Origin of the sequence: Streptomyces sp. M-16, assembly GCF_052114405.1 — a bacterium.
Classification (GTDB): domain Bacteria; phylum Actinomycetota; class Actinomycetes; order Streptomycetales; family Streptomycetaceae; genus Streptomyces.
In genome coordinates, this window is sequence record NZ_JBFRER010000025.1 from 1 (window position 1) to 82033 (window position 82033).

65 protein-coding genes, 1 tRNA gene and 2 pseudogenes are annotated in these 82033 nt (G+C 73.8%); 23 read left to right on the plus strand and 45 right to left on the minus strand.

Features of this window, described 5'->3' with window-relative positions; translation table 11 throughout:
* The coding region (locus AB4039_RS13935; protein WP_442270849.1) for a phosphoadenylyl-sulfate reductase at positions 1–523 on the minus strand (523 nt) is incomplete at its 3' end.
* A 358-nt stretch (positions 524–881) separates the two neighbouring features.
* On the opposite strand from AB4039_RS13935, the gene AB4039_RS13940 reads away from it, so the two are divergent.
* The 3 genes from AB4039_RS13940 to AB4039_RS13950 are packed head-to-tail and all read left to right on the plus strand — an operon-like array spanning position 882 to position 5543.
* The gene (locus AB4039_RS13940; RefSeq protein WP_266845106.1) at positions 882–2627 is read left to right on the plus strand and encodes a hypothetical protein; all 1746 of its coding nucleotides are present in this window, start codon (positions 882–884) and stop codon (positions 2625–2627) included.
* Positions 2624–3796, plus strand: a complete 1173-nt coding sequence (locus tag AB4039_RS13945) for a hypothetical protein (RefSeq protein WP_266845107.1) — start codon at positions 2624–2626, stop codon at positions 3794–3796. The genes AB4039_RS13940 and AB4039_RS13945 overlap by 4 nt, the downstream gene beginning before the upstream one ends.
* A gap of 49 nt (positions 3797–3845) precedes the next feature.
* Positions 3846–5543 carry a nitrite/sulfite reductase gene (locus AB4039_RS13950; RefSeq protein WP_266845108.1) on the plus strand — a complete coding sequence of 566 codons (1698 nt, stop codon included), beginning with the start codon at positions 3846–3848 and terminating at the stop codon, positions 5541–5543.
* Between the two features lie 214 nt (positions 5544–5757).
* Here the strand turns inward: AB4039_RS13950 and AB4039_RS13955 are convergent, their stop codons facing one another.
* On the minus strand, positions 5758–6642 hold the full coding sequence (locus AB4039_RS13955) for a DUF2268 domain-containing protein (protein ID WP_359927159.1): 885 nt from the start codon (positions 6640–6642) through the stop codon (positions 5758–5760).
* Between the two features lie 195 nt (positions 6643–6837).
* Positions 6838–8130 (minus strand): aminotransferase class V-fold PLP-dependent enzyme, encoded by a 1293-nt coding sequence (locus AB4039_RS13960; protein ID WP_266845110.1) that lies wholly within the window; start codon positions 8128–8130, stop codon positions 6838–6840.
* A 287-nt stretch (positions 8131–8417) separates the two neighbouring features.
* On the opposite strand from AB4039_RS13960, the gene AB4039_RS13965 reads away from it, so the two are divergent.
* On the plus strand, positions 8418–8774 hold the full coding sequence (locus AB4039_RS13965) for a nuclear transport factor 2 family protein (RefSeq protein WP_030237782.1): 357 nt from the start codon (positions 8418–8420) through the stop codon (positions 8772–8774).
* Here the strand turns inward: AB4039_RS13965 and AB4039_RS13970 are convergent.
* Complete coding sequence (locus tag AB4039_RS13970; protein ID WP_442270850.1) at positions 8759–9187, minus strand: hypothetical protein; 429 nt, start codon at positions 9185–9187, stop codon at positions 8759–8761. The two genes, AB4039_RS13965 and AB4039_RS13970, sit on opposite strands and share 16 nt — an antisense overlap.
* Positions 9188–9345: 158 nt before the next feature.
* Between AB4039_RS13970 and AB4039_RS13975 the strand changes: the two genes are divergently transcribed.
* The 3 genes from AB4039_RS13975 (at position 9346) to AB4039_RS13985 (ending at position 11529) form a co-directional block, all read left to right on the plus strand.
* Positions 9346–9430, plus strand: a tRNA-Tyr gene (locus AB4039_RS13975).
* 305 nt (positions 9431–9735) lie between these two features.
* Complete coding sequence (locus tag AB4039_RS13980) at positions 9736–10830, plus strand: iron-containing redox enzyme family protein (protein ID WP_266845111.1); 1095 nt, start codon at positions 9736–9738, stop codon at positions 10828–10830.
* Positions 10831–10833: 3 nt separating this feature from the next.
* Positions 10834–11529: a hypothetical protein gene (locus AB4039_RS13985; protein WP_442270851.1), complete on the plus strand. Its 696-nt coding sequence runs from the start codon at positions 10834–10836 to the stop codon at positions 11527–11529.
* Positions 11530–11568: 39 nt separating this feature from the next.
* On the opposite strand, the gene AB4039_RS13990 is transcribed toward AB4039_RS13985, so the two are convergent.
* On the minus strand, positions 11569–12147 hold the full coding sequence (locus tag AB4039_RS13990; protein ID WP_266845113.1) for an HD domain-containing protein: 579 nt from the start codon (positions 12145–12147) through the stop codon (positions 11569–11571).
* A gap of 14 nt (positions 12148–12161) precedes the next feature.
* Positions 12162–12686 carry a flavoprotein gene (locus AB4039_RS13995; RefSeq protein ID WP_442270852.1) on the minus strand — a complete coding sequence of 175 codons (525 nt, stop codon included), beginning with the start codon at positions 12684–12686 and terminating at the stop codon, positions 12162–12164.
* A 115-nt stretch (positions 12687–12801) separates the two neighbouring features.
* Here AB4039_RS13995 and AB4039_RS14000 point away from each other — a divergent pair, with 115 nt between their 5' ends.
* The 3 genes from AB4039_RS14000 (at position 12802) to AB4039_RS14010 (ending at position 14834) form a co-directional block, all read left to right on the plus strand.
* The gene (locus AB4039_RS14000; RefSeq protein WP_442270853.1) at positions 12802–13977 is read left to right on the plus strand and encodes a helix-turn-helix domain-containing protein; all 1176 of its coding nucleotides are present in this window, start codon (positions 12802–12804) and stop codon (positions 13975–13977) included.
* A gap of 94 nt (positions 13978–14071) precedes the next feature.
* Entirely contained in the window at positions 14072–14401 is a 330-nt protein-coding gene (locus AB4039_RS14005; protein ID WP_442270854.1) for a DUF6415 family natural product biosynthesis protein, read from the plus strand.
* A 139-nt stretch (positions 14402–14540) separates the two neighbouring features.
* Positions 14541–14834 (plus strand): hypothetical protein, encoded by a 294-nt coding sequence (locus AB4039_RS14010; protein ID WP_266845118.1) that lies wholly within the window; start codon positions 14541–14543, stop codon positions 14832–14834.
* A 5-nt stretch (positions 14835–14839) separates the two neighbouring features.
* Here AB4039_RS14010 and AB4039_RS14015 read toward each other — a convergent pair whose 3' ends face one another.
* Positions 14840–15457 (minus strand): TetR-like C-terminal domain-containing protein, encoded by a 618-nt coding sequence (locus tag AB4039_RS14015; RefSeq protein WP_266845120.1) that lies wholly within the window; start codon positions 15455–15457, stop codon positions 14840–14842.
* 65 nt (positions 15458–15522) lie between these two features.
* On the opposite strand from AB4039_RS14015, the gene AB4039_RS14020 reads away from it, so the two are divergent.
* The gene (locus tag AB4039_RS14020; RefSeq protein WP_266845121.1) at positions 15523–16857 is read left to right on the plus strand and encodes an alpha/beta hydrolase; all 1335 of its coding nucleotides are present in this window, start codon (positions 15523–15525) and stop codon (positions 16855–16857) included.
* A 116-nt stretch (positions 16858–16973) separates the two neighbouring features.
* Here the strand turns inward: AB4039_RS14020 and AB4039_RS14025 are convergent, their stop codons facing one another.
* Together AB4039_RS14025 and AB4039_RS14030 are read right to left on the minus strand one after the other, a co-directional pair.
* Positions 16974–17129 carry a hypothetical protein gene (locus AB4039_RS14025; protein WP_266845122.1) on the minus strand — a complete coding sequence of 52 codons (156 nt, stop codon included), beginning with the start codon at positions 17127–17129 and terminating at the stop codon, positions 16974–16976.
* 14 nt (positions 17130–17143) lie between these two features.
* Positions 17144–18157 (minus strand): DUF2156 domain-containing protein, encoded by a 1014-nt coding sequence (locus AB4039_RS14030; protein WP_266845123.1) that lies wholly within the window; start codon positions 18155–18157, stop codon positions 17144–17146.
* Between the two features lie 270 nt (positions 18158–18427).
* Between AB4039_RS14030 and AB4039_RS14035 the strand changes: the two genes are divergently transcribed.
* From AB4039_RS14035 to serS, 6 genes are read left to right on the plus strand one after another with little or no spacing between them, the layout of a single operon-like run.
* Entirely contained in the window at positions 18428–19570 is a 1143-nt protein-coding gene (locus AB4039_RS14035) for an acyl-CoA dehydrogenase family protein (RefSeq protein ID WP_442270855.1), read from the plus strand.
* A 47-nt stretch (positions 19571–19617) separates the two neighbouring features.
* Positions 19618–20154 carry a hypothetical protein gene (locus AB4039_RS14040; RefSeq protein WP_266845125.1) on the plus strand — a complete coding sequence of 179 codons (537 nt, stop codon included), beginning with the start codon at positions 19618–19620 and terminating at the stop codon, positions 20152–20154.
* Positions 20151–20744, plus strand: a complete 594-nt coding sequence (locus tag AB4039_RS14045) for a flavin reductase family protein (RefSeq protein ID WP_266845126.1) — start codon at positions 20151–20153, stop codon at positions 20742–20744. Before AB4039_RS14040 ends, AB4039_RS14045 begins: the two co-directional genes overlap by 4 nt.
* A complete protein-coding gene (locus tag AB4039_RS14050) occupies positions 20741–21724 on the plus strand; it encodes a VlmB-like protein (protein WP_266845127.1) in 984 nt (327 codons plus the stop codon). The genes AB4039_RS14045 and AB4039_RS14050 overlap by 4 nt, the downstream gene beginning before the upstream one ends.
* 4 nt (positions 21725–21728) lie before the next feature.
* On the plus strand, positions 21729–23192 hold the full coding sequence (locus tag AB4039_RS14055; RefSeq protein WP_266845128.1) for an APC family permease: 1464 nt from the start codon (positions 21729–21731) through the stop codon (positions 23190–23192).
* A gap of 13 nt (positions 23193–23205) precedes the next feature.
* Positions 23206–24483, plus strand: a complete 1278-nt coding sequence (gene serS, locus AB4039_RS14060; RefSeq protein ID WP_266845129.1) for a serine--tRNA ligase — start codon at positions 23206–23208, stop codon at positions 24481–24483.
* On the opposite strand, the gene AB4039_RS14065 is transcribed toward serS, so the two are convergent.
* The 20 genes from AB4039_RS14065 to AB4039_RS14160 form a co-directional block, all read right to left on the minus strand.
* Complete coding sequence (locus tag AB4039_RS14065) at positions 24470–25207, minus strand: 4'-phosphopantetheinyl transferase superfamily protein (protein ID WP_266845130.1); 738 nt, start codon at positions 25205–25207, stop codon at positions 24470–24472. The two genes, serS and AB4039_RS14065, sit on opposite strands and share 14 nt — an antisense overlap.
* Positions 25208–25272: 65 nt before the next feature.
* A complete protein-coding gene (locus tag AB4039_RS14070) occupies positions 25273–26361 on the minus strand; it encodes a C45 family peptidase (protein WP_266845131.1) in 1089 nt (362 codons plus the stop codon).
* The gene (locus AB4039_RS14075) at positions 26358–26963 is read right to left on the minus strand and encodes a GNAT family N-acetyltransferase (RefSeq protein WP_266845132.1); all 606 of its coding nucleotides are present in this window, start codon (positions 26961–26963) and stop codon (positions 26358–26360) included. The genes AB4039_RS14070 and AB4039_RS14075 overlap by 4 nt, the downstream gene beginning before the upstream one ends.
* A gap of 3 nt (positions 26964–26966) precedes the next feature.
* Positions 26967–27245 carry an acyl carrier protein gene (locus AB4039_RS14080; RefSeq protein WP_266845133.1) on the minus strand — a complete coding sequence of 93 codons (279 nt, stop codon included), beginning with the start codon at positions 27243–27245 and terminating at the stop codon, positions 26967–26969.
* Positions 27238–28911 (minus strand): AMP-binding protein, encoded by a 1674-nt coding sequence (locus AB4039_RS14085; RefSeq protein WP_442270856.1) that lies wholly within the window; start codon positions 28909–28911, stop codon positions 27238–27240. Before AB4039_RS14085 ends, AB4039_RS14080 begins: the two co-directional genes overlap by 8 nt.
* Positions 28908–32198: an amino acid adenylation domain-containing protein gene (locus AB4039_RS14090; RefSeq protein ID WP_266845136.1), complete on the minus strand. Its 3291-nt coding sequence runs from the start codon at positions 32196–32198 to the stop codon at positions 28908–28910. The genes AB4039_RS14085 and AB4039_RS14090 overlap by 4 nt, the downstream gene beginning before the upstream one ends.
* Complete coding sequence (locus AB4039_RS14095) at positions 32195–34504, minus strand: class I tRNA ligase family protein (RefSeq protein ID WP_442270857.1); 2310 nt, start codon at positions 34502–34504, stop codon at positions 32195–32197. Before AB4039_RS14095 ends, AB4039_RS14090 begins: the two co-directional genes overlap by 4 nt.
* Positions 34501–35682, minus strand: coding sequence for an NAD(P)/FAD-dependent oxidoreductase (locus tag AB4039_RS14100; RefSeq protein ID WP_442270858.1), 1182 nt, complete (start codon positions 35680–35682; stop codon positions 34501–34503). Before AB4039_RS14100 ends, AB4039_RS14095 begins: the two co-directional genes overlap by 4 nt.
* A complete protein-coding gene (locus AB4039_RS14105; RefSeq protein ID WP_266845142.1) occupies positions 35682–37010 on the minus strand; it encodes a lysine N(6)-hydroxylase/L-ornithine N(5)-oxygenase family protein in 1329 nt (442 codons plus the stop codon). Before AB4039_RS14105 ends, AB4039_RS14100 begins: the two co-directional genes overlap by 1 nt.
* 57 nt (positions 37011–37067) lie before the next feature.
* The gene (locus AB4039_RS14110; RefSeq protein WP_442270859.1) at positions 37068–38321 is read right to left on the minus strand and encodes an MFS transporter; all 1254 of its coding nucleotides are present in this window, start codon (positions 38319–38321) and stop codon (positions 37068–37070) included.
* Positions 38311–39678, minus strand: a complete 1368-nt coding sequence (locus tag AB4039_RS14115; protein WP_266845145.1) for an ATP-grasp domain-containing protein — start codon at positions 39676–39678, stop codon at positions 38311–38313. The genes AB4039_RS14110 and AB4039_RS14115 overlap by 11 nt, the downstream gene beginning before the upstream one ends.
* Positions 39675–40874 carry a saccharopine dehydrogenase family protein gene (locus tag AB4039_RS14120; protein WP_266845146.1) on the minus strand — a complete coding sequence of 400 codons (1200 nt, stop codon included), beginning with the start codon at positions 40872–40874 and terminating at the stop codon, positions 39675–39677. The genes AB4039_RS14115 and AB4039_RS14120 overlap by 4 nt, the downstream gene beginning before the upstream one ends.
* The gene (locus AB4039_RS14125; RefSeq protein WP_442270860.1) at positions 40864–41934 is read right to left on the minus strand and encodes a saccharopine dehydrogenase; all 1071 of its coding nucleotides are present in this window, start codon (positions 41932–41934) and stop codon (positions 40864–40866) included. The genes AB4039_RS14120 and AB4039_RS14125 overlap by 11 nt, the downstream gene beginning before the upstream one ends.
* Positions 41935–42024: 90 nt before the next feature.
* Positions 42025–43233: a hypothetical protein gene (locus AB4039_RS14130; RefSeq protein ID WP_266845149.1), complete on the minus strand. Its 1209-nt coding sequence runs from the start codon at positions 43231–43233 to the stop codon at positions 42025–42027.
* Positions 43234–43356: 123 nt separating this feature from the next.
* On the minus strand, positions 43357–44553 hold the full coding sequence (locus AB4039_RS14135; protein WP_266845151.1) for an acyl-CoA dehydrogenase family protein: 1197 nt from the start codon (positions 44551–44553) through the stop codon (positions 43357–43359).
* Between the two features lie 11 nt (positions 44554–44564).
* On the minus strand, positions 44565–46889 hold the full coding sequence (locus AB4039_RS14140) for an iron-containing redox enzyme family protein (RefSeq protein WP_266845152.1): 2325 nt from the start codon (positions 46887–46889) through the stop codon (positions 44565–44567).
* 1 nt (position 46890) lies between these two features.
* Positions 46891–48024, minus strand: a complete 1134-nt coding sequence (locus AB4039_RS14145) for a 3-oxoacyl-ACP synthase (protein WP_442270861.1) — start codon at positions 48022–48024, stop codon at positions 46891–46893.
* On the minus strand, positions 48021–48905 hold the full coding sequence (locus AB4039_RS14150; RefSeq protein WP_442270862.1) for an isocitrate lyase/PEP mutase family protein: 885 nt from the start codon (positions 48903–48905) through the stop codon (positions 48021–48023). Before AB4039_RS14150 ends, AB4039_RS14145 begins: the two co-directional genes overlap by 4 nt.
* Before the next feature lie 38 nt (positions 48906–48943).
* Positions 48944–49741 (minus strand): thioesterase II family protein, encoded by a 798-nt coding sequence (locus AB4039_RS14155; RefSeq protein ID WP_442270863.1) that lies wholly within the window; start codon positions 49739–49741, stop codon positions 48944–48946.
* Positions 49742–49816: 75 nt separating this feature from the next.
* Complete coding sequence (locus AB4039_RS14160; protein ID WP_266845159.1) at positions 49817–50098, minus strand: hypothetical protein; 282 nt, start codon at positions 50096–50098, stop codon at positions 49817–49819.
* 257 nt (positions 50099–50355) lie between these two features.
* Here AB4039_RS14160 and AB4039_RS14165 point away from each other — a divergent pair, with 257 nt between their 5' ends.
* Positions 50356–51213, plus strand: a complete 858-nt coding sequence (locus AB4039_RS14165; RefSeq protein WP_266845161.1) for a helix-turn-helix domain-containing protein — start codon at positions 50356–50358, stop codon at positions 51211–51213.
* An 81-nt stretch (positions 51214–51294) separates the two neighbouring features.
* Here the strand turns inward: AB4039_RS14165 and AB4039_RS14170 are convergent, their stop codons facing one another.
* Entirely contained in the window at positions 51295–52212 is a 918-nt protein-coding gene (locus tag AB4039_RS14170) for a DMT family transporter (protein WP_266845162.1), read from the minus strand.
* A 137-nt stretch (positions 52213–52349) separates the two neighbouring features.
* The gene (locus AB4039_RS14175) at positions 52350–53186 is read right to left on the minus strand and encodes an alpha/beta fold hydrolase (RefSeq protein WP_442270864.1); all 837 of its coding nucleotides are present in this window, start codon (positions 53184–53186) and stop codon (positions 52350–52352) included.
* Positions 53187–53338: 152 nt separating this feature from the next.
* Here AB4039_RS14175 and AB4039_RS14180 point away from each other — a divergent pair, with 152 nt between their 5' ends.
* The 3 genes from AB4039_RS14180 to AB4039_RS14190 all read left to right on the plus strand — a co-directional run bounded on the left by AB4039_RS14180 (position 53339) and on the right by AB4039_RS14190 (position 56107).
* Positions 53339–53794 carry a MarR family transcriptional regulator gene (locus AB4039_RS14180; protein ID WP_442270865.1) on the plus strand — a complete coding sequence of 152 codons (456 nt, stop codon included), beginning with the start codon at positions 53339–53341 and terminating at the stop codon, positions 53792–53794.
* Between the two features lie 170 nt (positions 53795–53964).
* A complete protein-coding gene (locus tag AB4039_RS14185; protein ID WP_442270866.1) occupies positions 53965–55152 on the plus strand; it encodes an NAD(P)/FAD-dependent oxidoreductase in 1188 nt (395 codons plus the stop codon).
* Positions 55153–55210: 58 nt separating this feature from the next.
* Positions 55211–56107 (plus strand): RNA polymerase sigma-70 factor, encoded by an 897-nt coding sequence (locus AB4039_RS14190; RefSeq protein ID WP_442270873.1) that lies wholly within the window; start codon positions 55211–55213, stop codon positions 56105–56107.
* Positions 56108–56147: 40 nt separating this feature from the next.
* Here AB4039_RS14190 and AB4039_RS14195 read toward each other — a convergent pair whose 3' ends face one another.
* The 3 genes from AB4039_RS14195 to gdhA all read right to left on the minus strand — a co-directional run bounded on the left by AB4039_RS14195 (position 56148) and on the right by gdhA (position 59853).
* A complete protein-coding gene (locus AB4039_RS14195; RefSeq protein WP_266845167.1) occupies positions 56148–56930 on the minus strand; it encodes an alpha/beta fold hydrolase in 783 nt (260 codons plus the stop codon).
* Entirely contained in the window at positions 56927–58285 is a 1359-nt protein-coding gene (locus tag AB4039_RS14200; protein WP_266845169.1) for an AMP-binding protein, read from the minus strand. Before AB4039_RS14200 ends, AB4039_RS14195 begins: the two co-directional genes overlap by 4 nt.
* A gap of 218 nt (positions 58286–58503) precedes the next feature.
* Positions 58504–59853 (minus strand): NADP-specific glutamate dehydrogenase, encoded by a 1350-nt coding sequence (gene gdhA / locus AB4039_RS14205; protein ID WP_266845171.1) that lies wholly within the window; start codon positions 59851–59853, stop codon positions 58504–58506.
* 231 nt (positions 59854–60084) lie between these two features.
* On the opposite strand from gdhA, the gene AB4039_RS14210 reads away from it, so the two are divergent.
* A complete protein-coding gene (locus AB4039_RS14210) occupies positions 60085–60582 on the plus strand; it encodes an anthrone oxygenase family protein (RefSeq protein WP_266845173.1) in 498 nt (165 codons plus the stop codon).
* Here AB4039_RS14210 and AB4039_RS14215 read toward each other — a convergent pair.
* From AB4039_RS14215 to AB4039_RS14230, 4 genes are all read right to left on the minus strand, one after another.
* Entirely contained in the window at positions 60579–61169 is a 591-nt protein-coding gene (locus AB4039_RS14215) for a DUF1772 domain-containing protein (protein WP_266845175.1), read from the minus strand. The two genes, AB4039_RS14210 and AB4039_RS14215, sit on opposite strands and share 4 nt — an antisense overlap.
* A 354-nt stretch (positions 61170–61523) precedes the next feature.
* Positions 61524–61706 carry a DUF5302 domain-containing protein gene (locus tag AB4039_RS14220; protein ID WP_266845177.1) on the minus strand — a complete coding sequence of 61 codons (183 nt, stop codon included), beginning with the start codon at positions 61704–61706 and terminating at the stop codon, positions 61524–61526.
* A 187-nt stretch (positions 61707–61893) separates the two neighbouring features.
* Complete coding sequence (gene hflX, locus AB4039_RS14225; protein ID WP_266845179.1) at positions 61894–63300, minus strand: GTPase HflX; 1407 nt, start codon at positions 63298–63300, stop codon at positions 61894–61896.
* A gap of 33 nt (positions 63301–63333) precedes the next feature.
* On the minus strand, positions 63334–65859 hold the full coding sequence (locus tag AB4039_RS14230; RefSeq protein ID WP_442270867.1) for a glycoside hydrolase family 3 protein: 2526 nt from the start codon (positions 65857–65859) through the stop codon (positions 63334–63336).
* Between the two features lie 422 nt (positions 65860–66281).
* Here AB4039_RS14230 and AB4039_RS14235 point away from each other — a divergent pair, with 422 nt between their 5' ends.
* Positions 66282–67586 carry an IS701 family transposase gene (locus AB4039_RS14235; RefSeq protein WP_442270868.1) on the plus strand — a complete coding sequence of 435 codons (1305 nt, stop codon included), beginning with the start codon at positions 66282–66284 and terminating at the stop codon, positions 67584–67586.
* Here AB4039_RS14235 and AB4039_RS14240 read toward each other — a convergent pair.
* From AB4039_RS14240 to AB4039_RS14270, 7 genes and pseudogenes are all read right to left on the minus strand, one after another.
* Positions 67576–69387 (minus strand): annotated as a pseudogene (locus AB4039_RS14240) (GAF domain-containing protein); the annotation flags it as partial. The gene AB4039_RS14235 and the pseudogene AB4039_RS14240 sit on opposite strands and share 11 nt — an antisense overlap.
* A 363-nt stretch (positions 69388–69750) precedes the next feature.
* Positions 69751–69957 (minus strand): hypothetical protein, encoded by a 207-nt coding sequence (locus AB4039_RS14245; protein WP_266845184.1) that lies wholly within the window; start codon positions 69955–69957, stop codon positions 69751–69753.
* A gap of 225 nt (positions 69958–70182) precedes the next feature.
* Positions 70183–70947 (minus strand): class I SAM-dependent methyltransferase, encoded by a 765-nt coding sequence (locus tag AB4039_RS14250; RefSeq protein WP_442270869.1) that lies wholly within the window; start codon positions 70945–70947, stop codon positions 70183–70185.
* Positions 70944–72266 carry an activator-dependent family glycosyltransferase gene (locus tag AB4039_RS14255; protein WP_442270870.1) on the minus strand — a complete coding sequence of 441 codons (1323 nt, stop codon included), beginning with the start codon at positions 72264–72266 and terminating at the stop codon, positions 70944–70946. Before AB4039_RS14255 ends, AB4039_RS14250 begins: the two co-directional genes overlap by 4 nt.
* On the minus strand, positions 72254–73540 hold the full coding sequence (locus tag AB4039_RS14260; protein WP_442270871.1) for a cytochrome P450 family protein: 1287 nt from the start codon (positions 73538–73540) through the stop codon (positions 72254–72256). Before AB4039_RS14260 ends, AB4039_RS14255 begins: the two co-directional genes overlap by 13 nt.
* Positions 73537–79041: pseudogene (locus AB4039_RS14265) on the minus strand (SDR family NAD(P)-dependent oxidoreductase); the annotation flags it as partial. The gene AB4039_RS14260 and the pseudogene AB4039_RS14265, both read right to left, overlap by 4 nt.
* 49 nt (positions 79042–79090) lie before the next feature.
* The coding region (locus tag AB4039_RS14270) for a type I polyketide synthase (RefSeq protein ID WP_442270872.1) at positions 79091–82033 on the minus strand (2943 nt) is incomplete at its 5' end.

Below are 82033 nucleotides of genomic sequence, written 5' to 3' on the forward strand. Positions count from 1 at the left end.
CGTCCACGTCGTCCTGGGTCCAGCGGGCGATCGGCGAGACCTTCACCTTCCGCCGCTTCTCGTCCCAGCCCACCACCGGCGTGTTCGCCCGGGTCGGGGACTCGTCACGGCGCAGCCCCGTCGCCCACGCCTCGTACGCGGTCAGGCCCCCTTCCAGCGGCTCGACCTTGCGCAGCGCACAGCACAGGTCCGGATCGCGGTCGTACAGCCTCGGCCCGTACTCGGCGTCCTGTTCGGCGACGCTCCGGCGCGGGGTGAGGGTGATGACATTGACGTCCATCACCGCCTCCACCGCGTCCCTCGTGCCGATGGTCTCCTCGAAGTGGTAACCCGTGTCCAGGAACACCACGTCCACGCCGGGGAAGACGCGGGAGGCGAGGTGGGCGACCACCGCGTCCTCCATCGAGGAGGTCACGCAGAACTTCCTCCCGAAGGTCTCGGCGGCCCACCGCAGGATTTCCGGCGCGGGGGCGTCATCGAGTTCCCGGCCGGCCCGCTCTGCCAGTTTTTCGAGATCGGTCATCCGGCGGCTCCTTCACGGGGAACGCGGCGCACGGTCGGGAATTTTCCTTGCCGAGATTAGCAATACGGATACGTAAAGCACTGACGGTTCGCTGATCGCGGGCATTTTCGGCCCGAAGTAGCCAACCTGGGCCTCTCACCTGGGATTTCAGGTATTTCAGAGGATTTGCGGTGCCCCGTCAGGGAGCGGTAAGCGTGCCATCAGCGGACCGCCAGCGCCCTTGTGCCATAGTGAGCCGAAAATTGCATCGAATCCCGTGCTGGCCGACGGGCCAGAAATTGCGGACCCAGCGAACGAAGCAACCCACTGGCCGGTTTACGCATTCTGGCCGACATCCCCGGAGAGGGCACGCGGAGAAATGAGACTGCAAGGACTGCGCCGAGGAAGGCTGATACGCCGCCTCGCACTGTGTCTGTCGGCGGTGGGACTCACCGCCTCCATGCTCACCGGAGCGGAACCCGCCGCCGCAGGCACACCGGAGACCTGGACGTCCACCTTCCAGGGCAGTGACGGCGTCACCTATTCGGCGACCAATCACCTGGTACCGGCTTCCAAGGGCCCCGGACGGCAGTGGATGCTCGTCTGGGCCGGACCGGCCAAGCAGCCCGCGCCCGACTTCCTGAGCGTCATCGACGCCACCCCGGGCTCCCCCACGTACGGCAAGGTCGCCAACACCGTCACCGTCGGCCCGAACAACGGCAACGAGCCGCACCACATGCAGTACGTGTGGCACAAGGGCGACCGGATCTACGCCGGCGGCATCATGAGCGACACCACCTTCGTCTTCGACGCGAAGGCCCTGCCCGCGCTCACCATCGCCGGGGTCAACTCCACCGTCGACACCCCCTGCGGGACCCTGCCCGACGCCTACCAGGTCCTGAGCGACGGAACCGCGTACGGCACGTACATGGGCGGCCCGAACGTGACCGGTCCCTGCACCTACACGAACGGCCAGGTGCGGGTCGGCAACGGCGCCGCCGGCTCCCCCGGGGAGATCGTGCGGATCGGCCGGGACGGCAAGACCCTCGCCGAGATCCCGGCGGCCACCGCGGCCGGCGAGGACCCGGCCCAGTGCGGCAACGTCCCGGCGCTGCCCGCCGCGACCTGCGCGAACCCGCACGGGGTCGCCGTCCGCGAGGACCTGAACGTGATGGTGGCGAGCGACTTCGCCGAGGCCCGCAACTTCATGACGCCCGACTCGGAGCTGAAGGAGAACCTGGCCCGCCAGACGGTCCGCGTCTTCGACATCACCAATCGCGACAACCCGACGCTGCGCTCGGTGACCAAGGTCGCCGACGGACCGCGCGGGGCCCAGGAGCCGCGTGCCTTCTTCCGCGAGTCCCGGGTGGTCATGGAGACCGCGCTGACCAACCGGCCCGGCCACAAGGGCGCGTTCGTCTCCTCCATGGCCGGCGGGGCCGTCTTCTACACCCCGGACGTCACCGCGCCCGCACCGCAGTGGAAGGAGGTCTTCGACGACACGACCGCCTACCGCAGCTTCCAGCGCGACACGGGCGTCACCGGCAGCGGGGACAACGGCAGCTGGCTGGCCGTCAGCCCCGACGACCGGTTCCTCTTCCACACGGTGATGGGCCAGTCGGTGCCCTTCGGCAAGCCCCTCGACCAGACCACTGGCATGATCTACGTCCTCGACGTCCAGAAGCTCCTCGCCGCCGGTGACGGGGCCAAGTGCTCCGTCGACGAGCTCGCCGAGGCGAGCCGGGGCGGGCACGAGCGGGACTGCCCGGAGCTGGTCAGCACCGTGCCGATCCGCGACGTGAGCTCGGGCGGCCCGCACTGGGGCGCCATGGACAACTTCAGGCGGGGCGCGGACGGCGTCTACCGCGAGACGCAGGACGTCAGCCGGATCGCGGTCGCCAACTACTTCGTCGCCGGGTCCTTCGGCGGCGGCGGCGACCACCGGGTCTGCATGTTCGACCTCGACCGGCGCGGCCGGGTCTCCCTGGACCGGTCCTTCCGCGACGAGAACACCGGCAAGCCCTGCGTGGGCTTCAACCGGACGTCCTGGCCGCACGGCGACACCGGGGACGCCCAGCCGCACGGCGTCCTGTTCGTGGTGAGCGACAGCGTCGTACGACGGTGAGCGCTGTCCTCGCGGCGGCGGTCGTCCTGACCGCCGCCCTGGCGCTCGGCCTGGTGCTGCTCCTGCGCACCCGGCTGCTCGCCCGCCGCACCACCGCCTCGGCGTACTTCGCGGCGGCGGTGGCGTGCGCGGTGGCGGCCGGGGTGTGGGGCGGTCCGTTCATGTCTCCGGCCCCTGCGAAGCCGGTGGCGGGGGGTCCGCTGTTGGGCTCGCTCGTGCTGGGCGCCCGGCAGGTCCCGGTGATGGTGGTGCCGAACCGGCCCGGGTACAACCTGGTGGCGGTAGGCGCCCCCGACGCCTCCGCCGGGACCGGACGGGACCGCCTCGCCAAGGGCGAGCGCAGGCCCGGGTCGGCCCTGACGTGGGTGCCGGTCGAGCTGCCGGCCGGGCCCGGGCAGGTGTGGGTCTCCGCCGGCGGGGCGTCGGCCCCGCTGGCCGTGGACACGGGCCGCGCGGGCGGCAAGGGCCCCGGCGCCGACGTGCGGGGCGCCGACGGGCCGGAGTGCGCGAGCGCCGCCGCCGGGGCCGTGGTCGGGGGCGACGCCACACCCCTGGCCGGCTGCCCCGCCGACCGGCTCGCAGAGGCCGACGCGGCCGCCCTGCGGGAGACCGTGGGCTTCCTCGCCGGGCGCGGGGCCCGCTCCCTCGCCCTCGCCGAGGACGCCTCGCCGCGCGGCCGGGCCGCGGCCGCCGAGGTGCGTGCCGCGGCCGCCCGCGCGGGCATCTCCGTAGGCGGGCCGGACGGGAGCCGGCAGCCGCTGGTCGTCACCGCGGGCTGGGCGGGCGCGGACACCGCCGTACGCGACGTCGAGGCGGGCCGCACCACCGCCGAGGGCACCTACCTGGCGCCCTGGCTGTTCACCGCCCCGCTGCTGTCGCCGAGCGCGGGCCAGCTCATCCCGCTGCGGTACGCGCCGAACAGCCCGGCCGCGGTGGAGTACCTGACGGCGCTCGGCGCCCGCCTGCCGGGCGAACTCCCCACCGCGGCCGGGTACGAGGCCTGGCGCCTGGCGCGCGGGATGGCGGGCCCGGCGCCCGCCCGGCTGTACGCCACCGCCGTGCTCTACGTACCCGGCAGCGGCGGCTCCGGCGGTCACCACCACGAGGGGGCCACGAGCTGGCTGCCCAGCGGAATGATCGTCCCGGTGGCGCCCCTCGGCACGGCCTGACCCCCGCACGGCCCGACCCCCTCCCCCCTCCCCGTAGGAGCACGGACTCATGACGGAAACAGCCGCGCCGCCGGTCCGCACCGCACGGACCACACGGCCCGCCGCCCAACGTCCCGAAGGCCAGTGGGCGCTGGGCGAGCGGGAACCGCTCAACGCCAACGAGGAGTTCAAGCAGGTCGAGGACCCGCTGCTGGTGCGCGAACGCATCGAGCGGGTCTACTCCCGCGAGGGCTTCGCCGGCATCGACCCCGACGACCTGCGCGGCCGGATGCGCTGGTGGGGGCTGTACACGCAGCGCAAGCCCGGCATCGACGGAGGGAAGACCGGCTCCCTGGCCCCGGAGGAGCTGGAGGACGAGCACTTCATGATGCGGGTGCGCAGCGACGGCGGCACCCTCGACGCCGCCCAGCTGCGCGCCATCGCCGACGTCTCGATGCGGTTCGCCCGCAACACCGCCGACATCACCGACCGGCAGAACATCCAGCTGCACTGGGTGCGCATCGAGGACGTGCCCGCGATCTGGCGGCGGCTGGAGGAGGTCGGCCTGTCCACGACGGAGGCCTGCGGGGACTGCCCGCGCGTCATCGTCGGCAGCCCGGTGGCGGGGGTGGGAGCGGACGAGGTCCTCGACGCGACCCCGGCGGTACGGGAGATCGCCGCCCGCTACATCGGGGACCCGTCGCTGTCGAACCTGCCGCGCAAGTACAAGTCGGCGGTGTCCTGGCTGCCGGACATCCCGTACGAGATCAACGACCTGGCCTTCCTGGGCGCGGTCCACCCGGAGCACGGGCCGGGCTTCGGCATGTGGGTGGGCGGCGGCCTGTCGACGGTGCCGATCCTGGCGCGGCACGTCGGGGTGTGGGTGCCGCTGGCGGACGTCCCCGACGTGTGGGTGGCGGTGGCGCGGCTGTTCCGCGACTACGGCTACCGGCGGCTGCGGGGCCGGGCCCGGCTGAAGTTCCTGATCGCGGACTGGGGCGTGGAGAAGTTCCGCCGGGTCCTGGAGGAGGAGTACCTCGGCCGTCCCCTGCTCGACGGGCCGGCCCCCTCGCTCCCCCCTGTCCCGATCGACCACATCGGCGTACACCCGCAGAACGACGGCCTGTCGTACGTGGGCGCGGCGCCGGTCGCCGGACGCCTCTCGGGTACGGGGCTGGCGGCGCTGGCCGACCTGGCGGAGGCCCACGGCAGCGGCCGGGTCCGGCTGACCCCGTACCAGAAGCTGCTCGTCCTGGACGTGGCCGACCCTGAGCCCCTGGTCGCGGAGCTGGCGGAGATCGGCCTCCAGGCCCGGCCCTCGCCCTGGCGGCGGAACACGATGGCCTGCACGGGGATCGAGTACTGCAAACTGGCGATCGTCGAGACCAAGGAGCGGGCGGCGACCCTGGTCGCGGAGCTGGAGAAGCGCCTGGCGGGAGAGGACGTGGGCCTGTCCGTCAACCTCAACGGCTGCCCCAACTCCTGCGCCCGCACGCAGGTCGCGGACATCGGCCTGAAGGGGCAGCTGGTCGCGGACGAGGACGGCCGGCAGGTCGAGGGCTTCCAGGTCCACCTGGGCGGCAGCCTGACGCTGGCCGCGGACCAGGAGGGCGGCTTCGGCAAGAAGCTGCGCGGCCTGAAGACGACGGCGGCGGACCTCCCGGACTACGTGGAACGCCTCACCCGCGGCTACCTGGCGGGGCGCACGGACGAGTCGGAACCCTTCGCGGCCTGGGTAGCCCGCTGCGACGAGTCCGCCCTGCAGTAACCCGCCCGACCCCGCGCACGAGGCGGCCCGGTGGCAGACGCCACCGGGCCGCTGCGCGTGCCCGGATCCGCGCGGGTCCGGCAGCACATCCGGCGCCTGCCGGCCGGCACACCCGCCCGCACCCCGCCCCCGACCGCCGACCGCCGACCGCACACGAGCACTCCAGCAGGGCCGGTCGTCCCGCCGCGCCTCGCCGAGCGAACCGCGGGGTGCGTCACGCGCCGCTCGGTACGCCTGCGTTCGTGAGGATGTCGCGTGCCGGCAGCGCCGTGCTCTGGGCGGCGGTCAGACCGGAGGCCGCCAGGTGGGCGTCCACGATCCGAAGGCCGGCCGCATATCCGGCGAAGTCAGGCAGTCCGACGGGCTGGTGCCCCATGTGCCGTGCGGTGGCGTCGCCGTACACGTACGCGGGCAGGTTCTGCATCCCGGCCACATCGATCCCGGCCGCGACCTTCTCGTAGACGTCGTCCAGTTCCGGGCCGGACAGCGTCGTCGCCCAGGGCCCCATGGCCGGCGCACCCGCCAGTTCCCGCACGAACGCCTCCGCCAGGCCCTCGGCCACGACCTGCTCGCCGACCGTGACCGTCATCGGATTCCAGACCACATTGGCATAGCGCACGTTGTGGTGGAGCTCGTGCGCCGCGACGTAGCCGATCTTCGCCAGGCTGGTCTCGGTGGGCCACATCGTCAGCTGGATCGCCCCCGGGATTCCCCCCATACCGAGGTAGCCGGCGTTGCGAACCGTCAGCAGGTCGTCATCGGGGTCTCCGAGCACCAGGACGACATGCACGGTCTCGGCGGTCTTGACGCCGGGCACCGCACCGCTCAGTCGCTCCCACGCCGCGGCGAGACAGTCCTCGATCCGGCCCCACACGTCCGCGTCCCGCATCTGACCCAGGGCCGTCAGGTAGCGCGGGTCCTCACGGTCGATCCGGAAGCCGCTGCCCATCCGGTGCATCTGGACCACGTCGATGCCCACCGCGGACATCACGCCGTGCAGAGGGCTGAGCATGTCCCGTAGGGCCTCGGGCCGCTCCGTCAGCGGGCGCTGCAGGAGATCGAGCATGGCGGACGCCGTGTCATGAACAATGATCTTCATGACCTGGGACCGTAGGGCCTCACGTTACGGGACGTTCAACCGTCAGGTTCTCCGCCCCGGTTCCTCCCGCACCACCCCCTGACTCATCCGGTCGATCACGACCCGACGGACAGGGGACGGCTCCGCTCCGCGCAGCGGAAAGCGCCGGGCCGGGCCCTTGACGGGGCCCGGCCCGGGTGGGGGGTGAACAGGGGGTCAGGAGGAAGGGGCGGCGGCCAGCTCCGCGGCAAGGGCTTCGCGGATGACGGCCGCACTGCGGTCCACGTCGTCCTCGGTGGTGCGCCAGTTGACGACCGAGATGCGCATCGCGGCCCGGCCCTCCCACACCGTGCCGCCGAACCAGCAGACGCCGCTCTCCTGGATCCGCGCGATCACGTTCCGGGTGACCCGGTCGTCGTCGCCGAAGCGGACCAGCAGCTGGTTCAGGACGACGTCGTTGAGGAGTTCCACCCCCTCGACACCGGCCAGGTGCCCCTCGAAGCGCCGTACGTGCGCGCAGCAGCGTTCGACGAGGTCCGCGACCCCGGAGCGGCCCAGGGAGCGCAGCGCGGCCCAGACCGGCAGGCTGCGGGCGCGCCGGGAGAAGTCGGGGACCCACTCGATGGCGTCGCGTTCGCCGTCGGTGCCGGGCGGGAGGTACCCGGCCCGTTCGTTGAGCATGGCGGCCCGGTGCGCCTCGGGGTGGGCGATGACCACGATCCCGCAGTCGTAGGGGACGTTGAGCCACTTGTGGGCGTCCAGCGCCCAGGAGTCGGCCCGCTCCACGCCCTCGACGAGGGGGCGGAGCCGCGGGCTGGCGGCGGCCCAGAGGCCGAAGGCACCGTCGACGTGCACCCAGGCCCCGTAGCGGTGCGCGATGTCGCAGACCTCGCCGACCGGGTCGATGGCACCGGAGTTGACGTCGCCGATCTGCGCGCAGACGATGACCGGCCCGTCCAGGGCGGCCAGGGTGCGCTCCAGTTCGGCGGGGATCATGCGGCCCTTGTCGTCGACCGGCACGTTGCGGATTCGGGCGGTGCCGAAGCCGAGGTAGCGGGCGGCCAGGTCGATGGTCATGTGGTGCTGGGCGCCGGCGACGATGGCCACGTCGGGCGCGCCGCCCAGGCCCTCGCGCTCCACGTCCCAGCCGGCCTCGGCGAGGAGTTTGTGGCGGGCGGCGGCCAGCGAGGTCAGGTGGGCCATGGTGCAGCCGGTGGGGAAGCCGACGGAGGCGTGCGCGGGCAGACCCAGGAGTTCCAGGACCCACTGCGCGGCCACGTCCTCGGCCACGGCGATGGCCGGTGAGAGGTTGTAGAGACTGGCGGTCTGGTCGTAGGCGGCGACGAGCCAGTCGGTGGCGATGGCCACGGGCAGGGTGCCGCCGGTGACGTAGCCGAAGTAGCGGGGGCCGTTGGCGGTGGGGATGCCGCCCTCGGCGACGGCCCGGCCGATGAGTTCGATGGTGTCGGTCGCCGCACCCGGCCCGGCGGGCAGCGGGCCACCGAACATTTTCAGCAATTGTTCGGAACCGGCAGTGGCACCGACCGGCCGATCGGCGAGACCCGCCAGATATTCGGTGGCCTGCTGATAGGCCAATGCGAGAGGCGCACTGTCTGCTGTGGTCATAGTACTAACCTAGGGCGCGGGCACTGACGTACGACTGACGAATATGGCCGGAACAACCGGTTACCCGGACTCCGTGGACTTCACGGGCCGTTGGACTGTATTACTTTCTCCTGTGGCCCGGTCCGACCGGCGGGCCGCCCGTGCCGAGCCATGAGACATGAGGAGTCCCGATGTCCGACGAGCAGACACGCAAGGTTATCGACCAGTTCAACCAGGCATTCCAGCAGCACGACCCGAGCCTGCTGAAAGACCTCCTCGCCGAGAACTGCCGGCTGGAGAACTCCGGCCCGGCTCCCGACGGCTCCAAGCACGTCGGGTACGACGAATGCCTGCAGTTCTGGAGCGCCATCGCGGGCAACGAGGGAATGACCTTCGAGGTGGAGGAGGTCTGGACGGCCGGCGAGCGCGCGGTGTGCCGCTGGACGCTGCGCTGGGGCGGCGGTCCGCAGGACTTCGTGCGGGGTGTGAACGTGACCCGCCTCGAAGGCGGACTCATCGTCGAGAGCTTCGGTTACGTCAAGGGCTGATCCCCGAAAAGGAGGGGGGACGGGCCGCATGCGGCCCCGAGCTGGGAGACGATCATCACGCAGTCCTCCAGGGCCTTGGTGGCGTGGCCCTTGCCGTGCGTGTCCTCGACCAGCTGGGTGTTGCCGGGTACGAAGGTGCGCCAGGTGCCGTCGCTGACACCGCACTCCATCCTGCCGCTGACCAGGGTCATGATCTGGCGGCGCGGCGCCGGGTGGAAGTCGCCGAACCACCCGGCCGGGATGTAGAGGTAGACGGCCTGCTTGGCCGGCACGCCCTCGGAGACGAACAGCGAGGGCGCGGGCGGGGCGAAATTCACCGCCGTCACCTCAAGCGTCTCGTCGATGAAATGCGATTCCCCGTTCTCGTCGGCGTACAGACGCGATACGGCAATCTTGGCGGTCTCGGCGCTCACGGGAACTCCCCTGGTACCAGATTCGTAGTGGCTCGATCGCCTTCGACTATCCCAGTCACCGCTGATGGCCCCCTGACCGGTGCCGGGATTTCCTTCTCAGATATCCATCAGCACGGTGTCAGCCGTCCCGTGCCAAGCTGATGTCACAGAAAGGCCGAGGAGAGGTTCCCAAAGCGGCCCAATGGGGTCCGGAATATCGCCGGACGGGCTCTGCCCACGCAGGTTCGAATCCTGCCCTCTCCGCAAGGTGCTCATCCCAGGCACGCGCATCCCGATCCGGTTACCAGGGGTGCGCGTGTCTTTGGCATGAGGGGCCCCGCACCCACCCGCAGCGGTGCGCGGGGCCCCGCGAGCGCCTCCCTTCGTCCCCGGACCCGCGACGCGCGGAGCGGGCGCGGCCGGCCGGCATCCCGCCCGCCGGCAGCCCACCCGCCCCGGGCCCTTCCGCCCACGGGTCCCGTCGACGGATCCGCACCCACTTCCCCATCTCCGGCGCGACCCGAACAGGCGTCGTTTTCCGAGCGACCCCGAGAGACATGGAGACGCAGTTGCCCAGCACCGACAACCACACCGTGCCCACGATCCGCAGGACCGACGCCGCCGCGCTCGTGGAGGAGGTCTCCTCCTGGCTGACCGTGGACGCCGACGAGATCGACGCCAAGTTCCTGGGCGAGCGATCGCGCGTCGTCGAGGCGGTCAGCGAGATGAACTCCGCCGCCGTCACCGGCCCCGACCGGGCCGACGCCCACTACCACCAGCAGCTCCTGCTGTCGCGCATCTACCAGACGGTGATGCAGATACCGGACCAGCCGACGGCCGAGGGCTCGGTGCTGCTGCACGAGGTCACCCGGATGCTGGAGAACGCCACCCTGGCCGCCGAGGACGCCCACCTGGAGCCCGGCCTCCTGGAGTCGGCGCCCACCGAGCCCAAGCAGTTCCTGTCCTGGCTCAAGGGACTGATCCGCACCCACCGGGCCTTCAAGCACCCCTACTACACCGACTTCATCAACCGCGAGGCGCAGCGCGAGGACCTGCGCACCTACGTCATCCAGGAGTCGCTGATCGACGGCCGCTTCGACGACTTCCTCGCGATGATGCAGATCGGCACGGCCGGCGCCAGCAAGCTGGAGATCGCCGGGAACTACTGGGACGAGATGGGCAACGGCGATCCCGAGGCCGTGCACACCCACCTCTTCAACAAGATCTACGAGGTGTTCGACGTCCGCAATGAGGACCTCGAAGCCGCCATGACCACCACCGACCTGCACTCCGGCAACCTCGCGGTGCTGCTGTGCCGGTACCGCCACCTCTACCCGGAGGCGGTCGGCTTCCTCGGCATGACCGAGTGGCTGGCCCCCGACCGGTTCCGCAACGTCGTCCGGGCCTGGGAGCGCCTGGGCCTGCCCGAGGTCGGCATCACCTACCACCGGCTGCACATCACCATCGACTCGCAGCACGCGGCGGGCTGGTTCCACAACGTGGTCATCCCGAGCGCCGACACCGCGTACATGCGCCGCGGCATCGCCCGGGGCGCCCTGTGGCGGGCCAACTCCTCCGCCCGGCACCTCGACGAGCGGCTGGACCTGGCACGGCCCGCCACGGAACGGGCCGCCGCCGAGCGCACGCCCGTCGCCGCGGGCTGAGCCGTGCCGACGGGTGCGCACGGACTGCGCGAGCACGGCTTCGCGCCGGTCGTCCTGCCGCCGGTCCCGGCGGCGGTCTCGGCCGGCTTCCGCGACCACCCGTACCGCACGCTGCGGCTGCGGATGTCCTGGACGGCGGACGACGACTGGCTCTTCCAGTACGTCCCGCCGTCCGGGGCGCCCGCGCCGGGCGGTCCGGTACGCGACCTCGCGGACCGGCGCCTGGCGGCGGGGCTCGGCTCCCTCCTGCGGCGCACGCTCAGCGGGCCGTGGCTCGACGTCCACGCCGACTGGCTGATCGGGCTGCACCGGATCCGGACCGTCGCCCCGGCGGGGACGACGGTCCGGGTGGAGCCACCGGAACCGCCTCCGGCGGACGCCACGTTCACCCTCCTCGCGCTCCTGGGCCGCGAGGGGGCGGGCAGCCTGCGCTCCCGCCTCTACGGTCCGGGCGGGGCCTCGGCTCCCCTGCTGGAGGCGGCCCCGCGGCCCGGCCAGGGGCTCCTGCTCGACCGGCGCRCCGTCACCGACGACCTCCACGAACTGGTGGCCGGGTCCGGCGGCCCGGTGACCCAGGACCTCCTGACGGCCCACCTCTCCCCGGCCGCCGGCCCGGCGTCCTCGGCCCTGCGCATCCGCCCGATGCTGGTGCGCGGCCCGTCCGGCACCCTCGTCCGCACCCGCCCGGCCCTGCGCTGACCGGCCCCCGGCCCCCTCCCGCCGCCCGCCGGGAGGGGGTCACCCCTTCTCACCCAGCGCGTTCCGCAACCAGTCCAACGGGCCCTGCCCCAGCAGTTCGTCGGCGAGCCGCCGCCCGGTCTCCGTCGTCAGCCGCCCCCGGCTGTTGTCGACCCACCGCTGCGCGGCCGCGTACCCCTGCGCGCGGTACTCGATGCCCTGGAGCATGCACTCCAGCTTGTCGGCGTCCCGCGCACACACCGCCTCCGGCGAATCCCCGGCCTCGTACTCGGCGACCAGCTCCCGGATCACCGAGGCCAGCACGTCGGGCATGCCAGCGGTCTGGTCGGCCGTCACGGCCTTCGGGTCGCCCGCCGGCGCGTACTTCTTCCCGAGGTGGTTCACGTCCCCGGTCCGGGTCTCCTGCGTGTCGTGCCACACGGCGAGGAACGCGGCCCGCGCGGGGTCGGCGCCCTCCAGCTTCGCGATCACCGAGGCGATCAGCGAGGCCCGCCACGAGTGCTCGGCAACGCTCTCGGGCTGCTTGACCCCGGCCATCCACCAGCCCGTACGGGCCGTGTTCTTCAGCGTCCCCGCCTCATAGAGGAACCGTGCCACCGCGGACAGGTCGTCAGCCACGTCTGTACTCCTTCTCACGCCTCGACCGCGTCGAGCGCCAGGCCCCACGGATACGGACGCTTCTCCCCGGGCATGTTCGGCTCGAAGCCGTCCGGTCCGTACAACACCCGGACTCCGGCCGTGCGGAGGGTCTCCAGCGACAGCGGCAGCTGGGGGTGCCTGGCGTACGCCGAGTTCACGCAGGGCATCATCGTCATCGGGATGCCCTTGCCGAGGCCCTCGGCGACGAACCCGACGAGCCACGTATCGGTGATGCCGAGGGCCCACCGATTGATGGTGTTCGTCGTCGCCGGAGCCACGAGCACCGCGTCCGCAGGCGGCCACACGTCCGGTCGGCCGGGCCGCCTGTAGCGCGAGCGCACCAGATGCCCCGTCAGGGCGGCCAGCCCGGGCAGGCTGTCCTCAAGCCAGTCGGCGGCCGCGGGGGTGAGGCCGAGGCAGACGTCCCAACCGCGGCGCTGTGCCTCCTCGATCACACCGGCGACCTCGAAAACCGGCGGGGCCGCCGAACACAGCAAGTACAGGGTCCTCGTCGTCATGGCGCCCGAGCCTATGCAATACCTCCCTGTCCGAGTGGAGTCGGGAGCAAAGCAGGACGCGGCTCACCGCTCACGGATATGTTCCTCGGCGACGAGTCCTTGGACGGAGACCGGCATGCCTCTACCCGACGACGACCACACCGGCCACCGAATCCGGGAACAGCGGCGCCTCGCCCGCCTGACGCAGCGCGAGTTGGCCGACCGGATCCCGTACAGCCTCAGCCTCCTGAACCAGGTCGAGTGCGGGGCACGACCGGCGACTCCCGGCTTCGTGGCGGCCGTGGCGCTCGCGCTGCGAGTGGACGCGTCCAAACTGACAGGGCTCACCGCCGTGCACACGCTTCCCTCCGACCGGCTGGTCGGGCTGGTCACCCCGATCCGGGAGGCCCTGGACCGCTTCGACCTCGGACCGAACCCCGACATCACCCGCACACGGCCCGCGCCGGATCTGATCGCCGAGGCGGACGCCCTGTGCCGGCAGGTGAGGGCCACGCACCTGCGTGCCGCGGCGCGGGCTCTGCCGACTCTGATCGTGGAGCTGACCCACACGGTCTGGACGGAGCCGTCCGCGGTGTCGTGGCGGGCCCTCGCTTCGACGTACCGGACCGCCCACGACGTCGCACTGAAGCTCGACCACCCGGACCTCGCCCGCATCGCGCTGGACCGGATGGGATGGGCCGCGGGCCGAGCGTCGGATCCGTGCGTCGAGGCAGTACAGCGGTACAAGCGTGCGATCTTGTGGCGTTGCGCGACCAGCGTGCCACTGATCACGTCGGGGCAGGTACTGCTCGCCGGGGAAACAAGCCGCGAGGCCCTGGCCGTGACGGGGCAGCTCCATCTCGGCCTGGCCACCGTGGCCGCGAAGGACGAGGATGCGACCGCGGTGGAAACGCATCTCGCTGCCGCTCGGGAGATGGCGGACCAGGTCGGCGGCGAAGCGGGCGACGTGCACTGGCTTTCCTTCGGGCGGGTCAACGTCAAGCTCCACGAGATCGGCACGTCGATCACGATGCGCGACTTCGACGAGGCCCTCGGCCGGGCCCGCGCGTTGAAGCTGCCGCAGTCGACGCTGACCTCCCGGCGCGCCCGCTACCTCGTGGACCGCGCGTTGGTCGAGATGGAGGCGGGCTCGGCCAGGACCTCGCTCGGGTTCTTGGCGGAGGCCAGGAAGGTCGCACCCGAGCAGACGCGGCATCTGCCGGCCACTCGGGCCACGGTCCGGGGGCTGGTGCACGTGTCGCGGCGGGCACCGGACGGCTTGGGCGGGATGGCGCGCTGGCTCGGCCTGTAGCGCTCACGGCACTCACAGATCTGTGAGCATTCATGCCCCGGCGTGCTCCCACACTCGTCATCAGCACCCGCTGACGACTTCAGGGAGCACCACCATGGACCCCGGCGAGACGCAGACCATCGAGGACCTCATCGGGCGGGCGATCGTGCCCTACTCGGAGCGGCCCGACGCCGAGGCCGTCGCGCGCCTCATCGACGACCTGATCACCCACGGGCAGGCGCTCCACGCCCGAGTGTCCGCGATGCCCGGCGTCCGGGGGACGGAGCGTGCCGGGGCGGCCCTGGCCGAGTGGTCGTACTTCGTCGACGCCGGCCCGACGGGGCGGGGCGACCACGCGAACTGGAACCACGCGCGTGCCCTGGCGCGCATTCTGCGGAACCTCGTCGTGACGTACGCGGGTCAGCGGTCGGGCCACACCCGGTGAGGGAGTGGCAGCGGCAGGTGCTCTACGTCGTCAGCGTGCTGCTCGTACTCGGCTCCCTGCTCGTCGGCATTGCGTTCACGTGAAACTCCCCGGCATGCGCGCCGCGCCCCCGCACTGGCCGAGTGCGGGGGCGCGGCGCATGGAGTCGTTGATCCGCTGCCCCGTCCTCCAGATCGACCCACGCCAGCGGTCCCGACTCATCGAGATCATCCAGAACATCCGAGAACGTATCCGCGAGGCCCGCGCCAACGGCTGGATCGGTGAGGTCGAGGGGCTCCAGGTCGGCTTCGACGCTGCGATGGCCAGGCTCAACAGCCTCAAGCGGTCTCCAACCGATGGTCGGCCGCAGCCGGCCGACCTTGCCATGCCGGTCTTCACCGACGACGCACCCCCGCCCCAGCAGGGACCGGGAGGGCCCGAATACCGGCCCTGATCCTGTCAAGGAGCGAGTTCGGCTTGGCGGAGGCTGAGGAACACCGCCGGGGTCGTCCATCCGCGCAACGTGGCGTGAATCGCAGATCGGAATGCGGCCTCGGCCGTGGCGGCGTCGAGGGCCCCAGCCAGTTCGAGAGTCACGAGCCCGTGCAGGGTGGCCCAGACTGACAGGCCGATCGATGTTGCTTCGCCGACGAGGACGGACGCCGTCAAGGCGCGATCGATCGCCGCGAGGAGTGGACGGATCGGGTCACTGGTACCGACCTGCCCCGACGGGTCGAAGGACTGCACACCACCGAACAGCACCGTGTACAGGTGGCTGTGTCCGAGCCCCCAACGACGGTAGGCGCCGGCCAGCGAGTAGAGGTCGGCGAGAGGGTCCGCGGAGGTCTGCACCGCCGACACGTCCTGGAACAGGCCGGCGACGGCTCTGTCGCGCACCGCACCGATCAGCCCGTCCTTACCACCGAACAAGGAATACACCGCCGTGGTCGACGCCTCGGCAGCAGCGGCCACGGCGCGGACCGTGAGCAACTCCCGCGGACGGGTGGCGAGCATCTCGGTCGCGCACGCCACAAGCCGCTCTTTGACGGCCTCGTCGTTTGTTCTCGGCCTACCCATGACCAGCAGCCTACCCTCTTTGATAACGTCGTTTTGAAACAGCGTTCTGAAACTGGAGGTCCACCGTGCCCACGTCAGCCATACGTCTCGTCCGCTTCACCGGACACTTACTGCTGGCCCTGGCCGCCGTCGCGACGCTGGCCGTCGTCTTTCTCGCACTGATCGCCCTCACAGATGGAGCAGGCTCGGGGCTCGCCGCATGGCTGACGACCCTTGGATTCGGGGCTGCCCTCGCCACGTGGCGGGGTCGGCGCCGTACTTGGCCGGCGCGGCTCGTGCCGTTCCTGCCGGTGGTTGTCGCGGCAGCATTGACGGCGTCGGTCTGCATCCCGACCGTGCCGACGGCCCGGCGGTACCCGCCCGCCCTGTCGTTCGTGACCACGCAGCACTGGAGCCTGTCCACCGGCAGCCGGGTCGCGGTGTACCACTACCCGCCCGCGAACCCCGGCACCCGGCATCCCATTCCGCTCGTGTACCTCAACGGCGGACCGGTCCGTGGCATCTCGGTGCTCGACCATCGGTTCCTGCAACTCCTGGCACGCCAGGGCTACGACGTCTACGCCTACGAACAGGCCGGTGGCGGACGAAGCGACCTGCTCCCCATGGGCCAGTACACGATCTCCAGGTCGGTCCGCGACCTCGCCGCCTTCATCGACCGCCTGAACAAGGGCAAGGTCGACATCCTCGGATTCTCCTCAGGCGGGGCCGTGCTCACCCGAGCCCTGACCGACCCGAGCGTCGCCGCACGCTTGCACCGGGCGATCATCGCCGAGCCCGGCCCCATGGACGGCCCCACCGCACACATCACCGGGCACAAGGGCCGAGAATCCGCACGCGGCCTCGCGCCGGCCCCGACCGGACCGCGATCGACACACGTCCCCCGGTACGCCGTGGCATTCGGCCTCATGCGACTCGGACTCCTCAGCCCCGACACCGGACTGATCGGACAGGCCGAAGGCGACAACGCCTTCACCGCCGCGGACCTCGGCAGCGACACCGCATCCGCCTACTGCGCGCGCGACGCGCACCGCATCCCCGCTGAGGACACCGCACAAAACTTCTCCTTCAGCCCCGCCGCCAGCCTCCGCATCCAGCAGACGGTCAAGGACTCACCCTCCATCGCCTCACGACTGAGGCAGTCCCGGACCCCCGCGATGCTGATGATCGCCGAGTGCTCCTCCCAGATCCGTCAATGGGCGACCGCCATCCTTGCCAATGACCCCGCCATCCAGCGCACGCAGTACATGCCCGGAGCCGGACACCACATGTGGAACGGCCTGGACGACAACAACGACCGAGCCGCCGCCGTCATCACCGCGTTCCTTCAGGACAAGCCAGCCCTCCTGCCGAACTACCCGACCCGCGACGAGATCCCTGCCTTCCTGCGCGACGACAAATGAAGACGTTGTAGCCCGTCACCGGCAACGGCGGGCGAACCCTCGAAGCCGTCCGGGCCCTGCGCCAGGTACAGCCAAGGACGAAGGACGACCTCTTAGTCCGGAAAAGGGGAACGGGCTCAGGCCCGACCCGCCTCGCGCAGCAGTTCGTCCAGGCGGGTGAGGCCGGTGTCGCAGAGGCGGGCCGCGTCCAGGTCGTCGGGGGCGGCGGCGCAGGCCTGGAAGCGGTCCACGACCAGGAGGCCCTGGGTTTCGATCTCCTCGGGGGTCGGCATCTCGGGGTTCCTCCTCAGACCGCGTTGCAGGCGCGGAAGACGTGGACCAGCGCGGGCAGGCTGGCCCGGTGCTGGAAGGCGATGTACTCCGGCAGCACCAGGGAGGGCGCCCACTTCTGCTTGTACTCCAGCTGCGTGCGCGCCGGGTAGATGTGCGCGCCGTGCTCCCACAGGTGCTCCATGAACCAGTGGAACCCGAGGCTGTGGCCCGGGAACTGCGGGGCCGTCAGGGAGGTGAAGGGCGTGAAGCCGAAGTGCAGCCAGCGGGTGCCCTCGGCGGTGAACACGTCGATCGCCGCCTTGTTGAGGGCCTCCATCACCCCGGGCGGGGAGTCGGGCTGCCGGCGGCTCAGGTCGTGCATCCAGCCCGGCTGGGGGCCGTACACCGGGGCGTAGGAGACGTAGCCGATCAGTTCGCCGTCGCGGACGGCGGCGAAGAGGCGGCGCAGGTGCTGGTAGCGGCCGCCCGTCTGGCCGACGAGGAACTCCAGCGGTTTGACGCCCTCGCCCTTGGTGGAGAGCCAGGCGGTGTCGAGGGCCGCGATCTGGTCGGCGTACGCCTCGTACTCGACCTCCTTGATCTCCAGTCCGCTGCGCAGCGCCCGCGAGATCTTGTTGCGCAGCTGCATGAACTTCGTGCCGGCCAGGGTGAAGGTCTCCAGGTCGACGGCGTACGAGGCGCCCATCTGGTTGACCGTGAAGCCCTGGTCGACGTAGACGTCGGCGTCCGCCCCCTGGAGCTGTACGGAGACGATCTCGCGCCCCTGCTCCGCGGCGAAGGCGGTGAAGCCCGCGAGCAGCCGGGCGCGGGGGCCTGCCGGTCCGGCCGGCTCGAAGGGGGCGAAGGGGCCGCCGAACTGGACCAGGTAGCGGCCCACCGGACGGTAGACGATCACCCCGGGCACGTCCGGCAACCGGAAGTAGCTGTTCCCGTCGCTGAAGGCGAAATACGCGCTCGGATTTCCCGCGTCCGCGTACCGCCGGATGGCGTCGAGCGCGACATCCGTCTCCAGAATTGCTGCGGTCATTTCAGATCCATTCTCCCGCCGACACTTCCCCACGGCACTTCCCCACTTATGGCACGGGCGGCACCGCGCCACAAGCCCACCCTGCCCACCGGTCAGCCGACCGTCAGCGGAAAGTCAGGAGAAAACGCAGGTCAGATGAGTGTCAGGCCTCAGTCAGACACTCAGTGCAACGATGCTTTCCGAATATTGGCTTTCGGATCGAAGGGATCACAGGAATAGCTTTCCCCGATCCGCAAGAGAATTCCCAGAGAGCCCGAGGTGAGCACGGCGATGCGTTCCCTGACGACAGCGCGCGGGATCTGCGAGCAATTCCACGCAGGTCTTCTCGACGCACTCGAAGACCTGCCGCTCAGCACCCGGGAGGGCGAGGACAGCCCGGTCCTGGAGCTGTACCGCAAGCACGGCGGCCCCGGGCTGCTGGTGCCGGCCGCGTACGGCGGCGCGGCGGCCGGGCCGCTGGAGGCGGTCCGGGTGCAGCGGGCGCTCGCCGCCGCCTCGCCCTCCCTGGGCGTGGCCACGGTGATGCACCACTTCACCGTCGCGATGCTGTTCCGGCTGGCGGAGGCCACCGGCCGGCTCACCCCGGCCCAGCTGAAGCTGATGTCGGCGGTGGCCCCGGACGGGCTGCTGCTGGCCTCCGGCTGGGCGGAGGGACGTACCGACCAGAACATCCTGGCCCCGTCGGTCGTCGCCGAGCGGCTCCCCGGGGGCGGCTACCGGGTCAACGGCTCCAAGAAGCCGTGCAGCCTGTCCGGTTCGATGGACGTGCTGACGGCCAGCGTCCAGGTGACGCACGAGGACGGCCGTTCCGGACTGGCCCTGATGCTGATCCCGGCCTCCTCCCCCGGCGTCGGGACCCGGCCCTTCTGGGCCACCCCGGTGCTCGCCGCCTCGCAGAGCCACGAGGTGCGGCTGACCGACGTGGTGGTCCCCGAGGACCTGGTCATCCACAGCACCCCCGAGGACGCCGACCGGCTCGACGACCTCCAGACCGCCGGGTTCACCTGGTTCGAGCTGCTGGCCACCTCCTCCTACGTGGGCGCCGCGTCCGCGCTGGTCGCCCAGGTGCTGGCCGGGAAGCGCGGTACGCCGGCGGAGCGCGCGCAGCTGGCCGTACGGCTGGACGCGGCGGTCTGCCTGGTGGAGGGCGCGGCCCGCTCCCTGGAGGACGGCACCGAGGGCGACGAGGCGGTGGCCGCGGTGCTCACCGCGCGCTACGCGACGCAGGACCTGCTCGCCCAGACCGTCGACCAGGCGGTGGAGATGCTCGGCGGGATGGCCTACATCCGCTCCGGCGACGTGGCCTACCTCGCCTCCGCCGTCCGCGCCCTGGCCTTCCACCCGCCGTCGCGCGCGAGCGTCGCCGCGGAACTGGCCGAGTACTTCGCCGGCGGCCCGCTGCGCCTGTCCTGACCCGCGCCACCGGTACGCACCGCCGCCCTGTCGGAAGGACACCCCTGATGGACATCAAGAACCCGGTCGAGTCACCGGTCACCTTCAACCTGCACCGAGCCGAATACCTGGTCGCCTTCGCCGTGACGATCGGGTTCATCCTGTGGCACTTCACGGACATCAACTGGTTCGCGGCGATCGGCCTGTTCCTCTACATCGACCTCCTCGGCTACATCCCGGGCGCCATCGCCTACCGGCGCAGCGCCGACGGCCGGATCCCCAAGGCCTACTACGTCCTCTACAACACGATGCACAGCCTGCTCAGCGTGGCCGCCGTCGGCCTCCTGTGGATGTGGCTGATCGGCCCCGAATGGGCGCTGCTGGCCCTGCCGTTCCACGTCTTCGGCGACCGGGGCGTCTTCGGCAACTTCCTCAAGCCCTTCGGCCTGCCCTTCGAGCCCGAGACCACCCCGCTGGTCGACCAGGTGACGGCCATGCTCAAGCGGCGCGGCGCCACCGACGGCCCGGTCCCGCTGCCCTACGAGGAGCACCCGGCGACCCGTGCCGCCACCGGCGCCGCCCCGGCCGTCGGGGTGACCCGGTGAGCCGCTACCCGACCTGGCTCACCGACCGGTCCGCCACCGCCCCCGCCGAGGGGTACGAGGACCCCGAGGCGGCCCGCCTCGCGCTGCGCCGGCTCGCCTCCGGCGTGACCGTCCTGACGGTCAGCCGCGACGGCGTCCGGCACGGGACCACCGCCAGCGCCGTGGTCACCCTCTCCCGGGACCCGCTGGTGCTGGGCGCCTGCCTGCGGCCCACCTCCACCTTCGCCTCCATGGTCCGCCGGGCGGGCAGGTTCTCGGTGAACGTGCTCGGCTCGGCGCAGGACGACGTGGCCCGCCGCTTCGCCAACCCCGGACGCCCCCTCGGCGACGCCCAGTTCGAGGGCTTCGACTGGACCACCGACCCGCTCACCGGCGCCCCTCTGCTGGGCGGCAGCCTCGCCCACATGGCCTGCCGGGTCCTGGGCTGGCACCAGGTCGGCGACCACGACATGCTCCTCGCCGAGGTCACGGGCGGCAGCCACACCGTCGACTCCCCGATGCTCAGCTTCGCCGGCCGGATGCACAGCGCGTGCGTCACCCCGGCCGCCTCCGTGTCCGTACCCGCTTCCCCCAGTGAGGTTGTGTCATGACCAGCGTTCCGCAGATCCCCGTCGAGGCCGACTGGGACCGCGCGCCCAACCTGCTCGACGGGGCCCAGGAGATGACCCTGACCGCCGAGGAGTGCGACCTGGGGTACTGGCTGTCGGCCGTCGCCCAGGGCACCCTGCGCGGGCGGGCCGAGGCCGGCCACGACGCCGGGACCCCCGCCCACATGCGCGAGGACGGACCGCTGCGCCAGGCCCTGGTACTGGAGCTGGGCAACCGCTCGCTGGCGGAGACCCGCGCGGTCGAGGTGCTCTCGCACTACGTGATCGGCGCGCCCGGGGTCGTCGAGCAGGAGTTCTTCACCACCCAGGTGATCGACGAGGCCCGGCACGCGATGATCTTCCGCAAGCACCTCACGGACCTCGGGGTGCCGCAGGCCGGGCTGCTGGACTTCATCAAGGAGCAGGGCGCCGACTACACGAAGCGGGTGCTGAACCCGATCGCCGAGTTCGCCACCTCCGTGGTGCGCGACGAGGGCGACTTCATCGGCGCCGTCGCGGTGTTCACCATCGTCATCGAGGGCGTCCTGGCCCCCGCCGCCGAGCTGAGCGAACGCAAGTGGACCCTGCTGGACCCGGCCGCCGCCGAGATCGCGCGCGGGGCGTCCATCGACGAGATCCGCCACCTCACGGTCGGCAGCTCCATCGTCCGCGAGCACCTGGCCCGCAACCCCTCCTACCGGCCGCGGCTGATCGAGCTGATCCGGCGCGGACGGCGGCTGTGGGACGAGCTGCCGTCGGAGGAGTTCGTGCTGGAGCGCGAGGAGCTCTTCCAGCAGGGCATGTTCGCGCACGCCGAACTCCTCGACGGGTACGAGGTGTTCCCCGGCTGCAGGCTGCTGGAGACCACCCCGAAGCAGCGCTACGACCTCGCCGAGCAGTGGACCGACGACATGGCCGAGGTACGGCTGCCGTACATGGGCATCCCCGAGGCCGTGGACATCATCCGCAACCACCCGAGGTGACCCGGTGACCTCGACGATCCCCGCGAGAGGCACCCGCGAGGCCGCCCCGCCCGCGCTGCGCCGGACCCTGACCACCCCCCGGATCGTGTTCCTGGTGGTCGCCGCGGCGGCCCCGATGTCCGGGGTGGTGGGCTCGGTGCCCCTCGCCTACGCCATCGGCAACGGGGCGGGGGTGCCCGCCACCTTCGCCCTGGCCGGGCTGATCCTGCTGTGCTTCTCCGTCGGCTACGCCGCGATGAGCCGGCACGTGGTGGGTGCGGGCGGCTTCTACACGTACATCGGTCAGGGTCTGGGCCGGCCGCTCGCCGTCGCCGGCGGGCTGACGGCCGTCGTCGCCTACACGGCGGCGGTCGCGGGCGTCGCCGGGGCCTTCGGGTACTTCGCCGAACTGGTCTCCACCGCCCACCACCTGCCCGTTCCCTGGCCGGTGTGGACGGGCGCGGCCCTCGCGCTGACGGCGGTCATGGGCTACCGGCGGATCGACCTGAGCGCCCGGCTGCTGGCGGTGCTGATGGTCGCCGAGGTGGCCGTGCTGGGGCTGCTCGCGCTGGCCATCGGGGTGCGCCACGGGGCGGACACCCTGCCCGCGGCCTCCTTCCGGCCGGACACCGTCTTCTCCCCGGGCCTCGGGGTGGCGCTGATGTTCGCCCTGATCTCCTACGTGGGCTTCGAGGCGGCGGCGCTCTACGGCGAGGAGAGCCGCAACCCCAGGCGCAGCGTGCCCGTGGCCACCTACACCTCCGTCGTCCTCATCACCGTCTTCTTCGCGGTGATCAGCTGGGCGGCGGTCGGGGCGGTCGGCGCCGACCGGGTCACGGACCGGGCCGGGAGGGAACTGGGCGACCTGTTCTTCCACCTCTCCGACGACTACCTCGGCACCTTCGCCACGAGCGTGATGCAGGTGCTGCTCTGCACCAGCCTGTTCGGGGCCCTGCTCGGGCTGCACACCGCCGCGAACCGCTACCTGTTCGTCCTGGGCCGCGAGCGGGTCCTGCCGGCCTCCCTCGCCCGGATCCACCCGCGGCACGCCTCCCCGTACCGGGCGAGCGTGGTGCTGTCGGTGGCCACGGCCGTCGTCTGCGCCCTGTTCGCGCTCGCCGGGGCGCACCCGTACACGAACCTCGCCACCACCATGCTGGCGCTCGGCACGGTCGGGATCGTCGGCCTGCAGGCCGCCGTGGCCGTGGCGGTACTGGTCTTCTTCCGCCGGCACCCCGACGCCCACTGGTGGCGCACCCGGCTGGCCCCGGCCCTGGCCCTCGTCGGCCTGGTGGGCGCCCTGGTGCTGCTGCTGGACAACTTCCCCCTGGTCACCGGCACCACCTCCGCCTGGGTCAACCGGATCCCCTGGCTGATGGTCGGTGCCGCGCTCGGCGGGCTGGGCTACGCCGGATGGCTGCGGGCCCGGTCGCCGCAGCGGTACCGCGCCCTGGCCGCCGCGGCGCACGACACCGCCGACATCACCTAACCGAGGAGCCGTCATGCACGACCCGCACCGCCTGCTCCAGGACGAGGCCCACACCGCCCTGGCACGACGCGGACACCACCTGGACCGGTCCGCCCTGAGCGACCTGACCGAACGGCGCGCCCGGCTCATCGCCGAACGGGACAAGCTGCGGGCCGAGCAGAACCGCTCCGCGCGCAGCGGCGTCCGCCCCGACGAGGCCGCCCGGGCCCGGATCCAGGAGGCCAAGGAGCGCCTGCGGTCGGTGTCGGAGGAGCTCCGGGAGGCGGAGGGGGGGCTCGGCGCGCTGCTGCTGGCCGTGCCCAACCTGCCGCACGCGGACGTCCCCGACGGGACCGAGCAGGATCCGCCGGTGGTGCGCCGGGTCTGGGGCGAGGTGCCGGGCTTCGAGTTCACCCCGCGCGACCACGTGGACATCGGCACCCGCCTCGGGATCCTGGACCAGGTGCGGGCGGCGCGGCTGTCGGGCTCGCGCTTCGCGGTGACCCGGGGCGCGGGGGCCCGGCTGGAGCGGGCGCTGGCGGCGTTCCTGCTGGACCTGCACACCACCGAGCACGGGTACACCGAGCACGGGGTGCCGCACCTGGTGACCCGGGAGACGATGACCGGCACCGGGCAACTCCCGAAGTTCGAGGACGACCTGTTCCTGACGACCGCCGCCGACCGGGACCTGCTGCTGATCCCGACGGCGGAGGTGCCGCTGGTCAACCTGTACCGCGGGGAGACCCTCCAGGAGGGCGAACTGCCGCTGGCGCTGACCGCGTTCACGCCCTGCTACCGGGCGGAGGCCGGCTCGTACGGGCGCGACACCCGGGGGCTGGTGCGGCTGCACCAGTTCGAGAAGGTCGAGCTGGTGCGGATCTGCCGGCCCGAGCGGGCCGCCGAGGAGCTGGAGCTGCTGACCGGGCACGCGGAGACGGCCCTGCGGCGGCTGGGGCTGGCCCACCGGGTCGTGGAACTGCGGGCCGGGGACCTCGGGTTCGCCGCCCGGCGCACCTACGACATCGAGGTGTGGCTGCCGGGCCAGGGCACCTACCGGGAGATCTCATCCTGCTCCGACTGCGGGGACTTCCAGGGCCGCCGGGCCGGCATCAAGGTCCAGGGCCGGGACGGCCGCAAGGAGTTCGCCGCGACCCTCAACGGTTCGGCGCTGCCGGTAGGCCGTACCCTCGTCGCGATCCTGGAGCAGTACCAGCGCGCGGACGGCTCGGTGACCGTGCCGCCCGCGCTGGTCCCGTACACGGGCTTCGCGGCGATCGCCCCGGACGGCACCCCGGTGGTCAGTCCGTCGTGAGCCCGGCCCGCGACAGGGCCCGCGCCCGCGCCCGTTCCCGTACGAGGTCGCGGGCGCGGTCCGGCCACGGCAGGACCGTGACCGGCGGGAGCTCGCGCGAGACGAAGGCCGTCATGGCCCACGGGGAGTCCTGCAGGGTGGGCTGGAGCGCGGTGTGCCCGTGCCAGGGCAGGGCCCCGTGGCCGGTGATCCCGCGCAGGGTGACGGCCCCGTCCGGGCCGAAGTCCAGGTCGACCTCCCGGGCGCCGTCGGTCAGGCCCCGGCCGGTGGCCTTCACGGCGGCCTCCAGCAGGGTCCAGGCGTGGAAGAAGGTCTCGGGGTCCACGCCCGCCGGGACTCCCGGATAGACGAAGGTGAGCACGTCGAGGCTGGTGGTGGACGGGCGGACCAGCTCCACGTCCACCCCGATCGGCCCGGTCTCGGTGGCGCCGAGCAGCAGCAGTCCGTCGGAACGGGACCAGCTGACGTGGGTGCCGGGCTGGTCGGGCAGGTAGGGCTTGCCGGCCGGGTCGTAGTGGATGCGCAGGTCCCGCGCGGCGAGACCCAGGCGGTCGGCGAGCAGGCGGCGGACGGTGAGCCGGGCACGGAAGAAGCGGTGGGCGGCCCGCGCGTGGACGAACTCGGCGCCGCGCCGCAGTTCCTCCTCGGTGAGGCCCTCGGGATAGTGCGCGCTGATGTCGGTGGGGACGACCTGGTCGAGGTCGACCAGCCATGCGTCCATCATGCTCCTTTCTCGGACACAGGCCTTTCGTGAACGCGTCCCTGCGCGGGACACGGCCCCGGGGGCGCCTACAGGCCGAACACCCGCGTGCGGGAGCGCGCGGGGTCGCCCGGCCGGACGTGCAGCAGCCCGGCGGCCGGGAACATGACGGCCGCGGCGACCGTGCGCTCGGCGCGGATGTCACCCCGGTCCGGGACGCGCACGGGCGGGCGGGACAGCAGCGCGAAGTGGTCCTCGGCACAGGCGTCGGCGGGCAGGGCGGCCAGGCCCTCGTGGGCGGCGCGCAGCCGGCGCAGCGAGGAGTTGCGGGCGAAGACGTTCAGTTCGTCGGCCGGGGCGAAGTCCGGGTGGAGGAAGTGGTTGGTGTGGGCCAGGTCCCCGGGGGCGGCCTCGGTGACGCGCAGGTCGCCGTCGAGGTGCTCGACGTACAGGACCCGTTCGGGGTCGCAGAGCATCAGGGAGCGGGAGCTGGCCAGCGGCAGGTCGGCGAGGATCTTCAGGGCGTGCGTGGTGTTCCCGGCGGTGTCCAGGAGGTGGCGGATGGCCAGGTACGGGGGCACGCCCGGCCGCCAGGTGCCGCCGAGGACCAGGTTCAGGCCGACGGCGAGGCCGTCGCTGTTGAGGCCGAGGTAGCCGAGGAGCCCGGCGAAGCTGAGGACCAGCGAGCGCCGGCCGGTGCCGGCGCGGGCGGTCTCCAGGACGCTGATGTGGGTGTCGAGGTCGCCGCTCAGGTCGACGGTCTGGGCGAGGACCGGCGGGCCTGCGGGGCCGGTGCGGGCGTAGGTGGTGCAGTCGCCGCCGGAGCGGACCTTGGAGTAGCCCATGGCCTCGCGGCGGATCTGGAGCAGCCAGGCCTCGTCGGCGCTGATCCGGGCCCCGTCGGCGAGGCCGGCCACCTCCTCGGCGAGGTCGGGCAGGGCCGCCTCGACGACGGCCCGGTGGGCGGCGATGAGGGGCCGCAGGCCGGCCATGGTGGGGGGGCGGTCGGTGAGGTGGGCGAGGCGGGCGAGCCCGTCGTCGAGGAAGGCCCGCAGCGGCGCGGCGAGGGCCGCGCCGTGGGCGCGGCCCATCTCGTACGGGGTGCCCGCCGCGCGTATGTGGGTGATGCCGGGGCGGGCGGTCCCGTCGGTCCCGCCCCCCGGGGGGATGGTGCTCATGCCGGCACGGCCTTCTTCGGGCCGCGCGCGAGGAGCGCCCGGACGGCGGGCCATTCGGCGCGCAGCACGCTGTAGAAGACGGCGTCGCGGCGGCGGCCTCCGGGCATGTAGTTGAAGCTGCGCAGGACGCCCTCCTCGGTGGCGCCGATGTTGGCGAGGCCGCGGCGGGCCTGGACGTTGAGGACGTCGGTCTTGAACTCGGCGCGTTCGGCGCCGAGCACCTCGAAGGCGTGCTCCAGGAGCAGGGCCTTGGCCCAGTGGTTGACGCCCCGGCCGCGGAAGTCGCGGCCGAGCCAGGACCAGCCGACCTCCAGGCGGCGGTCGGCTTCGGCCATGTTGCCGAAGCTCATGCTGCCCGCGACGCGTCCGCTGTCCTTGTCGGTGATGGTGTAGACGAAGCGGCGGCCGGCGGCGTGGTCGGCGAGGTTGGTGTCGAAGAAGGCCTCGAAGTCGGCGTCGGTGTCGACGGCGGCGACGAAGTAGCGCCAGATGTCGGGGTCCATGGCGACGGCCCGGACGCCCTCGCGGTCGGCCTCGGTGATCGGGGTGAGACGGACCCGGTCGTTCTCCAGGACGGCGGCGGCGTGCTCGCTCCAGCTCATGGCTCAGGCTCCGGTGGTGGCGTGGTGGTGGCGGGTGAGGGCGTCGGTGACGTCGCGCAGGGTCCGCATGTCGGCGAGGTCGTGCTCGGTGAAGTGGGCGAGGTCGACGCCGGTCTCCTCGCAGACCTCCGTGAGGAAGAGGACCTTGTTGAGGGAGGTCAGCCCGTAGGCGGCGACCATGTCGGCGGCGGGGTCGATGGCGTGGGGCTCGACCTCGGGGATCAGTACGAGGGAGAGCTGTTCGCGGGCGGCCGCTTCGATCTCGGACGGGGTCTCAGGCATGGATTCCGGCCTCCTGGGTGTGCAGCGGGGAGTGGTAGGCGGCCCGGATGTCGGGGCGCTTGGGCTTGTACTGGGAGGTCAGCAGGCCGTTGCCGATGCTGAACGGCGGGTCGGCGACCACGACCCGGCTGATCCGCTCGTCGGGGGCGGTGGCGGCGTTGGTCGCGGCGAGCCGGGCGGCGATGGCGCGGGCGTCCGCGGGCCGGGCGGCCGGGGAGACCACGGCGACGAGTTCGGTCTGGGTGGGGCTGAAGACCACGCACTCGGCGATCGCAGGGTCGGCCCGCATCAGTTCCTCGATGGGCCGCACGACGACCTTCTTGCCGTTGTCGAGGACGATGACGTCGTCGGCGCGGCCGTGCACGAAGAGGAAGCCGTCCTCGTCGAGGTGGCCGAGGTCGCCGGTGCGGACGGTGCCGTCGGGCGAGAAGACCTTCTCGGAGTCGCCGGGGCGGGCGTACTCGTAGTGGTTGTTGACGGGGTGGGTGCTGCGGACGCTGATGACCCCGTCCTCGCCGATCAGCACCTCCTTGCCGCGGACCGGTTTGCCGACGCTTCCCTCGCGGTGGGCGCCGGGGTGGTTCTTGGTGACGATGCAGGTCTCGTTGAGCCCGTAGCCCTCGTAGATCGGCAGTCCGGCCTCGGTGAAGAAGCGCAGCACGGCGGGCGAGGCGGGCGCGGATCCGGTCCACAGGTAGCGGATGCGGTCGCCGAACAGCGCGCGGGCCACGTCGGGGAGGGTGCGGCCGGCGGACCGGCGCAGCCGGCCGTCGATGGTGCGGCGGGCGGACTCGTAGAAGGCGGGCACGCCCATGACCACGGTGGGGCGGACCCGGCGCAGGGTCGCGAAGGCCGCCTCGTAGGTGGTGACGGTGACGTCGTGGCCGTGCAGCAGGGCGGAGTACACCCAGTAGCGCTGCTGGAGGAGGGAGAGGGGCAGGAAGACGAAGAGGTGGTCGTCCGGGGTGTGTTCGAAGATCTCCTGGACGGCGGTGAGGGCGCTGTCGATGCTGCCGGCGGTCGCACCGAGGCCCTTGGGGACGCCGGTGCTGCCGGAGGTGAACTTGATGGTGGTGACGTCCCGGGCGCCCCAGGTGACGGGGGGCAGCGGGGCGTCGGCGGAGCCGGTCGGCTCCGTCAGCCGCCAGATCCCGTCGGTGGTGAGGGTGTCGGGGACGTCGGTGGGCTGGTCGGTGCAGAGCAGGTGCAGGCCGTAGCGGTCCATGAGCGCGGTGGACGGGGTGAACTTGCCCGGCTCCAGGCCCGCGGTCTGCGCTCCGAGGCGCAGCGCGGCGAGGTCGAGGAGCACCCATTCCAGGCTGTTGGCGGCGAGGATCCCGATGCGGTCGCCGGGACCGATGCCGTAGGTGTCCCGCAGGTGGTGGGCGAGGCGGCCGGAGCGGTCGTGGAGCTCGCGCAGCGGGATGGTCCGTGTCCCGTCCAGGCGGGCGACGGAGATGTGCCCGCCGTCCGGCGGCCGGCTGACGATCCGCCGGATCGTCTCGGGGACGGCGCCGCCTCCGGGCGCGCCGGGCGGGGGCGGCCCGGTCACGGCCGTGGACATGGACGTGGACGCGGGCGTGGCGGGCAGGGCCGTGGACATGGACGTGGGCGTGGCGGGCAGGGCCGTGGCCCGGGCCCCGGCGGGCGTGTCCGCGGCGGTCATCGGCTCGCCCCCGGCATGAGCACGGCGGCCATCGCGCGGACGGTCTCCAGTTCGGAGAACTGGTCGAGGGTGAGGGTGACCCCGAAGCGCTTGCGCGTCGCGGTCAGGATCCGGGCGGCCGCGATGGAGTCGCCGCCGAGGGAGGCGAGGGTGTCCAGGGCGCCGACGTCGGGGCGGCGCAGGACGGTGGACCAGATGTCGCAGAGGATCTTCTCGGCCTGGGTGGCGGGGGCGCTGCCGCCGGTCGGCGGTGCGTCGGCGGGCGCCTGCGCGCCGAGTTCGGCCAGCCGGGTGCGGTCCACCTTGCCGTTGCGGGTCAGCGGCAGCTCGTCGTGCCACAGGACGGCAGCGGGGAGCATGTAGTCGGGCAGGTCGGAGCGCAGTGCCCCGCGCAGGTCGTTCAGGTGCGGACGGTGGTCGCCGGCGGGCACCAGGTGGGCGACGAGGCGGTTGCCCTGGGCCGCGACGACGGCGCGGGTGACCTCGGCGAGGGCGGCGAGGCGGGTCTCGACCTCCCCGGCCTCGATCCGATAGCCGTTGATCTTGATCTGGAAGTCGCTGCGCCCGAGGATCTGGATGTTGCCGTCGGGCAGGTACCGGCCGAGGTCGCCGGTGCGGTAGAGGCGTTCGCCGCGTACGCGGTCCTCGTGGAAGCGCTCGGCGGTGCGTTCCTCGTCGCGCCAGTAGCCGCGCGCCAGGCCGGTGCCGGCGGCGACGATCTCGCCGGTGACCCAGTCGGGGGCGTCGAGGCCGTGGCGGTCCAGGACGTAGGCGCGGTTGTTGGCGTTGGGGCGTCCGTAGGGGATGGACTCGCTGCCGTCCTCCTCCTCGCCCACGGGGTGCAGGATGTTCCAGATGGTGGTCTCGGTGGGGCCGCCGAGGGAGACCACCTCCAGCTCCGGCATCATCGCGCGCAACTGCGCGGGCAGGGCGGGCGGGAGCCGGTCGCCGCTCATCATGACCAGGCGCAGGGCGGGCGGTACGGCGCCGTCGGCGCGGGCCTGGCCGTGCAGCAGGCCGACGATGGCGGGGACGGAGTTCCACACGCTGACGTCGTGCAGGCGGCACAGGTCGAGCCAGTGGGCGGGGTCGACGGCCTTGTCCCGGTCGGGCATCACGAGGGCCGCCCCGGCCGCGAGGGCGCCGAAGACGTCCCAGACGGACAGGTCGAAGTTGAAGGCGCTGATGGCCATGAACCGGTCCTCGGGGGTGATCCCGAAGCGGGTCTGGCAGTCGGCGACGACGTTGGCGACGTTGCGGTGGGTCACCATGACGCCCTTGGGGGCGCCGGTGGTGCCGGAGGTGTAGAGGACGTACGCGAGGTCGTCCGGGTGGGACCCGGGGAGCCGGTCGGGAACCTCGGCGCGGCCGGAGCAGGGCTGGGTGAGGTCGAAGCAGGCGATGTCGCCGGAGTCCGGCCGGCCGGTGTTGGTCAGGACGCAGCGGACCTCGCCGTCGGCCAGCATGTAGTCCTGGCGGGCGGCGGGCAGGTCGGCGTCGACGGGCAGGTAGGCGGCGCCGGCGAGGACGGTGGCGAGGATGCCGACGATCTGCTCGGGCCCGCGCCGCATGACGAGGCCGACGAGTTCGCCGCGGCCGACTCCCTGTCCGCGCAGCCAGGTCGCGGCGGTCGCGGCCCGGTGCAGGAGCTCGCCGTAGCTCACGGTGCGGTCGGAGGTCAGGACGGCGGGGGCGGCGGGGGTGCGGGCGGCCTGGGCGACGATGGCGTCGCCGAGCATCTCGTCGGGCAGGGCCACGGCGGTGTCGTTCGCCTCGTCGCGGCGGGACCGCTGGGCGGGCGGCAGCAGGTCGAAGTGGTGCAGCTGCCAGGCGCTCTCGTCGACGAGGGCGGCCAGGAGGGTTGCGTAGCCGTGCGCGAGGTCGTCGAGGAGGCCTTCGCAGAAGAGTTCGTCGATGCCGTCGAGCTGGACGACGAGGGCGCCGTGCCGTTCCATCGCGAAGGCGTTGAGCCACACCTGCGGGGTCTGGCTGACGGTGAAGACCTCCTCGCCGAAGAGTTCCAGGGCGGAGCCGTCGACCTCGCTGCTGACGTGTCCGATGGCGCTGTTGAAGGTGAAGGGCATCCGGGCGCCGGCCACCCCGCCGCGGCGGCGGGCCAGCTCCTTGAGGACCTCGATGCCGGAGAAGTGCCGGTGGTCGATGTCGGTGTGCAGGCGGGTCTGGAGGGCCTTGGCGCGTTCCGCGAAGGGCAGGGAGCGGTCGACCTCGGCCTCGACGAGGAGGGTGTCGGAGAACTGTCCGATGGCCTCGAAGACCCGGGGGTGCACGGGCGGCCGGTGGGCGACGGTGGTGGTGAGGGTGAACCGCTCCCCCGCGCCCCAGGTGGCCAGGGTCTCCGCGTAGGCGGCGAGCAGCAGGGCGGAGGGGGTCAGTCCGGCGGCGGCGGCCCGGTCCTTGAGTGCGCTCCACTCCTCGCGGCCGAGACGGACCGTGCGCGGGGTGAACCGGGTGCCGGTCAGGGCGGCCGGGCTGGTGCGCAGCGGCAGGTCGGGGTGGGGGGCGAGGTCGTCGCAGCGTTCCATCCAGTAGTCGCGCGAGCGCCGGGCGGGGGCGCGGTCGCGGGCGGCTTCCAGGGCGGCGACGTAGTCCTCGTAGGGGAGTTCCTCGTGGACGTCCGCGGTGGGGCTCTGGTAGGCGTGCCACCAGGCGCGGAAGAACAGGAACATGCTGATCCCGTCCATCACAAGCCCGTCGTGGCCGACGTGCAGCACCATCCTGTCGTCGTCGAGGATGGTCGCGTCGACGGTGAGCAGGGGTGCCTGGTCGGCGGGGAGCACCTGGTGGGAGCGCATCTCGCGCAGTTCGGCGCGGATCAGCTCCTGCTGGCGGGGGCTGTGGCCGCGCAGGTCGAGGACGCCGATGCGCGGGGCGTGGTCGCCGTACTCGGTGACCTGGCGTTCGTCGGAGAGGAAGCGCGAGCGCAGGGCGCTGTGCGCGGCCACGACGGTGTCGAGGGAGGCCTGGAGGCGGTCGAGGTCCCAGTCGCCCTCGATCTCGTGGAAGACGTGGCTGGCGACGTCGCCGATCTCGAAGATCCCGCTGCGGCCGAGGTAGTAGCTGCGCTGGAGCGGGGTGAGGGGGAAGCCGGGGCCGTGTTCGGCCTCGCGGGCGAGGTGGGCTACGAGCTCGGGCTTGGCGGCCTTGAGGGAGGCGATGAACTCGGGGTCCATCCGCTCGCGGCTGCCCTGGAGGCGCAGGTCGCCGTCGGTGAGGGTGACCGACAGTCCGCGCCGGGCTATCTCGCGCAGCATGTGACGGGCGTTCATCGGGCGTCCCCCGAGGTCAGGGCGGCGACGGCGGAGRGCTCGGCGCGCTCGGCGATGACGGCGGCGAGTTCCGCGAGGGTGCCGCCGTGCAGGAGTTCGTCCATGGAGAGGTCGACGTCGAGGGCGTCGAGGATCCGGTACTGGACGGTGACGGCCTGGAGGGAGCCGGCCGCGAGCTGGGTGAGGGTGCGGTGGGCGATCCGCTCGTCGTCGCCGAGGCGCAGGACGGTGCGGGCGACCCCGGTGAGCCAGGGGGTGAGCTCCGGCTCGGCGGGCGGGGCGGTCGGGGCCGGCGGGGCCGGGTGGAAGAAGACGGCGTCGGCGAGGGTGACGGCGCTGCCGGGGGTGAGGAGTTCGACGCTACGGGGCCACGTGCTCGGGGCGTCCGTGCCCAGGGCGGCGGCGAGCCGGTCGGCGAAGCGGGGCATGACGGGGGCGGCGGCGTGCGCGAGCAGCCGGGCGGCGGCCAGTTCGAGGGCGACGGCGGTGCGGTTCTCGTCCTCCCAGCCGGGGGTGTCGGTGAGGAGGCCCTCGGCGCGGGCGAAGCGGACGGTGTCGCGGACGATGCCGTCGAGTTCGGCGGCGGCCTGGTTGAGGGAGAAGGAGTCGTTCTGCAGGGCTCCGGTGACGGCGGCGAGGCGGGTGCCGAGCCGGGCGAGGAAGGCGGAGTGTTCGGCGGTCCAGTTCCCGGCGTCGGGGGCACGGCCGCCGTGGTGCTTGGCGACGCGGGCGCCGAGGTCGTTCAGCCACTGCTGCCAGGTCCCGATGAGGGTGTCGTCGAGGGTGGCCTGGTAGGCGGCGCGCCGGAAGTCGGTGCGGGTTCCCTCGGGGCGGGTGGAGGCGAGGAAGTAACGGACGGAGTCGACGGTGTCGGGGGTGAGGATCTCCTTGCCCCAGATGGCGTGGCGGCGGCTGGTGGAGAACTTCTCGCCTTCGAGCAGGTAGAACTCGTTGACGTGGTAGTCGATGTCGGGGGTCCAGCCGGGGAAGGCGAGCTGGTAGAGGACCGGGTAGAGGACGCCGTGGTAGAAGCTGTTGTCGTAGCCGAAGAAGTGGACGATCTTCCAGTCGGCGGCCGGGTCGGCCGCCTTCCAGGGCCGGCCCAGGCGGGCGCCGAGGGACTGGATGCCGTGCAGGAACCCGTAGCTCATCTCGGGCCACACCCAGATGACCTGGCCGTCGGTGCCGTCCTCGCGCGGCTCGACGCCCCAGGTGGAGGGGTGGGTGAGGGGGATGGTCAGGTCGGGGCGGCGGAAGAGCCGGTCGGCGAGTTCGCGCAGCCGGGCCGGGACCCGGCCGAGGCGGTGGTGGGCGCGGACGTCCCCGGCGTAGGCGTGCAGGGGCAGGGTCCAGCGGGCGGCCGGCGCGGTGGTGGGCGGGGCGTCGGAGCGGGCCGAGCGGGGGCCGGTCAGGTCGGCGACGGTGTTGGGCTCGCCGCACTCCTCGCAGATGTTGCCGGAGGTGGTGGAGCCGCAGCCGGGGCAGCCGCCCTTGACGTCGGCCTCGTAGAGGTAGCCGCCGGTGGTGGCGTCGTAGAGGGCGTCGGTCTCGGTGACGGCGATCTCGCCGGAGGCGACGACCTTGCCGAAGAAGTCCCGCAGGCCCTCGCGGTAGGCGGGGTCCTGGTCGGTGACCGTGTACTGGTCGAGCGGTATGTCCATCAGCCGCAGGGTTTCGGCGATCTCGGCGCTGTAGTGGGCGGCGGTCTCGGCGGGCGTGCTGCCGTCCTTGGCGGCGGCCGCGACCACGTAGCTCTGGTAGTCGTCGCTGCCGGTGAGGTGGTAGGCCTCGGCGCCGGTCATGCGCTGGTAGCGGGTGAAGGCGTCGGCGCCGAGGTAGGGGCCGGAGAGGTGGCCGAGGTGGAGGTCGCCGTTGGGGGTGGGCGGGGTGGAGAAGACGAAGACGGGGCGGTCGCCGAAGCCCTTGCGGACCGGGTCGGCGGCGGAGGTGGCGGCGCGCTGGGCGTCGCGCCAGTACTGGGTGAAGAAGACGAGATCGGCCCCGTCCCCGCCGCCGTCCTGCGGACCGGTGTTCTCCGGACTGGTGTTCCTCAAGACGTGCGACTCGAAGGGTTCGAAGAGGACGACGGTTCCGGGGGCGGCGGGGTGGCGTTCGCCGTCGATGACGAACTCGCCGCGGCCCGAGACGATGACGAACAGCTCGGTCTCGTCGTGCCGGTGGCTGTCCGTGGCGCGGCCGGGGGCGACGCGGCCCCAGCCGGCGGCTGTGCCCAGCCCCTCCACGCCGCTCATGTCGATGCCGAACGCCTGCTCCAGGACGTCGGCGTCGTAACTCGCGATGATCATGTCATGGCCTTTCGCGGAGACGGGAGGGAGGGGATCAGGGCGGCGGCGCGGGCGGCGAGCGCCGGGGCCAGCCGGTAGCCGGAGCCGCTCGCGGCGCCCGCGAACACGAGCCGGCCGTAGGGGTCGAGCGCGGTGACCAGGGGCGTGCCGCCGGGCCCGTACGCGTCGCAGAAGACCCGGCCGGAGCGGCAGTGGGAGGCCAGGTCCGGGGCGTAGCGGGTGAGCAGGGCGCGGGCCTCGCGCAGGTGGCCGGCGGTGAGGGCGGGGTCGACGGCCGCGGGGTCGACGTCCCACTCCCGGCAGGTGTAGCTGAACAGCCAGTGGCCGCGGTGGTGGAAGGGCAGCAGGAACGCGTCCTCGGCGTGCAGGACGACCGCCCGGTCCCCCGGGGCGGGCGCCCGGTCGATGTGCAGGGCGACTATCTTCTTGACCCGGGCTCCGAGGGGGGCCACCAGGTCCCGCCAGGCGGGTTCGGCGAGCCAGGGCCCCGGGGCGATCACCACGTGTTCGGCGGTGAGGGTGGCGCCGCCGGTCAGGGTCAGGCGCGCGCCGCCGGGCCCGGCGGCGACGGAGGTGACGGCGACGCCCTCGCGGAAGGCGACCCGGGGGCGCAGTTCGGCGGCGAGCAGCTGGGTGAGGGCGTGCACGTCCGCGTACTGGCAGCCGTCGCCCTCCCAGGCCCCGAAGTTCTCGGGCAAAGGCCCTGCCACGGGCGGGAGTTCGGTGGTCCAGCGGAGTTTGGCCTCGGGCAGGTAGACCTCGCGCAGCCGCTCCTCGGCGCTCTCGGGGGCCAGGACGGTCATGCCGAGCGGGTGGATGGGCAGGTCCGGGCGGGCCGCATGGAGGTCGGCGTAGAAGCGCTCGCTCTCGGCGGCCAGGGTGCGGACGGTGTCGTTCGCGCCGCGCGGGAAGTGGAGTCCGGCGGAGCGGCGGGTGGCGCCGGAACCGATCATGTCCCGGTCGAGGACGGTGACGGTGGCGGAGGGGTCGCGGGTGAGGATCTCGCGGGCGATGAGCACCCCGAGGATGCCCGCGCCCACGACGGCGATGCCGGTGCGGGCGCCGGTGGGGCCGCCGGCGTCGGGGGCGGTGCCGCGGTAGCCGGCGGGCTCGGTGACGGCGGGCTCGGTGACGGCGGGGCCGGTGAGGGGGCCCGTGGCGGGGCCGGTGGCGGGCATCAGGCGCTCCACCGTTCGTCCTGCGGGGCCTTGGAGGACCATTCGATGAAGGAGGCGAGCTGCTCGTCCGCGCGTACGCCGCACAGCCGGTCGGCGATGCGCCGGCTGCGCCAGGCGTTGAGGCTGAGGTTGGGGTCGGCGAGGCCGCGCTGGCCGCGGACCCCGTTCTGGACGAAGATCCGGCGGTCGGCGGGGCCGTCCCAGCGGACGGCGTAGTCCTCGTCGACGCGCAGTTCCTCGCCCTCGTGCTCCAGGCGGCCGGCGAGGGGGGCGAGGAAGTCCATGGCCGCGGGCCGGTACCCGGTGGCCCAGACGACGATGTCGGCCTCGAACCTCTCCACGGACTCCGGCTCGCCCGTGTGCCGGGCGCACACCTCCCAGCCGCCGAGGGGGCCGGTGGAGACGTCGAAGACCTCGCGGCCGGGGTGCAGGGCGACCAGGTCCTCGTTGCCCTCGACGAACCGGTGGACGTAGATGGTCTGGTAGATCTCGCGCAGCGTGGACTCGGAGATGCCGTCGCTCGTCAGGATGTTGCTGGAATTCAGCGACTGGCGGCGCTCGCGCGGCAGTCCGTAGAAGTAGTCCGCGTGGCTGGGCATGTAGTAGTCGTTGGTGAAGGGCGAGTCGTCGATCGGGAGGTAGTTCGGCCGCCGCGAGATCCACGAGACCCGGCGGGGCAGGTCCCAGCCGCTGCGGGAGATCAGGTCGAGGAAGGCCTCGGCGCCGGACTGGCCGCCGCCGATGACCACGACCCGCTTGCCGCCGACGTCGCGGGCGGCGCCCAGGTAGTCGGCCACGTGGAACTGCGTGGGTCCGAGCCGTCCTTCGCCCTGCGGCGGGACCCAGGGGCGGCTGCCGACGCCGACCACGACGTTCTCGGCGGTCAGCTCGCGGCGGTCGGTGCGGACGGTGAACGCGCCGAGGCCGTCGTCGAAGCCGACCTCCCGGACGCCCTCGCCGAAGACGATGTTCTCGTTGCGGCGGCTGGCCCAGGCCAGGTAGTTGCGGAACTCCAGCCTCGGCACGTCATCGAACCGGGCGTTGAGGAAGTGGTAGACCCGTCCCTTGGCGTGCAGGTACGACAGGAACGAGAACGGGTTCGCGGGATCGGCGAGGCTCACCAGGTCCTTGAACTGGGAGACCTGGAGGGTGGTGCCCGGGATCTGCTGGCCGTCGTGCCAGCTGAAGGTCTCCTTGCGGTCGAGGAAGAGATTGGGTACGTCCGGCCTGCTGTGCAGCAGGGAAGCCAGGCTCAGGTTGGCCGGACCCACGCCGATTCCCAGGCAGCGGAAGTGTGTGATGCCCGGCCGGAAGCTCTCGTGCCCCATGGTCGGAACCTCTCGTTCGATTCGGTAAGGGAAGAGGAGGGGGTGGGGTGGGGAGCGCTAGGCCGCGGCGGCCGGGCGCGTGCGTACGGCGATCAGGCCGAACAGGGTGGCGAGCAGGGAGCAGGCACCGACCAGCGGCCAGACGAGCTGGCCGTACTGGAGGAAGAGCCAGGTGCCGGCCATCGGCCCGAGGGCGGAGCCCAGGCCGAAGGTGAACTGGAAGCTGCCGATGTAGCGGGAGCGCAGTGACTCGGGCCCGGCGCCCGCCGGGTAGGCGAAGACGGCGGGGCCGCCGAGGATCTCGCCCAGGGACCAGACGAGGGTGCCGATGACCACGGCGGCGGGCCCGATCGGCAGGCCGTAGCAGGCGACGCCGGCACCGACGAGGGCGAAGCCCAGGCCGATGGTGATCTTCAGGGGCCAGCGTTGCGAGACCTTGGTGACCAGCAGCTCGAAGGCGATGACGATGAAGCCGTTGAGCGCGACCGCGAAGGTGTACCAGAAGAGCGCGATGTGCGCGTCCTTCAGGGACAGCGGGAGCGTGGACAGGTACTGCATGTAGACGGCGGAGTGGAAGAAGGCCGCGACGAGGTAGAGCAGGTAGCGGCGGTCGCGCAGGACCGCGCCGTAGCCGCCGGTGGGGGCGGCCTCGCGCACCGGCCCGGTGCGGACCGGGCTCCTGGCGGGCAGGGTGGCCCGTGCGACGAGCGCGTAGGCGAGGGCGAGGGCGGCCTCCCCCCAGAACAGCAGGGTGTACGTCTGCCCGCCGGCGTTGTAGAGCGCATATCCCAGCAGCGGGGCGGCGGTCGCGCCGACGTTGAGGCCGAAGCGGTACATCGCGAAGATCATGATCTGCCGGTCGCCGTCGGTCTGCTCGGCGAGCAGGGTGGCCGACGCGGGGCGGAACAGCTGGGCGCCCAGGCTGACGAGGGCGATGGCGCAGAGCAGCAGGGTGAAGTCGGACAGGTAGAGGAGGGCCGCGGTGAGGACGGCCGTACTGCTCATGGAGAGCACGGTGGCGCCGCGGATGCCGAGCCGGTCGGCGAGGGTGCCGCCGGCCAGGGAGCCGGCGACGGCCCCGCCGCCGTAGACGCCCAGGGCGATGACCGTGTGGCCCTTCGAGTAGCCCTCGGCGGTGAGGAAGAGGACGAGGAAGACGTGCAGGAAGCCGCTGAGCCGGTTGACGAGCACCCCGGCCAGTACGGTCTTCACCGCGCGCGGGGCCTCCTTGAAGGTCACCCACACCCCGGGGGCGGCGGGCGCGGCCGCCGGCTCCGGGGCGGCCTCGGCGGGGCGGACGTCAGTGCTCATCGGCGCCGGCCTCCGGTTCGGTGACGATGGTGACGGCGGCCCGTACGGACCGCTCCAGTTCGTCCAGGCCGTCTGCGGTCGGGGCGTCGAGGAGGAAGGTCACCGCGCGGTCGTCGGAGCTGGCGAGCGGGCCCAGCCGGGCACCGGCCTCCTTCAGGACGAGGAGCGCACGCAGCGCGGCCGGGTCCCCGGCGGCTCCGGGAAGCCACTCGGGCCACATCCCGGCCTCGCCCACCCACTGGGGGCGTACGCCGAGCCGGTCGAGGGTGACGTCGGCGAGGACTCCCGGTGCGTGGTCGAGGTAGACCTGGCGGGTGAAGCGGCGCGGGGCCGGGTAGGAGGCGGGCTCGCCGAGGGCGATCTTGATGATCTCGGGTTCCATCGGCTGCCCGGTGGCCAGGTGGTAGAGGGCGAGCAGGCCGTCGCCGGGGGTGCGGGCGGCGACCTCCATCAGGCAGGGACGGCCGTCGGCGCCGACGCGCCACTCGGAGTGGGCGATGCCGTCGCGGAAGCCGAGGACGTCCAGCATCCGGCGGTTGGCGTCCCGCAGGACCGCGTCGTGCCCGCCGGACGGGTCCGGGACGGAGTGGGCGAGCTCGACGAAGGTGTGCGCGCCGGACTCGGTGGTCTCCTTGCGGGTCACCGACGCGAAGACGGGCTCGCCGTGCTGGACGAGGGTCTCGACGGAGTACTCCTGGCCGGTGGCCTTCTCCTCGATCAGCACGGTCTCGTGGGCGGGGTACTCCATCAGCAGGGCGCGCATCGCCCCGGCGTCCTCGACGGCGACCACGCCCGAACTGGAGTGCCGGGTGGCGGGTTTGGCGACGACCGGGTAGGTCAGCGCGGTCAGGTCGGCGTCCTCGCGGCCGCCGGGCGGCACCACCAGGCAGGCCGGGCCGAAGGCGTCGAGGTACCAGCGCTGGAGGTACTTGCTGCGGCAGACGCGGGTGGCGCGCAGTCCGGGTCCGGGCAGGCCGAGGGCGTCGCACAGCAGGCCGGTCTGCTCGACCAGGGTCTCGCCGACGGCGTAGGCGCCGCGCACGGTGTAGCGGCCGTGCCAGGCACGGGCCCGGGCGGCGAAGCCGGGGGTGAAGGAGCCGTCGAGGTCGAGGGAGCCGTCGACGTAGGCGATCTCGTCGATCAGGGAGGCCGGGTGGTCGGGGTCCTTGCGGGCGGTCTCGGCGGCGTCGCGGTACGACTCGGGGGTGATCAGGAGGATCTTCAGGCCGCGGGCGGCGAGTTCCTCCAGGTAGCGGGGGTTGCGGCAGACGACCCGGAAGGCGCCGGTGAGGACGAAGGCCTCGGGAAGCGGCCCGTGGGCGGCGGGGTGGGACGGTTGCGCGGTCGGGTGGGTCATGCCGGGACTCCTGAGGGGGTGGAGGAGGTTTCTTCGCAGGTCCCGCCCAGGCCGTGGGCGGCGAGGAAGGTGAGCCAGCGGGTGGTCTCCCGGGGCGTCTCGGCGGCCCGGTTGAGGCCGGCGGGGAGGGCGCCGGCCAGGATGCGGGTCACGCCGTAGGCGACGGGGAGGGAGACGCAGCGGGCCATCGCGGACTCTTCGCCGTCGCCGGTCAGGTCCAGCAGGTGGGAGCCGCGCCAGCGGGTCCCGGCGGCGGTGCGCAGTTCGAGGGAGACCGACAGGACGACGCGGTCGCGGTCGTCGGGGGTGGTGGGGTAGCGGGCGGCGAGGGCCGCGGCCAGGGCGCGGACGGCCGCGGGGTCGCCCGCGGAGACGGTGTCGAAGACCTCCTTCCAGGCGGTGCGCCAGCCCGCGTTGCGCAGGGTTCCGCGGACGAAGGTGGCGAGCTGCCACTGGTGCGGGATGCCGTACTGGGCGACGAAGGGGAGGCTGTCGCGGTTGGGGTAGACCTCGAACTCCTCGCCCGCCAGGACCAGCGGCCGGGTGGCCTCCCAGGGGCGGGCGGCGGTGCGTTCGGCCCCGGAGTCGATGTGCCGGGCCGGGGAGCCGAGGGCCGCGAGGACCCCGTACGGGGCCCAGCTGAAGCGGTAGCGGAAGGCGTTGGGGACCGCCGGGACCCCTCCGCAGTAGGAGGTGAACGCGGCGGTCGCCGGTAACGAGCCGATGGCCTCGCGGCCCCGGGCGACCAGGTGGTGGGCCATCAGGTGGTCGATGCCGGGGTCGAGTCCGGCCTCGGTGAGCACGACGGTACGGGTCCGCGCGGCGGCGGTGCCGGCGAGCGCGGCGAGCTCCGGGGAGACGTAGCTGGTGCAGGCGAAGTGGGCCCCGCGGTCGGTCGCCAGACGCAGCAGCGCCGGGTGTTCGGCGGCGGGGAGCATGGAGACGAGGACGTCACCGGGGCCCACCCCGTCCGCCAGGGCGGCCGGGGTGAGGGCGCGGGCCTCCGCGCGGCCCGCGAGGCCGTGGGCGGCCAGGCGGGCGGTGGCGCGATCGGCGGTGCGGTCCCACAGGACCACGCGACGGGCGCGCTCGCAGACGAGGGACAGGCCGGAGCGGCCGGTGGACAGGCCGGTGCCTATCCAGTGGACGGTGCCGGACGCCGGCGCCGCGGCGGGTGAGGGCGGGTCAGCGGACAAGGGGGGCCTCCTGGGCTTCGACTGCGGTCCGGTAGGTGTGCAGGGCGCGGGCCCAGACGCCGTCCCACTCGGCCAGGCGCATCAGGTGCGGGGCGAGTTCGGCGGAGAAGGCGGTGCTGGCCTCGACGGGGAGGAGGGAGGGGAGGTTGTCGATGGCGATGAGGTCGAGGCGGGGGGCCTCGGCGCGCAGGGTGCGGACGGGCTCGGTCCAGGTGGTGGTCTCGTCGTAGACCGGCAGGACGTTGCAGTCGGAGGTGACGTCGCAGGTGACGTCGGAGAGGAGGCAGAGGCGGCGGGCGTGGTCGTCGAGGTCGGCCTTGGTCAGGAACGGCGGTACGGGGGTGGTGGTCAGGACGGTGTTGACCATCAGGTCGTGGCCGAGCAGCACGGCCCGGTCCAGGGAGCGGGTCTCGGCGAGGTCCCAGCGGGTGGGTTCCAGTCCGGCCCGCACCAGTGCGTCGCAGGCACCGCGGCCGCTGCGGCCGAGGGCTCCGACGACGAGGGCGGTGGTGGGGTCGCCGGTGGTGGCGCCGGAGGCGAGGAGGGCGTCGAGGGCGGGCCGGTCGGTCGGGTGCAGCGGGGTGGTGAGGGTGCCGCGGTGGTGCAGGACGGCGAGGGCGGCGCCGATGTAGCCGGCCCAGTAGCCGAAGGCGGCGACGCGGCGGCCGGCTTCGTCGGTGAGGTACTCCATGTCGAGCAGGGCGCCGCCGCCGGCGGTGAAGCGGGAGAGCAGTTCGGCGGCGCCCGACTGGCCCTTGTAGGCGTGGGCGAAGTAGATGTGGCGGTGGCGCAGGGCGGGTGCGCCGGGGCCGGCGGGGAGTTCCTTGAGGCCGAGGACGTAGGCGTCGGCGGGGGCCTGTGCGTCCCAGGAGGCGGTGGGGGCGGTGGCGCAGCCGGCGGCGGCGTAGTCGGCGAGGGGGAAGGCGCGCTGGTCCGACTCCTCGACGGTGATCCGGACCCCGGCCTCCACCAGGCGGCCCGCGTCGTGCGGGGTGAGGGGGGCTCGGCGCTCGGTGGGGCGGGCCTCGTGGCGCATCCAGAGGTGAGTACTGTCCGACATGGTGCGTTTTGTCCTGTCTGAAGGCATAGGGGTGGTAGACCCCCGGCCTGATCGCGGTTGCGGGGGCGACGTCCTGGGAGTGCCTGCGCGCTAGAGGAGCGGGATCCGGGCGTTCGCCAGAGGGCGGTAGGCGGGGGTCGCTGTGGTGCTCCAGCCTGCCGTGCGCAGTTCGGTGACGACGGCGGTGGCGAGCGCCACGGCGAGCCGCTCCCCCGGGCAGCGGTGGGCCGCCGCGCCGAAGGTGAAGATCACGGGATTCACCCGGCCGGGGTGCAGGGTGTGGGGGTCCGGGTTGACGGCGGGGTCCCGGTTGGCGGCGGCGAGCACCACGAGGAGCTGCTGCCCGGGTTCCACCGTGGAGCCCGCGTGGGTGAAGGACCCGGCGGCGAAGCGGCGGGTGTTCTGGATCGGGGCGTCTTGGCGGACCACCTCGCGCACGAGCGCGCCCGTGTCGGGGGCTTCGGCGCCCCGGGCGAGGGCGACCAGGGTGTTGCCGATGAGCCCGGCGGTGGCGTCGTAGGTCTGGGAGAGGAAGCCGATGGCGTTGGAGAGCAGCGGCCCGAGGTCGACCAGGCCTTCCCGGTCGGCGGCCCGCACCAGCCCGGCGAGCAGTCCGTGCGCCCGGCCGGCGCCGTACCCCTCCCGGATTCCGGCTCCGGACGCCGCCCCCGGCGTGCTGCCCGGCGCCCCCTCCGGGCCCGCGGCGGCGGCCGAGTCCAGTACCGGGCCGAGGAGTTCGCGCAGCCGGACGGCGGCCACCGCGGCCGCCTCCCGGTCCTCGGGGCCCGCCGTGGCGGGGATGCAGCGGACGAAGTCGGCGATCGCGCGGGCCGCCTCGCGGTCGGCGCCCCCGGTCAGCCCGGCGAGCACCGCGACCACCCGCGCCGGGACCCCGAACATCAGCTCCTCGTACGGGACTTCGCCGCCCGCGGCGAGCGCCTCACGGGTGAACCGGGCCGCCAGCTCCCCCGCGTACGCGGTGTCGGCGGCGGCCAGGGCCCCCGCGACGGCCCCCTTCAGGCGGGCCGCCGCCGCACCGTCGGTCATCCGCACCAGCTGCCCGAACACCTCGCCCGCCGCCGTGCCGGCGATCCCGGCCGGAACCGGCTCCGCCACGGGCCGTACCCGCAGGACGCCGCTGCCGAGCACCGCGCGCACCGCGGCCGCGTCGGCCGCCACCCAGGCCCCCAGCGCCTCGTCGAAGGCGAAGGGGCGCTCGGCCACCAGGCGCGCGTAGAAGGGGTAGGGGTCCGGAAGGCGGACGGCCTCGACGGGGCTGACGGTCGTGGTGCTGCTCACTGGTGACTCCTTGTCGAACGGGTGGTGCGGGCCGAGCGGGCGAAGCAGGGGCGGACGGGCGAGGGGCCGGGCGGGTGCAGGAGGGTCAGGCGGGTGCAGGGGGGTCAGGCGGGTGCAGGGGGGTCAGGCGGCCGCCGCGCGGGCCGCCCTGCGCATGTCGAGGGAGCCCGCGATGGCCATCCTCAGCACCTCCGAGGTGCCCTCGTAGACGCGCAGGGAGCGGATCTGGCGGTACAGCCGCTCGGTGACCGAGCCCTGCACGATGCCCGCCGCCCCGAGCAGCTGCACGGCGGAGTCGACGACCCCCTGGGCGGCCTCGGTGGCGTGCACCTTCGCGATGTTGGAGTGCCGGGCGAACCGCCGGCTGCCGCGGTCGGTCTCCCAGGCGGCCCGCGCCACCAGCAGCGCGGCCGCGTTCAGCTGCACCTCCATGTCGGCGAGGGAGGCCTTCACCAGCTGGAGGTCGAACAGGGTGGCCCCGTACGCCTCCCGCCCCAGGACGTGGGCGAGCGCGGTGTCGAAGGCCCGCCGGGCGAATCCGAGGGCCGCCGCGCCGACCGTCGTACGGAACCGCTCCAGCAGGTCGACCGCGACCACGAACCCCTTCCCCGGCCGCCCCAGCAGCGCGTCCGCGGGCAGCCGGCACCCTTCGAAGGACAGGTGCGCGAAGGACCGCGGGGCGATCGCGTCGATCCGCTCGACCCGCAGCCCGGGAGTCGACGCGGGCACCAGGAAGGCGGACAGCCCCAGCGGGCCGGGGCCCTGCCCGGTGCGGGCGATGACGACGAACACGTCGGCGATGGTCCCGTTGGCGATCCAGGCCTTGCGCCCGTCGAGCACGTACGAACCGTCCGCCGCGTCCTTCACCGCCTCCAGCCCCACCGAGGCCACGTCCGAGCCGGCCTCCTTCTCGGAGACCGCGAAGGCCCCGATCAGGGTCCCCGCGGCCATCCCCGGCAGGTAGCGGCGGCGCTGCGCCTCGCTGCCGAAGCGCAGCAGCGGGGTCGCGGCCAGGGCCTGGATGGAGAAGGCGAAGTCGGCGAGGTCCTCCGCGTACGCGAGGGCCTCGCGGCGCAGGCACACCGCGCGGAAGTCGTCCACCGGGGCGCCCCGGGGGTCCAGTTCGGCCAGCCAGCCCGCCGCGCCCAGGGCGCGCACGAGCCGGCGCCCGGCCGCGTCCGGGTCGAGGGCGCGGATCTCCTCCCACAGCACCCGGTTGCTGTCGCACCAGGCCCCGGCCTCCTCGGCGAGGCGGCGGTGGGAGTCCTCGTAGAAGGGCAGGGCGAGGACCTCGGGGTCGAAGCTCGTCGTCAGTTCCATCGTCCGGCTCCTCAGATGACCAGGTCGGCGGGGGTGTCGGCAGGGGCGTCGACGGGACCGGCGGCGGGGGTCCCGGGGGCGGACGCCCCGGAGGCGGACTCCGCCGCGCGGACCCGCTTGACCAGGGCGTGCTCGACGAAGTAGGCGAAGGAGGCGTAGCCGCGCCAGATGCGGCGCCACTCGCGCTGCACGGCCTCCTCGCCGGAACCGCGGAGCACCTCGTCGAGGTAGGCCACGACGATCTCGGCCGACTGGCGGGCGTGGCCCGCCGAGAAGTTGTCGATGGACAGGTGGGCCTCTTCGTAGGAGACGTCGAGGCCGTGGCGGCGCAGCTTCTGGATCTCGTGCAGCCGCATCGCGCCGAGGCCGAACATCTCGATGCCCAGGTTGTAGCCGAGGATCTCGTTGTAGAGGCTGTCGGGGAAGAGCGACAGGCACACCTGGTGGATGGAGAAGCCGTACAGGTGGTCCGGCAGGTCGCCCTGGTGCAGGAACGCCTCCTGCCGGATGTGCGGCAGGTCCATGTCCATGCTGGCCAGCACCTTGTGGATGATCGTGATGTGGTTCTTGGCCATGTCGCCGCGGCCCATCTCGTCCGCGTAGATGGAGAAGAGCAGGTCGTCGCTGCGCCGGCCGCGGCGGCCCAGGTTGCCGATCCGGTGCGCCCAGGTGCCGTCGATGAGGCTGCCGAGGGCGTACGTCGACTGCTCGAAGACCACTTCGTCGCGGGAGGGGATCTCGGTGAGCGGCTCGTACGGATCCACCAGCTTGTCCCAGTAGATCCGCTCGACCCGCTCCATCAGCGCCTCGGGCGTGTACGGGAACCAGCTCGCGTCGGTCAGCACCCCGTCGGCCCCGTGCGCGAAGAGCAGTTCGGCGTCGGCCAGCCCGGCCTGGGCGCGGGCGCGGGCCTGCGGCAGCACGTTCGGGTGGCGCTCGAAGGTGACGAGGCGGTGGAAGAAGCGGCGGTGGTCGCCGGGGTCCTCGGGCTCGCGGACCAGCACGTCGGTGGGCCGCACCGTGGCGAGCCGGCCGCTCCAGGCCCGGGCCGGCTCGTCGCCAGCGGTGGTGGGCACGAGGTCCGCGCCCGCGGGCTCGCCGTCGGCGACGGCCTGCGCCCAGGCGGCCAGGACGGCCGCCTCCCGCTCGTCGAAGATGCCGAACATGGGGCCGCCGAACTTGATGGACTTCAGGAAGCGGCAGGGGCCGCCGTCGCGGGCGGGCCGGATCTGGCGGGCGGTGCGGAACTCCCGTACGAAGGCGGCCGGGTCGAGCCGGCCGTCGTCGAGCCAGTCGGTGAGCTTGCGGGTGCCCAGGCGCACCGCGCGGTGCTGGCGGCCCGCGTGCGGCGCGTGCCGCTCGACGATCCGCGCGACCCGGGCGTCCAGCGACAGCCCGTCGTGCCAGGCGGCGAGCTCGGCGAGGGCCGCGGTGTGCTCGCGTTCCAGGCGTACGAGCAGGCGTACGGCGGCCAGCGCGCGGCGGCGGTCCTCGGCTCCGGTGGGCGACTGCGCGGTGAAGGAGAGGTACTCGGCGAGCAGCGGGCGCACGTCGCTCTCGGCGAGCATCGGCTCGATGCCGAGCAGCAGGTCGTCCAGGCCGAGCGCGTGGGCGGCGTAGTGGACACCGACGACCTCGGGGAGGAAGGAGGCCGGCAGCCGGGACAGGGCCAGGTGGAAGGCGCCGTGCAGGGCGGTGAGCGGGCGGGCGCCGGTCTCGTCGAGGAAGGCGGCGGCCTCCACCCCGGACAGGAACACGCCGTGTCCGACCAGGGCCCGGCGGCGCCGGCCGAGCATGCCGGCCTCGGTGGTGCCCTCGCCCTGGAGCAGCCAGTGCTGCCCGAAGAGGCGGCCGACGATCTCGGCGGGCTGGGTCGCGGCCTGCGAGAGGGTGTCCAGCCAGCAGCCGCCGGTCAGCGCCAGGGGGGCGCGCTGGCGCAGCACGGCCGTGCGCACCTCGGGGTCGGGGTGGGTGCGCAGCGGGGCGAGGACGGCGGCGAGTTCGGCGCGGGCCGCCAGCACCTGGGCCGCGACCTCGTCGGCGTCGGCGGGGTCCCGCAGCTCCGGGTCGTCGGGCTCGGGAGCCAGGAAGGCGGCGAGGACCCGGCGGGCGGCGAGCAGGACGCCCTCGCTCTCCTGGTCGGCGAGGAGCCGGCGGAACAGCCCGGCGGGGGGCAGGGCGGTGATCCGCTCGGCCTCGGCGGCACCGGCCGGGGAGGCCTCGAAGGGGCCGGGCGGCAGGGAGGTGGTCAGGTCGGGCAGGGTGAAGGCGGGCGCGAAGGAGCCTCGCGCCATGTCGAGGGAGGTCTCCTCGCCGGGGGTGAGGGGCACGTTCATGTCAGTGGTCCCCCTGCCGGGTGGAGTCGTCGGCCTGCCGGGCGGAATCGGTCGCGCTCTCGGAGTCGGAGCCGGTTACGGAGTCGGAGCCGGTCACGGAGTCGGAGCCGGTCGCGGAGTCGGAGCCGGTCGCGGAGTCGGGGTCGGTCGCGGTCGCGGTCGTGCTGTCGCCCGCGGGGAGCTTGCGCAGCAGGACGCCGATCCGCACGCCCGGGACGCTGGAGGCGAGCAGGTAGTGCCCGCGGGGCCTCAGCTCCCCGGCCGCCTCCCGGTCGACGAGGTTGATCAGCGGGTCGGCGGCGAAGCAGTGGCCCACGCGCGGGATGTTGTCCAGGAAGAGCTGCTCGCGGGTGAAGCCGGCCTGGCGTTCCTTGAGGACGACCAGCGGCTTGTAGAGGTTGGGGTGGAACACCCCCTGGATGTCGCCGGTCTTCATCCCGGCCTCTTCGAGGATCTGCCGGTTGACCTCGCGGGCGAGGTCGGAGCTGATCTCGTTGGACCAGTCGAGAGCGGCCGGGTCCTGGGCGCCGGCGCCCGCGACGATCTCGTAGGCGTCCGGGCCGAGGGGGTCGGCGCTGATCAGGCACGAGGCGGCGCCGTCGCTGAAGAGCGCGAAGTTCTCCATGCGGACGGCCTCGTCGGTGACCCGGTCGGCGGTGACGACCATGACCCTGCGGTACATGCCGGAGGCGACGTAGGCCTGTCCGGTGCGGATGCCGGCGAGGAGGTTGGCGCAGCGGCCGAGGGTGAGGCCGGTGAAGGCGGCCGCGCCGAGGCCGGTGGCGGCCAGGACGTTCTCCACGAACGCGCCGTGGGTGCGGGGGCCACCGGGGAAGCGGGTGGAGCACAGGATGAGGCAGTCCACGTCCTCCGGGGCGGCGCCCGCGCCGTCGAGGGTGGCGCGGGCGGTCTCGGCGGCGAGGGTCTCCAGGGCCTTGGCGGTGCGGTGGACGGTGCCCCAGCCCCACAGTTCGGCACGGGGAGGCATGCCGAACGTACGGGCGCGCTCCGCCAGGCCGTCGATCGTGGTGTGGGCGGCGGGGAGTTCACCGAGGACGTAGCGGGGCGCGGACAGGTGGACGGCGGAGGCCGCGGATAACGCGGAGGCGGCGGGTGACGCGTACGGAAGGCTCACGGTGCCGGATCGCTCTCTCGGTCGGCGGACGGGGCGGGGGCGGCGGGGGCCAGGAGGGCGTTGGCCTCGGCGTACGGGAGGGCGTCCAGGCCGAAGTCGAAGGTGCCGGACCCGGTGATCTCGCGGGCGGCGCGGACGAGGGCGCCGAGGGCCGCGCGGGACAGGGCCGAGCCGGTGCTGACGCGGCGCACGCCGAGGTCCCCGAGGTCGGCGACGGACAGCTTGAGGGCGCCGGTCATCAGGACGTTGACGGGCCGGTCCACGGCGGAGCAGACCGCGCGGACGGACTCGGCGTCCGGCAGGCCCGGGGCGTAGAGCACGTCGGCGCCGGCGGCCTCGTACGCCTTCAGGCGGCGGATGGTGTCGTCGAGGTCGGGCAGGCCCTGGAAGAAGTTCTCGGCGCGGGCGGTGACGGTGAAGGGGAAGTCGAGCCCCTTCGCGGCCTCGACGGCGGCGGCGACCCGTTCCACGGCTTCGTCGAGCGGGCGCACGGGGTCCTCGTCGCGGCCCGTGGAGTCCTCCACGGAACCGCCGACCAGCCCGGCGGCGGCGGCCAGCCGGATGGTCTCGGCGACGTCCTCGGGGCGTTCCCCGAAGCCGCTCTCCAGGTCGGCGGTGACGGGCAGGCCGGTGGCGTCCACGATCGCGGCGGCGTTGTCCAGGACCTCGGTGCGGCTGAGCCGGTTGGCGCCGTCGGGACGGCCGAGGCTGTGGGCGAGCCCCGCGCCGGTGGTGGCGAGGGCGGCGAAACCGAGGGACGCCAGGATGCGTGCGGTGCCGGCGTCCCAGGGGTTGGGGACGACGAAGGGGCGGGGACCGGTGTGCAGGTCCCGGAAGGCGACGGCGCGCCGGAGTCGGGCGGCGTCGGGAGTGCTGGTCATGGGTTCCTCGCAAGGGCTGGGGTGCGTCGGCCGGTGGTTCAGATCAGCTCAACGTACTCATCTCCGCTGCGGGTTGCCGCCGCGGCCGCGCGGGCCAGGGGGCGCAGGACGGCGGTGACGGCGTGCGGCCGGTCCTCGAAGTAGAAGTGGCCGCCCGGCGTCCAGTGGAGCTCCGGCTCGGCGGCGCACTCGCGGGCCCAGGGACCGAGCGCGGCGGGGCTGACGTGGGGGTCGTCGGCGCCGTTGAGGAGGACGAGCGGGACCGTGAGGGGGGTGTCCGGCGCGTAGCGGTAGCCGGCGACCATCCGGAAGTCGGCCTTCAGGTGCGGCAGGAGCAGTTCCTGGACGGCTTCGTCCTCGATCACCTCGGGGGGCAGTCCGCCGAAGAACCGGACGGCCTCGGTGAAGGCGCGGCCCTCCAGTGCGGCGGCCTCGACCACGCGGGGGGTCGGCAGGAGCGAGGGGGCGGAGCAGCCGGAGGCGACGAGGCCGGCGAAACCGCGGATGCCGTCGAGGCGGCGGGCGACCTCGAAGGCGAGGGCGGCGCCGAAGCTGTGGCCGAAGAGGAGGAAGGGCCGGTCGGCGTCGGCGGCGAGGGCGATGGCGGTGGCGGCGCCGTCGGCGAGCTCGGCGAGGGAGGCGGGGGCCGGTTCGCGGAAGCGGTGGCCGCGGCCGGGCGGGCAGACGGCGAGGATCCGTGCGTCGGGCTCCATGGCGGGCTGCCAGTCGAGGAAGGTCCGGGGGTTCCCGCCTGCGTGCGGGAAGCAGTAGACGCGGGCGGCGGGGTCAGGGCCGGGCGTGGTCTCGGACGTCAGGAACCAGGGCGAGGCAACCACGAGGATCAGCCATTCCTTTGCCGGTCGGTCGGAGGCGGGAGGGGAAGCAGTGCAGTACGGGGCCGTGGTGGTGGATCAGTTCCAGCCAACGTCGTCGGTGGAGGTGGGCTGGGGGGTGGGGGTGGTGCCGGGCTGCGGGTTGTTCCAGCCGACGTCACCGGCGTCACCCGCGACGACGTGCGGGTTCGCGTTGTTCCAGCCGACGTCGCCGAGGCGCAGGTGGCTGACGGAGTCAGCCGTGGCGGCACCGTGGGCGAGGCCGGTGACCGCCGTACCGACGCCGAGGGCGATGCCCGCTGCGGCGAGAACCGCGCGGCCGCGGATTCCCGAAACGCGGCCGGCCCGACGAGTCACCATGTGGTTCTTCCCCATTTTGCCCAGTCCCCTCAAGTCGTTTCGTCTTCGGCCATTCCAGGAACGCCAAACCGAGGCGGGTTTCCGGCGGTGGTGATCTCCGGGGCGCCTTGTCGGTGTTCGTTCCTGCGGTGAGACCAAATCTCCCCTGCCGGGTCACGACGAGGTAGACCTACGATGGCTCCGGTTTACGCATTGCGGGAACCCACGGGGTCTCAACCGCTATAAACAGCTGCATACCGGACAGACAGGGGTGGCACGTGGACGTAGTTAAATACGTCAAAACCGCACAAAGCGGTGCACCTGAAGCGCTGGGCGCGGCCGCGGCGGGGGAACCGCAGGCGTTCTTGCGGGAACTCGCAACGCACCTGGGCCTGCTGGCGCAGGAAGCCGCACAACAGGCGGCCCGGCCCACTCCGGCGCCCGCGGTGGAGTCCCGTCCGGACGAGGAGGTCGTGGGACCCGGAGTGCGGTACCTGCACGGCCTGGGCAGCATCTCGACGGCGATCAACGAGGCACTGGGCGCGGTCCGCCGGGACATCCTCACGGCGCAGCCCGACGGGGCGCGACCGAGCGCGGTGCTGAAGGACGCGCTGGAATCCGTGCGCCGGCACATCTCGGCGGGGATCGCCATGCGGACTCTGTATCAGCACACCACGAGATTCGACGAGGCGACCAAGGAATATGTCCGTGCCGTAACGGAATACGGCGCCCAGGTTCGCACCCTGGAAGAATTCTTTGACCGTTTGATCATTGTCGACGATGTCGCCTTCATTTCGGCGAACGAGGACCGTACCACGGCGATCTCCATTACCGAACCGACTATCGTACGATTTCTTCGCGACACGTTCGACAAGGCCTGGGACCGGGCGAAGCCCTTTCCCTTCGTCCCGCTGCACGCGGCGAAGGCGGCCGACGAGGTCGTCCCGGCGATCCGGGAGTCCATCAGCCGGCTGCTGGTGGAGGGTTACTCGGACAAGGCCATCGCGCGCCGCATAGGCATCAGCGAACGTTCCCTCCAGGCCCACATCGCTGCCATCAAGCAGGAACTCGGGGCCCTGAACCGATTACAGCTCGGCTACCTCCTGGGCCGTAACGAAGCCACCTACGTCCTGTGACCCCGGGGGATCCCGGCACGGGAGCCCGCGCCGGGGCTCCCGCGGGATGGGCCCTCCCCCTCCCCGAGGAGGGGGAGGCTCTCACTCGGGCACGCCCGCCGGGCGCGGGGCCGGCCGGGGGCGTCTGCGGGAGACGGCCACCCCGCCGAGGCAGATGGCGCCGCCCAGCAGGGTCAGCCAGCCCGGGACCTCGTCGAGGACGAACCAGGCGATGACCACCACGACGGCGGGCACGGCGTAGGTGGTCGCGCCCATCTTCCCGGCGGTGGTGCGCGACAGGGCGTAGGTCCAGGTGGTGAAGGCCAGGGCCGTCGGGAAGAGGCCCAGGTAGACCATGTTGAGGGTGGCGGTGAGCGGGGCGTCCGGGACCTGGTCGATGAGCTGCCCGGCGAACGGCAGGGTGCAGACCGTGCCGACGAAGCAGCCGTACGTGGTCACCTGGAGCGGATTCGCGTGCTGCAGGGCGGGCTTCTGCGACACCACCCCGGCGCCGTAGGCGAGCGCGGCGACCAGGCAGAGCAGCACGCCGGTGAGGGAGGAACTCCCGCCCTTGGAGGTGGACATCCCCACGACGGCCGCCCCCACGAAGGACACGCCCATCCCCGCCAGCAGCATCGGCGGGAAACCCTCCTTGAGCAGCCAGCCGCTGAGGAGGGCGATGACGATGGGGCCGATGTTGACCACCATGGCGGCCGTACCGGCGTCGACCCCCTGCTCACCCCAGTTCAGCGTCACCATGTACAGCCCGAACCAGAGCACTCCGGACGCCAGGATCCCGGGCCACGCCTGCCGCGACGGCGGCGGCACCCGTTTGACGAGCAGGACCACCCCCAGCGCGACGGAAGCCGTCAGCAGCCGCCCCAGCGCGAGCGCCCCGGGCCCGAAGTACTCGGCGGACGCGCGGATGGAGACGAATGCGGAGGCCCACATCACGACGGTCACGGCAGCCGCCGACAGGGCACGTTGATCGGTTCTGGACTCGCCAGCCGTTTGATCCATCCCCCGATGTTGGCAGGGATTGCCTTCTGCGGAGGGCGAGTTGGCCCGCATGCGCCCCAACCAGGGTCCACCTCCGGCCACCTCCGGCCAGCCCCGGCCCCGGCACTCCGGGCGGTGCGCGGGCGGCGGGTGAGGGCTCAGGGGGTGGTGAGGAGGGAGCGGAGGCGGGTGGCGTAGGCGTGGGGGTGGGTGGTGTTGCCGTTGTGGCCGCCCGGGAAGGTGTGTATCCCGGTGCCCAGGACCTCCGCCAGGGCAGTCGCGCAGCCGTGGTCGAAGACGGTGGCCGGGGTGGTCGCGCCGACGGCGGCGAGGATGCGGGTCGTCGAGCCGGCCAGGGCGGCGGGGTCGAGGGTGTCCCGGGCGGCGGCGAGGACGTCGTGCTCCAGGAAATATCCGAAATTCGCGCGGCGGCGCCCGTCCATGGGCTGCGGGGTGAGGTCCGCCTCGGTCTCCTGGCGGACGGGGTCTATGCCGAGCGACCGGGCGACCTCGGACAGGGCCACGGCAAGCCCGGCGCCGCGGTAGAGCTCGCGGAGCCCGACCAGCTCCGCTTCGTGCCGTACGCGGTCGGCCGCGGGCAGCAGGCGCGGGGCGACCGGCTCGTGGGCGACGAGGGTGGACACCTGCCCGGGGTGACGGACGGCCAGGTGCAGGCCGATGACCGCGCCCAGGCTGCATCCGAGCATCAGGGCCGGCTCGTCGGTGACGGCGGCCAGCAGCCGGTGGACGTCCTCGGCGTGCTCGGTGAGGGAGGTGGTCCGCCCCGGCTCCGCGAGCCGGCTGCGGGAGAGCCCCCGGCGGTCGTAGGTCAGGACCGTGAAGGCGTCGGTGAGGTGCGGGACCAGGTCCACGGTGCGGTCCGCGTCGCCCTCACCGCTCTGCGAGATCAGCAGCAACGGCCCGGAGCCTTCGAGCCGGTAGTACAGGGTCGCGCCGGGAACGGGGAGCGAGGACATCTGACGGGTGCTGGACATGGTGACGTGACCCCTTCGTGCGATCGGCTTCGTACGTCGGAGCGCGGACCCCTCGTCCACCGCTCTGCGACCACCGTAATCCATCGAGATCGATGCATCAAGAGAGATGAATCGATTCCGATGAATCCATTGCGATGCAGTAGGGTGGAACGGTGGACGGAATCGAACTCTTCCTGCTGGGCCGCGCCTTGATGAAGCTCGGCGAGGAGGCCCTGCCCGAACCGCCCGGCGGCTCCGGCCGGTACGCCGGCGGCACCCGCTCCGTCGTCATCGTCGCCGGGGACATCGCCGCCCACCCGGACACCACCGTCGGCGAGACCGCGCAGCGCACCGGCCTGCCGCAGAGTCAGGTCTCGGGCGCCGTCGCCCGCCTGCGCGAGGCCGGCTCCGTCGAGACGGCGCCCGACCCCGCCGACCGCCGCCGGACGCTGGTGCGGCCCTCCCCCGTGGTCTCCGCACGCGTCGCGGCCGTACGCGCCGCGGGCAGCTCCAAGGTCGAGGAGGCCCTCGCCCGGGCCCTGGGCGAGGAGGGCGCCGAGCGGCTCCCCGAGGTGACGCGGGCCCTGGAGGTCCTCGCCCGCCACCTCGCCGTCCGCCCCGGGCACTGACCCCGGTCGCACGCACCGGCCGCCGGTCACGGACACCGGCCTCCGGTCGAGGGCACTCCCCCGGGCACACCCCGCGGGGTGATCCGGCTCACACCGTGTCACAGCCGCGGTCCCACCGGTGTCTTGAGGCCGAACGGGGCCGAACGGGGCCGGACCGAAGGAGAGAGCCCATGACGCAGCGCACCGAGGTGGTCGTGATCGGCGGCGGTTACGCCGGCGTGATGGCCGCCAACCGCCTGACGCAGCGCGACGACGTGACCGTGACGCTGATCAACCCGCGCCCGGACTTCGTCGAGCGGATCCGCCTGCACCAGCTGGTGGGCGGGACGCACGACGCGGTCCTCGACTACCGCGAGGTCCTCGCCGGGGGCGTCCGGCTGGTGGTCGACAGCGCGACCCGGATCGACGCGGCCGCACGCACCGTGACACTGGCGACCGGCGCCCCGGTCGCCTACGACCACCTCGTCTACGCGGTGGGCAGCGGCAGCGCCGACCCCCGCGTGCCCGGCGCGGCCGAATTCGCCCACCCGCTGGCCGGCCTGGAGGAGGCGAGGCGGCTGCGCCCGCTCCTCGACGCCGCGCCCGCGGCGGCCCCGGTGACGGTGGTCGGAGGCGGCACGACCGGCATCGAGACCGCCGCCGAACTGGCGGAGCGGGGCCGCGCCGTGACCCTGGTCTGCGGCGGGGTGCTCGGGCCGTCCCTGCACCCCCGGGCCCGGCGCGCGGTGGCCCGGCAGCTGGCGAGGCTCGGAGTGACCGTGCTCGCGGGCCCGGACACGAGGGTGACGGCCGTGTCGCGCGACGCCGTGCGGCTCGGCGACGGCCGCGAACTGCCCAGCGCGGTGACCATCTGGACGGCGGGATTCGGCGTGCCCGACCTGGCCGCCCGCAGCGGGCTGACCACCGACGCCTTGGGCCGCCTGCTCACGGACGAGACGCTGACCAGCGTGGACGACGTACGCATCGTCGCGGCCGGTGACTCGGCCGCCCCGTCGGACCTGCCGTTCAGGATGAGCTGCCAGGCCGCCGTCCAGCTGGGCCCGCAGGCCGCCGAGACGGTGCTCAGCCGGATCGCCGGGACCCGGCCCGAGCCCGTCGCCGTGGGGTTCGCCGCCCAGTGCCTCAGCCTGGGCCGCCGCGCCGGCGTCCTGCAACTGGCCCACAAGGACGACACCGTCAAGAAGTACCACCTGGCCGGCCGGCCGGGCGCGCTGGTCAAGGAGCTCATCTGCAAGGGCATCCCCTGGCAGCTGGGGTACGAGGCCCGCAGGCCCGGCGCGCGCACCTGGTGGGCCAAGGACGAGAAGCGCCGGCAGCTGCTGCGCACCGAGCGCGACGCGACACCGGCCACCCCCTGAATCCCCGACCCGTCCCGACCCGCCCCGTCTACGACAAGGACCTCCTGTGGACGCACGCCTGAGCGACCGTGCCGCCGGCCCGGCGACCGACACCTTCGTCTCCCTGCGCAACCTGCTCTTCACCGTCGCCTACGAGATGCTCGGATCGGCCGCCGACGCAGAGGACGTCCTCCAGGAGACCTGGCTGCGGTGGGTCAGGGTCGACCCGGACCGGGTCGACGACCACCGCGCCTACCTGGTCCGGATCACCACCCGCCAGGCGCTGAACCGGCTGCGCACGCTGCAGCGCCGCAAGGAGGCGTACGTCGGCCAGTGGCTGCCCGAACCGCTGCTGACCACGCCGGACGTGGCCGAGGACGTCGAGCTCGCCGAGAGCGTGTCGATGGCGATGATGCTGGTCCTGGAGACGCTCTCGCCGACCGAACGCGCCGTCTTCGTGCTGCGCGAGGTCTTCGACGTCGACTACGAGGAGATCGCGGCCGCCGTCGAGAAGACCCCGGCCGCCGTCCGCCAGATAGCGCACCGCGCGCGCCGGCACGTCGACGCCCGCCGCCCCCGCCGGGCGGTCTCCGCGGGCAGGGCACGGGCGGCCGTGGAGGCGTTCCGGCGCGCGCTCGAAACCAGGGACCTGCAGGACCTCCTCGACGTGCTCGCTCCGGAGGTCGTGCTGGTGAGCGACGGCGGAGGCGTCAAACGGGCCGCGCTGCGGCCGGTCGTCGGCGCCGGGAAGGTGGCCCGCTTCTACCTCGGCGGCTCCGCCAAGGCAGGAGTCACGGTCACCTGCGAGCTCACCGCGGTCAACGGCAGCCCGGCGCTCGTCGTACGCCTGGACGGGGAGATCGACGGCGTCATGGCGGTCCGTGTCGAGGACGCCCGCATCAGCGGCCTCTACTACGTGCGCAACCCCGCGAAGCTCGCCCGCGTCGCCGCGACGACGCCGCTGGCCCTTCGGTGACCCGTGACCCCCTTCGCCCCTGCGGTGAACCCCCGCGCCGTCAGCCGGACGGCGGCGCGGGGACGAAGGACGCCAGGTCCTCGGCGAGCGCGCGGACCACGTCCGCGTGCCGCTCCGCCAGGTAGAAGTGCCCGCCGGGGAAGGAGCGGAAGGTGAAGGCCGCCCCCGTCAGCGCCCGCCACCCCATGGCCTCGGCCACGCTCGCCCGCGGATCGGACTCCCCGCACAGCACGCTCACGGCGGTGCGCAGCGGCGGCCCCGGCTCGTACCGGTAGGTCTCGACGGCCTTGTAGTCGCTGCGCAGCGACGGGAGGATCAGCTCGCGGAACCCCGGGTCCGCCAGCAGTCCGGCGTCGGTGCCGGCGAGTGCCGTCAGCTGCCCGATCAGGGCGTCGTCGCCCTGGAGGTGCAGGGTCTCCTCGCGCTCCACCAGCGGGGAGCGCCGCCCGGACAGGACCAGGCCGCGCGGGCCCTCCCCCGCGCGTTCCCACCGTCGGGCCAGCTCGAAGGCGAGTACGGCGCCCATGCTGTGCCCGAACAGCACCACGGGCCGCTCCCGCCACGGCAGCAGCGCCCGCTCCACCCCGTCGACCAGCCCGGCCACCGTGTCCGGGCCGCTCTCCCCCAGCCGCTCCTGGCGGCCGGGGTACTGGACGGTGAGCACCTCGGCGTGCGCGGCGAGGTCCCGCGAGAACGGGAAGTAGAAGGAGGCGTTGCCGCCCGCGTGCGGGAGGACGACGAGGACGGGGGCGGCCGGGGGGTGCGCCGTCGGGTGGAAGCGGCGGAGCCAGGGGTCGCGGCGGGTACCGGCGGGGGCGGTCATCGCGCTTCCCCGCCGAAGTGGTCGTCGAGCAGCAGCTTCTTCTGCGGCTTGCCCATGGCGTTGCGCGGTACGGAGGCCACGAAGCGGACCTCGCGGGGGCGTTTGTGGACCGACAGGTGGGCGGCGACGAAGTCGGTCAGTTCGGCGCCGGTGACCCCTTCGGCGACGACGAAGGCGACGATCCGCTGCCCGAGGTCCGTATCGGGGACGCCCACGACGGCCGCCTCGCTCACCTTGGGGTGGTCCAGCAGGGCGTTCTCGATCTCGCCCGCGCCGATGCGGTAGCCGCCGGACTTGATCATGTCGATGGAGGCGCGGCCGACGATGCGGTGGACGCCGTCGCTCTCGTCGACGGCCGCGATGTCGCCCGTACGGAACCACCCGTCCTCGGTGTACGCGGCCGCGGTGGCCTCGGGGCGGCCCAGGTATCCGGAGAACAGCGTGGGTCCGGTCAGCTGGAGTTCGCCGATCTCGGCGCCCGGCTCGGCGGCGATGCGGGTCCGGATGCCGGGGAGCGGGGTGCCGACGGTGCCGGGGCGCACCGCGCCGCCGGCCCGGCCGCTGACGGTGATCAGCGTTTCGGTCATGCCGTAGCGCTCGACGGGGCGGTGCCCGGTGAGGCGTTCCAGGTCCCGGAAGACGGGGGCGGGCAGCGGGGCGCTGCCGGAGACCAGGAGGCGGGCCCCGGACAGGGCGCCGGCCGCCTCCGGGTCGGCGGCCACGCGGGACCAGACGGTCGGCACCCCGAAGTACAGGCTGCCGCCCGCGGCGGCGTAGGCCTGCGGGGTCGGGCGGCCGGTGTGCACGAGGCGGCTGCCGGTGCGCAGGGCTCCGAGGACGCCGAGGACGAGGCCGTGCACGTGGAAGAGCGGGAGCCCGTGCACGAGGGTGTCCTGGGCGCTCCACTGCCAGGCTTCGGCGAGGGCGTCGAGGTCGGCCGCGAGGGCGTCGGCGGCGAGGACCACGCCCTTGGGCGGGCCGGTGGTGCCGGAGGTGTACAGGATCAGCGCGGGATCCCGCGGGGAGGCGCCGGGTGCGGCGGAGGGCGGTGCGGCGCGCCGGGCGAAGTCGACCTCGATCCCGACGGCGCCGGAGTCCCTCAGGATGTGGTCGCGTTCGGCGGGGCCGGCGTCGGGGGGCAGCGGTACGCAGGGCACCCCGGCGAGCAGGGCGCCGACGACGGCGGCGACGGTCTCCAGGGAGGCGGTCGCGGTGACGGCGACGGCGGGGGCTCCCGCGATGTCGGCGGCCACGGCGCCCGCCGCGCCCAGCAGTTCCTCGTACGAAGCGGTGCGGCCGGCGACGCCGATGGCGTCCGCGCGGTCGCCGTACGTCCCGTCCAGTGCGGTCAGCACGCGGCAACTCCCTGTCGGTGGTGGGAACCCAGGCTACGTTCCCCCGCCTGACTCCCGGCCGAGCGGTCCCGCCCCACCCCTGTGGGGGGGCGGGGCGGGACCACCACGGCCGTGCGGGACGACGCGCGGGAGCGGTGCCCCGTACCGGTGCCCGGTACCGGTGACCGGGACGGCGTCCGGTACCGGTGCCCGGGACCGTGCCCGGGACGGCGTCCTGCCTAGATGACGCCCTGGGCCAGCATCGCGTCGGCCACGCGCTCGAAGCCGGCGATGTTGGCGCCCGTCACGTAGTCGCCCGCGGCGCCGTAGCGGGCCGCCGTCTCGTGGGAGACCGCGTGGATCGAACGCATGATGCCCGCGAGCTCCTCCTCGACCTTGTCGCGGCTCCACGCCACCCGGCCCGCGTTCTGCGCCATCTCCAGCGCGCTGACGGCGACGCCGCCCGCGTTGGCGGCCTTGCCCGGCCCGAAGGCGACGCCCGCCGCCTGGAACAGGTGCACCGCGTCGGGGGTGGTGGGCATGTTCGCGCCCTCCGAGACGGCCTTGACGCCGTTCGCGACGAGCGTGCGCGCGTCCTCGACGCCCAGCTCGTTCTGGGTCGCCGACGGGAAGGCGACGTCCGCCGGCACCTCCCAGACCCGTCCGCCCCGCACGAAGCGGGCGGAGGGCCCGCGGCGGGCGGCGTACTCGTCGATGCGGCCGCGCTCGACCTCCTTGATCTGCTTGAGCAGGGCGAGGTCGATGCCCTTGTCGTCGACGACGTAGCCCGAGGAGTCGGAGGCGGTCAGCGGGTTGGCGCCGAGCTGCTGGAGCTTCTCGATCGTGTACAGGGCGACGTTGCCGGAGCCGGAGACCACCGCGGAGAGGCCGTCCAGCGACTCGCCGCGGACCGCCAGCATCTCGGCGGCGAACAGCACCGAGCCGTAGCCGGTGGCCTCGGGGCGGATCGCGGACCCGCCCCAGCCCTGGCCCTTGCCGGTGAGGACACCGGCCTCCCAGCGGTTGGTGATGCGGCGGTACTGGCCGAAGAGGTAGCCGATCTCGCGGCCGCCGACGCCGATGTCACCGGCCGGGACGTCGGTGTGCTCGCCGATGTGGCGGGACAGCTCGGTCATGAAGGACTGGCAGAAGCGCATGACTTCGGCGTCGGACCTGCCGCGCGGGTCGAAGTCGCTGCCGCCCTTTCCGCCGCCGATGCCGAGGCCGGTCAGGGCGTTCTTGAAGATCTGCTCGAAGCCGAGGAACTTCACGACGCCGATGTCCACCGACGGGTGGAAGCGCAGGCCGCCCTTGTAGGGGCCCAGCGCGCTGTTGAACTCGACGCGGTAGCCGCGGTTGACGTGCACCCGTCCCCGGTCGTCGGTCCACGGCACGCGGAAGATGATCTGGCGCTCGGGCTCCAGGAGCCGCTCGACGAGGCCGGCCTCGGCGTACTCGGGACGTGCGGCGAGAACGGGGGCCAGGGTGTCCAGGACCTCACGTACGGCCTGGTGGAACTCGGGCTGTGCGGGGTTGCGGCGCTCGATGTCCGCCCGCAGTACGTCCAGCCTGTCCTTGGCGTCGGTCACGTCTGTTTCCTCTCCGATGTCTGTCGGGGGGCGTGCGGGCCCGGCCGGAGGAGCGTACCGCGCCCGGGCTGTGCCCCGGCAAAGCCTCTCCCAAGGCTCTGAACTGGGACTTTGGGCCGCGTCGGATATGTCGGGACGTGGCCGTCGGCGAGCCGTAGGATCACCCCGGACCGGCTCCCCGCCGCTTGGACGGTCCGACGGGGGCGACACGAGCGCGAGGAAGAGGGCTGCGTGGAGACGGCACGGATGGCTTCGCTGATCGCGGCGGTGGTGACGACGGGTCTGGTGAGCGGGCTCTTCTACGGATTCGCGGTGTCGGTCATGCCCGCCCTGCGCGGCGCGGGCGACCGGACGGCCGTGGAGGTGATGCAGCGGGTCAACGTCGCGATCCTCAACGGCTGGTTCCTGGCCGGTTTCCTGGGCGCGCCGCTGTTCACCGGGCTCGCCCTGGTCCTGCACCTGCCCGCGGACGGGCGGGAGGTGCTGCCTCCGCTGATCGGGGCGTTCGTGGCGTGCGTCCTCGCGCTGGTCGTCACGGGGCGGGTGAACATCCCGCTCAACAACGCCCTGGAGCAGGCCGGCCCGGCGGACGGGCTGGCCGACCCGGCCGCCGTGCGCCGCGCGTTCGAGGGCCCGTGGGTCCGCGCGAACGTGTGGCGCACGCTCTTGTGCACGGCGGCGACCGGCCTGCTGGCGTGGGCACTGGTCCTGTACGGACAGTCCCGCTAGTCCCCGGCCGCCGGCGCCGGCCCGCCCCCGGGCCGGCCGGCGGTGTCGCGGCCGTGCAGGAGGAGGGCGCGGGCCAGGGCGGTCAGGGCGGCGGTGCAGAGCAGCGTGCGGATGATGTTCGTGGTGACCCAGGTGCCCTTGAACTTGTCGAGCACCGGGAAGGCGGTGGCCTTCGCCGCGTCGCCGACGGCCGCGAGCTCGTTGTTGAGCGGGATGTTCACCGTGAAGGTGATGACGAGGACGACGAGGTAGGCGGCGGCGGCCGCGCCCGCACAGAGCGCGACCCGGCGCCGCCCGCCGCGGAACTCGACGACCGCCGAGGCCGCCGCGGAGAGCGGCGCGAGCAGGAAGACCGTGCCGAAGAGGCCGTTGCCGTCGATGGCGGCGTTGAAGTGCTGCATGGCGGTGACGTACGTACGGTCGTCGGAGGCGGCCAGCCCCGGCATCACCGAGATGTCGAAGGCGAAGAACAGGCCCGCCATCAGGCCGACCAGTACGGTCGCCAGCCCCAGCAGGAAGCCCGCCGCCCGGGTTCTTCCCCCGCCCTCGTGTCCGCCACCGCGTGGTCGTGACTGTTGCGTTTCCATGGGCGTGTCCTCCCCCGTTGCCGACGGGCCTGGTGCCCGCGCGCGGCCGATGGTGGCATCCCGCCCGGCTGCGCGGCCAGGGTTGTGCCGGGACACGCCGCGGGCGTCCGGGGGCGTGTCCCGGGTACGCGGGAAACCGGCGATCCGATTTCTTTTCCGGATCCACCCGATTCGCAATCGACAAACGGAGTCCGAATACCGAGTACCGCACAGATCTTTATCATCGGATACTCCAGGCCAATTCCAGGCCAATTCCAGGCTCCCTCGATCCAGGCTCCAACGGAATGCAAAAAGGCTGCCGCGATCCGATGCGCATCGGATCGCGGCAGCCTTGAGAGAACGACCTGGGGCGGCTCAGCCGGCCTTTCGGCGGAAGTTGCGGTTCTGGACGTTGGGGCCGTTGAGCCCGTTGATCTTGGACCGTCCTTCCAGGTGAGCCTGCTGCGAGCGGTTGGTGCGGACCTTGCGCTCCAGAGCCTCGCGGAACTTTCGCTTGCTATCGGTCTCAGCGGCGTGGTTTTCCGGCGTATCAGTCATACGTACCTCCTGAGCATTTTCTAGAGCCGTTTTAGTGTGACATCCCAGCAGCGATATGGCGACCCTCTTCCCCCTCGGACTGAACAAATCCGGCCACCCTTCCGACTTTTCACGAAGGGGAGATACGGAAGGCCCGGCCGGCACGCCGGAAAAGCGTGCCGGCCGGGCCGGTGGCGGGCGGGGTGGGTCAGGCGACGTAGTCGGCGAGTTCGGCGGCGAGCGCGGCGTCCACGTTGGCCTTCAGGAGGGTTCCGCTCTCCTCGTGGCTCTCGGCGAGGATCTCCCCGTCGGAGTGGATCCGCGCGACCAGGTGGCCCTCGGTGTACGGGATGAGCACCTCGATCTCGGTCTCGGGGTGCGGCAGCCCGGCCTCGATCCGGGCCAGCAGCTCGGGAACGCCCTCCCCGGTGCGGGCGGACACGACCACGGCTCCCGGCTCGGCCGCCAGCAGCCGCTCCAGGGTCTGCGCGGAGGCGGTGTCGGCCTTGTTGACCACGACGACCTCCGGCACGCCGGCGCCGCCGACCTCGCCGACGACGGCGCGCACGGCCTCGATCTGGGCCTCCGGGTCGGGGTGCGAGCCGTCGACCACGTGCAGGATGAGGTCCGCCTCGGCGACCTCCTCCAGGGTGGAACGGAAGGCGTCGACGAGCTGGTGGGGCAGGTGGCGGACGAACCCGACGGTGTCGGCCAGGGTGTAGGCCCGCCCGGCGGGCGTCTCGGACCGGCGCACGGTCGGATCGAGGGTGGCGAACAGGGCGTTCTGGACGTGGACCTCGGCCCCGGTGAGCCGGTTGAGCAGCGAGGACTTGCCCGCGTTGGTGTAGCCCGCGATGGCGACCGAGGGGACCTTGTTGCGACGGCGCTCCTGGCGCTTGAGGTCGCGTGCGGTCTTCATCTCGTCGATGTCCCTGCGCATCTTGGCCATCTTGTCGCGCAGCCGGCGCCGGTCCGTCTCGATCTTCGTCTCGCCGGGCCCGCGGGTGGCCATGCCGCCGCCCCCGGCGCCGCCGCCGCCCATCTGCCGGGACAGCGAGGCGCCCCAGCCGCGCAGGCGCGGCAGCATGTACTGCATCTGCGCGAGCGCGACCTGCGCCTTGCCCTCGCGGGACGTGGCCCGCTGGGCGAAGATGTCGAGGATCAGGGCGGTCCGGTCCACGACCTTGACCTGGACGAACTCCTCCAGCCGGACCAGCTGGGAGGGGCTCAGCTCGCCGTCGCACACCACCGTGTCGGCACCGGTCCGCTCGACGATCTCGCGCAGCTCCTTCGCCTTGCCCGAGCCGATGTAGGTGGCCGGGTCCGGCTTGTCGCGGCGCTGGATGACTCCGTCGAGCACGAGGGCGCCCGCCGTCTCGGCGAGGGCGGCCAGCTCGGCGAGGGAACTCTCGGCCTCCGCGGCCGAGCCGGAGGTCCACACTCCGACCAGCACCACGCGTTCGAGGCGGACCTGACGCTGCTCGACCTCGACGACGTCGCGCAGTTCGGTCGACAGGCCGGCGACGTGGCGCAGTCCGGTCTCCTCCCGGGCGTCGATGGCGTCGGCGGCGCCGATGGGGCGGGTGGTGGTGCCGGGCTGCTCTGTGGCGGTCATGCGCTTCCTCTCAGAAGGGGTGGGTGGGGTGGATCACTGGTTCAGACGGCCGGTGAGTCGGATGTCCGCGGAGGACGATCCGACGGTGACCGTGCGGGGGCCGGGGGCGTTCTGCCAGGCGTGCCCGCGGGTGTCCCAGTACTGGAGCCGACGGGCGTCGACGGGCAGGGTGACGCGTTTCTCCTCGCCCGGCTCCAGGGAGACCTTGGTGTAGGCGGCGAGTGCGCGGACGGCCTGCGGGGCGGAGACGAGGCCGCTGGGGCCGAGGTAGACCTGGACCGCCTCCTTGCCCGCGACGGAGCCGGTGTTGCGGACCGTGACGTGGACGGCGGCACCCGCGCCGGTGCGTTCCACGGCCAGGTCGCGGTAGTCGAAGGTGGTGTAGGACAGGCCGTGCCCGAAGGGGAAGAGCGGGGCGACGCCCTGCTGTTCGTACCAGCGGTGGCCGACGTTGACGCCCTCGCTGTACGTCTGCTTGCCGCCGACGCCGGGGAAGCGCTCGGGGTGCCCGGCCATCGGCTGGGCGCTCTCGGAGGCGGGGAAGGTCTGGGTGAGCTTGCCGCTGGGGTTGGCGTCCCCGTACAGCAGGGCCGCCGTGGCCCGGGCCCCTTCCTGGCCCGGGTACCACATGTCGAGGACGGCCGCGGTGCCGGCGAGCCACGGCATCAGCACCGAGGAGCCGGTGTTGAGGACGACGACGGTGTTCGGGTTGGCGCGGGTGACGGCGGTGACGAGCTCGTCCTGGCCGTCCGGCAGGGAGAGGGAGGGGCGGTCGTAGCCCTCGGAGCCCTCGTCCTGGACGAAGACGACCGCGGTCCGCGCGGCGGCCGCGGCGGCGACGGCGCGGTCGAGGTTGCGCGCGGCCTGCTCCGGGGTGACCCAGGTGAGGTCGACGGACAGCGGGCGGTCGGGCCACGCCCAGCCGTTCATGGACAGTTTGTGCGTGCCGCGGGTCAGGCGCAGGACGACGCTGGTGGTCTCGCTGAAGGAGTCGGCCGCGTAGACGGGGCTCTGGCCGTCGATCTGGAGGACGGCCAGGCCCCCGTCGACGCGCAGGCCGATGCGGTAGTCGCCGTCGGCGGGGACGGTCAGGGTGCCGTCGTAGAAGGTGCGGTCGCCGCCCGGGTCTAGCTGCCTGCCGCCCGTGAACGCGGGGCTGAGCTGCTCGGCGGTGAGCGGTGTGCCGAGGCGGTCGACACCCGGCTCGTAACGGACGGTGGCGCCGGATCCCGCGCGTTCGCGCAGGGCGTCCAGGGGCGCCCCGGCACCGTCGGGCACCACGTGCGCGCTGCCCAGGCCGGACACCTTGGGGCGCAGGGCGCTGTCGCCGATGACGGTGAGGTCGGAGCCGGCCGGGCCGGTGAGGGGCAGGGCCGGGCGGCCGGCGACGGTGGTGTTGCGCAGCAGGACGGCGCCGTTCTCGGCGATCCGGCGGGCGGTGTCGCGGCCGGCCTGTGCGTCGCGCGCGGGGCGCGGGCGGGCGGCGTCGAGGAGACCGAACCGTTCCATCTGCCCGACGATGCGGGTGACGGAGCGGTCGAGGGCGGCCTGGGGGACGGTGCCGTCGCGCAGGGCGGCGCGCAGGGCGGCGCCGAAGTGCCTGGCGTCGGGGACCGGGTCGGTGGGCTTGCCCATCTCCAGGCCGAGTTCCTGGTCCAGGCCCTTGGTCAGGTCGGTGGTGGCGTGGGTGGCGAGCCAGTCGGACATCACCCACCCCTTGAAGCCCCACTGTTCGCGCAGGACCTTCTGCAGGAGCTGGTCGTTGCCGCAGGAAGGGGTTCCGTTGACGCCGTTGTAGGAGCACATGACGGCGGCGGCACCGGCGTCGACGGCGCTGCGGAAGGCGGGGAGTTCGACTTCCTGGAGGGTCTGCTCGTCGATGGAGGCGTCCACGGTGAAGCGGTCGGTCTCCTGGTTGTTGCCCGCGAAGTGCTTGACCGTGGCCATCAGGCCCTGGCTCTGGATGCCCTTGATCTCGGCGGCGGCGGTGCGCGAGGTGACGAGGGGGTCCTCGCTGAACGTCTCGAAGTTGCGGCCGCCGTGGGGCACCCGGATGGTGTTGACCATCGGTCCGAGGACCACGTCCTGGCCCAGGGCGCGGCCCTCGTGGCCGAGGACGGTGCCGTAGGCGGTGGCGAGGGAGTCGTCGAAGGTCGCGGCGAGGGCGGTCGGGGTGGGCAGCGCGGTGGCCCGCACCCCGTTGAGGCGGACCCCGACGGGGCCGTCGGAGGCCTGGAGCGGCGGTATGCCGAGGCGGGGTACGCCCGGCAGGTAGCCGACGCCGCGGGCGAGGGGGCCGCCGGTGGGACCGGCCGTCCAGTGGACGAAGGACAGCTTCTCGTCGAGGGTCATCCGCGCGACCAGCGCCCGGACGCGGGGGCTGCCCTCGGTGGCGGCCTCGGCGGCGTGGCCGGCGGCCGGGGTGAGGAGGCTGCCGGTGCAGAAGAGCGCCGCGCAGACGGCCAGCACGCGAGCGGCCCGGCGCGGGCCCCGCCGCCCACGGCTGCGGAGTCTGCTGCGGAGGCGGGATATCGGGTCCCCTGGCGTGCGGGACGGCATGTGGTCTCCCTGGGTGTGGGCGCGCAGTTGCCCCGGGACGGACGCCGGGTACGCGCACCACCACGCTTCCGGAGATCCGCCCGGGGGGCGAGGTTCCCCGGCCACACTGTTCGGAGTAGGCGGTTCCGGTGCTGTTCGGCCGTGCGGGGAAAGGGATCCGCGGGGGCCGGCGGCCCGCGGCGGGCGCCGCGGAGGGCGACCGCGGGGCCCGTACGGGCTCGGGCGGGCCCCGGGTGGTGGCCGGGTCACCACCCGGTGCGGTACGCGCCGGCGGTGACCCGGGACCGGGCGGCCACCCCGGCCGGCRCCGGGAAGTGTGGTTCCGGCCTACCTGGGCGCCGGCCGGTACGGGGGTGACGGTGGAGGGACCCAATGACCTGCCCCGGCCCCCACGTTCCGGGGTGCAGAACGCGAGGAGCGCCATGAGGGCCATCCGCCCGGTGGAAGCCGAGACCCCGACACGTGATCAGTCCGCGGAGGTACGGGCGCTGTGCACGTCGGTGCTGGGGTCGCTGCGCCGCCGGGACCAGCGTCACAAGGGCGAGCTCTACGTGCACGGGCTGCTGAACACCCCCGGCCGCAAGACGATGCGCAACCTCGCCGCGACCACGGGCCGCCGCTCGGCGGAGCAGAGCCTGCACCACTTCATCAGCTGTTCCACCTGGGACTGGTCTCCGCTGCGAGCGGAGCTGACGGCCGGGCTGGAGCGGCTGCTCGCGCCGCGGGCCTGGGTGGTACGGCCGCTGGTGATCCCGAAGACGGGCCGTCATTCGGTGGGCGTCGGGCGGCGGTTCGTCCCGCAGCTGGGGCAGGTGGTCAACAGCCAGCACGGATACGGGCTGTGGCTGGCCTCGGGCGCGGGCGCGGCGCCCGTCAACTGGCGGCTGTCGCTGAGCGGCGACTGGCTGGACGACACGGAGCTGCGCCGGCGGGCCGCGATACCGGAGGACTCGGCGGATCCGCGCACGGCGGAGGCGCTGGCCGTGGACATGGTGCTGGAGACGGCCGGATGGGGCGCCTCCGCGCTGCCGGTGGTGGCGGACGCCCGGGAGGAGGGCGTGCTGCCGCTGGTGGAGGCGTTCTCCCGGGCGCGGCTGCCGTTCCTGATCCGGGTGGGAGCCGGTACGGGGCTGCTGGCGCCGAGCCTGTCCGCGGGGCGCAGCCGGGCGGTGGCCGGGTCGGCGGGCGGGCTCGCGGAACTGGCGCGCTCCCAGCGGCGCCCCGTGCAGTGGCACGACCCGGCGTGGCCGGGGCACACCCGGACCTCGCTGGTGGGGCTGCTGCCGGTGCGGCTGCCCGGCGGGCCGCCCGGACCGTCGGCGCTGACCCTGGTCGGGGTGTGGGATCCGGACCGCCGGGAGGTGGCGGAGCTGTGGCTGACCGGCATGTCGGGCGCCGGCCGGGGCGCCCTGCTGGGGCTGGGCCGGCTGATCGGGCGGGCCGACGCCGACTTCCGCGGGACGAGCCTGTCGGTGGGGGCCCTGGACTTCGAGGGGCGTTCGTACCACGGCTGGCACCGGCACGCGACGCTGGTGTCGCTGGCGCACGCCTCGCGGCTGCTGGGCGGCGGCCTGCACCTGGGGGGCGGGCAGGTCACGTCCGCACCGTTGCAGGGGGGCCGGCGGGTTCGGGGTCGAGGCAGGTGCGCGCCCGTTGCAGCCGCAGGGCGAGCTGGAGTTCCAGTGCCTGGTCCGGATGCTGCCAGTCACGGCCCAGCAGCTGGGTGATGCGCTCCAGGCGGCGGGAGACCGTGTTGGGGTGGACGTAGAGGATCTCGGCCGCACGGGTGGGACTGCCCGCGGCGCTGAACCAGCCCTCCAGGGTCTCCACCAGGTTGCCGAAGCGTTCCGCGTCGTGGTCGAGGAGGGGGCCCAGGGTGCGTTCGACGAATCCGGCGACGTCGTGGTCCCCGGCGAGGAGCATGCCGAGGAAGCCGAGGTCGCGCGCGGCGGCGGAGCGGCCCGTCCCGCCGAGGGCGACGAGGGCCTGGAGGCAGCGCACGGCCTGCTGGTAGGCGGTGTGGACGGCGTCGGCACCCCGGGTGGGACCGCACGCCCCGGCGGTGACCTGCTTGCCGGTGGCCGCGGCGAGGGCGGCGCGGACCTCCTCGGCGACGGCCGCCGCGTCCTCGCCGGGCAGCAGCAGGACGAGCCGGCCGGCCTGGACGGTCTTCATCCCGCGCCGGTGGCGGACGTAGCCGCTGGCCCAGCTCTCCACGAGGCCGGTGGCCCCGGTCTGCGGGTCCGCGACGACCACGACGTGCGGGCGGTGCAGTTCGGCGGCGAACCGGCTGGCCCGTTCGACGAGCCGCTCGGGCGGCCCGTCCCAGGTGGTGAGGTCGGCCAGCAGGTCGTCGTGGACCTGCCCCTCGACCGCGCCGGCGCGCTGTACGACGAGCAGCAGCGACACGGTACGGGCGTAGGAGACCAGGAGCTGGTCGGCGGGCGCCCCGGCGCCGGCGGCCGGGTGGAAGAGCAGGCATCCGATGTCCTGCGAACGCACGGAGAGCGGGACGACCCAGGTGCCGTCGGACAGTGGGCAGGCGACGCCGGTCGCGGCCGCGTTGAGCCGGACGCGGGCCAGTTCCGCGTCGTCCGTGCGCGGCAGGCGGCCGTGTTCGGCGAGCCGTTCGCCGCCCTCGCCGCGGACGGCGAGGCTGCCGCCGAGGTCCGCCGCGGCGCGGGCGAGGAGCGCGTCCAGGCCGAGGCCGTCCAGGACGAGCTTGGCCAGGTCGTTCTGGACCCGGTGGGCGCGCAGGGCCTCGCTGAGGGAGGCGCGCACCCGCACGTCGGCGCGGGCCAGTTCGGCGTTGGCGGTACGGACGTCCTCCAGGGTCCGGGCGGTCTGGACGGCACTGGCGGAAAGGTCGGCGAGGGAGCGCATGAGGGCGACCTCGTCGGGGGTGAAGTGGTGGATGCCGCGCGCGGCCACGTACAGGTGCCCGATGTGACGGCCGTCGGCGCACAGCGGGACGCCGAGCACGGCCTGCAGGGCCTCGGCGTGCAGGACCTCGTCGAGGGCGGTGGCGTGGGTGGTGCGGTCGTCGGCGAGGTGGTCGGCGGTCCAGAAGGGGGCGGGCGGTTCGCCGGGAACGGCGGCGGGCACGGCCCCGGCGGGTATCCGGTAGCCGACGGTGAGGGCGCTGACCGCGCCGTCGGCGGTGGTGAGGGTGGCGTCGCCGGTGTCCTCGTCGACCAGGACCGTGCAGGCGAGGTCCATGTTGGTCATGAGGCGGGCCCTACGGGTGATCAGGCGCAGGGTCTCGTCGAGACCGCCCGGGCTGCTGAGGTCGCGTGCGGCGTCGACGAGGGCGGCGAGTTCGGCCTCGCGCCGGCTGCGCCGTTCGAAGAGGGCGCTGACCTCGCGGGCCAGGAACGTGGCACGTTCGAGCCGTTCGGTGCGCGCGGCTCCGGCGCCGGACCGGGCGCCGGCGAGGAGCTGGTCGTAGGCGCGGGCGGGCGCCTCGCCCGCCAGGAGTTCGAGGACGCGCAGTACGTCGTCCTCGGTCTGGGAGTCCTCCCCCGTCATCGCTACCCCCCTGGGACGAAATCAGCCGATCTGTTCGGTGGCCGGGAACGTAACGTCCGCCGCGAAGGGGCGTCAACCGGACTCCGGGGCCTTCGCGGCCGCCCGGCCGGGTGGTGGCCCGGGCACCTCCGGCGGCCCCGGCGGGGCCTTCGCCGGGTGCCCGCGCCACCTTGGCTCGTGCCCGCCCCGGTTCTACGCTGACCGGTTCGCGCCGGGAGCGGCCCCGGCCGCCCGTACCGGACGGCCGGGGCGGCTCCGCGCGGATGCCGTACGGGGGGCGCGTGCGGACTGTCGCGTTCCGGTGGGCCGCGAGCGGACCTCGGCCGGACCTCGGCCGGACCTCGGCCGGGGCTCCGACGGATCTCAGGCCGCGGGCCGGGCCACCGCGGTGAGCAGCAGCCCGTCGTGGACCGTGCAGCGGCCGGCGAGTTCGCCCACGCTCCGGCCCCCGGTCTCCGGGCGGGTCCCGCGCGGCCGGGCGGTGAACCGGCGGGCGACCGGGTCGAGGACGACGCCGGCGTCCTCGAAGCCGAGACGGCGCCCGGTCAGCGGCGACCAGGCCTTGTGCACGGACTCGGCGGCCGCCCGAGGAGGGTGAGCGCCCGGTGCGCGCGGACCCGTACGGTCGCGTACGCGCGGCGCCGGACGGCGACGGCCGGGCGGACCGCCGCCCGTTCCTCGGGGAGGAGCGGTTGCGGCGGGAACTCGGCCGTGGTGTCGACCGCGCCCGCGCCCGGCGGGAGGATCTCCCGGATCACGGCGCGGCCGGGCACGGCCGGATCAGGCCCGGACGGATCAGGCCCGGACGCCGGTGAAGAGGCCGCGCCCGGAGGGGCCGCCCTCCTGGAACTCGACGGCCAGTCCGGCGCGGGTGAAGGCCAGTTCGTAGGCGGCGCGGGTGAAGAGGGTGATGCGGTGGCTCTCGCTGAGGTGGGTGATGTCGCGGCCCGGCTCGGCGATGAGGTAGTGGACGTCGATGCGGGTGGCGTCGTCCTCCAGGCGCGAGTGCGAGACGCGGGAAATGGTCTTGCCCTCGGCCTCCACCACGGACGCGCCGATGTAGCCGGGGGTGAAGGTCTCGGGGAACCACCACGGTTCGACGACGACCACCCCGCCCGCGGGGTCCAGGTGGGCGGCGAAGCGGGAGAGCGCGGCGTCGAGTTCGCCCTGGTCGCGCATGTGGCCGATGGAGCTGAACATGCAGGTGACGGCCGAGTAGGTGGTGCCGAGCGCGAAGTCGCGCATGTCGCCGGGGTGTACGGGGACGCCGGGGTTGCGGCGGACGGCGATCTCCCGCATGTCGGGGGAGAGTTCGAGGCCCTCGGCGGTGCCGAAGGCGGCCGCCAGGTGTTCGAGGTGCAGTCCGGTGCCGCAGGCCACGTCGAGCAGGCTGCGGGCGCCGGGCACGCGGGAGGTCACCAGGTCCGCGAGGTCGGCGGCCTCGCGGGCGTAGTCCTTGCCCTTGCCCTGGTGGACGAGGTCGTAGAGGCGGGCGATGCCGCCCGTGTAGCCGTCGTCCGGTCGGGCGGTGGCAGTGGCGGTGGCGGTGGCGGTGGTCACGTCGGGTCTCCTTGGCCGGGGTGAGCAGCTGTGGGGGATGCGGAGCGGGCGGCCCGGTGGCGGGCGGCGAGCCGTTCCAGGGTGGGGACGAGCGCGGCGGGCGACGGCGCGGCCAGGACCTCCTCGCGCAGCCGGCGGGCGGCCGCGGCGATGGAGGGGTCCGTGAGGGCCCGTACGACGGCGTCGCGCAGGGTGGCGGCGTCCAGCTTGGCGGGGGGCAGGTCGATGCCCGCGCCCTGTTCGGCGTGGAGTTCCGCCTTCAGCGGGGCGTCCCACAGGGAGCCGACGATGATCTGCGGCACGCCGTGCAGGGTGGCGGTGTAGCCGGTGCCGGCGCCGCCGTGGTGGACGACGGCGGAGCAGGTGGGCAGCAGGGCGTCCATGGGGACGAAGTCGACGGCCCGGATGTTGGCGGGCAGCGCGTCGCGGTCCTGGAGCTGGCTCGCGTCGAGGGTGGCGACGATCTCGGCGTCGATGTCGCCGAGGGCGTGCAGGAGTTCCTCGAAGGGGACGGCGTCCCGGCCGTAGGTCTCGCGCGCCGATACGCCGAGGGTGACGCAGACCCGGGGCCGGGCCGGCGGGGCGTGCAGCCAGCCGGGGATCACCGACGGCCCGTTGTACGGGACGTAGCGGACCGGCAGGACCTCGCCGGGCACCGGCAGGCGCAGGGCCTCGGGGGCCGGGTCGATGGTCCACATCCCCCCGATGAGCTCCTCGACGGCGGCGGCGTCGGGGGCGTGGCCGAACCGTTCCAGGGTCCAGGTGAGCCACTCGGCCATGGGGTCCTCGCGGAGCTCCTGCGGCCGGCCGGCGCTCAGTTCGAGGAACTGCCGGCGGGCGTGGGTGATGACGTCGGGCCCCCACAGCAGGCGGGCGTGGGCGGCGCCGACGACGTGCGCGGCGATCGGCCCGGCGTAGGTGAAGGGTTCCCACAGGACGAGGTCGGGCTGCCAGGCCCGCGCGAAGGCGACCAGGTCGTCGATGGTCGTGTCGCCGTTGAGCGGAGCGAACGACATGGCCGTCATCATGGTCTGCTGCCCGAGGGCGTGCTCCCAGCCCAGCGGACCGCCGCGGGTCTCGGCGAAGTCGAGGCCCTGCTGGTAGGGGGTGGGGTCGCCGCCGATCCGGGTCATCAGCTCGACGATGGAGTCGAGGTCTCCGACGGGGACCGCCGTCAGCCCCGACCCGTTGATCACCTCGGTGAGGGCGGGCTGGCTGGCGACCCGTACCTCGTGTCCGGCGGCGCGCAGCGCCCAGGCCAGCGGGACCAGGTTGTAGTAGTGCGTGTTGTGCGCGAAGCACGTGATCAGGACGCGCACGGCAGCGTCTCCTCCTCGGTTCCGTCGGCGGGGTCGGCGGTGACCGGCCGGRGGGCCGGGGCGCGCAGTACGGGCGAGCGCGGACGGACGACCGTCCCGCCGGCCGCGCGCAGCCCGGGCCGGGTTTCGGCGAGGACGCGCAGGGCGGCGCGGGCGACGGCTCCGACGAGGTGGGCGCCGGGCCCGGGGTACGGGTCGGCCGGGAGGCCGAGGGGCGGACCGTCGGCCGCGGCCCGCGGGTCGCGGCCGACGGCGGCGACCAGGACCGTGACGTGGGCCCCGGCGGGCAGCTCGTGCCCGGCGAGGGTGACGGCCTCGCGCGCGGTACGGGTCCGCAACCGCACCGGCGGCGCGTCGCGCAGGGTCGAGGCGATGGCGGCGGCGGCTCCGTCGGGGCGGCCGGCCGGACCGAGCCGGCTGCCCGGCTCGGCGAGCAGCCGGCCGACGGCGTGGGAGAGCAGGACCACGGTGGGTTCGGCGCAGCTCACGGCCAGGGCCAGCGCGGCACGCAGGACGTCGGCGCGCTCGGCGCGCTCGGCGCCAGTATCGGCTTCGGCTTCGGATTCGGCTTCGGACTCGGCTTCGGGCAGGGCGTCGGCGAGGAGGGCGGCCAGGGAGCGTTCGGCGGCCTCGCCGGCCTCGGCGACGGCGTGGGTCTGGGGGCAGAGCAGGCCGTCCATGGCGTGGCGGCAGCCGGACAGGTGGCGGACGAAGTCCCCGTGGACGGCTTCGGGCAGGCCGAGTTCCGCGGCGAGGACCCGTCCGACGAGGGGCCGGGCGAAGTCCTCGGCGAGGTCGAAGCGCGGGCCGAGTCCGGCGAGGAGCGTACGGGCCGCCGCGTCGGTCCGCCGCTCGACGGACGCCGGGTCCCCGGCCCGCAGGAGGGGCCCGCCGAAGGCGGTGAGGGCGTCCAGCCGCGCGGCGTCCGCCCGGTCCGGGGTGAGGGCGGGGCTGCGGTAGGGCAGCGGGTCGCCGCCGCCTGTCGCGTCGGCGGGGCCGGGCCCCTCGAAGGCGGGGTGGCTCAGGACCTGTCGCGCGACGGCCGGGTCGGCGGTGACCCAGGTGTCCAGGAGGGTGCTGTGGTACAGGGGGCCGAGGGCGCGGACCCGCTCCTCGTACGGGTACGGGTCCTCGTCGCCCGCCCGCAGGAGGAGGCCGTAGGGGTCGTCCTCGATGCCCGCGAACCACTGGGCGGCCCGGGTGAGTTGGTTCCTGCGGGCGCGGCGGGCGGTGTCCCGGGCCGACGCTCCCCCGTTCAGCGTCTCGGAGGTCATGCCTCTCCTCGTCGTCGGTTGCCGCCGAACAGCGCGTCCAGCCAGCCGTCGACGGCACGGGCCGTGGCCGGGGCGTGCTCGGTCATCATCGTGAAGTGGTTGCCCGGGACGTCCGTGACGGTGTGGGCGGCGTCCCAGACGGACCGCCAGTCCTCGTCGGGGTCGGTCCAGTCGGCCATGGGCAGGGTGGCGCGCAGGTGCAGGACCGGGGCGCGGGTGGGTCGCGGCGTCCAGCCGAGGAGCAGCCGGTGGTAGGCGCCCATGGCGGTGAGCCGGGTGTCGTCGGGCGGTACGGGGCTGCGGTCCATGGCCCAGCGCAGCATGACGTCCCGCCAGACGCCCATCGCGCCGGGCGCGCCGGGGGTGTAGACGTCGGCGAGCACGAGGGCGGCGGGGCCGTCGCCCCGGGCTTCCAGGTAACGGGCGAGCGCGTGCGCGGCGTTGGCTCCCGCGGAGTGGCCGACGAGCGCGAACGGCCGGCCCGCCGCCAGTCCGGCGACGGCCTCGGCGTGGGCCGCGCACAGGGCGTCCAGGGAGCCGGGGAGTTCCTCCCCGGGCCGGAATCCGGGCTGCGGGAGGGCGGCGACGGTGCGGCGGCCCGCCAGGGCCGCCGCGAGGGGGGCGAACTCCGCGGGACCGGAGACGGCCGCGGTGCCCGCGACGCCGATGAGCAGCGGCCCGTCACCGGCGCCGTCCGGGCCCTGCGCGAGGGGTACGGGTCGTACGCGCGCGGGCCGTTCACGGGTGAAGACGGGGCGCAGGGCGGCGACGGCGCCGAACGCTTCGACGGCTTCGGCGATCCGGCCGTCGCGGACCGCGTCCCGGTACAGGGCGGCGAGGGTGCCGGGCCGGGGCGGCGCGTCGGGGCCGTCCTCCAGGCCGTCGGGGCCGTCCTGGAGGAGGTCCAGGAGGTGGCGGGCGAGGGCGGCCGGGGTGTCGTGGTCGAAGAAGGCCTCGGGGGCCGGGTCCAGTCCGGTGCTGCCCGCCAGGCGGCGCCGCAGGTGGGTGACGGCGAGCGAGTCGAAGCCGATGAGCGTGAAGCGGGCGTCGGGTTCGACCTCGGCGGCGTCCGCGTGTCCCAGGACGGCGGCGGCCTCGGCCCGCACCAGGCCGAGGAGGGCGGTGTGCCGCTCGGCCGGGGGCAGCGCGGCGAGGTCCCGGCGCGGGTTCCGGGGGGCGGGTGCGCCGGGCGCCGGGTCCGCGGCGGGTGCGGCCGGTACGCCGCCGGGTGCGGCGGGGACCAGCGGGGTCAGCAGGGGGCTGGGCCGGTACGCGGTGAAGCCGTCGGCGAAGCGTTCCCAGTCGGTGTCGGTGACCGTGGCGGTGGCCTCGCCGGCGGCGATCTCCCGGAACAGCGCGGTCAGCGCCTCCTGCGGGTCCATGGGCCGTACGCCGCGCCGGGTCAGGTAGGCGGCGCCCTCGCCGTCGCCCATGCCGCCGCCGCCCCACAGGCCCCAGGCGACGGAGGTGGCGGGCAGGCCCTCGGCGTGGCGGCGCAGGGCGAGGGCGTCGAGTCCGGCGTTGGCGGCGGCGTAGGCGCACTGGCCGGCGCTGCCCCAGACGCCGGCGCCCGAGGAGTACAGGACGAACGCGTCGAGGGCGTGGGTGCGCGTGAGTTCGTCCAGGTGGCGGGCACCGTCCAGTTTGCCCGCGTAGACGTCGGCGAAGGTCGCGGGGCCGGCCTCCGTCAGGGGGCTGACCTGGGGGACGCCCGCCGCGTGGAAGACGGCGGTGAGAGGGGCGTCGGCCGGCACCTGGTCGAGGAGGTCCGCGAGCGCGGCCCGGTCGGCGAGGTCGCAGGCGGCGAAGGTCACCTTGGCGCCGAGGGCGAGGAGTTCGGCCTCAAGGACGTCGGCCCCGGTGGCGCGCCGGCCGCGCCGGCCCACGAGCAGCAGGTGCGCGGCGCCCTCGGCGGCGAGCCGGCGGGCGAGGTGACCGCCCAGGGCACCGGTGCCGCCGGTGACCAGGACGGTGCCGGAGGGACGGTAGGGGCGCTGCGCGCGGGGCGCGGGGGCTGACGTCAGGCGGCGCCCGTACGCGCGGCCGTCGCGGACGGCGATCTGGTCCTCGGGGCCGCCGAGGGCCGCGGCGAGGATCCGCCAGTCGGCGTCGTCGGCGTGCTCGGGCAGGTCGGCCAGGCCGCCCCACAGGGCGGGGAGTTCGAGGGCCGCTACCCGGCCGAACCCCCACAGCTGGGCGGCCGCCTGGCGGGGGCGCTCACCGGGGGTGAGGGCGACGGCCGACCGGGTCGCGCACCACAGGCGGGTGGTCGGGGACGTGTCCGCCAGGGCCTGGACGAGGGCCAGGTTCGCCCGGACCCCGGCCGGGACGGCGCCGGTGGCGGCCCGTTCCCGTTCGTCGGCCGCCAGCAGGGAGAGGACGCCCGCGACGGGTGCGGCCGGGTCGGCCGCGGCGGCCCGCAGGGCCTCGGCCAGGGCGGCCCGGTCGGTCCGGTCGGCGTCGACGGCCAGCCGGCGTACGGCGGCCCCGCGCGCGGTGAGGGCCCGTACGGCGGCGGCGGCGAAGGGGGCCGCCGCGGCGGAGGCGGAGTCGCCCGGCGCGGGTTCGACGAGCAGCCAGGTGCCGGTGAGGGGCTCGGGGCCCGGGTGCGGGGCGGGCAGCGGCTGCCAGGTGACCTGGTGGCGCCGGGTGCCGCCCGCCGCCGGGCCGCGGCCCCGGGGGCCGGGGGCGATCCAGAACCGCCGGTGCTGCCAGGCGTACACCGGGAGGGGGAAGGGCCGGGCGCGGGTCCCCTCGAAGAGGCGGGCCCGGTCGACGGCGGCGCCCCGGCTCGCGGCGACGGCCACGGCGCGCACCAGGGTCTCGCCCTCGGGGCGGCCGCGGCGCAGCACGGGGACCAGGACGGGCTCGTCCCCGGGCGCGCCGGCCGGGATCGCGGCGAGGGTCTCCTCCGCCATCGCGCACAGCACGCCGTCGGGGCCGAGTTCGACGAAGGTGGTGACGCCCATCGCGTGCGCGGCGCGCACCCCGTCGGCGAAGCGTACGGCCGCGCGGACGTGGCGGGCCCAGTACGAGCCGTCGCGCAGTTCCCCGCCGGTGGCGCGCCGGCCGGTGACGTTGGAGATCACGGGGATGCGGGGTGCGCGGTAGGTGAGGCCGTCCGCGAGGGTGCGGAACTCCTCCAGCATGGGGTCCATGAGCGGGGAGTGGAAGGCGTGGCTGACGGTGAGCCGCTTGGTCTTCCTGCCGCGCCGGGCGAGCGCCGCCCCGACCTCATCGACGGCTTCCTCGGTGCCGGAGACGACCACGGAGCGGGGGCCGTTGACGGCGGCGACGACCGCGACACCGCCGAGGCCCGCGAGCAGTTCGTCCACCTCGTCCTCGGTGGCCCGTACGGAGAGCATGGTGCCTCCCGCGGGCAGGGCCTGCATCAGCCGGCCGCGGGCCGCGACGAGGGCGCAGGCGTCGTCGAGGTCGAGTACCCCGGCGACGTGGGCGGCGGCGATCTCGCCGACCGAGTGGCCGAGGAGGACGTCGGGCCGCATGCCCCAGTGTTCGAGCAGCCGGAACAGGGCGACCTCGACGGCGAACAGCGCGGCCTGCGCGTACCGGGTGCGGTGGAGCAGTTCCTCCTCGGGGCTGCCGGGGGCGGCGTCGAGGACCGTGGACAGGGGGTGGTCCAGGTGCGGATCGAGCCGCTCGGCCACGGCGTCGACCGCGCGGGCGAACACGGGGTGCGCGGCGCGCAGGGCGCGGGCCATGCCGGTGCGCTGGCTGCCCTGTCCGGTGAAGAGGAAGGCGGTCTTCGCCTCTCGGCGCCGCACGCCCGTCACCACGGAGGGGGAGGGCACGCCGTCGGCGAGGGCGTGGAGGCCCCGGGCGAGTTCCGCGTACGTGGTCCCGAGGACGACGGCCCGGTGTTCGAAGGCGGTACGGGTGGCGGCCAGTGCGTGGCCGATGCCGAGGGCGTCGGGTTCGGCGGTGACGAGGTGGTCGCGCAGCCGGCCGGCCTGGGCGCGCAGGGCGGCTTCGGAGCGGCCGGAGACGAACCACGGGACGAGCGGCGGCGCTCCGGCGGCCGGCATACGGTCGGGGGCTCCGTCGGCCGGCACACGGTCGGGGACTCCGGCGGGAACGGCCGCCGGGGGTGCGCTGCGGGGTGCCTCCTCGACGATCACGTGGGCGTTGGTGCCGCCGACGCCGAAGGCGGAGATCCCGGCCCGGCGCGTCCGGGTACCGGCGGGCCACTGGACGGGCTCGGTCAGCAGCCGGACCCCGCCGGCCGACCAGTCGACGTGCGGGGTGGGCGTCGCGGCGTGCAGGGTCTTGGGCAGCAGTCCGTGCCGCAGTGCCTGGACGGTCTTGATGACCCCGCCCACACCGGCGGCGGCCTGGGCGTGGCCGATGTTGGACTTCAGCGAGCCGAGCCGCAGCGGCCGGCCGTCGGGACGGTCGGTTCCGTAGACGGCGAGCAGCGCCTGGGCCTCGATGGGGTCGCCGAGGCGGGTGCCGGTGCCGTGCGCCTCGACGGCGTCCACCTCGTGCGGCTCCAGGCCGGCGTCCGCCAGGGCCTGGCGGATGACGCGCTGCTGGGAGGGGCCGTTGGGGGCGGTGAGGCCGTTGCTGGCGCCGTCCTGGTTGACGGCGGAGCCGCGGATGACGGCGAGGACGGGGTGCCCGTTGCGTTCGGCGTCGGAGAGCCGTTCGAGGACGAGGACGCCGACGCCCTCGGCCCAGCCGGTCCCGTCCGCGTCCGCCGAGAAGGCCTTGCACCGGCCGTCGGCGGCCAGGCCCTTCTGCCGCGAGAACTCCACGAAGGCCGCCGCGTCGGGCATGACGGCGACGCCCGCGGCCAGCGCCAGTCCGCTCTCGCCGCGCCGCAGCGCCGCCACCGCGAGGTGCAGGGCGACCAGTGAGGAGGAGCAGGCCGTCTCGACGGTCATGGAGGGACCTTCGAGACCGAGGGCGTAGGAGATCCGCCCGGACAGCACGGCGTCCGCGCTGCCCGTGAGGAGGTAGCCCTCCGATCCCTCGGGCACCCGGTCCAGGTCGGTGGCGTACTCGGCGTGGGCGGCACCGACGTACACGCCGGTGCCGGAGCCACGCAGGGAGCGCGGGTCCAGGCCGGAGCGCTCCAGCGCCTCCCAGGACACCTCCAGCAGGAGCCGCTGCTGGGGGTCCATGACGACGGCCTCGCGGGGCGAGATGCCGAAGAAGGAGGCGTCGAAGTCGGCGGCGCCCGCGAGGAACCCGCCCTCGGCGCAGTAGGTGGTGCCCTCCGCGTCCGGGTCCGGGTCGTAGAGGCCCTCCAGGTCCCAGCCCCGGTCCCCCGGGAAGGGGGTGACGGCGTCCCGCCCGGCGGCCACCAGGTCCCAGAGGTCCTCCGGAGAGTCGGCTCCGGGGTAGCGGCAGGCCATGCCGATCACCGCGACCGGCTCGTGCGCGGCCTCGGTCAGCTCCCGGTTGCGCCGGCGCAGGCGCTCCGTCTCCTTCAGCGAGGTGCGGAGCGCCTCCATGAGCTTCTCGGAGGACATGGCCATCGGTGGATCCCTCTCTGGGTGGGGCGGGTGGTACGGGCGGGACGCCGGGTCAGGCGGCGGCGTCCCGCAGGGCCAGCTCGATCAGGGCGTCCTCGTCGAGCGCGTCGATCAGGTCGACGGCATCGCCGTCGGCGCCGCCCCCGCCGTGACCGTGACCGTGGCCGACCCGATCGAAGGCGACGCCGCCCGAGCCCTGCTGGAGTACCGGCGTTGCCGATGCCCCGGGGGCCAGCGCGAGGAGGGTGTCGAGCAGTCCCGCCTCGCGGAGCACGTCGAGCGGTACGGCCGCCAGCGCGGCCCTGATCCGCGCCTCCTCGGGCTCCGCCACGCCCTCGGGGGCCCGCGGCGCGAGCAGGTCCACCAGGTGGGCGGCGACGGCGGACGCCGTGGGGTGGTCGAAGACCAGGGTCGGGGGCAGTTTGCGTCCCGTGGCACCGCTGAGGCGGACGGCGAGCTCGCCCGCGGTCAGGGAGCTGAACCCGATGTCCTTGAAGGCCCCTTCGGGGTCGACGTCCTCGGGCCCCGCGTGGCCGAGGACGGCGGCGACGGCCGCGCGCACCCGGTCCAGGACGATCTCGTACCGTTCGGCCGGGTCGGCCGCGGCGAGCAGCGCGGGCAGCCCGTCGTCGGCGGGCCCGTCGGCCTCCGGGCCCGCCGCGGCCTCGCGGACGCCGGGCAGGTCCCCGATGAGCGGGCTGGGCCGGAAGGTGGTGAACCCCTTCGCGAACAGCGGCCAGTCCATGTCGGCAAGGGCCACGCACACGTCGTCGCGGTCGAGGGCGCGGCCGAGGGCGCGGACGGCCTCGGCGGGGTCCATGGCGCGCAGTCCCCGGCTGCTCAGGAACTCCTCCCCGGCACCTTCACCCATGCCTGCTCCGCCCCACAGACCCCAGGCCACGGAGGTCGCGGTCAGGCCCTCGCCCCGGCGCCGCTCGGCGAGCGCGTCCAGGGCCGCGTTGGCGGCGCCGTAGGCGCTCTGGCCGCCGCTGCCCCATACGCCGGCCCCGGAGGCGTAGAGCACGAACGCGTCCAGTTCCAGGCCGCGTGAGCGGGTGAGTTCGTCCAGGTGGCGGGCCCCGGCGACCTTGCCCCCGTACACGGCCGCGAGGGAGTCGGTGCCGGTGTCGAGGAAGGTCTCGGAGTGCGGGACGCCGGCGGTGTGGAAGACGGCCGTCGGGGGGTGGGCGTCGAGGAGGGCCGCGAGCGCGCTCCGGTCGGATACGTCGCAGGCGGCGAGGGTCACCTCGGCGCCGAGGGCACGCAGTTCGGCGGCCAGGTCCTCGGCACCGGGGGCCCCGGGGCCCCGGCGGCTGGTCAGGACGAGATGCCCGGCGCCCTCCGCGGCCAGCCAGCGCGCGACGTGCGCGCCGAGCGCGCCGGTCCCCCCGGTCACCAGGACCGTGCCGCGCGGGGTGTAGGTCCGGCGTACGGGTGTACGGTCCGCGGGGACGAGCCGGCGCCCGTAGGTGCCGGAGGCCCGTAGGGCGATCTGGTCCTCACCGGTGGTGCCGGTCAGGGCGGCGGCCAGCTGCTGCCAGGCGCGCCGGTCGGGGGCCTCGGGCAGGTCCACGAGCCCGCCCCACAGACGGGGGTGCTCCAGGGCGATCCCGCGTCCGAGCCCCCAGAGCTGGGCTCCGGCGGAGTGCGGGAGTTCGCCCGGGGAGACGGCGACGGCGCCCCGGGTGAGGGCCCAGATCCCGGCCGTGAGGCCCGCGTCGACCGCGGCCTGGGCGAGCAGGGTGGTCCCGGCCACGGCCAGGGGCACGTCGGACCCCTCGGGGTGCGGGAGTTCGCCCGCGCCGAGGAGGGAGAGGATCCCGGCCGGGGCGGTGTGCCCGGCGAGGGCGGCGGCCAGGGCGGCGCGGGTGGCGGTCGCCGCGTCGAGGACGAACCGCTCGACGCCGGCGCCGTGCCGTAGGAGGGCCGCCTCCGCCTCGTCGGCCAGGCCGGACGGGAGTGCGTCGGCGACCACCAGCAGCCAGGTCCCGTCCAGCCGGGCCGGAAGCTCACGGCCCGGCAGCTTCTTCCACCCGGCCCGGTACCGCCACCCGTCGACGCCGGGCGCCTCCGGGGCCCGGGACGCGGCCGGGGTCGAGGGTTCCAGCCAGTAGTGCCGCTGCTGGAAGGCGTAGGTGGGCAGGTCGACGCGGCGGGCGCCGGTGCCCTCGAAGAGCTGCGCCCAGTCGATGTCGGTGCCGCGCACGAAGAGCTCGGCGACGGAGGTCAGGAAGCGTTCCAGGCCGCCTTCGTCACGGCGGAGCGAGCCGGTGGTGACCACCTCGGCACCGACCGCCTCCGCCGTCTCCTGGATCCCCATGGTGAGGACGGGGTGCGCGCTGGACTCGACGAACGTCCCGAATCCCTTGGCGATCAGCTTGCGCACGGTGTCCTCGAAGCGGACGGGCTGGCGCAGGTTGCGGTACCAGTACCCGGCATCGAGACCGGTGGTGTCGACCGGCCCGGCGCTCACGGTCGAGTAGAACGGGATCTCCGCCTTGCGCGGCACGACCGGCCCGAGAACATCCAGCAGCTCGGCCTCGATCCGCTCCACGTGCGCCGAATGGGAGGCGTAATCGACCGGCACATGACGGGCCCGGATCCCTTCCCCCACGGCCTCGGCGACGAACGCGGCCACCGCATCGGCATCCCCGGCCACGACCGTGCTCGACGGCCCGTTCACCGCAGCCACACCCAGCCGGCCCGCCCACGCCTCCAACCGCGCCTCAACCGCCTCCAACGGCAACGGAACCGACGCCATGCCGCCCAAACCCGCCAGCTCACGCCCGATCACCTGCGCCCGCAACGCGACGACCCGCGCCGCATCCCCCAGGGACAACGCCCCCGACACGGCGGCAGCGGCGATCTCACCCTGCGAATGCCCGACCACCGCATCCGGCACCACACCCAGCGAACGCCACAGCTCGGCGAGCGAAACCATCACCGCCCACGTCACGGGCTGGACCACATCCACCCGCTCCAGCGAACGCCCCTC

What these genes read in the sequence shown, in the direction of transcription:
- AB4039_RS13940 (WP_266845106.1), top strand. Translation starts at nt 882, where the DNA reads ATGAGACTGCAAGGACTGCGCCGAGGAAGGCTGATACGCCGCCTCGCA.
- AB4039_RS13950 (WP_266845108.1), top strand. Translation starts at nt 3,846, where the DNA reads ATGACGGAAACAGCCGCGCCGCCGGTCCGCACCGCACGGACCACACGG.
- AB4039_RS13955 (WP_359927159.1), bottom strand. Translation starts at nt 6,642, where the DNA reads ATGAAGATCATTGTTCATGACACGGCGTCCGCCATGCTCGATCTCCTG.
- AB4039_RS13960 (WP_266845110.1), bottom strand. Translation starts at nt 8,130, where the DNA reads ATGTTCGGTGGCCCGCTGCCCGCCGGGCCGGGTGCGGCGACCGACACC.
- AB4039_RS13965 (WP_030237782.1), top strand. Translation starts at nt 8,418, where the DNA reads ATGTCCGACGAGCAGACACGCAAGGTTATCGACCAGTTCAACCAGGCA.
- AB4039_RS13995 (WP_442270852.1), bottom strand. Translation starts at nt 12,686, where the DNA reads ATGACGACGAGGACCCTGTACTTGCTGTGTTCGGCGGCCCCGCCGGTT.
- AB4039_RS14000 (WP_442270853.1), top strand. Translation starts at nt 12,802, where the DNA reads ATGCCTCTACCCGACGACGACCACACCGGCCACCGAATCCGGGAACAG.
- AB4039_RS14005 (WP_442270854.1), top strand. Translation starts at nt 14,072, where the DNA reads ATGGACCCCGGCGAGACGCAGACCATCGAGGACCTCATCGGGCGGGCG.
- AB4039_RS14010 (WP_266845118.1), top strand. Translation starts at nt 14,541, where the DNA reads ATGGAGTCGTTGATCCGCTGCCCCGTCCTCCAGATCGACCCACGCCAG.
- AB4039_RS14015 (WP_266845120.1), bottom strand. Translation starts at nt 15,457, where the DNA reads ATGGGTAGGCCGAGAACAAACGACGAGGCCGTCAAAGAGCGGCTTGTG.
- AB4039_RS14025 (WP_266845122.1), bottom strand. Translation starts at nt 17,129, where the DNA reads ATGCCGACCCCCGAGGAGATCGAAACCCAGGGCCTCCTGGTCGTGGAC.
- AB4039_RS14030 (WP_266845123.1), bottom strand. Translation starts at nt 18,157, where the DNA reads ATGACCGCAGCAATTCTGGAGACGGATGTCGCGCTCGACGCCATCCGG.
- AB4039_RS14035 (WP_442270855.1), top strand. Translation starts at nt 18,428, where the DNA reads ATGCGTTCCCTGACGACAGCGCGCGGGATCTGCGAGCAATTCCACGCA.
- AB4039_RS14040 (WP_266845125.1), top strand. Translation starts at nt 19,618, where the DNA reads ATGGACATCAAGAACCCGGTCGAGTCACCGGTCACCTTCAACCTGCAC.
- AB4039_RS14050 (WP_266845127.1), top strand. Translation starts at nt 20,741, where the DNA reads ATGACCAGCGTTCCGCAGATCCCCGTCGAGGCCGACTGGGACCGCGCG.
- serS (WP_266845129.1), top strand. Translation starts at nt 23,206, where the DNA reads ATGCACGACCCGCACCGCCTGCTCCAGGACGAGGCCCACACCGCCCTG.
- AB4039_RS14065 (WP_266845130.1), bottom strand. Translation starts at nt 25,207, where the DNA reads ATGATGGACGCATGGCTGGTCGACCTCGACCAGGTCGTCCCCACCGAC.
- AB4039_RS14070 (WP_266845131.1), bottom strand. Translation starts at nt 26,361, where the DNA reads ATGAGCACCATCCCCCCGGGGGGCGGGACCGACGGGACCGCCCGCCCC.
- AB4039_RS14075 (WP_266845132.1), bottom strand. Translation starts at nt 26,963, where the DNA reads ATGAGCTGGAGCGAGCACGCCGCCGCCGTCCTGGAGAACGACCGGGTC.
- AB4039_RS14080 (WP_266845133.1), bottom strand. Translation starts at nt 27,245, where the DNA reads ATGCCTGAGACCCCGTCCGAGATCGAAGCGGCCGCCCGCGAACAGCTC.
- AB4039_RS14085 (WP_442270856.1), bottom strand. Translation starts at nt 28,911, where the DNA reads ATGACCGCCGCGGACACGCCCGCCGGGGCCCGGGCCACGGCCCTGCCC.
- AB4039_RS14090 (WP_266845136.1), bottom strand. Translation starts at nt 32,198, where the DNA reads ATGAACGCCCGTCACATGCTGCGCGAGATAGCCCGGCGCGGACTGTCG.
- AB4039_RS14100 (WP_442270858.1), bottom strand. Translation starts at nt 35,682, where the DNA reads ATGCCCGCCACCGGCCCCGCCACGGGCCCCCTCACCGGCCCCGCCGTC.
- AB4039_RS14105 (WP_266845142.1), bottom strand. Translation starts at nt 37,010, where the DNA reads ATGGGGCACGAGAGCTTCCGGCCGGGCATCACACACTTCCGCTGCCTG.
- AB4039_RS14110 (WP_442270859.1), bottom strand. Translation starts at nt 38,321, where the DNA reads ATGAGCACTGACGTCCGCCCCGCCGAGGCCGCCCCGGAGCCGGCGGCC.
- AB4039_RS14115 (WP_266845145.1), bottom strand. Translation starts at nt 39,678, where the DNA reads ATGACCCACCCGACCGCGCAACCGTCCCACCCCGCCGCCCACGGGCCG.
- AB4039_RS14125 (WP_442270860.1), bottom strand. Translation starts at nt 41,934, where the DNA reads ATGTCGGACAGTACTCACCTCTGGATGCGCCACGAGGCCCGCCCCACC.
- AB4039_RS14135 (WP_266845151.1), bottom strand. Translation starts at nt 44,553, where the DNA reads ATGGAACTGACGACGAGCTTCGACCCCGAGGTCCTCGCCCTGCCCTTC.
- AB4039_RS14140 (WP_266845152.1), bottom strand. Translation starts at nt 46,889, where the DNA reads ATGAACGTGCCCCTCACCCCCGGCGAGGAGACCTCCCTCGACATGGCG.
- AB4039_RS14150 (WP_442270862.1), bottom strand. Translation starts at nt 48,905, where the DNA reads ATGACCAGCACTCCCGACGCCGCCCGACTCCGGCGCGCCGTCGCCTTC.
- AB4039_RS14160 (WP_266845159.1), bottom strand. Translation starts at nt 50,098, where the DNA reads ATGGTGACTCGTCGGGCCGGCCGCGTTTCGGGAATCCGCGGCCGCGCG.
- AB4039_RS14170 (WP_266845162.1), bottom strand. Translation starts at nt 52,212, where the DNA reads ATGGATCAAACGGCTGGCGAGTCCAGAACCGATCAACGTGCCCTGTCG.
- AB4039_RS14175 (WP_442270864.1), bottom strand. Translation starts at nt 53,186, where the DNA reads ATGTCCAGCACCCGTCAGATGTCCTCGCTCCCCGTTCCCGGCGCGACC.
- AB4039_RS14185 (WP_442270866.1), top strand. Translation starts at nt 53,965, where the DNA reads ATGACGCAGCGCACCGAGGTGGTCGTGATCGGCGGCGGTTACGCCGGC.
- AB4039_RS14195 (WP_266845167.1), bottom strand. Translation starts at nt 56,930, where the DNA reads ATGACCGCCCCCGCCGGTACCCGCCGCGACCCCTGGCTCCGCCGCTTC.
- AB4039_RS14215 (WP_266845175.1), bottom strand. Translation starts at nt 61,169, where the DNA reads ATGGAAACGCAACAGTCACGACCACGCGGTGGCGGACACGAGGGCGGG.
- AB4039_RS14220 (WP_266845177.1), bottom strand. Translation starts at nt 61,706, where the DNA reads ATGACTGATACGCCGGAAAACCACGCCGCTGAGACCGATAGCAAGCGA.
- hflX (WP_266845179.1), bottom strand. Translation starts at nt 63,300, where the DNA reads ATGACCGCCACAGAGCAGCCCGGCACCACCACCCGCCCCATCGGCGCC.
- AB4039_RS14230 (WP_442270867.1), bottom strand. Translation starts at nt 65,859, where the DNA reads ATGCCGTCCCGCACGCCAGGGGACCCGATATCCCGCCTCCGCAGCAGA.
- AB4039_RS14235 (WP_442270868.1), top strand. Translation starts at nt 66,282, where the DNA reads ATGAGGGCCATCCGCCCGGTGGAAGCCGAGACCCCGACACGTGATCAG.